Raw genomic sequence first — 113,244 nt, forward strand, 5'->3', positions numbered from 1 at the left:
GGAGCGGCGCAATGACCCGCTGGGCTTCAGCATCTCCCTGCCCAAGGGGTGGAAGCGGTCCGTCTCCATCGACGAGGACGGCCTCCGGCAGGTCGACTACTCTCCCGACAAGGGCAAGCACCTCGTGCGGGTCGCCGTCGACACCGCGCCGGACTTCCGCACCTCGTACGAGCACATGAGCTACCTGCAGCGGCCGGTCTCACGGCGGCTGCTGGACTACAGGCAGCTCAGCCTCAAGGAGGAGCTTTTCCGCGACCTGCCGGGCGTCCGCTGGGAGTACACGTGGGACGCGCTGGCCAAGGACGCGCCGCACTACTTCCCGGGGCCCTACCATGCGATCGACGTCGGTTACATGGAGAGTGACGGCACCGAGTACGCCATCTACTCGGCTTCGCCGGCCGACGACTGGGCCACCACCAGAAAGCAGTTCGACTGGATCCTGCGGGGATTCCAGGAGGGCTGATCCGAGCGGAACGGAAGGTTCCGCTGTCGCTGTGGCCGCTCTCGTCGCCCCGGAGCGGGCGTTGCTGGAAATGGCCGTGCATCCGCCTGCTCCGACTGCGGCTCAGGCGGTGCAGGCGGGCCGGGGGTTCAGGCGTTACAAGTACGGACTATCTTGCCCGAGTTCATGACCGCCACCTCCGCGCCTATGTAGTCGAGAGAATCGACGGTGGGCGCCGCGTAAGTGGTGAAGGAGACAGTCGTTCCGTTTCCGTTGGCGTTGGAATGCCAGGGCCATTCCGTCACCCATCCCGAGGAATCGTCAACGGAAATGAATCGAATGGCCACAGAGTTACCATCGGCAGAGGTGTCCTTGACCCAGCCGCTGATGTCCACATGGTGGCTCGACCAGTTGGTGAACGAGAGGCTTCCCGAGGCACCGGTCGTCGAGCACCCGGCGCTGGTCGCCGCGCTGGCATCGGCCACGGTGGTCGTGGCGAATATGGCCGCTGCGGCGACACTCGTGACGGAAAGGCGCTTCAACATGTTTCCCATAAGGAAAAGATAAGACTTCCGCGATTTGCGTGACAGTGTGATTCCGGCCGCCCGTATTGCCCTGTATGAAGAATATATCTTGCCGATTTTCCATGCTTTGCATCTTTTTCGAAGCACGTTGTGGCCGAAAATGATCGCACGCCGCCGGGTCGCCGCCACCGGATGTCCTGGGGCGGCGGCATACTTGGCCGATCGCCGCCACGGAAGGCGTCCGTCCGGTGCGGCATGATGGGCGTATGGCATCCGAGGGGGACGACTCCCGCGTGATCGCGGGCCGTTACCGCCTGGAGGCACGCATCGGGCGCGGCGGCATGGGCGTCGTGTGGCGGGCCACCGACCAGGTGCTGGGGCGCCGGGTCGCGGTCAAGGAGCTCGGACCGGACGACGACGCCCGGTCGGCGGACGAGGCCCTCCGCCGCCGTGAGCGTACCTTCCGCGAGGCGCGCGCGGTCGCCCAGTTGCGGCACCCGCACATCATCGTCGTGCACGACGTCGTCGAGCAGGACGAACGCCCGTACATCGTGATGGAGTTGATCGACGGCGACTCGCTCGCCGCGTGCGTCGCCGCACACGGTCCGGTCGACGCCGCCGAGGCCGCCCGGATCGGCATCGCCCTGCTGAGCGCGCTGCGCACCGCGCACGAGGCCGGGGTACTGCACCGGGACATCAAACCCGCGAACGTGCTGATCGAGTCCGGCACCGGCCGGGTGGTGCTCACCGACTTCGGCATCGCGCAGGTGTCCGGCGCCACCACGCTCACCGAGACCGGCTCGTTCGTCGGCTCTCCCGAGTACACCGCTCCCGAGCGGATGTCCGGGCTGCGCACCGGCCCGGAGTCCGACCTGTGGTCGCTGGGCGCGCTGCTGTGCACGGCGCTCAGCGGCGAGTCGCCGTTCCGGCGCGACTCGCTCGGCGGCATCCTGCACGCCGTCGTCGCCGCCGAGATCCGGCCACCCGCCCAGGCTGAGCCGCTGCTGCCCGTCGTACGCGGCCTGCTGGAACGCGATTCCGACCGGCGGCTGGGCGCGGCGGACGCCGAGCGGATGCTGCGGGCGTTCCTGGAGACCGGCCACACTCCCGCCGCGCCGGGCACTGCGCGGACACCGGGCACACTGGGCACGGGGCTCGTGTCGCGGCTCGGCGTGGGACGCGGCTCGCGGTCCGGTGGCTCCGGGGAGCGCACGTCCGACACGCCGTACGCCCGCGACGCCCCGCACGCCCGCGACACTCCGTATGCCCGCGACACCTCGTACGACCACGAAGGCGTGCACGCCCTCGACGGCCCTTCCGCGCCGTACTCGCCGACCGAGCGCGGAGCGCCGCGCGGGGCCACGGCCGATCCGGGACGGTTCCCGTATCCGGGTGAACAGCCGTCCGCGCCACGGCAGTCCGGGCGCGGGGTGCTGGTCGCCTCGCTGCTCGTGGCGGCGGTCGCCGGGGCGGGAGTGTCGGCGGCCGTGCTGCTGCTCCACCAGGGCGGTGACGGGGGCGGCGGCGCGCCCGGCGGTACGGCGAGCAGCCCGGCGGCCCGTACGAGCGTCAGCACCGCGCCGCCGACCACGGCCGTCACCGGCACGTCCCCCACCGCCGGCCGAGGCTCTTCCCCGACGGCCCCCGTGATCAGCGCGTCCGCCTCCGCTCCGACGCACACGGCGCCCTCCGGCTACCGCACCGCCCACGACCCGGCGGGCTTCTCCCTCGCCGTACCGGAGGACTTCGCCCGTGAGCGGCAGGGCGAACGCGTCTTCTACTTCTCTCCCGAGGAGACCTTCCGCCTCGGCATCAAGGTCACCGAGCCCGAAGCCGGCGGTCCGCTGGCCGTGTTGAACCGTGAGGCGGCCGACGGGCCCCGTACCAACCCCGGTTACCACGACGGCCGGGTCACGAAGACCGCACACGCCGGACACCCCGCCGCGCTCTGGGAGTTCACCTGGAACGGCTTCAGCGCCGACGAGGGCACGCGCCACACCTACGACCTGTGCTGGGAGGAGGACGGCCGGATGTACGACGTGTGGGTGTCGGCGCCGGTCGGGAAGGTGCGCGAGGCCCGGGAGTACTTCGACGTGGCGGTGGACACCTTCTCGGTGGCCGTCCGCTGAGAGTGCGGATCGCGAATCGCGGAGCGCATGAACAAGGCGTAGAACAGGGCGAGTTGGCGGCAAGTGTGTCGCTTCGGTGGTCCGGTGCGAGGGGCTCTTGCCGGTCCGCGTGCCCCCTGACCGCACGCTTCGACAAGGGCGGCGTGCGCACGGTACTCATGTGGCATGAGTGAAGACGGTGAACACCCGTCCGACGGGCCTCTGATCGGCGGGCGCTACCGGCTCGTCGCGCGCATCGGCTCCGGGCCGACCGGCACCGTCTGGCGCGCCCGTGACGAGCAGGAGCACGGGGACGTCGCCGTCAAGGAGCCTCTGCTGCCCGCGGACCCGGCAGTCGACGAGGAGAGCGCCCGGATCGCGCACCGGCTCTGGCACGAGGCCCGCGCCGCCACCCGGGTACGGCACCCCTCCGCCGTGACGCCCCGCGACGTCGTCACCGAGGACGGACTGCCCTGGATCGTGACCGAGTTGGTCGAGGGCGAGTCGCTGCGGGAGGCCGTACGGCGCGGACCGCTGCCGCCCGCCGAGGCCGCCCGCGTGGGACTCGCCGTCCTCGGGGCGCTGCGGGCGGCCCATGCCGTCGGGATCGTGCACCGGGACATCAAGCCCGCCAACGTCCTGATCGAGTCCGGCAGCGGGCGGGTCGTCGTCACCGACTTCGGGATCGGCGACGGACACGCCGCCGGACACGCTGAACACGCCGGGCAGGGGCGTGACACCCCGGCCGGCTTCGTCGCGCCGGAGCGGACGAACGGGATCGGCGCAGGGCCCGCCTCCGACCTGTGGTCCCTCGGGGCGCTGCTCGCGGACGCCGTCGAGGGCGGCGACGCCGGCCCGCTCGCGCCGCTGCTGGCCCGCCTGCGCGCGCCGGAGCCGGAGGGACGGCCGCGCGCGGAGGAGGTCGCGGGGGTGCTGGAGGCGTACCTCGGTGTCAGGGCGGGTGCGGAGAAGGCATGGGAGGCGGGCGCGGAGGGGGCTCGAGCGGCGGCGGCGGAGGGCGCCTGGGAGCCCGGGGCGGAGAAGGTCCGGGAGGCCGGCCCGACCGCGCCGTCCGCCGCACCGACCCCCCTCACCGCCGATCCGTCCGCCTCGCCGCCCACTTCCACTCCCGCCCCCACCCCGTCCACCTCACGCGCCACCCCCGGAACCCGCCGCCGCACCCCCCTCGCCGCGCTCGGCCTGCTTCTCGCGAAGAAACCCGGAGCCGAGTGATCGACACCCGACAACGCCCTGATCAGCGCATTCACTGCCAGTGATCGCTGGCGGAGAGTGTGCACTCGGTGAAAGCCCGTTACCGACGGGTACACAAACTTCCCGGTGCGTCATACCCTGCGCCTCATGACGGACTCGCAGGCTGCCCTGGACCGCACCGGTACCAACCCGCTCGCCCCCGCCCCCGAAGGCGTCCGCACCGCCGCGGACGTGGTCACCCCCGAGCTGGTGGCCCAGTTGACCAAGGGTGTCGTCGGCTCCGGCCGTACCGCCAACCACACGCCGTTCACCGGCGAGAAGCTGGCCGACCTGCCCGAGTCCACCCCGGAGGACGTGCTCAAGGCCTTCCAGGCCGCCCGCGCCGCGCAGGTGGTGTGGGAGAGGACGCCGGTACGGCAGCGCGCCGCGGTCCTGCTCCGTTTCCACGACCTGGTGCTGGAGCGGCAGGCCGAGGTCCTCGACCTGATCCAGCTGGAGACCGGCAAGGCCCGGCTGCACGCGCACGAGGAGGTGCAGGCCGTCGCCATCGCGGCCCGCCACTACGGCCGCAAGGCCCCCGGCTACCTGCGGCCCAAGCGGCACACCGGCGCCGTGCCGGCCCTGACGAAGGTCACCGAACTGCGCCATCCGCGTGGGGTGGTGGGCCAGATCGCCCCCTGGAACTACCCCCTGGAACTGTCCGTCGGCGACGCGCTGCCCGCGTTCGTCACCGGCAACGCGGTCGTGATGAAGCCGGACACCGAGACCTGCCTCACCGCCCTGTGGGCGCGTGACCTGCTCATCGAGGCCGGACTGCCCGAGGGCGTCTTCCAGGTCGTCCTCGGCGAGGGCCCGGTCGTCGGCCCGGAGGTCGTGAAGCACGCCGACTACGTCTCCTTCACCGGCTCCACCCGCACCGGCCGCGAGGTCGCCCAGAGCGCCGCGGCCCGCCTGGTCGGCGTCTCCCTCGAACTCGGCGGCAAGAACGCCATGCTGGTGCTGGACGACGCCGACATCGAGAAGGCCGCCGCGGGCGCCGTCCGCGCCTGCTTCTCCTCCGCCGGACAACTCTGCATTTCCATCGAGCGGTTGTTCGTCCACGAGTCCGTCGCCGACGCCTTCCTGGAGCGCTTCGCCGCCCGCACCAAGGCGATGCGGCTCGGCAACTCCCTCGCCTACGGCGCCGACATGGGCTCGCTGGTCGGCGAGCGGCAGCTGAAGACCGTCGAACAGCACGTGGAGGAGGCCGTCGCCAAGGGTGCGAAGGTCGTCGCGGGCGGCGTGGCCCGCCCGGACGTCGGCCCCTACTTCTTCGAGCCCACCATCCTCGACGGCGTCGAGGACTCCATGGCCGTCTGCGAGGAGGAGACCTTCGGGCCGGTCGTCTCCGTCTACCGCTTCAAGACCGACGACGAGGCGGTCGAGCGCACCAACGCCACGCCGTACGGCCTGAACGCGTCCGTCTGGACGACGAGCCCCCGCCGCGCCCTGGACATCGCCTCCCGGATCCGCACCGGCACGGTCAACGTCAACGAGGGCTACGCGCCCGCCTACGGCAGCGTGCAGTCCCCGATGGGCGGCATGAAGGACTCCGGCCTCGGCCGCCGCCACGGCTCCGAGGGCATCCTCAAGTACACCGAGGCCCAGACGGTGGCCCAGCAGCGGCTCCTGCCGATGGCGCCCTCGCTGGGTATGGACGACGAGAAGTACGCCCAGTTCATGAGCCGCAGCCTTCGCCTCATGAAGGCATTCCGCTTCCGCTAAGCCGCTCCACCGGACCACCCGTTCTCGACGAGGAGAGCACGTGTCGCAGGAGAAGTCCGTCCAGACCCGGGACGAGAACGAGGACGAGACCGTGGACGCGAACGATGCCGGGTACGACTACGACGTCATCGTGATCGGATCAGGGTTCGGCGGTTCCGTGTCCGCCCTGCGCCTGACCGAGAAGGGCTACAAGGTAGGCGTCCTGGAAGCCGGCCGCCGCTTCACCCGCGACAGCCTGCCCAGGAACTCCTGGGACCTGAAGAACTACCTGTGGGCGCCCAGGCTCGGCATGTACGGCATCCAGCGCATCCATCTGCTGGGCAACGTAATGGTGCTGGCGGGCGCGGGAGTCGGCGGCGGCTCGCTGAACTACGCCAACACCCTCTACGTGCCGCCGAAGCCCTTCTTCGACGACCCGCAGTGGCGGGACATCACCGACTGGCAGGAGGAGCTGAAGCCGTACTACGACCAGGCGCAGCGCATGCTCGGCGTACGGCTCAACCCGACGACGACCCCCTCCGACGTGCACCTCAAGGCGGCGGCCGAGCGGATGGGCTGCGGTGACACCTTCCACATGGCGCCGGTCGGCGTGTTCTTCGGCGACGGCGAGGACGCCGACGGGAAGGCGAAGGCGCGGCCGGGCCAGGAGGTCGCCGACCCCTACTTCGGCGGCGCGGGACCGTCCCGCAAGGCCTGCACCGAGTGCGGCGAGTGCATGACCGGCTGCCGGCACGGCGCGAAGAACACCCTCAACGAGAACTACCTGCACCTCGCCGAGAAGGCGGGCGCTGTCGTCCACCCGCTGACGACGGTCGTGTCCGTCACGGACGACTCGCGCGGCGGCTACGCGGTGGCCACGCTGCCCACGGACCGGAAGAAGGACGACGGGCGGCTCTTCACCGCCCGGAAGGTCGTCCTGGCGGCCGGCACCTACGGCACGCAGACCCTGCTGCACCGCATGAAGGCCGTCGGACTGCTGCCGCACGTCTCCGCCCGGCTCGGCGATCTGACCCGCACCAATTCGGAGGCTCTGGTCGGCGCCCAGACCGACAACCGCCGCTACCGCAAGGCGCACGGCGCGCCGAAGGTCGACTTCACGCGCGGCGTGGCCATCACCTCCTCCGTCCACCCGGACGCCAACACCCACATCGAGCCGGTCCGTTACGGCAAGGGCTCCAACTCGATGGGCGGCCTGACGGTCCTCCAGGTGCCGTACACCGAGGGATCGTCCCGTGCCCTGGCCTGGCTGGCGAACGCGGCCCGGCACCCCGTGCAGGTCGCCCGTTCCCTGTCCAACCGGCGCTGGTCGGAGCGGACCATCATCGGCCTGGTGATGCAGTCGCTGGACAACTCCCTGACGACGTACCTGAAGCCCGACGGCATCGGCAAGGGCCTGCTGACCGCCCGGCAGGGCCACGGCGCCCCGAACCCCATGCAGATCAAGGCCGCGACCGAGGCCGCCTCGGTGCTCGCCGCCGAGATCAACGGCTTCCCGGGCAGCAATGTCGGCGAGCTGATGGGGACCCCGCTGACCGCGCACTTCCTCGGCGGCTGCCCCATCGGCGACTCCGCCGAGACGGGCGTGATCGACCCCTACCACCGGGTGTACGGCCACTGGGGCATCTCGGTGGTCGACGGCGCCGCCGTATCGGCGAACCTCGGCGTCAACCCGTCGCTGACGATCACCGCGCAGGCCGAGCGGGCCATGTCGTACTGGCCGAACAAGGGCGAGGCGGACCCGCGTCCGGCGCCGGGGGCGGCGTACGAGCGGCTGAAGCCGGTGGAGCCGCTCCACCCGGCGGTCCCGGCGGAGGCGTTCGGCGCGCTGAAGCTGCCGTTCCTGGGGATGCCGACGGTGCCGCCGAAGCGGTGACACGGGGCGGTGGCGGGCGGAGCGCGGTGGCCCGGGAGCCGTGGCGGGAAAGAGGCGAGGGACCTGCGTCCCCCTCCGAACGCAGGTCCCTCGCTTCTTACCGTCTTCTTGATCCGGCAGCAGGTTTGATCACCGGGGGATGCGAAGGGTTGCGCCGCCGGTACGGGAATTCGATGTGATGTGGGTCACGCGCCTGGGCATCCGGCTGTCCGGCTGCGCGGACCTGGGTGCCCGGTCGCTGTCCGGGCACAGAGAAGGGCCCCGCGGGAGTCGAGCCGCGGGGCCCTTCTTTCGTCAGCACCGGCGTCAGGGCGGCGCCGGTGCCTGGGAGCGGCGCCGGGGGTTGCGCCGCTTGCTCTGTGGTCCTGACCACCGGCGGGCGATGGTGCAGGGCAATGCCGTTGTCGCAATGCCGTTGTCTGCGCGGGGACTTGGGGGGCTTCTACGCAGCGTGCGCGATGCACGGGGCATCCGCAACCGTTTGGCACGGCAGTAGTGCATTTTTGCAGTTTTCCGCCGATCGGCCCCGGGCGTCCCCGGAGCCGACCGTTTCTCTTGGATGACCGGGCTGCTGTCCCCTGCCGTCCGGTCACTTTCCTGGAGCGAGGTCCCACGGCGCACGGCACGACCCGTACGCCTCATCGCTCCAGCGAGCCACGCGTGGTTCTGTCGGGCCCGCCCCTGGATGGCACGGACACCGGGCTCAACGAAGCGGTCCGCGAGCCGGTCACGCGCCGTACGGGTGAGGGCGCGGTCGAACTCAGATGCGACCCCGGCACAGCTCCAGCAGGGTCATCGAGAGCGCGGTGCCCGGCTTGCCCAGGGCGTCCCGGTAGCGGCCGAGGATCTCCATCTCGCGGGAGAGGTGCACCCGCCGCCCGCCGGAGGCGATGCGGGTCTGCTGGACGACGGCGGAGACGGCCATCCGCTCCTGGATGAGGCCGATGATCCGGTCGTCGAGCGCGTCGATGCGCTCACGCGCGTCGGTGATGGTCTGTTCCGCGGTCAGGGTGGTCATCTTCGGGGCTCCTCGAATCGAAGTGGTGAGTGCCCCGGACCGGCAGAACCCGGAAAACGACAGGCGCCCCGGGCCTTGTCGGCCCGGGGCGCCTGGAAAGTCGCTCGGCGTTGCGCTCAAGCAGCTCGACCATGGCAGCCGGCGGGCCGGTTGCCATAGGTAAAGAGGAAGGTCGTCTGCGTGAGCATGCGGCCAGTATGCCACGCGGGCGTGGCGGCCGCGGGCGGAGCCGGTCGGCGCGCAGACAGGTGTCCCACGCCCGCCCCGTTAGACTCGGTAGCACAGCCCCCCGCCCAACCGCCGGAAGGCACCCCGTGTCATCAGCGCCTCAGCCTGCCGCCGCCCCCGACACCGTCCTGGTCGTCGACTTCGGCGCGCAGTACGCCCAGCTCATCGCCCGTCGCGTCCGCGAGGCGCGGGTCTACAGCGAGATCGTGCCCAGCACCATGCCGGTCGCGGAGATGCTCGCCAAGAACCCCGCGGCGATCATCCTCTCCGGCGGCCCCTCGTCCGTGTACGAGGAGGGCGCCCCCCGCCTCGACCGCGAGCTGTTCGAGGCCGGCGTCCCCGTGTTCGGCATGTGCTACGGCTTCCAGCTGATGGCGCAGGTCCTCGGCGGCACCGTCGACAACACCGGCTCCCGCGAGTACGGCCGCACCGACCTGCACGTCTCCAAGTCGGGCTCCACCCTCTTCGAGGGCACCCCGGACGAGCAGCACGTGTGGATGTCGCACGGCGACGCCTGCTCCGCCGCCCCCGAGGGCTTCACCGTCACCGCGTCCACGGACGTCGTCCCGGTCGCCGCCTTCGAGAACGACGAGAAGCGTCTCTACGGCGTCCAGTACCACCCCGAGGTCATGCACTCCACGCACGGCCAGCAGGTCCTGGAGCACTTCCTGTACCGCGGCGCCGGCCTCAAGCCCGACTGGACGACCGGCAACGTCATCGACGAGCAGGTCACCGCGATCCGCGAGCAGGTCGGCGACAAGCGCGCCATCTGCGGCCTGTCCGGCGGCGTGGACTCCGCCGTCGCCGCCGCCCTCGTCGCGCGCGCCATCGGCGACCAGCTGACCTGCGTGTACGTCGACCACGGTCTGATGCGCAAGGGCGAGACCGAGCAGGTCGAGAAGGACTTCGTCGCCGCGACCGGCGTCAAGCTGGTCGTCGTCGACGCCGAGGAGCGCTTCCTCAACGCGCTCGCCGGGGTCTCGGACCCCGAGGAGAAGCGGAAGATCATCGGGCGCGAGTTCATCCGCGTCTTCGAGCAGGCCCAGGCCGAGATCATCGCCGACGCGGGCCCGGCCGTGGAGTTCCTGGTCCAGGGCACCCTGTACCCGGACGTGGTCGAGTCCGGCGGCGGCACCGGCACCGCCAACATCAAGTCGCACCACAACGTCGGCGGCCTGCCCGAGGACCTCGAGTTCCAGCTGATCGAGCCGCTGCGCAAGCTGTTCAAGGACGAGGTCCGCATGGTCGGCCAGGAGCTGGGCCTGCCGGAGGAGATCGTCCAGCGCCAGCCCTTCCCCGGCCCCGGCCTCGGCATCCGCATCGTCGGCGAGGTCACCAAGGAGCGCCTGGACCTGCTCCGCGACGCCGACGCCATCGCCCGCGAGGAGCTGACCGCGGCCGGCCTGGACCGCGAGATCTGGCAGTGCCCGGTGGTCCTGCTGGCGGACGTCCGCTCCGTCGGCGTCCAGGGCGACGGCCGCACCTACGGCCACCCGATCGTCCTGCGCCCGGTCTCCTCCGAGGACGCCATGACGGCCGACTGGTCGCGGCTGCCGTACGACGTCCTCGCCCGCATCTCCACCCGGATCACCAACGAGGTTCGCGACGTCAACCGCGTGGTCGTCGACGTGACCTCGAAGCCCCCGGGCACCATCGAGTGGGAGTAGTCCCGCTCGCTTTGAAGGTCACGTCCGCCTGAGAGTCCGCACCGGCTCTCCGGGCTTCCAGACCTGGACGACCAGATACTTCTCGTCCTCGACGTAGGTCCGCACGACCTCCGTCAGCTCGGTGCGGAAGAGGTGGAACGGCTGCGGCGGTTCCACCTCTTTCACGTACCCGGCCTTGGGACCGCCGTCGCCGACCTCGTACGCGCGCCCGCCGATCCGCACGTCCCCGCCGCCCGCCCCGGTTCCCTCGCCCGGGTTCGCCTGGAGCGTGAAGCGCGGGTCGCGCAGCAGATCCCGGGCCTTGAGGGAGTCCGGCATCATGCCGAGCCACAGCTCGCCCCCGGTGAAGCGGACCTCCAGGCCGGAGGTCCGCGGGGAACCGTCCTTGCGGAGGGTGGCGAGGACGTGGTGCCGGAAGGCGTCGAAGCGCTCCTCGACGGTCCTGGCGAGGCCCGGTTCGGCGAGGGTGAAGGCTGCCCAGTTCATGCGCGCCAGTCTCACCGGTAAACCCGACACCTTCTGTCGTGTATCCGCCGCACATGCCATCTTCACGGAACATGCCTGCCCTTCAGGGCCGCCCGGCGGTACCTTCGCGCCCGTACGTCCCGTACGTCCGCCCCCACGCTGGAGGACCTGCCCTATGCACGGGCCCACCCCGCCCCTGCCGCTGCCCACCGATCAGCTGCGGTTCGCGATGCCGCCGATGCACGCCACGGTCGAGGACGAGCGGCGGCACCGCAAGGAAAGGCTCGCCGGCGCTCTGCGGATCTTCGGCCGCGCCGGACTGGAGGACGGTGTGTCGGGGCACATCACCGCGCGCGACCCGGAATTCACCGACTGCTTCTGGGTCAACCCCTTCGGGCTGCCCTTCAGGCAGGCCACCGTCGGCGATCTCGTCCTCGTGAACCGGGACGGACAGGTGGTCGAGGGCGGCTACCACGTCAACCAGGCCGCGTTCACCGTGCACGCCCAGGTCCACGCGGCCCGCCCGGACGTCGTCGCCGTGGCGCACTGCCACTCCGTGCACGGCCGCGCCCTCGCCGCGCTCGGCGACCTCATCGACCCCATCACCCAGGAGAGCTGCGCCTTCTACGAGGACATCGCCCTGTACGACGCCTACAGCGGCGTCGCCGTCGACGCGGAGGAAGGCCGCCGCATCGCCGCCACGCTCGGCTCGCGCAAGGCGCTGGTGCTGCGCAACCACGGGCTGCTCACCGTCGGGGACTCGGTGGACGCGGCGGCCTGGTGGTTCCTGTCGCTGGAGCGGTCGTGCCAGGTGCAGCTGATGGCCAAGGCGGCCGGGCGGCCGGTCCTCATCGACCACAAGCTGGCCGCCGCCACCCGCGAGCAGCTCGGCGGCGACCTGGTGGCGTGGATCAACTACCAGCCGCTGTGGCAGGACATCAGCCGCAGCGAACCGGACCTGCTCAGTCGAACCCCCTGAGCACCGAGGCCTTGGTCCGCGCGAACTCCTCGTCGGTGAGCACCCCGTCCCGGTGCAGCTCGCCCAGCTCCCGCAGCCGGCGCAGCAGTACGTCATGGTGGCCGGCCTGCGCCGGTACGACGACGCCGGGCCGGTCCCGGCCGTCCCACGCCTCCTGGGCGTCCCGTGTCTCCCGCGCCTCTGGTGCGTCCCGTGTCTCCTGGGCGTCCCGTGCCTCCCGACAGCCATGGCCGTCCCGGGTGGGGGCCGCGCGGGCGGACGGGTGCGGCAGCCGGGCGGTGACGGCGGTCGCGACCAACGCGGTCAGCAGGTCGCGACGGGCGCTGCCCCACAGGTCCAGCGCGTGGACGTCACGCGCGGGCGGCAGACGGGAGAACAGCGTCTCGCGGGTGACGAACCGCAGGAACCCGCTCTCGGAGCCGGAGTTGGGCAGCCACTCGACCTGCACCAGGTCGGCCAGGCCGATCACCTGCGGGCCGCTCGCGCGCTTGATCCGGTTGGAGGTGTCGGCCCAGTCCACCCGCACCTCGGTGCCGTCGAAGGAGACGGTGCCGTCGGAGGACCGCACCGAGACCGGTACCGGCGGCCCGGCCAGCAGATAGGACCGCGTCGGTCCTTCGGGCACCTGTTCCAGCAGCAGTGCCCGCCGGATCTCCTCGGCTACGTACTCGGCCACCCCCGTGCGGTCCGCGTCCACGGTCAGCCGGTAGGGGTCGGCCTCGTCCGGCAGCCGGCCGCCGGTGGCCCGCAGCAGCGGGTCGGCGCCCTCGCGCAGCAGCATCCGCAGCCGGCCGCCCCTGCGTTCGGGCTCGTGGACTACGCCCGCGACGGCTTCCAGCGGTACGACGATCTCGCCGTACGTCTGCCGGAACAGCGGCACGGAACGGTGCAGTCCGGGGGTGATCCTGACCGCGCTGCCGTCGAACTCCCAGGTCCCGTCCCGCTGGATGATCTCGGCCATACGGCGATTCTCGCAGCCGGGTCAACGCGCGGGCCCCGGCTTCACCCGCCACGACCCGGACCGGCGGATACCGGCCGCCCGGCGTAGGGCACAATTCGTCGTCAGTGCTGGGGAGTTGCAGGGCCGATCCGCGTACCGCGGATGACTTCGGCCGTGTCACGGGTCGAAGGAAGGCGGGCATCGGTCGTGGCGGTGCAGGAGGCAAGACAGGGCACGGCGGCGGATGCCGGGACCGCCCACGGGGGCGGCTGTGTGTGCGGGGACTGCCCGCGCGGGGCACGTGAGGGGCACCGGCGGGCCGTCGCCGCGTTCCTGCGCCGGCGCGACGAGTTCGCGGCCGGTGAGGGGCTGCCCGCGGCCGTGGCGCACTCGGCGTCGGCGTCCCGGCAGTGGGTCTCCGCCGAGCTGGCGCAGCGGGCGGGGGAGGTCGCCGAGCGCGGCCGCACCGAGGGTGAGGCCTGGCTCGCCGGGCTGTGGCTGCGCACGGTGTGTGCCGTCTGGGGCGCGGTCGTCGTCCTGCTGCTCGCCGAGGCGCTCACCGCGGTCGGCGCGGGCTGGAGCAGCGCCCGCACCGCCGCACTGCTCGCCGCGCTCGTCGTCGCGGGCGCGGTTACGGCGGCCGCCCGGTTCCACCGTGCGCGCGGCGGAGCGCTGGCCCCGGTGATCGGCGACGACAACCGGATGACCACCTCCCGCACGGTCGCCGCCTGCTGGGTCCTGTTCGTCGTCTACGCGATCCTGCTGCTGGCCGGCCGACTGGCCGCCGCCTCCGACCACGCCGAGCGCGACGCCCTGATCTCCGGCCTCGACCTCGCGCGCGGAGCGGGCGTGGTGACCGTCGTCGCCGTGGTCTGCGGCATCGCCGTCGTGGTCCGCCGGGTGGTCGGGCTGCGGATCGCCGGGCAGCGGCTGCAGAAGGTGCCGGCCCACCGGCCGCACGCCGCCGACCTGCTGACGGACGACTCCGGCCGCGGCTCCTTCGCCGACATCCAGTACGTCGTCATCAGCGCCGTCGCCCTGGTGTTCGCCGCCGTACGGCTGGCCCGCCGCCCCGACCAACTGCCCGACCTGCCCTGGGGCCTGGCGGTCGTGGTGCTGATCTCGGCCGCGACCTACCTGGCCGGCAAGTACGCCGAGGGCGGCCGTCCGGTGATCCTCTCCGTGGTCCGCGCCCGCGAACCCGGCGACCTGGACGGCCCCATCCGCACCGGCGACGACATCGAGATCCGCGGCACCGGCTTCGTCCCGCCCGGCGCGCAGAGCGCCGACCAGCTTGCCCGCATGGTCGTCCGCATCGGCGCGGTCGACGTCCACGTCCCGCTGGTCCCCGTCACCGGCGGCTTCCGCAATCCCACCGACACCGTCCTGACCGTCCCCGTACCGGCCGAGGTGGAGCCGGGCCCGGTGGAGGTACAGGTGGTGACCGCGGCCGGCGTGCCCACCAACCGGTACCCGGTCGAGGTCGCGGACTGAGAGACGGCCGGCCTCAGGATCCCGTCGCGCCCTAGTGCTGCCCCGCAGAAGTTCGTAGAGGGGTGCCGATCACGCTGTCTTGAGTGGGGTGCCGTCATAGGTCCAGCGGTACGGCTTCGCGGTCTTGTTGTGCTGGATGACGTAGGCGTCCAGCTTGTCGATGAGGTGGTCTCGGCTGCGGAAGTCGCCGTTGCGCAGGACCCGACGTGTCAGGGAGGAGAAGAACAGCTCGATCTGGTTCAGCCAGGAAGCGTGCGGGGGTGTCCAGTGGACGTGCCAGCGCGGGTGGGCGGCCAGCCATGTCTTTGTGTGCTTTGCCGTGTGCGAGGAGCCGTTGTCGAGGACGATGTGGATGTCTTTGGCGGGGTCGATGACCGTATCGACCTGTTCGAGGAAGGCGGTGAAGGTGGCCGCGTTGTTGCGCGTGATGGTCTCGGTGAGGACTTCACCGCTTCGTACATCCAGTGCTGCAACGAGGGAGGCGGTGCCGTGTCGGCGGTATTCGAACTCCTGCCGGGCCATTCGTCCGGGCCGGGGCGCCTGCCCAGGGTGGCGTCGGGATCGTGCGGCGATTGCGGTCTTCTCGTCGATGGAAAGCACCACCGCGCCCTCGGGTGGGTTGAGGTACAGGTTGCAGACGTCGGTGGCCCGTTGCCAGAAGTCCGGAGTGTCCCGGCGGGTGAGCCAGCCCCGCACCCGGTGCGGTTTCAGATCCAGGTCCGCCAGGATGCGGCCGACCTGGGACGGTGAGATCTCGGCGAAGGCCGTGCCCGCGACCTGCGCGGCGATCCTGCGATGCGACCAGGTTGACTCCGGGTACGGGGGCGCGCTGGTGGCGGCGGCCACGACGGCGACGCGCACCTGTGGTCCGTAGAGGCGGGGCCGGCCGGAGCGTTGCGCGTCGGCCAGAGCGGCTACGCCGTCGGCGGCGAACCGGCCCCGCCACTTGCGCACCGTGTTGACGCTGATCTTCAGCTCGCGTGCGATCGCGGCGTTGGTCAGCCCGTCGGCCGCTGCGAGAACGATCTTCGCCCGCAGTACCTGCCTCACCTGTGCGGTCACGGAGGTTGCCAGCCGCCGCAGGCGCGTACGCCCTGGCGCGGCGAGGTTCACCACAACCGCCGTTGAAATCGACGTAGTTGGATGAGGCATGGCCGTTTCCTGGCGGCGCGGGCTGGTGGCTGGGGGGCTATGCGAGGGCTGTTGCGAGCACAGAGTGGGGTGCGCGGCCCAACAGTTGACGCAGGTCACCGCCGGTGCGGGACATGAACCCGGCCGCGATGGCGGAGTAGGTACCCACCAGCATCGGCACCTGGAAGGGCTCGGCGCCGGAAGCGGCAATACGGGTGCGGGCCTGGGTAAGAGTCTCCGGCTCGTAGGTCACGTGCGGGCCGTGCGCGCGGGCCAGCTCGCCGCCGCCGATGGCCTGCTCGCCGACGAGTTCGTAGATGCGCCCCGCATGAGCGGGTGCGTCCACCGTCACACGTGCCGCGGCGTCGGCCAGGTCCGCTCGGGCCACGGCGGCCAGTTGGCCCTCTCCGAGCGGGGCTGTGATCCGCCCGTCGGCCGACGGGGCCGCGAGCCAGCCCAGCAACTCTGCATACAGGCCATTGCGCAGGATCGTCCAGTCCATGCCGCTCTCCTGCAGGCGACGCTCGGTCCAGCGGTGCGGCAGGGCGTAGGGGAGGTGATCGCCGTCGGCGGTCAGGCTCGTATAGACGACATGCCTCACGCCGGCCTTCTCTGCGGCGGCGATGGCGGCGCCGTGCCGGGCTATGACGGTGTCGTCCTCGCCGTAGCCCGCGGAGATCAGCAACAGCACATCCACACCTTCGAAGCCTCCGGCAAGGGTGCCGGGCTCGTCGAAGTCGATGCGGCGGACCGGCAGCGGGGCCTTGAGCTGCTGAGGGTCGCGCGTTCCAAGGACGGTGTCGTCGCGGTCGGCCAGCCGTTCGGAGATCAGTGTGCCCAGGGCGCCGGTGGCGCCAGTAATCAGGATCATCAGGGTCTTCCCGTTCCGGTAGGTTCTCTTCGGTAACCGGGATCATCCTGCGGTTTTGTGCCGGGGAACGTAAGGAGGCACTTCCATGTCAGTGGGGCACACCGGGGTAACCACCGTCCCCGTCGTCAGCTGCGGCGACGAGCACGAGGATTGCGGGATCCGCGACGTGCTCGACCGGATCGGCGACAAATGGTCGGTCCTGGTCGTCGTTGAACTGGCCCAGGGCGTCCGCCGTTTTCGGCAACTACAGCGCGCCATCCCCGGTATCTCGCAGCGGATGCTGACGCTCACCGTGCGGCGGCTGGAACGCGACGGCCTGGTCACCCGGACTGTGCATCCCACGGTGCCCCCGCAGGTCGAGTATGAGCTCACGACGATGGGCCACAGCCTCACGTATCTGGTCAAAGCCCTCACGGACTGGTCGGCTCAACACCGCGACGCCATCGCGCAAGCGCGCCAGGAATGGGATGCCGAACACCCCGACTCTGGAATCCGGTGAACAAACGGGCTCCAGCACCTTGCCGATTACGACGGGGTGAGCTTGCTCAACCCCCTCAACGAACTTCTGCGAGGCAGCACTAGGTCCCATGAGTCCCGCCGGTCCCCGGATGCCACCGTGGATCCCCCCGGAAGGGGCTCGTACGGTGAACCGAAATCCGGAAAATCATCCGGGAGAGGATTGAACGGGCCGCCTTCGTCATACGTATGGTCGGGTGAGGGGTGTCGGCACGGCGGGCGAGAGGCGGCTAGCAGTGATGACTCACGGTATGCGGACGGACACGAATACCGCCAATCTAGGTGCTCGGCGAGACTGGCGTGACACAGCCACCCACTACGCCCTCCTCCCGCTCCGTGTCTTCCTCGGCGTCACCTTCGTCTACGCCGGCCTGGACAAACTCACCGACAGCTCCTTCCTGAAGTCGGGCGGCGCCGGCTCGATCGGCGAGACGATGCGCGCGGTCCGCGACTCCGCAGCCATCCCGGGCCTGGTCGACCTGGCACTGAAGGCGCCGGCCGGCTTCGGCTGCGCCATCGCCGTCGGCGAGCTGGCCGTCGGCGTCGGCATCCTGCTCGGGCTGTTCGGCCGCTTGGCCGCCCTCGGCGGCGCGCTGATCTCGCTCAGCCTGTGGCTGACCGTCAGCTGGGCTACCGCGCCGTACTACTACGGCAACGACCTGGCCTACCTGATGGCCTGGCTCCCTCTCGTCCTCGCCGGTACCCCCTATCTCTCCGTGGACGCTTCCTGGCGTGCCCGCCGCCGCCGGCGCTCGGGCGGCTACCTCTAGGCCGTGTCCGCGAGGTCCCGTCTGGCTCGCGACACCTGGCACGCACTCCCCCAAGCTCTGCGAGCAGGGGGCACCCCCAGCCGCGTTGCCGGGCTTGCCCGCGTGCACCCTTTACGTGGGTGACCCTCCGCCTCCTTCACGCGGGCGACCCTCCGCCTCGTGATCGCACGCACCGGACGCCGCGAGCCCTGCCCTGTGAGCCTTGCCTCGCGAACCCTGTCTTGTGAGCCCTGCCCGCGAGCCCTGCCCGCGAGCCCTGCCCTGCGGGCAGACTGCGCCACGTCGCGGACTCGGTCTGGCTAGAGTCCGTCCTCCGGGCCCTGCCGGGGCCGGGCGGCGGACTCACTCGGTCGACCGGAGCCGGTCCGATCCGGCAGGAAGGTCCTGGGCGTCCTCCGTGCCGCGCCGTCCCCGCAGGGACCGGGCGAGGACCGCTGTGGCACCGGCCAGGCACAGGCCGCCCACGACGAGCGGTATCGCCGCGAACCACGGGACTTCCCACAGGCCGTTCGCGTCCCCGGCGAAGACGACTCCCGTGGCCGTGAGGAACAGACCGCCGACCAGCCTTCCCGGCTGGACCTCATGACGCAGCACGGCTGACCTCCACCTGTCCGACGCCCACCTGGAGCTCGATCTCCCACGTGCCCGCGTTCTTGCCGCCCTTGGCCGGCGGCAGGGTCAGGTCCTCGTGCCTGCCCGGCTCCACGTCCACGTCCTTCCTGTTCTCACCGGGCAACCGGACGTCGCCCAGGCCCACGTCGATGCTGATCCGTGCCGTCGCGTCGGCCGGCACGATCACCTTCAGCCGGCCCGCCCCCACCTCGGCCCGCGTGGTCAGTGTCTGCCCCTTGGCCGGGTGCAGGCGTCTGAGGTCGAGGGTGCCGACACCGGTGCCGAGGTCGTAACCGGAGCGGGCGTCCGCCGCGTTGGCGGGCTTCCAGGACGTCTTCTTCCACTGCGCCGTGACGTCCTCGGGCAGTGCGGAGGCCCCGGCGAGCAGTGCCGCCGTGATCAGCGCGAGGAACACCGAGCCGGCTCCCGTGCGCCCCAGGAACGCGCTGAGCGCGATGCCCAGGCCCAACACCACGAGCGCACAGGCCAGGCCGGTCTGCAGACTGATGGCGGCCGGCCGCGTGTCCCACGTCAGCCCGGCGCCCAGGCCGCCCGCCAGCAGGGCGAGCAGGAATATCCAGCCGCCGATCCAACGCGGGCCGCGCGGTCTTGGGGCGTCGGTCTTCGGTGTGCGGAGCGAACCGGGGTGGGTCCAGGGGGTGGCGATGCCGACGTTCACGGCCGAGGCGACGTCGCGGCCCCGGGCGTCGCCGGGCCCCCACAGATAGCCGGTGCCGCCGGCCTGGGTGCCGTCCTTGCCGATCGGGTCCCGCCACCACGACGGGTAGGTGGCGGTGACCGGCGGCGCCTGCGCCTCCGGCGGCGCGTCCGCGGCGGCCTGCGCGGCTATGGGGTGTCCCCTGGTCGGGTGGGGTCCGGAGCTGGGGGAGGGGTCAGGAGTGTCCCGGTGCCGAGACCAGTACCCGGCGCCGGCCAGGAGCAGGGAGAGCACCACGGCGAAGGTCAGCACCGCGCCGTTTCTGAGCGTGGTCAGCACCACTCCGCAGCCGACCAGCGCGAACAGCACGCCGGCCAGGGCCTGCCCGTCGACGCGACCCGTGAGCAGCTTGCGGACCTCGTTCTCCTCCTCGTCCTCGTAGGGCACGAGGAGCCAGGCGAAGCCGTAGAAGATCAGGCCGATGCCGCCGGTCGCGGCCAGCACGGCCAGGGTGATCCGGTAGATCACCGGATCCATGTCGGTTTGCCGCCCGAGTCCGGAGCACACTCCGGCGATCACCTTGTGCCGCCGGTCGCGCCGGAAGCCCTGGGCGGTCGCGGCGGGGTCCTGCGCCGGGTCCCGCTCCTCCGTGTCCGCGCCTGCGCGGGTGTCCGTGCCCGCGCTCGTGCCCGCGCTCGTGCGTGCTCCTGTGCCTGCACCCCTGTCTGTGCCTGGGGACGCGCCCGCGCCGGTGGGGCCGGTGCCGTCGCCTCCCGTCTGGCCCGGCCGTCCCGTCGCGGCGGGTGCGGCATCCGTCGGTCCGGTGCCCGGGTCCGGGCGCGGGCCGGAGCCGGGTCCCGGACCCGTCGCGGCGTGCTCGTGATCCGTCATGCGTCCATGGTGACGGCCCGCCCGCCGCGACGGCAGTCGGGACAACCCTGGGCGAACCCTGAAATCGGCCCTGAGACGCGATGGGGGGACGTTCGATCTCCGGCAACCCGCCCGTTCCGGACGGCCGGACCGACGAATCAGGGGAACCCTCGCGAAGATCAGGGGACTCTAGGGGGCTGACCCTGATGCTCTGTTCTCGCGACCGTGTGACCATCGATGGCATGCCGGAAGCCGCAAGCCTGACCCTCGACGACCCGCGGCCGCCGCGCAAGCTCTACCGCAGCGGTGACGGCCGCTGGCTCGGCGGAGTGGCGCGGGGCCTCGCCGGGCACCTCGGGCTGCCCGTGGTCTGGGTGCGGCTCGCCTTCGTCGGCCTGTTCATGGCCAACGGACTCGGCGCCCTGCTGTACGCCGCGTTCTGGTTCTTCGTCCCCCTCGGCGTCGGCGGCGTCGCCGGCCACAAGCCGCCGTCGCTGGTCGGCACCGAGACCTCGCCGGACGGTCGCCGCAGACTGGTGACACGCAAGCCGGACAAGGGGCAGATGGTCGCCCTGCTCCTCATGGTCATCGTGTCCATGGTCTTCGTGAGCAGCGTCAATCTGACCAAGGGCGCCAAGGCCTACCTCCTGCCCGCCGTCCTGGTCGCGGCCGGTGTCGCCCTCGTCTGGCGGCAGGCGGACAACGCCCGCCGGGCCCGCTGGGTCGAGGTCGGCAGCCGCCGGCGCACCCTCACCCTGCTGCGCGCGGGCGTGGGCGTCCTGCTGGTGACGGCCGGTGTCTCCGCCATCTTCGTCATGCAGGGCTCGGCGGCCCACCTCGGCGCGGTCCTCGAGGCCGCGCTCGCCGTCCTTGTCGGGATCACCCTGCTCGCCGGCCCCTACCTCGTCCGCATGACCCAGGACCTGTCCCAGGAACGCCTGATGCGCATCCGCGCCCAGGAGCGTGCCGAGGTCGCCGCGCACGTCCACGACTCCGTGCTGCACACCCTCACCCTGATCCAGCGCAACGCCGACAACGCGAACGAGGTGCGGCGTCTGGCCCGCGCCCAGGAACGCGACCTGCGTACCTGGCTGTACAAGCCCGAGGGCACCGGGAAGGACGAGGCCGACGAGCCGGACACGGTCGCGGAGGCGGTGCGCCGCAACGCGGCCGAGGTCGAGGACAAGCACGGCGTGCCCATCGAGGTCGTCGTGGTCGGCGACTGCCCGCTCGACGAGAGGACCAGTGCGCAGATGCAGGCCGCGCGCGAGGCGATGGTGAACGCCGCCAAGTACGGTGGCGAGGGCGGCGCCGTACAGGTCTACGCCGAAGTCGAGGGCAGGACGGTCTTCGTGTCCGTTCGCGACCGGGGCCCCGGCTTCGACCTGGACTCGATACCCGGCGACCGCATGGGCGTCAGAGAATCGATCATCGGCCGCATGGAACGCAATGGCGGCACGGCCCGGCTCCGGTCGGTGCCGGGCGGCGGTACCGAGGTCGAGCTGGAGATGGAGAGGGCGGAGAAGACGGTATGAGCGACGCGACCGAGACGAACGGCACGGCGGGGGCGGCGGAGGTGTCCGAGTCCGGGCGTGGCACCGGCGGCGGCCCGGACGGGCGCCATGTCCGTGTGGTGCTCGTCGACGACCACCGTATGTTCCGCACCGGTGTCCAGGCCGAGATCGGGCAGACCGCACAGACCGGCGTCGAGGTGATCGGGGAGGCCCCCGACGTCGACCAGGCGGTCTCGGTCATCACCGCGACCCGGCCCGAGGTGGTCCTCCTCGACGTCCACCTGCCGGGCGGCGGCGGGGTCGAAGTGCTGCGCCGCTGCACGGCGTTGATGACGGACCCCGGCCGGCCCGTGCGTTTCCTCGCGCTGTCCGTGTCCGACGCGGCGGAGGACGTGATCGGTGTGATCCGGGGAGGTGCCCGCGGTTATGTCACCAAGACCATCACCGGCTCCGACCTCATCGACTCCATCTTCCGCGTACAGGAGGGCGATGCCGTCTTCTCCCCGCGTCTGGCCGGGTTCGTTCTGGACGCCTTCGCCTCCACCGACGCCCCGCCGGTCGACGAGGATCTCGACCGCCTCACCCAGCGCGAACGCGAGGTGCTCCGCCTGATCGCGCGTGGCTACGCCTACAAGGAGATCGCCAAGCAGCTGTTCATCTCCGTCAAGACGGTCGAGTCCCATGTCTCCGCGGTGCTCAGGAAGCTTCAGCTCTCCAACCGGCACGAGCTGACCCGCTGGGCGACGGCACGACGGCTGGTCTGAGCGGGCGGCGCGCACGCCCCCGGGGTGCTTCCCTGCGGACGCGTTGTGCCCACCCGCGGGTGTCCGAGCGTCAGGCGGGGCCCTGGTGGAGGCGGAGGAGCGCGGCGGCGGCGTCAGCCACCTGCCGGCGCAGCTCTGCGGGTTCGAGGACCTCGACACCTGGTCCGAGGCGCAGCACCTCGCCGACGGCGTGTCCGAGCGACTCGATCGGGACGACGGTCCGCACACGGCCGTTCTCGTCCGGCGGCTCCGCGTGCGCCTGCGCCGACTGCCGGACGGCCACGTCCACCAGCTCGGGAAAGCGCCGCCACGCCTCCGCCGTGAGGCGGAGCACGGCGCGGTCCCGGAACCGGCGAGCATCGAAGCCGGCCAGCCAGGCGCGCCAGTACTCGGTCAGGTCGAAGCCCGCCGGCCGGTCGAAGGGCTCGTCCCCGGCCTCCTCCAGCCGGCGGATCTGCGACACCCGGTAGGTCCGGATGCCGCGCGTTCCGTCGGCGCCCAGCGGGTCGGGGCTCAGCGGGGCCGGGGCCGGCGGGGCCGGGCTCAGTGAGTCCTGGCCCGGAAATGACGGGCCCAGCGACTCCGCGACCAGGTACCAGGTACCGGCCTTCAGCACGATCCCGAGGGGCCGCAGCTCCCGCCGTACGTCCTGCGGCTTCGCCCAGCGGTGGTAGTGGACCCGTAGCGTCCGCCGGTTCCACACCGCCGCGGCGACCGCCAGAAGGTGCGGGACCTCTTCCGCGTCGCGATACCAGCGCGGCGTGTCCAGGTGGAACCGCTCGCGGACCCGTGCCGACCGTTCGCGCAGTGCCGGCGGCAGGGCCGCGTCCAGTTTCAGCTGGGCCGCCGCGAGGTCGGCGCCGAGACCCAGTTCGGACGCGGGGCCGGGGAGACCGGACAGCGCGAGGGCGTCCGCCTCGTCGTCGTGCAGTCCGGTCAACCGGGTGCGGTAGCCCGCGACCAGCGCGAACCCGCCCGCGTGGCCCGACTCGCCGTAGACCGGAACACCCGCGGCGGAGAGTGCGTCCACGTCCCGGTAGACGGTGCGCACCGAGACCTCCAGCTCGGCGGCCAGCTGACGGGCGGTCATCCGGCCGCGGTTCTGCAGGAGCAGGACGAGAGAGAGCAGACGGCTCGCGGTCTTGGCCACGTCTGTCATCTTCGCCGACTCGACTGACAGGCCGTGGCAGTGAAGCCTCGTTCAATGAGCGCATGATCACGGAATGCCGCACGCGGCGAACCGGACGCCTCTTGGTGTCCGCCGCCTTCATCACCTCGCTCGGCAACAACGTCCAGTTGATTTCCGGCGCGCTGCTGGTGATCCGCCACCATCACACGATGCTGTCGGTGGGCTGGTTGTTCATCGCCGTGGCGATCCCCCAGGCGCTGCTCTCTCCGTTCTTCGGCCGGCTGGCCGACCGCGTCGACCGGCGCAAGTTGTGGATCTTCAGTGATGTGGCGAGCGCGGTCACGGCTCTCGCGCTCCCGGTGTGGCTGTGGTTCGGGCACGGTGGGGGTGCCGGACCGGCGGTCTACGTGGCCAACCTCGCCCTGGCCGTCCTCGCCGCGCTGTTCTTCCCGGCCAGCGCGGCGTTGGTCAAGGAGCGGACCCCGCCCGAGCGGCTCCGCGGCTTCAACGCCCACTACGAGATGGCGACGCAGGCGGGGATGCTGCTCTCGGCGACGGTCGGCGGTCTGGCGGTCCAGCTCTTCGGGGCGGTCCCGTTGCTGCTGGTCAACGCGGGCACGTTCGCGGTGTCGGCGGTGTGTGTGACGGCGGTGGGGCGAGGGCGGGAAGGCGGGGCGGGCGTCTCCACGACCACGGAGGACGCCGCCATGCCGCCGGTCCACGACGCCGGTGCGCCGGTCACCCCTCGGCTGCCGATGGCGTGGCTGGTGGTGCTGTTCGCCCAAGGCAGCGTCGTGGTCACGGTGTTCAACGCCCTGCTGCCGAAGTTCGTGCTGGGAGTGTCGCATCGGGGGGCGGCCACGTTCGGCGCCATAGACGCGCTCGGCAGCCTCGGTTTTCTGCTGGCCACAGGCGCGTACAGGATCTCGGGCCGCAGGTTCGGCGACCTGTGGACGGCGGTGGCCGGCTTCCTGCTGTGCAGCGTGCTGTTCGCGCTTCAGCCGCACTTCGGTGTGGCGGGGGCGGCGCTGCTGGTGCCGTGTGGGGCGTTCGTCTTCGGCCAGGCGCGGATCGCGTCCCGCAACCTGCTGATGGCGACGGCGGGGCTGGACCGGGCGGGCCGGGTCTTCGGCCTGGCCAACGGGGGTGGGCTGGCCGCGACGGTCGTGGTGATGCTGCTGGTCGCCGTGATCACGGACCGCTTCGGAGCCGGGTACGGCTTCGCCGCGACGGCCGTGCTGAGCGCGACCGCCACGGCGGCCGCGGGCCACCACCTGTTCCGTGCCCGTGCCCGAATGCGTGACCGCGGTCATGGAGCGGCTCGTCAGGTGCGGGAGCGACCCGTCGGTGAGGTACTGCCTTGAGAGCGTGCGGCGGTTTCCGTGCCGCGCGGCCGCTTCCATGCCGCGCGACTTCGGTTCCACGCCGTACGGCCGCCTTCCGCCGCGTCACCGCACTTCCGGGAAGACGCCTCACGCCACCCGCGTCGCCCCCGCGAACGGCATCTGGTCGATCGGGGCGACGCGCACCGGGGCCGAGGGGTTCGGGGCGTGGATCATCTGGCCGTTGCCGACGTAGATGCCCACGTGACTGATGCCGGAGTAGAAGAACACCAGGTCACCGGGTTGGAGTTGGGAGCGGGAGACGCGTCGGCCGGCGTTGATCTGCGCGTAGGTGGTGCGGGGCAGGGAGACGCCGGCGGAGCGGTAGGCGGCCTGGATCAGGCCGGAGCAGTCGAAGGCGTTGGGGCCGGTCGCGCCCCAGACGTAGGGGCTGCCGAGCTTCTGGTAGGCGTAGGCGACGGCTGCCGCGGCCCGAGAGCCGGGCGCCTCCGCTCCGGAACCGTGCGCCGCGGCGGATCCGCCCTGCCGCAGGGGCAGCCGGACGTCCACGGCCGAGCGGGAGGCGTGGTCCGGCATCGTGTCGTCGCCCGTGACCTCGACGCGTTCTCGCGGGGTGAGCCGGTCCAGCAGTTCGCGCGCCTCGTCCAGCTTCGTGGTGACGGCCTTCTTCTGCCGCCGCAGCTCGGTCTGCCGCGACCGCAGCGATGTCAGTTCGACGCGGGCGGCACCGCGTAGCTGCTCGATCTCCCGCAGCTGCAGGCGTACCTGGCTGACGGTGCCGGCCTGCCGTTCGCCGACCCGTTCCGCGAACGCGGCGCCGTCCAGGTAGCGGTCGGGGTCGCGGGACAGCGCGAGCTGCCAGGCGGGGGAGAAGGCGCCGTCGCGGTACTGGGCCGCCGCGTACGAACCCAGGGCCTCCCGGGCGGCGTTGAGCTTCACCTGTTTGCGGGCGGTCTGGTCGTGCAGCGAGTTCACCCGCCGCTGGGCGTCGTTCGCCTTCTCCTTCGCCCCGTTGTACTTCTGCGTGGCCGTCTCCGCCTCCTGGTAGAGCTTGTCGACCTTGGCCTTCACCTGTGCCGGGGTCAGTCGCGGCGCGGCGTGTCCCGTGCCGTCGAAGGCCGTCGCGGTGGCCGCGCCCGCGAGGGCGAGGGTGGCGGCCGTGCGCGCCGTGTTGCCGCTGAGCGAGCGCTGTCGGGACTTTCGGTGCGCTGCCACCTGGACAGTCACGTCCTTCCGTGGGACTCGTCCGGCCGAGGACGCGGACGACCGGGGGGCGGTCCGTGCGTCCGGCGGCGGCCCGCACAGGGGGAACGGGCCGCCGCCGGACCTTCTCGGCGGGGGTGGCCGACTGCCGCCCCTGGGCGGGCGGCGGTGGGGAGCCGGTCACCTGGGGGAGGACGCTAGGCCCGACTGTGACGGGTCGGTAACGCGGTGTACGGAACTGGTTCCGACGAGTCGGGGTGTGACCGTATGTGAGCGGATTGGCCGGCCGGAGCCGTCGCCTTCACGCAGCGTGGTGATCGATGCGGGGAATGCGGGGACGAGGAAGGCGCGGGGTGCTATGGGACGCATATATGCAAGATCCAGCGGCGCCGGTGCCGATGTGCCGGTGCCGATGCCGGGGCCGGTGACGGACGGGGCGCGCTTCTCTGACTAGGCTCCGGACTCATGGACGTACTCATCCATCTCTTCGTCGGCCTGCACATCATCGGCATCGCGGCGCTGCTCGGCGGTTTCCTCACCCAGATGAAGGCGATGGGCCGCGGTACGGCCCGCTTCGTCCCGGGAATGCTGCACGGCGCCTTCACCATGCTGGTCACGGGCGTGATCCTGGTCGGCCTCAACGAGGCCGACGGCCACCACGTCAACTCCGTCAAGATCGGCGTGAAGCTGGCCCTGCTGATCGTGATCCTCGGCCTGGTCTATGTGAAGCGCGACGAGGAACAGGTCGACAAGCGCCTCTTCGGGCTGGTCGGCGCGCTGACCATGGCGAACATCTTCATCGCCGTGCTGTGGACGTGACGCCCGGCGCCTTTCTCCCGTCCCGGCCGGCCCGGGCGCGCGCCGTGAGCACCGCGCCCGCGGCGGCGGCCAGCCACGCCGCCACCGAGATCCACACCAGCACCCGCCCCGGCACCGTCAGCCATGCGAAACCCAGGGCGGCCGCGACCGACAGCGTCGCCGCCGCCGTCGTCCCCATCGGGAACACCGTCGCCCACCGCCGTACGTCGTAACCCGGCCGCGGCCGGGCCAGCTCGGCCGCCAGCAGGACGACGTAGCAGGCCAGATCCAGTACGAGCAGTACGACCGTCGCGTCGTGCAGGACGCCGCGGTCGTCGTCGTTCCACAGGTACAGCCGTGTGCTGTCGGCGGAGAGCAGTTCGGCCCCGGCCAGGGCCGAGACGGACAGCGTCCCGCCCGCGATCCAGTGGTCCCCGCAGCCCCTGACCACCTGCCACGGATCGAACCGCGCCAGCGCGCGGACGTAGAGCAGCAGCCCCAGCCAGAACAGCACCAGTGCCACGTGCGCGAGCCACGCCACCGTCTCGGCCGCGGCCAGCGTCGCCGCCTGCACCGCGAGCGCCTGCGTGGCCACGCAGCCCAGGAACACCGTCCCCGGCATGCGCTGCCCCCGGTGCCGTACGGCCGGCAGGAGCAGCACCGGCCAGAGGAGCGCGGCCAGTGCCAGCAGCGCCTCGGCCACCGTCGGCCGGCCGAGCAGCGAGATCCGGGTGCCGATCACCGCCGTGGCCGCGACGGCGGTGATCGCGACCGGACTCTCCGCCTCAGCGATCCACCGCCGGCGCTGCCCGACGAGCCGCACGACGAAGTCGGCGCCCAGCGCCGACCAGGCGGCACAGGCCAGCCCCAGGGCCACCAGGGACACCACCTCGGCACCCGCCAGATGGAGCCCGACCGACACGATGGCGGTCGCCATGACGGCAGCCCCCGCCGCGGGCGAACGCCCCGCCCACCACACGCACAGATCTGAGATGCCGGGCATACGGCCGATGCTAGGAAGTCACCCGGTCCGGAGGCGGAGGGCACGCGCGCGTGGGGCGCGAGAAAGACGCGTCGCGGTGGGGGAGCGCTGCCGTCAGGCCGGTCGTACGACGCTGTGGACGACCGTGCCGGCATCGGGCTGGACCGGGTCCTCGCGGACGTACTCACCCGGGCGGGGAGCGTGGACCATCACTCCGTCACCCAGATAGAGGCCGACGTGGCTGCCGTCGTCGTGGAGGAAGACCAGGTCACCCGGACGGGCGTCGGCGACGGGGACCGGGGTGCCCGCGCGGGCCTGCTCGTGGATGCCGCGCGGGATGGTGACACCCGCGGCCTTCCAGGCGGCCTGGGTGAGGCCGGAGCAGTCGTACGAGCCGGGGCCGCTGGCACCCCAGACGTACGGCTTGCCGATCTGGGCGCGCGCGAACGCGATCGCCTTCTCCGCCTTGGCGGACGCGGACGTCGGGGCGGAGAGCGGGGTGGGCGGCAGGGGTGAGGTCGGGGTGGACGGCTGGGTGCCGTCCTGCCAGGCGGCGGTTCCCGTCGGCCCGGTCGGGGCCGTGAATCCGGTCAGCAGCCCGCGCGCGGAGGCGAGTTTCCGCTGGACTGCGGTCTTGGCGACGCTCGGGTCGTACGGCTGCCGGGCCGGCGCCTCCGCGCTCGGGGCGGCGTGCGGGCCGTCGACGGCCTGCCGGACGTGGGGAGTGCTCTGCGGGTGCGGCGCGTGCGGCGCGTGCTGTGCGTGAAGGTCGTGCCTCGCGTGAGGCTCGTGTCGCGCGTGAGGCTCGTGCGGACCGTGGGGCGCGTGCGGGTCCTGCGGCGACCGCGCCGGCGTACCGAGGCCGCGGCCGTCTCCCGGACCACGCGCCGTCTCGGGGCCGCGGGCGTCCGGTGGGGTCGGCGGTGTCCCGGAGTTCCCGGCCGCCCACCGGGTCCGCGGCGGCTCCGGGTCCCCGGTGCTCCCCGCGGACCGCGCCGCCCCGGCGTCCCTCGCGTTCTGCTGCCGCTGCCGCACGTTCGAGGCCAGCCGGTCCATCACGCGGCTCTGGTGGAAGTAGTCCTGGGGACGGTCCTGCGGGCTCTCCTCGGACGCGGCCCTCTCGTGCGAGGTGTCGGACCGGCCGCGCTGCCCTGCGCTCCGCTCCCACCCCCCACGCTCCTGGCCGCCCCGTTCCTGGCCACCACGCTCCCGTCCGCCACGCTCCCTGACGGCTTCCTGGCGTTCGGCCGCCGACTCCGCCTCGCGGTAGAAGTCGTCGATCTTCTTCTCGATCTCCTCCACGCTCGGCCCGCCGCCGTCCGCGGCGTGGGCGGGCTCGGCCGTCTGGGACAGGACGGCCACGGAGGTGAGGGCCGCGGTGGCGAGGGCGGGGGCACGGAACCCGGTTCCGTTCGTCCCCGAGGGGTGCGGCTTGCGGTGCGACGCCAAGGGAGGCGACTCCTTCCAACATGCCGCCTACCGGGTTAGCTGTCGGGTTCGGGCGGGTGGTTCGGAAGGTTTGCCCTACGGCCTTGTCCCAGCGGGATGTGGGCCGATTCACCCCAGATCGGTGTGGGTCCCCGGCTCCGGCTGCCCTGCGCGGGCGTACCGGACTCGGCGGAGGCCGCGCGGCCCGGCGACGTTCGCCGGAAGGGGTCGTGCGGCCTGCTCGCAACTTAACCAACTCGTGTGTCTCGTGTGAAGGTTGGTGTGCCATATGTCCGATACGTTTTCGTGACCTGAGGGTGAGATCACGCTGTCGTGACCGGGTGGCTTCGCAGGGTGAGGGGCGAGCTGGCCCGTGTCGCGCGGTGATCAACTCTCCGCGAAACCGGCCATGTTCCCGAGGTGGCGACCGGTTGTCGGTGCGGCGCCCTAGACTCGTAGAGCGATGAGCAGCCTCTTTGACGACAGCTTCCTGGCGGACCTCCAGGCCCCTCGCGGGCGCGAGGAGGAGCCCCCGCCGCCGCCCGAGGACGATCACGCTCCGGAGTCGCTTCCGGACGATCTGTTCGGCGGGAAGTTCGACGTGCCGCCGGACCGGGACGCCCACTACCGCGACGGCGCCCCGCGCCCCGCGCTCGACGCGGCCGCCCTCCTGGAGGGGCTGAACGAGAACCAGCGTGCCGCGGTCGTGCACGCCGGCTCCCCGCTGCTCATCGTCGCCGGTGCCGGGTCGGGCAAGACCCGTGTCCTCACCCACCGCATCGCCCACCTGCTGGGCGAACGGCATGTGCACCCGGGCCAGATCCTCGCGATCACCTTCACCAACAAGGCCGCGGGCGAGATGAAGGAGCGCGTCGAGCAGCTCGTCGGCCCGCGCGCGAACGCCATGTGGGTCATGACCTTCCACAGCGCGTGCGTGCGCATCCTGCGGCGCGAGTCGAAGCGGCTCGGCTTCACCTCGTCCTTCTCGATCTACGACGCGGCCGACAGCAAGCGCCTGATGTCCTTGGTCTGCCGCGACCTGGAGCTCGACCCCAAGCGCTTCCCGCCCAAGGCCTTCAGCGCCAAGATCAGCAACCTGAAGAACGAGCTGATCGACGAGGAGGACTTCGCCGCCCAGGCCGCCGACGGCTTCGAGAAGACCCTCGCCCAGGCCTACGCGCTCTACCAGTCGCGCCTGCGCGAGGCCAACGCGCTCGACTTCGACGACCTGATCATGACGACGGTCAACCTGCTGCGCGCCTTCCCGGACGTCGCCGAGCACTACCGCCGCCGCTTCCGCCACGTCCTGGTGGACGAGTACCAGGACACCAACCACGCCCAGTACGCCCTCGTGCGCGAGCTGGTCGGCAACGGCGAGCGCGCCGCCGAGGACCTCGGCGCACCGTCCGGCGAGGCCGACCTTCCGCCCGCCGAACTCTGCGTCGTGGGTGACGCGGACCAGTCGATCTACGCCTTCCGCGGCGCGACCATCCGCAACATCCTCCAGTTCGAGGAGGACTACCCGAACGCGAAGACGATCCTGCTGGAGCAGAACTACCGCTCCACGCAGACCATCCTCACCGCCGCCAACGCGGTCATCGAGCGCAACGAGTCCCGCCGCCCGAAGAACCTGTGGACCAACGCCGGCCAGGGCGCGGGGATCGTCGGCTACGTCGCCGACACCGAGCACGACGAGGCCCAGTTCGTGGCCGACGAGATAGACCGTCTCACGGACGCGGGCGACGCCAAGGCCGGGGACGTCGCGGTCTTCTACCGCACCAACGCCCAGTCCCGTGTCTTCGAAGAGGTCTTCATCCGCGTCGGCCTGCCGTACAAGGTCGTCGGCGGTGTCCGCTTCTACGAGCGCAAGGAGGTCCGGGACGTCCTGGCCTACCTGCGCGTCCTCGCCAACCCCGAGGACTCGGTGCCGCTGCGCCGCATCCTCAACGTCCCCAAGCGGGGCATCGGCGACCGCGCCGAGGCGATGATCGACGCCCTCTCGCAGCGCGAGAAGATCAGCTTCCCGCAGGCGCTGAAGCGCGTCGACGAGGCGTACGGCATGGCAGCGCGCTCCACCAACGCGGTCAAGCGGTTCAACACGCTGATGGAGGACCTGCGCACGATCGTGGAGTCCGGCGCCGGACCGGCCACCGTCCTGGAGGCCGTCCTCGAACGCACCGGGTACCTGGCCGAGTTGCAGGCGTCCACCGATCCGCAGGACGAGACCCGCGTCGAGAACCTCCAGGAGCTGGCCGCCGTGGCCCTGGAGTTCGAGCAGGAGCGCGAGGAGGAGGAACAGGGCACGCTGGCCGACTTCCTGGAGAAGGTCGCCCTGGTCGCCGACTCCGACCAGATCCCGGACGAGGAGGACGGCAACGGCGTCATCACGCTGATGACCCTGCACACCGCCAAGGGCCTGGAGTTCCCGGTCGTGTTCCTGACCGGCATGGAGGACGGCGTCTTCCCGCACATGCGCTCCCTCGGCCAGACCAAGGAGCTGGAGGAGGAGCGTCGCCTGGCGTACGTCGGCATCACGCGCGCGCGTGAGCGGCTCTACCTCACGCGGTCGGCGCTGCGCAGCGCCTGGGGCCAGCCGTCGTACAACCCGCCCTCCCGTTTCCTGGAGGAGATCCCGGTATCCCATCTGGAGTGGAAGCGGACGGGAGCGATCGCGCCCAAGTCCTCCGGGCCGACCTCCGGGATCGCGGCCTCGCTCTCCTCGTCCCGCTCCCGCTCGTCGGCGGCCGGCGCGTCCGGGTTCGCCACGCGGCGGACCTCCGAGAAGCCGGTGGCCTCCCTGGCCATCGGCGACCGGGTCACCCACGACCAGTTCGGGCTCGGCACCGTCGTCGCGGTCGCGGGCGTGGAGGACAAGGCGCAGGCGACGATCGACTTCGGTGACGGCAAGCTGAAGCGGCTGCTGCTGCGGTACGCGCCGGTGGAGAAGCTCTAGGGGGTGTCGTTTGGATCAGCTCGGGTCCGCGGCGTCCGGCACGGCACCTCGCCGCGTTGTCGGGTCGGCCGAGTACGTCCGGTACGCGGCAGATCCTCCGCCTTGCGAGGCACCGCACCGGACGCCGCGGCCTGATCCGGCCTGATCCAAACGACACCCCCTAGCCGGAACTGCGACGGAAGCGAGCCCCGCCGGTCCGGCGGGGCTCGTGTCGTCAGGGGATCAGGTCGGGTCGAGCCCGTGGCTGCGCAGCCACGGCAGCGGGTCGACCGCCGCGCCGCCGGCCGGGCGCACCTCGAAGTGCAGGTGCGGGCCGGTGGAGTTGCCCGAGTCGCCGGAGTAGGCGATCGGCTGGCCCGCCTTGACGGCCGTACCGTCCGGGACGCGGTAGCGGGAGAGGTGGCAGTACCAGGTCTGCGTGCCGTCCTTCGCCGTCAGGATCAGCATGTTGCCGTAGGCGACGTTCAGCTTCGTGGAGACGACGCCGTCGGTGGCGGCCATCACCGTGGTGCCGTAGGAGACGGGGAAGTCGATGCCCGTGTGCACGGACATCCAGTTCACGCCCGCCTGGCCGAAGTAGGCGCTGAGCCCCCGCTGCAGCACCGGCAGCGCGAACTTGGGACGCAGGCGCTCCTTGAGCGCGGCCTCGGCGGCCGCCTTCTTCTTCTCCAGCGCCTGCTGGGTCCTGAGGTCGATCCGCTCCTGCGTGCGGCTCGCCCGGTCGGCGAAGTCGTCGGCGCCGGCGGAGAGGGTCTTGAGCTGGGCGTCCAGCTGGCTGTTGGCGACGGACGGCTTGACCACGTGCGCGTCCGAGGCGGAGGCGGTGGTGTCCTTGTCGTCGCCGGTCAGGTTGCCGACGGAGGCGGCGGCGATCCCGGCGACCCCCATCACACAGACCGAGGGCACGGCGACGGTCAGCAGCGCGGAGCGCTTGGCGGGAGTACGGCGCCGGGAGCGCGCGCGGGGCTCCGGGACGAACTCCTCCTGGTCGTCGAGCAGTTCCGAAGCGACGGGCAGTTCGCCTGTCGCTCCCCACTCGTCCTCGCCGCCGGCCACTGCGTCGTGCCGATCGCGTACGTCGTGTCCGGCGTGATCGTCGTGCACATCGCGTACGTCGTGCGCATCGCCAACGTCGTGTCCGTCATGTACGGGGTCCACGTCGTGTCCGCCGGCTGCGCCGTATCCGTCGTCGACGCCATGTTGACCGTGCTGGCCGTGTTCGCCGTATTCCGCGTAGGAGTTGTCCTCCTCGTACGGCGTGGGGGCGACGGGTTCGGCGAACGGTTCGGTGAGCCGTTCGTGCTCCGTGGCGGGGCCGCCGGAGTTCCAGTGCGTGGCGTCGTACGCACCGGTGTCGATGGTCTGGGTGCCCCACTCCCACTGCTGGGCGGGATCCGCGACGGGCGCCTGCCCGTGCTGGTGCCAGGCGCCGGTGTCCCACTGGCCGCTGACGTCGTTTCCGGTGGCCTGCGCGGGCACCGTCCAGCCGGTCGTGTCGTACGCGGCCGAGTCGTAGGCGGTGTGGTGCTGGGCCGCGTACGGGTCGTAGCCCTGGACGTGACCGGTGCCGGTCTGCCACTGCGTGGTGTCGTAGGCGCCGGTGGGCTGTTCACCGCCGGGGAAACCGCCGTAGAGCGGGTCGGTGTCGTAGGTGCCGGGGGCACCCGTCGCGAAACCGGTGGTGTCGTAGCCGCCGTACGTGGTGAGGTCGTCGTAGTGGGCTTCCTGCGTTCCGTAAGGCGCGTAGTGCGCGGAGGAGGCATCGGAAGCCGGAGCCGGGGTGGTCATGGTCCCCGACGGGTGACGGTCGTTCACCAACTTCTCTTTCGCCTCGACAACAGGGGCTGGCAGAGCAGTGCGGCGACTGTACCCGGCGGTATGCGGGCGCGACAATCTTCGGCCGGTTTCGCGTTGGCGGGAAACGGGCATTCGGCCGTGTTTCGGGGGAGGGTGGGCGCGACCTTGGCCTTGTGTTCGATGAATGTTCGATACTGGTGACGCTGTGTCATCGGCGAACGGGGCTATCCGGCGAGACGTCCGCCGCCCCTCAGGCACCCTCGGTCGTGACCGCGGCCCCCGCCCGGGTGGTCCTCAGGCCACCGTGAGACCGCCGGCGAGGCGCTCTCCGGGGCGCGGCTCGTCCAGCGCTTCCCGGATCCCGGCCGCCACCGCGGGGTGCACGGGCAGGGCGAGGTGCCCGATCCCGCTCACCCGGACGTTCTGCGTGTCCAGGTCGGGATGGTCGACGCAGGCGGCCTCCAGCGGATCCATCACGGAGTCCAGATCGCTCCAGAAGCTGACGAAGCGGGTACGGCAGCCGGGCGCGGGCCGGGCCAGCTCCTTGAGCAGCTCGGAGCCGGGTCGCATCTGCCGGACGATCGGATGGGCGTTGGCCAGGGGTACCGCCCGGGTCCCGGAATGCGGGGTGCCCAGGGTGACGAGGGTGCGTACCCGCAGGTCGCCGCCGAGGCACTGTGCGTAATAGCGCGCGATCAGTCCGCCGAGGCTGTGTCCCACGATGTCGACCCGGTCGCTGCCGGTGCGCTCGCAGATCTCCTCCACGTGCCGGCCCAGCAACTCGGCCGCGGCGCGTATGTCACAGGTCAACGGAGAGTAGTTGAGTGATTCCACCCGCTCCCTGCCGTGCTGCGCGAGGCTACGGCGCAGCAGGACGAACACCGAGCGGTTGTCGATGAAGCCGTGCAGCAGGACCACCGGGGGGCCGGGCGCCACGGGCAGCCGGGCGGTGCCGTCCGGGTCCGGGCGCGCGGACGGGCGGCGTTCCTGGGTGAGGCCGGTCGGATACAGCAGCAGGTGTCCGGCCAGGATCGCGGCATCCAGCGCGGTGGCCTTCAGGAGTGTCACGGACAGCGAGGCGAGACTGCCGGGCCACAGGCGCCGGTAGATCGGGAGGAAGAGTGGCAGTACCCCGGTGACCTTCATTGGCCGACCTCCTGTCGGCACGTGGGGGGCGGCTCTGTCCCCCGCGTGCCCTCATGTCCCACCGTGTGATTTCCCCCTCGCCGCGCACCGCGAAACAGCCGGGTGCGGGATGCTGGAGATAACGTTCGTTCACTTCGCGACAGGTGACGAAACGTGCCAGGTGTGCGGTACTTGTCGGTACGTACGGAAGCAGTCGCTTTCCGTGGTCGCTTGATGGAGGCAGTGATGGGTGTGGCAGCCGGTCCGATCCGTGTGGTGGTGGCCAAGCCGGGGCTCGACGGCCACGATCGCGGGGCCAAGGTCATCGCGCGGGCGCTGCGCGACGCCGGCATGGAGGTCATCTACACGGGGCTGCACCAGACGCCGGAGCAGATCGTCGGCACCGCGATCCAGGAGGACGCCGACGCGATCGGCCTGTCCATCCTCTCGGGGGCCCACAACACCCTCTTCGCCGCCGTCATCGAGCTGCTCAAGGAGCGCGACGCCGAGGACATTCTCGTCTTCGGCGGCGGCATCATCCCGGAGGAGGACATCCCGCCGCTGAAGGAGAAGGGCGTCGCGGAGATCTTCACGCCGGGCGCCACCACCACGTCGATCGTGGAATGGGTGCGGGAGAACGTGCATCAGCCGGCTGCCTCCGGCGGCTGAGCGGCGCCGGGGCTGGGGTGAAGATCTCCGGGCCGGATGAGGGTTCCGGGGTCTGAGTGAAGGATCGGACGGCTGGGCGAAGGCCCGGACGGCTGGGTGCAGCCCCCCAGCGGTGGGCGTGGGCGTGGGCCTGGCTGTCGGGTGGTCGGCCCTGGCGGTCGGGCGGCCAGGGCGATCCGCTCCGGTGGCCAGAGTGATTCGCTCCGGTGATCGGGTATGGCCAGGTCAGGTGATCGGGTGGGTGCTCCGTGCCGGGTCTGGGGAGGCGCTCCCGGGACTCCGTCCCAGGCCCTGCCGGAGTCGGCCGGACTCCGTCCCAGACCCCGGCCGGACCCGCCCGGACGCTGCCTCGGACCCCGCCCGGACTCTGCCTCGGACCTCGCCCGGACTCTGCCTCGGACCCCGGCCGGACTCTGCCCCAGGCCCGGGGCGGTCGCATCCTCAGGCTTTCCCAGAGGTGCTGTCGGTGCCCGGGGGTGCCAGTTCCTCGGCCATCGCCGCCCGCAGTCTCAGTGTGGTGACCAGCCGCTGGAAGGCTTCGGCCCAGTAGCCGCCGGCCCCCGGTGATGCGTCCTCCCGTTCGTCGGGGGCCGCCAGCAGGCCGTCCAGGCGGGTGGCCTCCGCCGGGTCCAGGCAGCGTTCGGCCAGACCCATCACGCCGCTGAAACTCCAGGGGTAACTGCCCGCGTCCCGCGCGATGTTGAGGGCGTCCACGACCGCCCGGCCGAGCGGCGACGGCCAGGGCAGCGCGCACACGCCCAGCAGCTGGAACGCCTCGGACAGGCCGTGCGTGGCGATGAACCCGGCGACCCACGCGGCACGTTCCCCCGGTGCCAGCGTGGCCAGCAGCTTCGCGCGCTCCGCCAGCGACACCGAGCCGGGACCGCCGGCCTCCGGCGCGGACGGCGAGCCGAGCAGCGCCCTCGACCACTCGGCGTCGCGCTGTCGTACCGCCGCCCTGCTCCAGGCGGCGTGCAGCTCGCCCTGCCAGCCGTCCGCGACGGGCAGTTCCACGATCTGCCGCGGCGTCCGCCCGCCGAGCCGCTCCGTCCAGGTGCCGAGCGGCGTCGATTCCACCAACTGGCCGAGCCACCAGGACCGTTCGCCGCGGCCCGCGGGGGGCTTGGCGGTCACGCCGTCCCGTTCCATGCCGGGGTCGCATTCGAGGGGCGGCTCCACGGCGATCGCGGGGCCGTCACCCGTGTGGTCGACGGCCACGCAGGCTCCGGCCCGTACCGCCATCCGTGCGGCCAGCGCCGATTCCGGGAGCGCGGACAGCAACTCCGCCGCCGTGGCACGGACGTTACGGCTGCGGTCACCCAACGCCGCTTCCAGGAAGGGTTCGTCCCGCGCCGACAGGCCTGTGCGGAGCGAGTCGAGGAACATCAGCCGGTCCTCCGCCCGCTCGGTCGCCCAGGTCGCCGCCAGCAGCTCCCGCGCGAGCGTGGCGGCGGAGTCACGTCGCAGCCGGGACAGCAGGGCGACCCGCTCGGCGAACAGCCCTTCCCGCCAGAGTCGTTGCACTGCCTCGCCGTCCTCCAGGTCGGGCAGTGCCGTGCCGCCGCCGGGGGCTGCGCGCTGGGCGAACCGCCAGTCCGGGTTCAGCCGGGCCAGCCACAGCGCCCGCGGCCCCGCGAACGCCAGCGCCGCGGGCCGCAGGTCCGTACGGCCCCGGGCCGCGTCCAGCAGCGCGGGCAGCGCCTGCGGGGGTGCCGCGTACCCGTGCGCGTTGGCCGCCGCCAGCCACTGCGGCAGCAGCTCCATCAGGTCCGGTGCGTTGCCGCGGCGGCCGCCGCCCGGCCCCGTGGAGCGGTCGGCCAGCAGCACGGCGAGTCTGCGTGCGGCCGCGGCGGGCAGCGCCGGACGCGGATCCTCCGGCGCGGGCTCCGGCCGCCGCCCCGCCGGTGCGGCCCGCAGCCCGGCCCGGCGCCGTACGGTCGCCACGGCGGCGGCGTCCAGCAGGTTCACCGGGGCCTCGCGGCCGGGCGTCCCGGCCGCCAAGGGGCGCCGGTCGGTGCCCAGGAGGGCGGTGGTGACCAGGTCTTCCCAGGAGGGGAGGGCCTCGGCGGGGGCGGCTGAAGCGGCCGGTGGGGAAGCGAGAGCGGCGGTGGAAGCAGCGGTGGGGGTGGCTGTGGGGGTGGGTGAGGCGTCGGTCATCGCGTTCGCGCTCCCGTCCATGAGGTTCCCTTCCTTCGGCGGCCTCTCGGTGTGCCTTCGGCGGCCGGGTGGGTCAGCACAGCGTCACCGGGGCCCCCGTCTCCGCCGGCCAGGCCGTGAGGGGGGTGAAGCCTCGGTGGCCGCACTCGCCGAAGACCTTGACGGGGGTGCCCCCGGAGAGGGCGACCAGGCGCCACAGGCCCGGGCGGGTGCGGGCGGCGGCGGTGAGAGGGAGTGCGGAGTCGGCCGCGGCGTCGGCCAGTTGCCAGGAGCCCGGGGCTTCGCCCGGTACGGGTATGACGGCGTCCAGGGTGACCGGGACCGAGTCCAGCCAGGGGTCCTCGCGGAGGGCCTCGCCGTAACGGGTTGCCGCCTGGGCGGTCGTCAGGCCCGGTGGACGGTTCGCGGCGGGCGCGGGCGGGGCGTGTCGTTCACCCAGGGCGGCTCGCGGGCCGCCGGCCGAGAACCCCGGGAACAGGGACAGGTCCGCGTCCAGGGCCAGACCGACCGGGAGCGACAGCTCGGGGGCACGGCCCGCCGCGCCGTAAGCGAGGAGCAGCCGAGTGAGGCCCGACTCGGTGCCGTGCAGCCAGACGCGGCGGGTCGTCAACTTCGGGTCGACGGTGTCGTACTGGGCCAGCACCAGCCAGCGGTCGCGCACCGGCGGGCCGTCCGCCGTGGCGTGAAAACCGAGCCGGGAGCGGACGGTGGCCGCGAGAGGTCCGGGCAGGCGGCCGCGGTGCAGCCAGCCCTGATCGAGGAGGTGCAGCAGGGCGCACTCCTCCAGCAGACGGGCCGGCCAGCCCGGTCCGGACGCCGGGATCGCGCCCAGCTCTCTGACCCGCGCGGCCAGGCCGGGGGCCTGCGCGTCGACCATGCGGGCCGCCGTCTCCTCCCACAGCGCGTATCCCGCCTGCTCGGCCGAGGCCAGACCGCCACGCAGCAGGTCCGCCAGGCGCTGCTCCAGCTCGGTCGCGCCCGCCGTGACCCGCCCCTCGCGCCGCTCCGCCCGGCGCCGCGCCGCCTCCGGATCGGCGGCCCCAGTGGCGGAACGCCCCTCACCCGCGGTCTTTTTGTCCTCCGTGCGCCTGCGCCTGCCCGAGAGCCACTGTCCGGCCCAGTCCGGCGGCTCGGCCACGGTGGGCACCACGCCGTCCTCGGACGCCCACAGCAGCAGCAGTCCGAGCGCGTGTTTGCACGGGAACTTCCGGCTGGGACAACTGCACTTGTAGGCCGGCCCGGCGGCGTCCGCGAGGTCCACCACCGTTTGATACGGCTTGCTGCCGCTGCCCTTGCACAGCCCCCATACCGCCCCCTCCTCACGGCTGCCCGCCTCGGACCACGGTCCGGCCGTGCCCAGTTTGCTTCCCGCTTTGCGCGACGCGGCGTCAGGCGCCAGTGCCAGCACCTGATCAGCGGTCCAGCGCACCCCCTGCTGAGTCATGCGAACGACGTTAGACGCCCCCACTGACAATCGGCCGTGCGAGCGAATTCGTGCAGGTCAGAGCGATTGTCAGTGGCGTGGTGCACCGTGGAGCCAGATGACCGCCGGCCGAGCTGGAGGGGGCCTCAGCCATGACTGTGTCCGTGGAACCGAAGACCGCCGAACCGAACCCGAACCACCCGCCGCAGGCGTTGCGGCCGCACGCCGAGCACGCCTTCGCCGCCGAACTCGCCGCGCTGGCCGCCCAGGACGACCGGCCGCGCCCGGCCCGCTGGAAGCTGTCGCCGTGGGCGGTGGCGACGTACCTGCTCGGTGGCACCCTGCCGGACGGCACGGTGATCACACCCAAGTACGTCGGCCCGCGCCGCATCGTCGAGGTCGCCGTCACCACGCTCGCCACCGACCGCGCCCTGCTCCTGCTCGGCGTGCCCGGCACGGCCAAGACCTGGGTGTCGGAGCATCTGGCGGCCGCCGTCAGCGGCGACTCGACCCTGCTGGTGCAGGGCACCGCCGGCACTCCGGAGGAGGCCATCCGCTACGGCTGGAACTACGCGCAGCTCCTCGCGCACGGCCCCAGCCGCGACGCCCTCGTGCCCAGCCCCGTCATGCGCGCCATGGCCGAGGGCATGACCGCCCGCGTCGAGGAACTGACCCGCATCCCGGCCGACGTACAGGACACACTGATCACGATCCTGTCCGAGAAGACCCTGCCGATACCGGAACTGGGCGACGAGGTGCAGGCCGTGCGCGGCTTCAACCTCATCGCCACGGCCAACGACCGCGACCGCGGTGTCAACGACCTCTCCAGCGCGCTGCGCCGCCGCTTCAACACCGTGGTGCTGCCGCTGCCCGCGAGCGCCGAAGCCGAGGTCGACATCGTCACCCGCCGCGTCGAGCAGCTCGGCCGCTCCCTCGACCTGCCGGCCGCGCCCGACGGCATGGACGAGATCCGCCGGGTCGTCACCGTCTTCCGCGAGCTGCGCGACGGCCTCACCGCGGACGGCCGGACGAAACTGAAGTCGCCGAGCGGCACCCTGTCCACCGCCGAGGCGATCTCCGTCGTCACCAGCGGCCTCGCCCTGGCCGCCCACTTCGGCGACGGCGTGCTGCGCGCCGGGGACGTCGCCGCCGGCATCCTCGGCGCGGTCGTCCGGGACCCGTCGGCCGACCGGGTGATCTGGCAGGAGTACCTGGAGACCGTCGTCCGCGAGCGCGACGGCTGGACGGACTTCTACCGGGCCTGCCGGGAGGTGAGCGTGTGAGCGACGACTCCGTACGGGCGGCGGCCTACGGCTCCGGGCCTCTCCTTCTCGGCGTCCGGCACCACGGTCCCGGCTCCGCGCGCGCGGTGCGGGCGGCCCTGGACGCAGCCCGGCCCGCCGCCGTACTGATCGAGGGGCCGCCCGAGGCCGATCCGCTGATCCCCCTGGCCGCCGACCCGGAGACGCGGCCCCCGGTCGCCCTGCTCGCCCACGCCGTCGACGAGCCCGGCCGCTCGGCCTTCTGGCCGTTCGCCGACTTCAGCCCCGAGTGGGTGGCGATCCGCTGGGCGCTCGACCACGAAGTCCCGGTCCGCTTGATCGACTTGCCGGCCGCGCACACGCTGGCGTGGGAAGCAGAAGGAGAAGGAGAGGGCGACGGGGGCGAGGAGGGGGAAGGGCCGGTCGGGGCGGACGGCGGGGCCGGTCCCGAGGGCCGGCCGGCCTCCGAGGAAGCCCTGCGCCTCGATCCGCTCGCCGTGCTCGCCGAGGCCGCCGGATACGACGATCCCGAGCGGTGGTGGGAGGACGTCGTGGAGCACCAGGGCCCCGGGAGGCGGGAGCCGTTCGCCCCCTTCGCCGCGCTGGAGGAGGCGATGGGCGCGCTGCGAGAGCGGTACGGAAACGGCGGGCGGGCGCGTGACCTGGTGCGGGAGGCCCATATGCGGCTGCGTGTGCGGGCCGCGCGGAAGGAGTTCGGGGACGAGCTGGCCGTGGTGTGCGGGGCCTGGCATGTGCCCGCGCTGCGCGAGAAGGCCACCGTGACCGCCGACCGGGCGCTGCTGAAGGGACTGCCCAAGGTCAGAACCGATCTGACCTGGGTGCCCTGGACGCACCGCAGACTCGCCCGGTCGAGCGGGTACGGCGCAGGGATCGACTCGCCGGGCTGGTACGGCCATCTGTTCCGGGTACCGGACCGGCCGGTCGAGCGGTGGCTGACCAAGGTGGCGGGGCTGCTGCGCGAGGAGGACCGGCCGGTCTCCTCCGCGCACGTCATCGAGGCGGTGCGGCTCGCGGAGACCCTGGCGGCCATGCGCGGGCGCCCGCTGCCCGGCCTGAGCGAGACCACCGACGCCGTGCGCGCGGTGATGTGCGACGGCTCGGACGTGCCGCTGTCCCTCGTGTACGACCGGCTGGTGGTCGGGGACGAGCTGGGGGAGGTGCCCGAGGCCGCGCCCGCGGTGCCGTTGCAGCGCGACCTGGCCCGGGAGCAGCGCCGGCTGCGGCTCAAGCCCGAGGCGCTGGAGCGGGAGCTGGAGCTGGACCTGCGTAAGGACACCGACGCCGGCCGCGGCCGGCTGCTGCACCGGCTGCGGTTGCTGGGCGTCGGCTGGGGCGAACCCACCCGGTCGCGGGGGAGCACGGGCACCTTCCGGGAGACCTGGCGGCTGCGCTGGGAGCCGGAGTTGTCGGTGCGGGTGGCCGAGGCGGGGGTGTGGGGGACGACCGTGCTCGCCGCGGCGACGGCCAAGGCCGGGGCGGACGCGACCACCGCGGGAGCGCTCGCCGAGGTCACCGAGCTCGCCGAGCGGTGCCTGCTCGCCGGGCTGCCGGACGCGTTGCCCGTGGTGATGCGGGTGCTCGCCGACCGGGCGGCCATGGACGCCGACGTGGGGCACCTCGCCCAGGCGCTGCCCGCCCTGGTCCGTTCGCTGCGCTACGGCGACGTGCGCGGCAGCGACACCGGCGCGCTGGCCGGCGTCGCGGTGGGCCTCGCCGAGCGCGTCTTCGTCGGACTGCCGTCGGCCTGCGCCGCCCTGGACGCGGACGCGGCGGAGGAGATGCGGGGTCATGTGGACGCCGTGCACGGCGCCGTGAGCCTCCTGGCGGAGACCCTGCCCAGCGCTTCGGCCTCCGGCCACGGCGAACCGTCCAGCGCTTCGGCCTCCGGCCACAGTGAACCGTCAGGCGCCGCGGCCTCCGGGCGGGGTGACGTGCCCGGTGCCGCGGTCTCCGGGCGTGGGGAGCGGTCGGACGTACCCGAGTCCGTGCGCGGGGACCGGTCGGGTGCCGTGGGCGCCGGACGCGGACGGACACCGGCGGCTCCGGCCTCCGGGCACGGTGATCTGCGCGGCCGTTGGCGCTCGGTGCTGCGTGCGCTGTCCCTGCGGGACACCGTGCCCGGCGTGATCAGGGGGCGGGCCGTACGCCTGCTGCTGGACGAGGGCGCGCTGGAGGCGGAGGAGGCGGCCCGGCTGATGGGGCTGGTGCTGTCGCCCGGGACGCCGCCCGCTGACGCGGCCGCCTGGATCGAGGGCTTCGCCGGCGGCGGGGGCGGGATGCTGCTGGTGCACGACCAGCGGCTGCTCGGCCTGGTCGACGCCTGGCTGACCGCCGTGCCCGCGGAGGCCTTCACGGACGTACTGCCGCTGCTGCGGCGCACCTTCTCGGCGTACGAGCCCGGGGTGCGCAGGACCCTCGGCGAACTGGTGCGGCGGGGGCCGGGAGCCGGGGCCGGTGCCGTGGCCGACGCGGCCGGGACGCCGGGCTTCGCGGCGGAACCGGACCGCGAGCGCGCGGACGCGGTGCTGCCCGTCCTGCGGCTGCTGCTCGGCCTGGACGACGGGCCGGGGGAGCGGGCATCGACCGACGACAACGGTTTGGTGGGAGTGGGCGCATGACGACGAATCCGATGGTGGACAGCACCGGCACCGGCACCGGCACCGGCATTGGCCCCGGCGACACCGCGCGTGAGCGGCTGCGGCGCTGGCGGCTGGTGCTCGGCGGAGACCAGGCGGACGGCACCGGATGCGTGCTGTCGGGCCGGGACGCGGCGATGGACGGCACACTGGCCGCGCTGTACGGCAAGGAGGACAAGGGGCAGGCGGGCCGGGAGCGTTCGGCGGGACTCGGCGCGTCCGCCCCGTCCGTGGCCCGCTGGCTCGGCGACATCCGCACCTACTTCCCCTCCTCCGTCGTCCAGGTCATGCAGCGCGACGCCATCGACCGGCTCGGGCTGGCCGCGCTGCTGCTGGAGCCGGAGATGCTGGAGGCGGTGGAGGCCGACGTGCATCTGGTCGGCACGCTACTCTCGCTCAACAAGGCGATGCCGGAGACGACGAAGGAGTCGGCGCGGGCGGTCGTGCGCAAGGTGGTCGAGGACCTGGAGAAGCGGCTCGTCACGCGCACCCGGGCCACCCTCACCGGAGCCCTCGACCGCAGTGCCCGGATCAGCCGGCCGCGCCACCACGACATCGACTGGAACCGCACCATCGCGGCCAACCTCAAGCACTACCTGCCCGAGTACCGCACGATCGTGCCGGAGCGGCTCATCGGCTACGGGCGGGCCGCGCAGTCCGTGAAGAAGGAGGTCATCCTCTGCATCGACCAGTCCGGGTCGATGGCTGCGTCGGTGGTCTACGCGTCCGTGTTCGGGGCGGTGCTCGCCTCCATGCGGTCCATCAGCACCCGGCTCGTCGTCTTCGACACGGCGGTCGTCGATCTCACCGACCAGCTGGACGACCCGGTCGACGTCCTCTTCGGCACCCAGCTCGGCGGCGGCACGGACATCAACCGCGCGCTGGCCTACTGCCAGTCGCGGATCACCCGGCCGGCCGAGACGGTCGTGGTGCTGATCAGCGACCTGTACGAGGGCGGCATACGCAACGAGATGCTCAAGCGGGTCGCGGCGATGAAGGCGTCCGGGACGCAGTTCGTGACGCTGCTCGCCCTGTCGGACGAGGGTGCGCCCGCGTACGACCGGGAGCACGCGGCCGCGCTCGCCGCGCTCGGTGCACCGGCGTTCGCCTGCACACCGGATCTGTTCCCCGAGGTGATGGCGGCGGCGATCGAGAAGCGGCCGCTGCCGATACCGGACACCGCGTGACAGCGGAGGAAGCCCGAGGCCCGAGGAAGCCCGGGGAGGACGGCGGAAAGCGGAGGAAAGCCGTGGAAAGCCAAGGGGAGCCGGGGAAAGGGGAAATGGCGGTCCATCAGTGACCGCGGGCTTGCGTGATCTCGGGCGTGCCGTGCGAGGATCATCGCCGCCCGTGCTGCGCCTCGGGCACCGTTCCGCCGTACGGGAGGACCCGTCCCCTCTTGACCCTGCCAGCCACCCTCTTCGGTACCACCGTGCGCCTGTTGCGTACGGCGGTGGCCCGGCGTGCGCTGCAACTGGTCCTGCTGGTCGGTGGACTGTTCCTGCTCGGCTTCCTCTGCGGGGAGCAGGCGCACGCGGCCGAGGGCGCACTCGTGGCCCCTGTGGCCCCAGTGACTTCCGTGACCTCTGTGGCCTCCGTGGTGACCGCGACCCCCGTGGCCGTGGTGCAGTCGGTGACCGGACATACGGACACCGGGCGCGAGATCAACGGAGACACAATTGTCCCCGTTCAGCCCGTCACCGAGCTGGTCCTCACTCCCGTACGGACCGTGCTGGACACCGCGTCCCAGGTGCTTGACGCGACTCAAGTGAAGGTGTCGCCGCCGTCGGCGCCGCCCGGAATGCCCCTGCCGGTGCTTTCCCGGGCACCGGAGCCGTCGACGAGTCCGCTGTCCGACGCGCCGGTCACCTCCGAGCCTCCGCAGGGGCCCGGTGCCACGGCAGCCCCCGCCTCGGCCCCGGCCGACAGCACCCGCGCCGACGGCACCCGGGCCAACGACGCCCGCGCCGAAGGCCGTACCGCGGCGCGTGCCGAGTCCGGCACGGCCGTCGAGCTCGCGCCGGCGCCGGCCACCCCGTACGGGCCGGGCCGAGTGCAGGCCCCGCAGCGTCCCACCCACGCGCGCACCTTCGCCGGCCGTGTACACAGCGCCGCCGAGTCCGTCGGCGTACCCGGACATCCCGCGCCCGGCGGGGCCCCGGACGGTGTGCTCGGCAAGCAGGCCGCCGACGGCGGCGTGCCCCGGCACGGTGACACGTACGCCGTCGCCCTCTCCGGCCGCGCGCCCGTGCGGCTCGTGTCCGGTGCCACCGCGCGCACCGACGCGTCCCGCACCCGGGAACGGCACCGGGACATCCCCGTCTTCCCCGGCTGAGCCACCCACCAGCACGCTTCCCGGCGTCGGCACGGGTGCCCCGCCTCGGTCCGCCCCCCTGCTCTTCCCCCTGCCCCCCTCCGTCCAGGGCCTGGCGCCCTCCGTACGGCGTGCGGGACCCGCGGCAGGGCATCAGCTACCAGGACCGGGCTGCCAGGACCGGGCCGCCAGAACCGGGCTGCGAGGACTGGGCCGCCAGGACCGAGGCATCAGAAGCCGAGGCACCGGAAAGCGCGTCACCAGGACCGCGTGCCCGCGAAGAACTCCGCGGGGTCGCCGGATACGGACGGCCGAATGCCGTCGGACCGTCCGGCCGAGCTCCCGCGGCGGGGCGGGTGGTCTCCATCGGGGTGGGGATCAACCGCACCGGCCCCGGTTGTCCGGGGCCGTCCCAGGGGCCTCACCGGGTCAACCCCAGCCCGGTGAGGCCCCGCACACCGACGCGGTACCGGCTCGCTTTCGGCACGCCGTGTCAGGAAAACCGACATCATGTGACAGGTATCACCGCCCAGGTGTGACCCGCGATTTAGGGGCCTCAGGCAAGCGGGGATAACCTGCGGGACGGACATGCCGCGCGCTCGGACACCGTGTGCGCCCCTCTAGTGACAAGCGGACGTCACGTTGCCCTTCGCGGCACGCCCACGCATCCAACGAACCGCGAGATCACTGATAGGGACGGAAGCGCGTGGACCTGTTCGAGTACCAGGCGAGGGACCTCTTCGCCAAGCACGATGTACCGGTGCTGGCCGGTGAAGTCATCGACACGCCTGAGGCGGCGCGCGAGATCACCGAGCGTCTGGGCGGCAAGTCCGTCGTCAAGGCGCAGGTGAAGGTCGGTGGTCGTGGAAAGGCCGGCGGCGTCAAGCTCGCCGCCACCCCGGACGAGGCCGTCGCCCGCGCGACGGACATCCTCGGCATGGACATCAAGGGCCACACGGTCCACAAGGTGATGATCGCCGAGACCGCTCCGGAGATCGTCGAGGAGTACTACGTCTCCTACCTCCTCGACCGTGCGAACCGCACCTTCCTCTGCATCGCCTCCGTCGAGGGCGGCATGGAGATCGAGGAGGTGGCGGCCACCCGCCCCGAGGCCGTCGCCAAGATCGCGATCAACGCCATCGACGGCGTGGACGAGGCCAAGGCCCGCGAGATCGTCGAGGCCGCCAAGTTCCCGGCCGAGGTCGCGGACAAGGTTGTCAACGTCCTGATCACGCTGTGGGACACCTTCATCAAGTCGGACGCCCTCCTCGTCGAGGTCAACCCGCTCGCGAAGGTCGCCTCCGGTGACGTCATCGCCCTCGACGGCAAGGTGTCGCTCGACGAGAACGCCGAGTTCCGCCACCCCGAGTACGAAGAGCTGCACGACAAGGACGCGGCCAACCCGCTCGAGGCTGCGGCCAAGGCCAAGGGCCTCAACTACGTCAAGCTCGACGGCGAGGTCGGCATCATCGGCAACGGCGCGGGTCTCGTCATGAGCACCCTGGACGTCGTCGCGTACGCCGGTGAGAACCACGGTGGCGTCAAGCCCGCCAACTTCCTGGACATCGGTGGCGGTGCCTCCGCCCAGGTCATGGCGAACGGCCTGGAGATCATCCTGGGCGACCCGGACGTCCGGTCCGTGTTCGTCAACGTCTTCGGTGGCATCACCGCCTGTGACGAGGTCGCCAACGGCATCGTCCAGGCGCTGAAGCTCCTCGAGGACCGCGGCGAGAAGGTCGAGAAGCCGCTCGTCGTCCGCCTCGACGGCAACAACGCCGAGCTGGGCCGCAAGATCCTCACCGACGCCAACCACCCGCTGGTGCAGCGCGTCGACACCATGGACGGCGCGGCCGCCAAGGCCGCCGAGCTGGCCGCCGCCAAGTAAGCACTCAGGACGAGGACACAACACACCATGGCTATCTGGCTCAACAAGGACAGCAAGGTCATCGTCCAGGGCATGACCGGCGCCACCGGCATGAAGCACACCAAGCTCATGCTGGGTGACGGCACCGAGGTCGTGGGCGGCGTGAACCCGCGCAAGGCGGGTCAGACCGTGGACTTCGACGGCACCGAGGTACCGGTCTTCGGCACCGTCAAGGAGGCCATCGAGAAGACCGGCGCCAACGTCTCCGTCATCTTCGTGCCGGAGAAGTTCACCAAGGACGCGGTCGTCGAGGCCATCGACGCCGAGATCCCGCTGGCCGTCGTGATCACCGAGGGCATCGCCGTGCACGACACGGCCGCCTTCTGGGCGTACGCCGGCAAGAAGGGCAACAAGACCCGCATCATCGGCCCGAACTGCCCCGGCATCATCACGCCGGGCCAGTCGAACGTCGGCATCATCCCGGGCGACATCACGAAGCCGGGCCGCATCGGCCTGGTCTCGAAGTCCGGCACGCTGACGTACCAGATGATGTACGAGCTGCGTGACCTCGGCTTCTCGACCGCCGTCGGCATCGGTGGCGACCCGATCATCGGCACCACGCACATCGACGCCCTGGCCGCGTTCCAGGACGACCCCGACACCGACCTGATCGTGATGATCGGTGAGATCGGTGGCGACGCCGAGGAGCGCGCGGCCGCGTTCATCGCCGAGAACGTGACCAAGCCGGTCGTCGGCTACGTCGCGGGCTTCACCGCGCCCGAGGGCAAGACCATGGGCCACGCCGGCGCCATCGTCTCCGGTTCGTCCGGTACCGCCCAGGCGAAGAAGGAGGCCCTCGAGGCCGCCGGCGTCAAGGTCGGCAAGACGCCGACCGAGACGGCGAAGCTCGCGCGCGAGATCCTGAGCGCCTGAGTCTTCCGACCCGCTGTCGGTGGGCCCGCTCCCTTTTCGGGAGCGGGCCCACCGCCGTTTCCGGGGGCGGACCCGCCGCTGATTCCAGGAGCGGGCCCACCGCCGTCTCCGCCCGGGGCCGGACGGAACCAGGCGGGTCAGCGTGCCGCCGGAAAGAGCCGTTCGGGACCGCTCTCCGCCGCCCCGTGCAGCTTGGCCCGCAGGGCGATCTCGGTCGGGGAGAGGGGACCCATGGCCGGGGCCACGGGGACTCCGTGCACCGCCTGCGCCGGGGCGATGGGCGGTACGTAGTGCGTCGGAGCCGTACGCAGGGTCAGTGCCGTCGCGCCGACGATGGCGACCGTGAACGCGATGGCCGCCTGGGTCCAGAAGATGTTGCGGCGTTCGCCGACGGTCCGGACCGTCGTCGGCTGGGCGGCGCGCAGCCTCTCCGTGGAGGCCAGTTCGGTCAGTCGGCGGTGCAGCGCCGCGGGATCGGCGAGTTCCGGGACCTGTGCGGCCACGGCCTCCCGCGCACGGGTCAGCCGGCCGGCCGCGGCCGGCGTGCTCGCCTCCGTCTCCGCCGCCGTCTCCGGCAGGTCGAGGCCGACGCCGTCGTACAGGACGAGCGTGCGCCGGTACGACGGCGGGAGCTTCAGCAGCGCGTGCAGCAGGGCGCGGTCGGCGGGGTCGGCGGGCGGGGCTTCGGGGGAGCGGTGGCGGCGGCGGAAGCGGTGCCAGGGGGAGAGGGCGTACTCGTACGCCGTCGACCTGATCCACCCGCCCGGGTCACGGTCACGGGCCACCTCGGGCCATTGCTGCCAGGCCAGTTGGAAAGCCCGTTCGACGGCTTCCCGGGCCAGTTCGCGGCGGCCGGTGAGCAGGTAGGCCTGGCGTACGAGGGCGGGGGCGCAGAACGCGTACAGCGCATCGAAGGCCTGATCGGGGGTCAGGGACGGGAGGCCGGGGGGCGCCGATGCCGAAGTGATCGAACGTTTCTCCTGATACTCCTCGTTCGTTCGCTCCTGACTCCCGTCCGCCGTGGGCGGCGGCGCGAGCGCGGCGATCAGGCGGGCGTAGGCCGCGCCCTGGGGGCCGCTCGGTACGGTTCGGCCCCGCTCCCAGGCGCGTACCGTCGCGCGACTGACGCCCACGCGGGTGGCGACCTGAGTCTGCGTCAGTGAGCTTGCCTCGCGCAGACGTCGGCGTTCCTTCGGCGGTGGGAGCGGGCCGGCAGGGTTCTGCTTCACAACTCACCCCTCCGTGCGAAAAAGTACATAAACATATATTGGGCGACACATCGGTGGTTCGCCTGTTACGACGGTAAAGCGCGTGTCGTTGGGACCATGGCGGCGTGATTCAGCTGACCGTTCGCCGCTCGTCGTCGCCCCTGCTGACCCGGCTGCGCGACCGCTCACCAGGACTGGGCGCGAGCCTCATGGGCGGCGCGCTCGCGGCCGGGCTCGGGCTCGGCTCCTTCGCGGTGCTGGTGATGGTGCTGTGGGTCAGCTCGCCGTACCCCGACAGCGGTCCGGGCGGTGCGCTGCACATCGCCGCCGCGCTGTGGCTGCTGGCGCACGGGGTCGAACTGGTGCGCACCGACACGCTCTCGGGGGCGCCGCATCCGGTGGGGGTGACGCCGCTGCTGCTGCTCACCCTGCCGGTGTGGCTGCTGTACCGGGCGGCGCGGGACGCCGCGGACGCGTCCCGCGAGCCCGACGGGCCGCCCCCGGTCCGGGCGCGCACGGCGTGGACGGGCGTCGTCCTCGGCTACCTCGGCGTCGGCATCGCCGCCGCGCTGTACTGCTCCAGCGGTGAACTGCGCCCCGAGTGGATGTGGGTGACGGTGTGTCTGCCGGCGGTCGCGGCGGGTACGGCGGCGGCCGGGGTCTGGTCGGCGTACGGCCGCCCGCGTGAACCCGTGCTGCGGCTGCGGCCCGCGCTGCCGCGGCCGGTGCGGCGGCTGCTGTCCGGGCCGGACGCGCGGGCGCGGCTGGGTACGGCCGTACGGGCCGCCGGGGCCGGGACGGCGGTGCTCACCGGCGGCGGGGCGCTGCTGCTCGCGGTGTCGCTGGTGTGGCACGGAGACGCCGCCCGGGTGTCCTTCCTGCAGCTGACGGAGGGCTGGACCGGGCGGTTCGCGGTGCTGCTGCTCGGAGTCGCCCTGATCCCCAACGCGGCGGTGTGGGCGGCGTCCTACGCCCTCGGCCCCGGATTCGCCCTCGGCGCCGGGCACATGGTGCACCCCCTGGCCTCCGACCCGGCCCCGCTGCTGCCGCCCTTCCCGCTGCTCGCCGGGGTACCGGACGCGGGCACCGGAACACCGCTGAACTGGGCGTCCGGGCTGGTGCCGGTGGCGGCCGGGGTGACGGTGGGCTGGTTCGTGGCGCGCGGGGCCGTACGGCGTCAGCGGCCCGCGAAGCCGGGGACGCTCGTGAAGCCGGGGGCGCCCGTGAAGCCGGGGGCGTCCACGAAGGCGACAGCGTCGGAGTCGGCGAAACAGGCTGCCCCGGCGAAACAGGCGGCGTCGGCGAAACCGGCGTCCCCCGCGAAACCGGCGTCCCCCGCGAAGCCGGCGTCCCCCGCGGTGCGGGCGCGCTGGTCGGCGGCGCGGACCGCCGGGGTGCTGATGCTGGCCGCGCTGGTGTGCGCGGCCGTGCTCGCCCTGCTCGCCGAGTTGGCCGGCGGTCCGCTGGGCGTGACCGCGCTGTCCCGGTTCGGTCCGTCGGGCTGGCGGACCGGGGCGGCGGCGGGGATCTGGATCGCGCTGACCGGTCTGCCGGTGACGCTGACGGTACGCGCGTGGCGGCTGCGTGGGCTGCGGAGACCGTGGAAGGCACAGAACCCGGGGGTGATTCCGGCGCAGGGGGCGGAGACGGGGCGCGCGGAGGCGAGAAAGGCGCGGAAGGCGCGGAAGGAGGCGAAGAGGGCCCGGAAGGCGGACCGGAAGGCGGCGGCGAGAACAGCGAAGGAGACGGAGAAGGAGACGGCGAAGAAGGTGCGAAAGGCAGCGAAGAAGGCCGCGAAGAACGCCGCGCCCACCGAAGCGGACGGCGCCGGAGACGAGCCGGCCACGAAGGGCACCTCGGGGAAGCCGGCGACGGGCACTGCGGACACCCCGGCCACGGAAGACACGTCGGGGAAGCCGGCCAAAAGCGCACCCGGTCCGGCATCCGTACTGACCGCCCCCGTCCCCGCGCCGGCCGCTGTCGCCGACGCCGGCCCCGCCGGGGAGGAGTCGTACGACCTCCAGCCCACGGACGACCCGTTCCCCCCGGCCTGGCAGGACGACGACCTCTCCCGCACCGACCGCTGGGCGGCCCTGCGAGAGGCCGCGGCGGTCCCGAAGGCCGAGCAGGCGCCCGACTGGTCCGCGCCCCCTCCCTCGCCCACGCCTTCGCCGGGACCGTCGGCCCCGTCGTCGTCGGCCTCTTCCGGGGCATGGTCCGAGCGAAAGCCGTCGGCCGTCGGGGAAGCGCACGTCACGCCCGCGGAACCGGCGGGCCGGAAGGACCGGCCACTCCTGCCGGAACCCGCGGCACCCCGGGACGCCCCCCGTCCTCCGCTCGCACCACCTGAGCCGGCCGATTGATCACCCGTCACCCGTCACCCGGCATTCGGCACAGGCGACCGACGCGCACCCCGCACAGGCGACCGACGCCCGCGCGGGCCGGCGTCACGATCGCGACCGTACGTCCGGCGGCGTCCGGCGGCGTCCGTCGGCGTCCGTCGTACGTCAGCGGCTCAGCTGTTGTCGGCCCCCAGCACGCCCCGCAGTTCGCGCGGCAGCATCTGGTCGCAGGACTGCTTGGACTCGTGGGTGAGGGCGTCGTCGACGCAGGTGTAGTAGTCGCGGTAGGCCACCTGGACGGCGAAGACACCGCCGACCAGGACCAGGGCCAGGGAGCCCGAGATCAGGCCGCCGATCGCGGTCGCGATCTGGGGGCGGGGCCCCGCGGTCGCCGGCGCCGGAGCGTCCGGGCTCGGGGTGCGGGGCTTGGCGCGCAGGGCGCTGATGCTCCAGTACAGGGCGAGCGCGCCCAGCAGCAGGGACACGTAGGGCCAGCCGAGCACCACGAGGAAGACGCCCCACATGCCGGACAGGAACGCGTAGCGCGCGCGGCGCTGGGCCGGGTCCGTCGGGTCCCAGCGCATGCCGGACCGGCCGGACCGGCCGGGGCCCGCGGGGCCGCTGCCGGGCCGCTCGCCGAAGCCGCCGGGGGCGCGGCCCGGCTGCCGGTCGCTCCACTGACCCCACGGGGAGCCGCCCCGGGAACCGGAACCCGAGGAGTCCTCGGGGTGACGCGGCTGCCACGGCTGGTCGGGAGTCCCCTCCGGCGGAGGCGCGAAGGGGTTGTCGTCCGGCTGTCCGCCGTCCCGTCCGTCGCCGCTGCCTCGCCCGCTGTCACCACCTTGCCCGCTGTCACCGCCTCGCCCGTCGCCGTCCCGGCCGCCGGGAGGCGTCTGTGACGGCGAGGCCGGACGCTCCCGCAGCAGCGTGGCACCACGCTCTCCCCCCTGGGCCGGGAGCGGCGGGAACGTGAGGAGTCGCGGGCTGCGATCGGGCATCAAAAGAGCGTCTTCCCCTAAGTGAAACGGCTGTCCGATGAGAGCTTCCACCCCGTGAACGCACCGCACGACGACCGCGTTCCCGAGCCGGCTCGTCCCGAACGCTACCTTCCGGCCACGCCCCCGTCCCGTGGGGGCCGTCCGGAGTGCCGGTATCGTTGCTGCCGGTCGGCCGCTTCGTAGACTTCCCCGTATAGCGGGGCGTGAAGCATTCGTACGAATGTACAAACCGCCGGCCGGACACGTATCGCTCTCCGAGAAAGGGCCCCACCGTGGCCGCCACCCCCGCTGGCCCAGCGGTCAAGCGCCTCGTCGTGCTGGTCTCCGGATCCGGCACCAACCTGCAGGCGCTCCTGGACGAGATCGAGCGCGCCGGAGCCGAGGCCTACGGCGCCCGGGTCGTCGCCGTCGGGGCCGACCGCGACGGCATCGAGGGGCTCGCCCGCGCCGAGCGGGCCGGGCTGCCGACGTTCGTCCGCAGAGTGAAGGACTTCGGCACCCGGGAGGAGTGGGACGCGGCGCTCGCCGAGGCCGTGGCGGCGTACGAGCCCGACCTCGTGATCTCCGCCGGTTTCATGAAGATCGTCGGCAAGGAGTTCCTGGCGCGGTTCGGCGGGCGGTTCGTGAACACCCACCCGGCTCTGCTGCCCAGTTTTCCCGGGGCCCACGGCGTGCGGGACGCGCTCGCGTACGGCGCCAAGGTCACCGGCTGCACCGTCCACTTCGTCGACGACGGCGTCGACACCGGTCCGATCATTGCCCAGGGCGTGGTCGAGATCCGGGACGAGGACGACGAGAGCGCGCTGCACGAGCGCATCAAGGACGTCGAGCGAAGGCTGCTCGTCGAGGTCGTGGGGCGGCTCGCCCGCCACGGCCATCGCATTGAGGGACGAAAGGTAGTTATCCAGTGACCGCCACCGCCGAGAGCACCAAGCGGCCCATTCGCCGGGCGCTCGTCAGCGTCTACGACAAGACCGGGCTGGAAGACCTCGCGCGCGGGCTGCACGAGGCCGGTGTGGAGCTGGTCTCCACCGGGTCCACGGCCGGCCGTATCGCCGCCGCCGGTGTCCCCGTCACCAAGGTCGAGGAGCTGACCGGCTTCCCCGAGTGCCTGGACGGCCGGGTCAAGACCCTGCACCCGAAGGTGCACGCGGGCATCCTCGCCGACCTGCGCCTGGACAGTCACCGCGAGCAGCTCGCCGAACTGGGCGTGGAGCCCTTCGACCTCGTCGTCGTGAACCTCTACCCGTTCCGGGAGACCGTCGCCTCCGGCGCCTCGCCCGACGAGTGCGTGGAGCAGATCGACATCGGCGGTCCGTCGATGGTCCGCGCCGCGGCCAAGAACCACCCGTCCGTGGCCGTCGTCACCAGCCCCGAGCGGTACGCCGACGTCCTGGGCGCCGTCCAGGGCGGCGGCTTCGACCTCGCCACCCGCAAGCGGCTCGCCGCCGAGGCCTTCCGGCACACCGCCGCCTACGACGTGGCCGTCGCCTCCTGGTTCGCCTCCGAGTACGCCCCCCTCGACGAGTCGGTGTTCCCCGACTTCTTCGGCGGCACCTGGGAGCGCGCGCACACCCTGCGCTACGGCGAGAACCCGCACCAGCCCGCCGCCCTGTACACCGAGGCCGGCGCCACCGGGCTCGCGCAGGCCGAGCAGCTGCACGGCAAGGAGATGTCGTACAACAACTACACGGACACGGACGCCGCCCGCCGTGCCGCGTACGACCACGACGAGCCGTGCGTGGCGATCATCAAGCACGCGAACCCGTGCGGCATCGCGACCGGCGCGGACGTCGCCGAGGCGCACCGCAAGGCGCACGCCTGCGACCCGCTGTCCGCGTTCGGCGGCGTCATCGCCGTGAACCGGCCGGTCAGCAAGGAGATGGCCGAGCAGGTCGCGGAGATCTTCACCGAGGTCATCGTCGCCCCGGACTACGAGGAGGGGGCCCTCGAAGCCCTCGCCAAGAAGAAGAACATCCGGGTGCTGAAGGCCCCCAACGGCCCGTGCAACCGGCTGGAGGGCAAGCAGATCGACGGCGGCCTGCTGCTGCAGGAGACCGACCGGCTGCAGGCCGACGGCGACGACCCGGCCGAGTGGACGCTGGCCAGCGGCGACGCGCTCTCCCCCGAGGAACTGGCCGAGCTGGCCTTCGCCTGGCGGGCGTGCAGGGCGGTGAAGTCCAACGCGATCCTGCTCGCCAAGGACGGCGCCTCGGTCGGTGTCGGCATGGGCCAGGTCAACCGCGTCGACTCCTGCAAGCTCGCCGTCGAGCGGGCCGGCGAGGAGCGGGCGCGCGGCTCCTACGCGGCCTCCGACGCCTTCTTCCCCTTCCCCGACGGTCCCCAGATCCTCATCGACGCCGGGGTCCGCGCGATCGTGCAGCCGGGCGGGTCGATCCGTGACGAGCAGGTCGTGGAGGCCGCGAAGGCGGCGGGCGTGACGATGTACTTCACGGGTACGCGGCACTTCTTCCACTGATCCGCTTCCACTGATCCGCTTCTGTTGATCCGCGCCGAGCGCGCGGAAAGGGCCGTACCCCCCTCGGGGGCACGGCCCTTTCCGGCGCCGGTCGTCCTACTTGTGGACGACCATGGTGCTCGCGGCCTTGTCGTGCCAGCCCTGCAGGCGGCCGGCGTTGTCCCAGAACGGGGACAGGTACACGATCAGCTGACCGATACCGCAGACGAAACTGCCGACGATCGGGATGATCCAGCGGATGATCGACGCGCCCAGGCCGGCCTTCTGGCCGGTGTCCGCCTTCACCACGCGGATGCCCACGGCCAGCTTGCCGAGGGTGCCGCCGGCCAGGCTGGTCATCAGCACCTCGTAGAGCAGGCTGAAGATCCAGAGCACGGCGAGGATGCCCATGAACTTGCCCACGAAGTCCGAGCTGGCGTTGTTCACGCAGTCCTGGTAGTCGGAGGCGTTGGGGTCGCACTTCTTGACGTCGTCCATGAGGCCGGCGACGCCGGCCCCGGCGACGACGAGGTAGACGACGAAGAAGACGGCGACGTCGATCGCGCGGGCGCCGCAGCGGCGGCCCATCGAGGCCAGACGCGGACCGTCACCGCCCGGGAACCCCGGCTGCTGCGGGTACCCGTAGCCCTGCTGCGGCGGGATGCCCTGCGGGGCCTGCGGGTAGCCGTAAGCCTGCTGCGGGTCCTGCGGCTGACCGTAGGGGTTGTTCGGCGAGCCGAAACTCATGGCGGATTTCCTCCGTTGATCCTGCGGGGACGATGCGGAAGGCACGGAGGTACGTCAAGGCTTGAGCGGCTTCCCCCCACCGGACCGCGGTACTGCGTCCCACATCGTCGTGGACGGTCAAGAGCCTGTCCAGCCGAATTCGCGAGGCGTTGTGCAAGTGCAACATCGGTGATCAAGGGCTGACATTCGTGACATGACCAGGTCCGGCGGCCGTGACGGGGCGGCGGACCCGGAGTGGAACCGGGGGCCCGTCATCCGCGAGGATGGAGTCATGACCGCCCAGATTCTCGATGGCAAGGCCACCGCAGCCGAGATCAAGTCCGATCTGACCGCCCGAGTGGCGGCGCTGAAGGAGAAGGGCGTCACGCCCGGCCTCGGCACGATCCTGGTGGGGGAGGACCCCGGCAGCCAGAAGTACGTCGCCGGCAAGCACCGCGACTGCGCGCAGGTCGGCATCGCCTCCATCCAGCGTGAACTCCCGGCCACGGCAACCCAGGAGGAGATCGAGGCGGTTGTCCGCGAGCTGAACGAGGACCCGGCCTGCACCGGCTACATCGTCCAACTCCCGCTGCCCAAGGGCATCGACGAGAACCGCGTCCTGGAGATGATCGACCCGGCCAAGGACGCGGACGGCCTGCACCCGATGAACCTCGGCCGTCTCGTCCTGAACGAGGCGGCGCCGCTGCCCTGCACCCCCAACGGCATCCTCACCCTGCTGCGCCGCCACGGCGTGGAGACCAAGGGCGCCGAGGTCGTGGTGGTCGGCCGGGGTGTGACCATCGGACGCTCGATGCCGCTGCTGCTCACCCGGCGCAGCGAGAACGCCACCGTGACCCAGTGCCACACCGGCACCCGCGACCTCGCCTTCCACCTCAAGAAGGCCGACATCATCATCGCGGCCGCGGGCTCCCCGCACCTGATCCGCGCCGAGGACGTCAAGCCGGGCGCGGCCGTCCTGGACGTCGGCGTCTCCCGCAACGCCGAAGGGAAGATCGTCGGCGACGTTCACCCGGACGTGGCCGAGGTGGCCGGCTGGATCTCCCCGAACCCGGGCGGAGTGGGCCCCATGACGCGTGCCGAACTGCTGGTCAACGTGGTCGAGGCGGCGGAGCGCAGTGTCGGCTGAGCGCGCGCACCCGAACGCGGACATGACCGCCCCCGCCCCCGCCCCCGCCCGTACCGAGCGGCACACCCGGCGGCTCAGCCGCCGCTTCCCGCGCTTCACCAAGGACACCGCGCGCCCCGAGGGCGGCGGCCGCGCCGCACCCGGCGACGCCCCGGCGCCCGCCCGGCAGTGGCCCATGCTCGTCGTGCTGTCGACGGTCGCCCTCGGCCTGCTGCTGACCGCGCTCGACGTGTTCCGCTGGGGCATGCTGCTGGTCGGCGTCGCCCTGCTGGTCGGCGCGGGCATGCGCTGGGCGCTGCCCAGCGTCGGCATGCTCGCCGTCCGCTCCCGGTTCACCGACATCGCCACCTACGGCGTCCTGGGCCTCGCGATCGTCCTGCTGGCGTTGTCGGCCCAGCCGAACCCCCTGCTGGAGATCCCGTTCCTGAAGGGCATCCTGCACTTCACACTCGCCAACTGACGCTTCACGCAAGGCCGGTGGCCCACCCCCTCCCCCGAAGAGGGGCGGGCCACCGGCCTTCACTCTGGCCCGCCGCGAAGGGGCCGTTCAACGCCTGTTCGCGCGCTGTGGCACGGAAGTGACCGTTCCGCCACGGTGTCCGCGCCGTGCCACGGCACCCGCGTTCCGCCGTATGTGGGGACACGGTGTCGATGTGTTGACAATTCGGGGGTTATCTTACGAAGCAGCGTCAGGACCGGGCTGACCAGTGGGCCGATGCTTCCGCGTGCCCCGGTCGCGGGAACCGGGATCCGGCGCGGGGAACCGACAGCACCGACCGGGGGGAATGAGGGGGGAAGCAATGCCTCGATGGAAGGCCTTGCCGGACGAACTCGATCCGCAGATAAAGGAATTCACCAGCCAGTTGCGGCACCTCGTGGACCGCAGCGGCCTGGGGGTCGCGGCGCTGGCCGACCGGACCGGCTACAGCAGGACGTCGTGGGACAGCTACCTGGCCGGCCGGCTGCTCGCGCCCAAGGGTGCGATCATCGCGCTCGCCGAGGTCACCGGCAGCCATCCGGGCCACCTCACCACCATGTGGGAGCTGGCCGAACGGGCCTGGAGCCGGGCGGAGATGCGGCACGACCGCACCATGGAGCAGCTCCGGATCTCCCAGGCGCGCGCCGCCCTCGGGGTCGTCGGAGCGGCTCAGGCCGAGGCGGCCGGTGCCACCCGGACCACCCCTGAGGACGCGGCCCCCAAGGACGCGGCCCCCAAGGGCACGACCTCCAAGGGCACCAAGCCTGACGGCACCACCCCGGCGCTGGGTATCGCCGGCCCCGCGGGAGTGTCGCCGACCCTCCCGCGCCGTCCGACGGCCGCGGGGTCCGGGGAGCACGAGAAGGCGGACACCGGCGGCGCGGACTCCAAGCGCAACTCCTGGGGACTCGCGGGGTATCAGGGCCCTTCCCCGGCGAGCCGGCGACCCGTCCCCGGTGCGCGCACGGGTACGGGTGCGGGCGCGGGCTCCGACTCGGGCTCGGGTGTGGGCTTGGGCGTGGGCCCGGGTGTGGGCTTGGGCTTGGGCGGCGGTGCCGCCGTACGGCCGCCCGTCCCGCCGCACGAGGTCGACTCGACGTCGGTCCTGCCGAGTCCGTTCGGCGCCCCGCCCCGGGTGTCCGGTCCGGCGGGCGGAGTCCCGGCCGGAGGGTCCGGGGGCGGGCAGCGGCTGATGATGTTCCTGGCCGGCTTCGGCGCCGTGCTCCTCATCATCGGCGTCGTCTTCCTCTTCACCCACCGGGGCGGCGCAGGCGGGCACGAGGCCGCGACCAAGTCGTCCTCGCCGGCCGTCAGCGCCCAGCCGACGCTGCCTCCAGGGGTCAAGTGCGCCGGCGCGGCCTGCGCGGGCAAGGACGCCGAGGCCATGGGGTGCAGCGGCGAACTGGTGGCCACCGCCAAGACCGCCACCGTCGGCGCCACCACCCTGGAGGTCCGCTACAGCAAGACCTGCGGCACGGCCTGGGGCCGGATCACCGGGGGCTCCCAGGGCGACCGGGTGCGGGTGACCGTCGGCAAGATCCGTCAGGCGGGGGACATCGCCACCGCCGGGGACACCATCGCCTACACACCGATGGTGGCCGTGAAGGACGCGGCCGAGGTCAAGGCCTGCGCGATCCTGGCGGCGGGCCAGACGGGGTGCACGGCTTAGCGGCCGTTGCCGTAGCCGTAGCCGCAGCAGCGCCCGCGCTCGTAGCCGTACCCGTGGACGTAGCCGCACCCGCGGACGTACGGCGGGCAGCGGCCGCGGACCTGCGACGCGGGCCGCACCGCGGGCGTACGCCGGTACGTCCGCGGTGCGGACTGCACCGACCGCACCAACCACACCAAGTGCGGCCACAGCGCCGGGCGAAAGGGAGCCGTACAGCAATTCGGGTGTATTTCGCGGGAGAGGTGCATGAGCCGCCCGATCCTGGGCACGCGAATTCGTACCCCCACGGGAATCCGGTGTACCGGTATCCCCACCGGCGGCCGTCTTCGTCCCCCCTCTCCCGGACGGGACGGCCGCCCCCCTCCCCGGCCGCCGCGGCGGAGCCTGACTTGTGGGCTGAGCCACATGCCCCCGGCCGTCTCGTATGCCGGATGCGCGATAGCCTGACCGACGGAGATCTCTTGATGCCGAGAGATCGATCATCCGCACGGGGCAGGGACGCCCCACCGCCAGCTGTCATACGGAGAACGCCATGACCCGCACTCCCGTGAACGTCACCGTCACCGGCGCGGCCGGCCAGATCGGTTACGCCCTGCTCTTCCGCATCGCCTCCGGCCAGCTGCTCGGCGCGGACGTGCCGGTCAACCTGCGCCTGCTGGAGATCACCCCGGCGCTCAAGGCCGCCGAGGGCACGGCGATGGAGCTGGACGACTGCGCGTTCCCGCTGCTGAGCGGCATCGAGATCACCGACGACCCGAACGTGGCCTTCGACGGCGCCAACGTGGCCCTCCTCGTGGGCGCCCGCCCGCGCACGAAGGGCATGGAGCGCGGTGACCTGCTTGAGGCCAACGGCGGCATCTTCAAGCCGCAGGGCAAGGCCATCAACGACAACGCCGCGGACGACATCAAGGTCCTGGTCGTCGGCAACCCGGCCAACACCAACGCCCTGATCGCCCAGGCCGCCGCCCCGGACGTGCCGGCCGAGCGCTTCACCGCGATGACCCGCCTGGACCACAACCGCGCGCTGACCCAGCTCGCGAAGAAGACCGGCACCCCGGTCTCGGAGATCAAGCGCCTGACGATCTGGGGCAACCACTCCGCCACGCAGTACCCCGACATCTTCCACGCCACGGTCGCCGGCAAGAACGCCGCCGAGGTCGTGAACGACGAGCAGTGGCTGGCCGACGAGTTCATCCCGACCGTCGCCAAGCGCGGTGCCGCGATCATCGAGGCGCGTGGCGCGTCCTCGGCCGCCTCCGCCGCCAACGCCGCCATCGACCACGTGTACACGTGGGTCAACGGCACCGCCGAGGGCAACTGGACCTCCATGGGCATCCCCTCGGACGGCTCCTACGGCGTCCCGGAGGGCCTGATCTCCTCCTTCCCGGTCACCACCAAGGACGGCAAGTACGAGATCGTCCAGGGCCTGGACATCAACGAGTTCTCCCGCGCCCGCATCGAGGCCTCCGTCAAGGAGCTCGCCGAGGAGCGCGACGCGGTCCGCGCCCTGGGCCTCATCTGAGTCACGCCCGCTGCGGCGGTCACCGTCGCCGCGTCACATGGCCCCGCTCCGGTTCCACCGGAGCGGGGCCATGCCCGTTTCACAGGTTTCACACAGGAAGCCTGCGGCAATCCCGCTTCAGCGCCCCCTTCCGCCGCCCTATGCTGATGGCTTGTCAAATGCCTGCACGGCAGAGGTTCTTTCCGCTCATCGGGGGAGTGGCATGAGTACTGCTCACGTGCCGCAGCAACAGCAGCCGGCGTCGCCACCGGGGGTGCCGCCGACGCAACCGTCCAGGCCGCCGCACGCCAGCGAGGCGACCCGCCTGCTGTGCGCGGGCGTCTACCTGGACTCCGGTTACCGCGACCGCGTCATCGAGGAACTCCACCTCAACGAACAGCGGATCGCCGCGCCGTCGCTCGGCTTCGACGCCGCCCGCGTCCTCGCGCACGCCCTGCGCGCCCGGCGAATCGAGCTGGGCTGGGCCGGGGCGGTCATCGGTCTGTGGGTGGTGGGGACACCGCTCAGCGGGTGGCTGCTGGGCGCCTTCCTGTGGGCCAGCGTCTGGCTCGCGCTCGCGCCCTGGATCCGGGGCCGCGCCGAACAGCCGCCCCTGTACCGGCTCATCCCCGCGTTCCTCGTCCGCTGGAACGCTCGCCTGTCCCTCGCCTTCATGCTGGTCCTTACGCTCGTCGTCGCGTTCGGCGGCGGCCCGGACAGCGGCTCCTCCCCGGACCCGTACGACTCGTACTCCCGCTCCTCCGGTACGGACGGACTCCTCGGCCTTCTGGCGCCCAAGCCGCTGCAGGCCTGGGTCACGCTCGTCGTGCTGGCGCTCATCGGGCTCTGTGTCTACGCCCAGCGCACCCAGGTCAGCCGGGCGCTCGCCGCCGAACTCTCCCCGCAGCGCTTCCCGGACGCCGCCGGCGACCCCGCCGAGCAGACCGAGAACCCGCGCTTCCAGCGGCTCAAGCACCTCATCCGGAGTGAACAGCACGCGCCGCTGATCATGTACAACGAGGCCCATCCCTTCTGCGGGGCGGGCGCGGCGTACGACACCTGGGTGCTCGCCGTGGAGCTGAGGCCGGACGAGCTGAAGAAGAAGCAGCAGCTGAGCAACCGGACCATCCTGGAGAAGATCCGGCCGCTGCTCGAACAGCTCAGGATTCCGGCCGAGTTCGCCGGGGCCGGGGTGCGGGACCGGTTGCGCTGGCTGGAGATCGACGAGTGCGTGTTCCTGCCGGCCGAGGGGCTGCTCCGCCGCGACCAGGCGCCGTACACCCCGGAGGCGTTCGAGGAGCACCGGGCGCGCGCGGTCGAGGAAGGCGCCGAGAAGCGGCGGCACTTCCTGCGCATCCGCGTCGGCGGCTGGGAGGAGGAGCTGGTCGTCACGGTCTTCGTGCGCGTCCACACCCAGGGCCGGATGCTGATGCTCGAGGTCGCTCCGCACGTGCTGACGCCGGTGCGCGCGGACTTCAAGGACGCCGACCGGACGGCGCACCGGTTCCGCCACAACACCAGGCTCGGCAAGGCCGCAGGCGCGGTCGTCCTGGTGCCCGGTTCCGTGGGCCGCGCGCTCGGCCAGCTCGGCCGGGGGCTGGTGTACGTGTGGCGCGTGACGACCGGCGGCTACGCGGGCGCCCTGCCCGACGGTCCGGCCCTGTCGGTGCGCGAACTGGGCTCCGCGCCCACCGCGTCGCTCTTCCAGGAGATGGACGTGGACCGCTACCTCAAGAGCGTGCAGGACCGCGTGGCGAACGGGGTGCGGGCGGCGCTCGCCGAATCCGGCTACGAGACCGGTGAGTTCGTCCAGAAGATCGTCAACATCAGCAACGGCGACGTGAACATCGGCCGCGTCGAGGGCAGCACCTTCGCGGTCGGCAGCCACGCCTCCGCCTCCTCCACCGATCAGATCAGCGGCACGCCGCAGAAGGGAGCCGGGAGCAATGGCCGGTGACGAGCCCAACGTCAGCTTCGGTGACGTCTCGAAGAGCACCTTCGCCGTCGGCAGCCACGCCCACGCCGAGAGCCACCACCAGTACGGCGCGGGCGCGCCGCTCGACGAGGGCGCGGAGGAACTGCTCAGGGCTGTGCGTGAGCTGCGCGCGGACCTGGAGCGGGTGCGCGGCAGCGAGCAGACGGCCGAGCTGGGCAGCGCGCTCGCCGAGACCGAGGACGAGATCACCCGCACCGGACAGGCCGGCGCCACACGCCGTGAGCGCCTGCGTGAACTGCTCACCGACTCCCAGGCTCTGCTGAGCGTGCTCGCCTCGGCGGGCGCCGTGGCCGGCCTGCTCGGCATGTGACCGGAAGGCGAGGGACACGATGAACGGGGGACAGCGGTACTGGGACGAGGACGCGCAGCGCTGGGAGGACGGGGCCGGGCATCGACCGGCCGCGCCGCCGACGCTCCCGCCCCCGTCCCGGCCGCACCACGCACCGCGGACGACGGCCGCCGGCACGGACACCGAGGTGGGGGCCAGTTCCGACGCCGGAACGGACACCGAGGCCGGGGCCGGCACCGGTGCCGACACGGGTACCGGCACCGGCACCGGCACCGGCACCGGCACCGGCACCGGCACCGCTGAGGGTGCCGCGTGGCCCCCTCAGGACGCGGCCGGTGCCGTCACCACCACGTGGCCGCCGACCGCGGACCGGCCCTCGGCGCCCCGTGCCGGCGGCCTGAACCGGCGGCGCGTGGCCGTGGTGGCCGCGGTCGTCGGTGTGGCGGTGAGCGCCGCACTCTTCGCGGTCGTCGGCAAGGAGGACCCCGCCCCAGGGCACCGCGGCGCCGCGACCGGCGCGTCCGTGTCGCCCACGCGGACGGACCCGCCGTCGACGGACGCCTCGGGGTCGCCCACCGCGACGGCGTCGCCGGCCGCGTCCTCCACCGCGCTCCCCGCCGGCTACACGTCGTACGACGACGAGGAGGGCTTCCGGATCGCGGCACCCGAGGGATGGGCGCGCGACTCGCTCCACTCCGCGTACGGCATCCGCGTGGTCAACTACCGCAGCACGGACAGCAGGCACCGGTTGCAGATCTACCAGGTCGCGGAGAAGTCCCCGGACGACTCCTTCGCGCTGTTCCTCTCCCCGGACACCGGCAAGCCGCAGGGCTTCGAGAAGCTCTCCCTGCGGAACCTCGACGACGGCGACTTCACCGGCTCACGCCTGGAGTACCTCGCCGACTCCATCAAGGGCGAGCCCGACGTCGGCAGGTGGCACGTCTACGACGAGCGCTTCGTCGCGGCCGACGGCAAGATCTACGCCATCGCCGTGTACGCCCCCGACTCCGACAGCAGCGGCGACGAACTCGCGCTTCTCACCACGGCACTGGGTCACTTCTGCCCGCCCGACACGACCTGCGACGCGGACCCGGCACTGGACTGACCGACGCCGCCCGCGTCCGCGGCCGGCAGCCGCCGTCCCAGCTCGCGGGCCGCGTCCCGCAGTTCCTCCGAGCCGGTGATCCGGTACGGGACGCCGAACCGGGCCGGGAGTGGCGCACGGCCGCCGCCGACAGCCCCGAGCGGCTGCGCGGGCTGTGGCGGGCGGCCGTCACCCGCTCCCGGGACAACGTGCGTCGGGCGGTGGCGGAGCAGGGGGTGGACTTCCCGGCCTGGTACACGAGCCGCTCCGGGGAGAGGCCCCAGCTGCGACGGCTGCTGACCGACCTGATCGAGGAGTACGCCCGGCACGTGGGGCATGCCGACCTGATCCGGGAGGCGGTGGACGGTCGGGTGGGGGAGGACCCGCCGGTCGGCTTCCTTTTCTGATCACCGCCTCGACAAGTGCGTCCGTTTCGTTCGCTTTCATCCCGGGTTTTCAGTGACGCCGCGCACTTTCGGACATCGATCGCGCATGCGATGCGAGGCCCAGGGCAGGCGGTGACGGTCCCCGAGCGTGACATTCGTGTGACGCAGGGGCACCGAACAGGAACGGAAGGCGATACCGATCATGGCGGACAGAACGGAACGACAGGCCCGGGCGACCATCCACGTGGGCGGCGAATGGCTCGAAGCGATCGCCGGCGGGACGCGCGAGATCCTCGACCCCGCGGACGCCCTGCCGTTCGCGGTGGTCGCCGAGGGTGACGAGAAGGACGCGGAGCGGGCGGTGGCCGCGGCACGGCAGGCGTTCGACCGCGGCCCCTGGCCCGGCACCCCCGTCGCCGAGCGGGCCGCGCTGCTGCGCCGCGTCGCAGGTCTCCTCGTGCGCGACCGCGAGGAGCTGGGCCTGCTGGAGAGCCGGGACGCGGGCAAGACCCTGGAGGAGGGCCGCGTCGACATCGACTGCGTCGCCGACGCCTTCCGCTACTTCGCCGGCCTGGTCGAGGCCGAGGCCCCCGGCCGCGTGGTCGACGCCGGCTCGCCCGAGGTGCACAGCGTGGTCGTCCACGAGCCGGTCGGCGTGTGTGCGCTGATCACTCCCTGGAACTACCCCCTGCTCCAGGCGAGCTGGAAGATCGCCCCGGCGCTCGCCGCGGGCAACACCTTCGTGATCAAGCCCAGCGAGATCACCCCCATGACGACCATCGCGCTGATCGGGCTGCTGGCGGAGGCCGGCCTGCCGGCCGGAGTCGCCAACCTCGTCACCGGCCCCGGGCACACCGTCGGCGCCGAGCTCGCCGAGCACCCCGGCGTCGACCTGGTCTCCTTCACCGGCGGTCTGGCCAGCGGCACCAAGGTCGCCCGGGCGGCCGCGCCGACCGTGAAGAAGGTCGCCCTCGAACTCGGCGGCAAGAACCCCAACGTCGTCTTCGCCGACGCCTGCGCCACCGAGGAGGGCTTCGACACGGCCGTCGACCAGGCCCTCAACGCCGCCTTCATCCACAGCGGCCAGGTCTGCTCGGCCGGCTCCCGCCTGATCGTCGAGGAGTCCGTCCGGGACCGCTTCGTCGCGGAACTCGCCCGCCGCGCCCAGCGGATCAGGCTCGGCCGGGGCACCGGTGACGGAGTCGAGTGCGGCCCGCTCGTCTCCGAGGCGCAGCGCACCAAGACCGAGGCGTACGTCGCCTCCGCGCTGGCCGAGGGCGCCGTGCTGCGCTGCGGCGGCAAGCGGCCCGAGCCGAGCGAACTCCGCCCCGCCTCCGGCTACTTCTACGAGCCGACCGTCCTCGACGCCTGCCACCGCGAGATGAGGGTCGTCCGCGAGGAGGTCTTCGGACCGGTCCTCACCGTCGAGACCTTCCGCACCGAGGACGAGGCGGTGTTCCTCGCCAACGACACCGAGTACGGCCTCGCCGGCGCCGTCTGGACCGCTGACGCCGGCCGGGCCCGCCGCGTCGCCGGACGACTGCGCCACGGCACCGTCTGGATCAACGACTTCCACCCCTACCTGCCGCAGGCGGAGTGGGGCGGCTTCGGCAGGAGCGGCACCGGCCGCGAACTGGGGCCCGCCGGGCTCGCCGAGTACCGCGAGACCAAGCACGTGTACCAGAACCTCGCACCGAAGCCGGTGCGCTGGTTCGCCGGCTGAGCCCGGGCTCCCCGCCCGCACCAGCCCCGTCACGCGCCCCCGTCCCCCCAGAGCCTCCGGAGCAAGCACCACCATGTCCCACACCCCCCACCTCTACGACTACGTCGTCATCGGCGGCGGCACCGCCGGGTCCGTCATCGCCTCCCGCCTCACCGAGAACCCGGACGTCACCGTCGCCGTCATCGAGGGCGGCCCCAGCGACGTCGGCCGCGACGACGTGCTGACCCTGCGCCGCTGGATGGGCCTGCTCGGCGGCGAGCTGGACTACGACTACCCGACCACCGAACAGCCCCGCGGCAACTCGCACATCCGGCACAGCCGCGCCCGCGTGCTCGGCGGCTGCTCCTCGCACAACACCCTCATCTCCTTCAAGCCGCTCCCGACGGACTGGGACGAGTGGGAGGAGGCCGGCGCCAAGGGCTGGGGCGCCGTCCCCATGGAGGCCTACTTCGCCCGCCTGCTCAACAACATCGTCTCCGTCGACGAGAAGGACCGGAACGCCATCGCCCGCGACTTCGTCGACGCCGCGCAGGCGGCACTCGGGGTCCCGCGCGTCGAGGGCTTCAACAAGAAGCCGTTCACCGAGGGCGCCGGCTTCTTCGACCTCGCCTACCACCCCGAGAACAACAAGCGCTCCTCCGCCTCGGTGGCCTACCTGCACCCGGTGATGGACGAGCGCCCCAACCTCCACCTCTACCTGGAGTCCTGGGCGCACCGCCTGGAGCTGGACGGCACCCGCGCCGAGGGTGTCCACGTGCGCACCAAGGACGGCGAGGAACTGCTGATCCGGGCCCGCCAGGAGGTCCTGCTGTGCGCGGGCGCCGTCGACTCGCCCCGCCTGCTGCTGCACTCGGGCATCGGCCCGCGCGCCGACCTGGAGGCGCTCGGCATCCCCGTCGTGCTCGACCTGCCGGGCGTCGGCGAGAACCTCCTCGACCACCCCGAGTCGGTCATCGTCTGGGAGACCCACGGCCCGATCCCGGAGAACTCCGCCATGGACTCCGACGCGGGCCTGTTCGTGCGCCGCGACCCCGCACACGCGGGCCCGGACCTGATGTTCCACTTCTACCAGGTCCCGTTCACGGACAACCCGGAGCGACTGGGCTACGAACGGCCCGAGTTCGGCGTCTCGATGACCCCGAACATCCCCAAGCCCAGGAGCCGCGGCCGCCTTTACCTCACCAGCGCCGACCCGGCCGTGAAGCCCGCCCTGGACTTCCGCTACTTCACCGACGAGGACGACTACGACGCCCGCACCCTCGTCGACGGCATCCGTATCGCCCGCGAGATCGCCAAGGCCGAGCCGCTCGCCGGCTGGCTCAAGCGCGAGGTGTGCCCCGGCCCGGAGATCCTGGGCGACGCCGAACTGAGCGAGTACGCCCGCAAGGCCGCACACACCGTGTACCACCCGGCCGGCACCTGCAAGATGGGCGCCGCCGACGACGAACTCGCCGTAGTGGACCCGGATCTGAGGATCCGCGGCCTCGACGGCATCCGTATCGCCGACGCCTCCGTCTTCCCGACGATGCCCGCCGTGAACCCGATGATCGGGGTGCTCATGGTCGGGGAGAAGGCCGTCGACCTGCTCGGAGGTGACGCCCGATGACTCTCACCGTTCCCACGCGTAAGCCCCCCACCGACACGCCCGCCGGGGCCCCGGTCTTCTCCGTCGACGGCCTGTGGAAGGTCTTCGGCCCGAAGGCCGACCGCGTCCCGGCCGACCCGGAACTCCAGCGGCTCGACCCCGCCGAACTGCGCTCCCGCACCGGCTGCACCGCCGCCGTGCGCGACGTCTCCTTCGACGTGCGCAAGGGCGAGGTCTTCGTCGTCATGGGCCTGTCCGGCTCCGGCAAGTCCACCCTCGTACGCTGCCTGACCCGGCTCATCGAGCCGACGGCCGGCACCATCGCCATCGACGGCGAGGACGTGCGTGCCATGGACAAGGCCCGGCTGCGCGAACTGCGCCGCCACCGCGCCGCGATGGTCTTCCAGCACTTCGGCCTGCTCCCGCACCGCACGGTCCTGGACAACGTCGCCTACGGCCTGGAGATCCAGGGCGTCGGCAGGTCCGAACGGCGCGAGCGGGCCGCCGAGTTCGTCACCAAGGTCGGCCTGGAGGGCATGGAGCACCGCCGCCCCGAACAGCTCTCCGGCGGCCAGCGCCAGCGCGTCGGACTCGCCCGCGCCCTCGCCGTCGACCCCGAGGTGCTGCTCTTCGACGAGCCGTTCAGCGCCCTCGACCCGCTCATCCGGCGGGACATGCAGGACGAGGTGACCCGGCTGCACCAGGAGGAGGGCCGCACCATGGTCTTCATCACCCACGACCTGTCCGAGGCGCTGAAGCTCGGCGACCGCATCGCCCTGATGCGCGATGGTCGCGTCGTCCAGCTCGGCACCCCCGAGGAGATCGTCGGCTCCCCGGCCGACGACTACGTCCGCGAGTTCGTCCGCGACGTCCCGCGCGAACAGGTCGTCACCTGCCGCACCGCCATGCGCCCGGCCGCCCCCGGCGAGACGGCCGGCGGCGCAGTCCTCGACCCGGAGACCACGGTCTCCGAAGCCATCGAGGCCGTCGCTCGCACCGGAGCACCCGCCCGGGTGATGGACGGGGGCCACTGCCTCGGCGTCGTCGACCACGAGCGGCTGCTCGCGGTCGTCGCCGGAACGGAGCCGCTCAAGGAGGCGGCGTGATGGCCACCGTCAGTACCCCCACCACGTCCGCCGCCACGCGCCCGGCGCTGCCCGCCGTCCTGCGCCGGCCCGCGGCCCGCAAGCTGCTCGCGCTCGCCGTCGTCGCCGCCGTGCTGGTGCCCCTCGCGCACGGCCACTTCGGCAGCGGCGCCTGGCCGCACGCGCTGACCGTCGACTTCTCCAAGCCGCTCGCCGACGCCAGCGACTGGGTCGTCGACCACCGCGACACCCACCCGCTCTTCCTGTACTTCTTCGGCCACATCAGCAACGGCGTCGTCCTCGGCGTGCGCGCGGTCTACCTCGCGCTGCTCGCCCTGGGCTGGGCCGGCGTCACCGCCCTCGGCGGACTCGCCGCCTGGCGCCTGGGCGGGGTCCGCCTCGGCCTCGGCACCGCCGCGGCCTTCCTGGCCTGCGGGGCCCTCGGCATGTGGGTGCCGACCATGCAGACCCTCGCGCTGATGGTCGTCGCCGTCCTCGCCTCCGTGGCCGTCGGCGCCGTGCTCGGTCTCGGCGCCGGTCTCTCCGACCGCCTCGACCGCGCGCTGCGGCCCGTCCTCGACACCATGCAGGTGCTCCCGGCGTTCGCGTACCTGCTGCCCGTCGTCCTGGTCTTCGGCATCGGCGTCCCCGCGGCGGTCCTCGCCACCGTCGTCTACGCCGCCCCGCCCATGGCCCGCCTCACGGCGCTCGGCCTGCGCGGCGCCGACCCCGAGGTGCTGGAGGCCGTCGAGTCGCTCGGGTCCACGCCCCGCCAGCGGCTGCTGACCGCCCGTATCCCGCTGGCCCGCAAGGAACTCCTCCTCGGCCTCAACCAGACGATCATGATGGCGCTGTCCATGGCCGTCATCGCCTCGGTCATCGGCGCCGGCGGCCTCGGCGACCGCGTCTACCAGGCGCTCGCCTCGGTCGACGTGGGCGCCGCCCTCGCGGCCGGCATCCCGATCGTGCTGCTCGCCGTCGTCCTGGACCGGGTCACCGGCGCCGCCGGACGCGGCGCCGGCGACTCCGACAGGCCCGGCGCCGTCGGCTGGCCGTACGCGCTCGCCGCCGCTGCGGCCGTCGCCCTGGCCGCCCGACTGCTGGGCAGGCTCGACTGGCCCTCCGGCTGGACGCTGGACATCGCCGCTCCGGTCAACCGGGCCGTCGACTGGATGACCGCTCACCTCTACTCCGGCGTCCCGGTCGTCGGCGGCACCGCCGACTGGGCCGGTCACTTCACCACCTGGATGCTGGACCCGGTCCGCTCCGGCCTGCAGTGGCTGCCCTGGTGGTCGGTGCTGCTGATCGTCGCCGCGCTCGCCTGGCTGATCGGCACCTGGCGCACCGCCCTGACCGCCGTGCTCGCCATGGCCGCGATCGGCGCGCTCGGTGTGTGGCAGCCCGCCCTCGACACCCTCTCCCAGGTGCTGGCCGCCGTCGCCGTCACCCTGGTCCTCGGTGTCGCGACCGGTATCGCCGCCGCCCGCGACGCACGCGTCGACCGCGTGCTGCGCCCGGTCCTGGACGTCTTCCAGACCATGCCGCAGTTCGTGTACCTGATCCCCGTCGTCGCCCTGTTCGGCGTCGGCCGCGCGCCCGCCGTCGCCGCCGCCGTCGTCTACGCCCTCCCCGCCGTCGTCCGGATCACCGCGCAGGGCCTGCGCCAGGTCGACCCGGCCGCCATGGAGTCGGCGCGCTCGCTCGGCGCGACCAGTCGCCAGCAGCTCTGGCAGGTCCAGCTGCCGCTCGCCAGGCGGTCGCTGCTGCTGGCCGTCAACCAGGGCGTGGTCCTGGTCCTCGCCGTCGTCATCATCGGCGGTCTGGTCGGCGGTGGCGCCCTCGGCTACGACGTCGCCTTCGGCCTCGCCCAGGGCGACCTGGCGACCGGCCTGGTGGCCGGCGCGGCCATCGTCTGCCTCGGCCTGATGCTCGACCGGGTGACCCAGCCCGTCGAACGGCACGCGAAGAAGGGAGCCTGACATGCGCGTCCGTACCACCGCCCTGGTGGCCGTCGCCCTCTCCGCCGTCGTCGCGGGTGTGACCACGGGCTGCGGCGCCGCCGACATGACCAAGCAGGCGAGCCCCTTCGCGAACGCGGGCGGCGCCAAGTCGGTGACCCTGTCCGTGCAGTCCTGGGTGGGCGCGCAGTCCAACGTGGCCGTCGCCCAGTACATCCTCGAACACAAGCTCGGCTACCGCGTCGACACCGTCCAGGTCGACGAGGTGCCCGCCTGGGACGCCCTCAGCCAGGGCCGGGTCGACGCCCTCCTGGAGGACTGGAGCCACCCCGAGCAGGAGAAGCGGTACGTCGACGACAAGAAGACGGTCTCCTACGCGGGCGGCCTCGGGGTGACCGGGCACATCGGCTGGTACGTCCCCACCTACCTGGTCAAGCAGCACCCGGACATCACCGACTGGCGGAACCTGAACAAGTACGCCTCCCTCTTCCGCACCCCGGAGAGCGGCGGCAAGGGCCAGATCATGGACGGCTCCCCGGCCTACGTCACCCACGACAAGGCCCTGGTGAAGAACCTGAAGCTGAACTACCAGGTGGTGTTCGCCGGTTCCGAGGCCGCCCAGATCACCCAGATGAGGCAGTTCGCCAAGGAGAAGAAGCCCTTCCTGACCTACTGGTACACACCCCAGTGGCTGTTCAAGAAGGTCCCCATGACGGAGGTGAAGCTGCCGCCGTACAAGGAGGGCTGCGACACGGACGCGGACAAGATCACCTGCGCCTATCCGCACACCCCGCTGCGCAAGTTCCTCAACGCCGACTTCGCGAAGTCCGGTGGAGAGGGCGCCGCCTTCCTGAAGAAGTTCCGGTGGACCACCGAGGACCAGAACGAGGTCTCCCTGATGATCGCCGACCAGAAGCTCAGCCCTCAGGAGGCGGCGAAGAAGTGGGTGGACGGCCACGAGTCCACGTGGAAGCGATGGCTGTCCTGAGCGGTACCGCCGCAGGGCGGCCGCGATCCCGCGCGGCACGATCCCGCGCGGCACGGTCGCACGCGGCACGGTCGCACGCGACGCGGTCGCGGCCGCCCGCCGGAGCCCCGCTCCGAACGTGACACGAGTGGCCCCTCGCACGCCGAGTACGCCGAGCGCGGCGTGCGCGGCGTGCGCGGGGCCCTCGCCGTTCTGGCGGCCGAGCACGTCGAGCGGCCCCGGGAGCGGGACGGGCGGATCGTCCGGGGCGCGGTCCCGGTGCGGGGACCGGAAGGGGTACACCTCGTCCCCGGCCGGTACCCCCTGGGTCACCCGTGCTGGCCGGGCCGGTAGTTGCCCGGGACCATCCTGGTCGTCACGGCGAAGCGGTTCCAGGCGTTGATCACCGTGATCGCGGCGATCAGCCGGGTCAGCTCGACCTCCTCGAAGTGCTTGGCGGCCTTCTCGTACACCTCGTCGGGCACGAAGCCGTCGGTCAGGACAGTGACCGCCTCGGTCAGCTCGATCGCCGCCAGCTCCTTCTCCGTGTAGAAGTGCCGGGACTCCTCCCAGGCGCTGAGCTGGATGATCCGCTCCATGCTCTCCCCGGCCGCGAGGGCGTCCTTGGTGTGCATGTCGAGGCAGAACGCGCAGTGGTTGAGCTGCGAGGCGCGGATCTTGACCAGCTCGCACAGCTTGGGGTCCAGGCCCTGCCGGGCGGCGGCGTCCAGCCGGGCCATCGCCTTGTAGACGTCGGGCGCGTGCTCGGTCCAGTTCAGGCGCGGGGTGTGTGCGGGGGCGTATGCGGAGGTTTCCTGTGCGGTACTCATGTGTCCGACCCTAGGAGCGGGAAAGCCCAGGAGTATGGTCCATTTCCATGGCGGAACCATGGGCCACCTGGGGCGTCGACCTGCACCTTGAACCGGCCGGCACCGGCGGCCTGCGACGCGGTCTGACAGACGCGCTGCGCGACGCGGTCCGCACCGGCCGCCTCACCCCCGGCACCCGGCTGCCCTCCTCCCGCTCCCTCGCCACCGACCTCGGCATCGCCCGCAACACGGTCGCCGAGGCCTACGCCGACCTGGTCGCCGAGGGCTGGCTCACCGCCCGCCAGGGCTCCGGAACCCGGGTCGCCGAACTGGCCGCCGGCCCGCCGGCCGGCCCCGGAGCGGCACCTCCGCGCCGCGAGGTGGGCCGTCCCGTCCACGACCTCGTCCCCGGCACCCCCGATCTCGCCGCCTTCCCGCGCGCCGAGTGGCTCAAGGCAGCCCGCCGCGCCCTCGCCACCGCCCCCTTCCAGGCCCTCGGCTACGGCGACCCGCGCGGCCGCCCCGAACTGCGCACCGCCCTGGCCGGCTACCTCGCCCGCGCCCGCGGCGTCCGCACCGCCCCCGACTCCCTCCTGATCACCGCGGGCTTCTCCCACGCGCTGCGCATCCTCGGCACGGTCCTGCGGGCGCGCGGGGCGGACACGGTGGCGGTGGAGTCGTACGGCCTCGACGCCCACTGGGCGCTGCTGCGGGACGAAGGACTGGCGACGCGCGCGCTGCCGTACGGCGAACTCGGCACGGAGACGGGAGCGTTGAGCGACGAGGGGGCGGTCCTGCTCACCCCCGCCCACCAGTTCCCGATGGGCGTGCCGCTGCACCCCGACCAGCGGGCCGCCGTCGTGGACTGGGCGCGCCGGACGGGCGGGCTGGTCCTGGAGGACGACTACGACGGCGAGTTCCGCTACGACCGCCAGCCCGTCGGCGCGCTCCAGGGCCTCGACCCCGACCGGGTCGTCTACCTCGGTACCGCCAGCAAGTCCCTCGCCCCCGGACTCCGGCTGGGCTGGATGGCGCTGCCCCCGTCCCTGCTGGAGGAGGCGGTCGCGGCCAAGGGCGCGATCGACAGCTGCGGGGTGCTGGACCAGCTGACGCTGGCCGAGTTCCTCACCTCCGGCGCCTACGACCGGCACGTCCGCTCCGCCCGGCTGCGCTACCGGCGCCGCCGCGACGCCCTCGCCGCCGCCGTCGCCGGCCGCGCGCCCGACGCCCCCCGCATCGAGGTGACCGGGATCGCCGCCGGTCTGCACGCGGTGCTGCGGCTGCCTCCCGGCACCGAACGGTCCGTCGTCCAGGCCGCGGCCTGGCAGGGGCTGGCCCTGCACGGCCTGTCCTTCCACCGGCACCCGGAGGCCGTCGCCCCACTCCTGGACGCCCTGGTGGTGGGGTACGGCACCCCGCCGGACAGCGGATGGGCGGGGGCGCTGGAGGCGCTGTGCAGGGCACTGCCGTGACCGGTCACGGGCCGGCCCTGTCCCGGGCGCGGGGGAGCGGACCCGAGGGCGCCCGGCCCCGGAGGTTTTCGCACAGAGGGCGCCGGGGGGTTGGCGCCCGAGCGGCCCTGCGCTACAGTGGATCTTGAACAGGCCGCCGGAACTCCCGGAGTCTGGACACGCGTTGGTGGTCCAAGGAAAGACGCCCCGCTTCCTGCGGGGAAATGCAGGTGCAAGGCCTGCCCGGCGCTCAAGAAGACGAACCCCGCCTCCTCAAACGGAGCCGGGGTTCGTCGCGTCGGGGCCCCGGCCGCTCCCGGCGAGGCGCCCGCCCGGAGGGCACGGGCGCCGTCGCTCACCGTGCCGCGGAGGCGGGGGCCGGTGTGTTCGTCCCGGCCGGAGCCTCCCCGAAACGGGCCAGGGCCAGCGCGCCCGCCACCGCCACCGCGAAGCCCAGCACCGCCGCCCAGGCCAGCCCCTCCCGGGTGCGGTCGCCGAGCCAGACCACGCCGGCCACCGCCGGGCCGATCGTCTCGCCGATCACCATGCCGGCCGTCGCCGTGGTCACGGAGCCGCGCTGGAGGGCCGAGGTCAGCAGGAGGAACGCGCAACCACCACCGAGCAGCAGACCGTAGACCGCCGGGTCGGTGAGCAGGGCGACGGGGTCGAGCGAGTCGATGAGCCTGACCGCCACCTCCACCACGCCGAAGCCGAACCCCGCACCGAGCCCCAGCAGCAGGGCGCGGGCCCTGCCGGACAGCCGGCGCCCCACCGCGCCCAGCAGCAGCACCCCGGCAGCGGCCGCGGGCATCGCGTACGGCAGCCACCCCGGTCCGCTCCGGTCGCCCTCCGTGCCCGAGGCCAGCCCGAGCAGCGCGAGCCCCGCGCACACCACGCCGACCGCCGCCCACTCCAGCCCGCTCAGCCGGACCCGCAGCAGCCGCGCGGCCACCACCGCCGTCACCGCCAGGCTGGCCGCGAGCGCCGCGCCCACCGCGTAGATCGGCACCGAGCGCAGCGCGGCGATCTGGAGCAGGAAGCCGAGCCCGTCCAGCGCCAGCCCGGCGAGATACCGCCACTGCCGCACGGCCCGCAGCAGCAGCGCCGCCTCACCGACCGCTGCCTCGCCGACCGCTGCCTCGCCCGCCGCCGCCTCGGCGCCCTGCGGCGAGCCCGCCGCCCGCGCGGCCATCGCCTGCAACACCGTCGCGGTACCGAAGCAGACCGCCGCCCCGAGGGCGCACACCATTCCAAACAGCACGAAGCGACTCTAGGGTCTTTCTTCCGGATCAGGCCGGCTCCGGTCTGCGGTGCCTTCTGGCCGACCCGAGCGGGGTCTGGTGCGTGCAGCTGCAAGGCGGAGGAGGGAGTCGACGCGGCGCGATGGGGGTCCCTCCCTGCTCGAGCGAAGCCGAGAGCTTGGGGGAGAGTGACGACAACGCCGCTGGGGGTACCCCCTGCTCGCAGAGCTTGGGGGAGTGCGTGCCAGGCCCCGCGACCCCGGCAAGATCCGGAAGAGAGGCCCTAGGCGAGCGGGCGAATCTGGGGTCTCCCGCACAGCAGTTCTCACCCTTCTCTAGGCTGGGGGCCGAGAACACGCAGCCGACGGGGGAGACAGCATGGCGAACGCACGCCGACAATTCCGGTCCACCACGGTCGTCCTCGGCGGAATGGGCCTCCTTGCCGCCGCCCTGACCGCCTGCTCGTCCGAGCCGGACAAGCGCTGTGTCGACCGGGGCAGCTACAACCTCACCAAGGGCTACAAGGTCGTCTCCGACAAGAACTGCAAGTCGGCGAAGTCCGCGGTGAACGGCGCCTGGTACTACAACGGAAAGAAGAAGGGCTCCTGGATCGACGGGGGCTCCTTCGTCAAGCCGTCCAAGGGCAGCTCGGGCCGTTCGAGCCGCTACTCCGACGACGACAGCGACAGCCACCGCACCGGCGTCCACCGTGGCGGCTTCGGCGGCGGCCACGGCAGCTCCGGCGGCTGACCGACCGGGAGCGCCACATGGAACGCCGCACCATCACACCCCGCCCCGACTGGCAGCGCACCGTCGAGGAACAGGGACTCGTCTACCCCCTCACCCGGCACCCCGACGACGTCCTGCGCCCGTACTGGGACGAGAGCGCCTACTACGTCTTCTCGCTGGAGGAGGTCGAGGCGCTGGAGGAGGCCGTCGAGGAACTGCACGCGATGTGCCTGGCCGCGGCCGGGCACATCGTGGAGCGCGGACGCCTCGCCGACCTCGGCATCACCGACCCGCGCGTCGCCCGCGCCGTCACCGAGGCCTGGCACCGCCGGGACGAACTCCCCTCCGTCTACGGCCGTTTCGACCTGCGCTACGACGGCACCGGCCCGGCCAAGCTCCTGGAGTACAACGCCGACACCCCCACCTCGCTGGTCGAGGCGGCCTCCCCGCAGTGGTTCTGGATGGCGGACCGGTTCCCCGGCGCCGACCAGTGGAACTCCCTGCACGAACGCCTCGTCGACGCCTGGCGCAAGCAGGCCGCGCTCCTCCCGCCCGGCAGCCCCCTGCACTTCGCGCACTCCTCCGTCGACGAGCTGGGCGAGGACCTGATGACGGTCGCCTACCTCAAGGAGACCGCCGAGCAGGCCGGCCTCGACACCGACTGGATCTCCATGGAGGAGATCGGCTGGGACAGCCTCTCCGGCCGCTTCGTGGACAACCGGCTCCGCTTCATCCGGAGCATCTTCAAGCTCTACCCCTGGGAATGGCTCACCACCGACGACTTCGGCGGCCACGTCCTGGACACGCTCGACAACGGCGGCGGCACCGGCAGCACGCTGTGGATCGAGCCCGCCTGGAAGATGCTGCTGAGCAACAAGGCCCTGCTGGCGATCCTCTGGGAGCTGTACCCCGGCCACCCCCACCTCCTGCCCGCCTACCTGGACGGCCCGCGCGAGCTGGCCGACTCGACCGGGTACGTCGCCAAGCCCCTGCTCGGCCGGGAGGGCGCGGGCGTGACCGTGCACGAGCCGGGCGCTCCCGCGGTCCTACGGGACGACGAGCCCTGCTGCTACCAGGAGCTGGCCCCGCTGCCCGCCTTCGACGGCAACCACGTCGTCCTCGGCGCCTGGGTCGTCCAGGACGAGTCGGCGGGCCTCGGCATCCGCGAGTCCTCCGGCCTGATCACCGACACCTACGCCCGCTTCCTGCCCCACGTCATCCTCTGAGGCCGCCCGCCTCGCCCTCCGAGCCGCCCGTCATGCTCTGAGCCGCACGGGCGAACCTCCGAGGCCGCACGGGCGATCCTGCGAGGCCGCATGGGTAATCCTCCGAGGCCGCACGAGCGATCCTGCGAGGCCGCACGGGCGATTCTCCGAGGCCCCGGCTGCCCGCCGCCCGCATGGTGCCGTCCCCGCGTCCTTCGCCCGCATGGTGGACGACGGACGCGGGACGCCGCGGCGTGGCCGGTAGGCTGGCCACGGGCCGTGACTGGCGCGCTGGGATGGGACGGACCATCGGGGAGCGGCCCGAGTGGGAACGAGTGCCGTGCGCCTGGGCCGAACCGAGCACGCAGAACGCCACGTCCGGAGGTCCCCATGTCCGACCGCACCGCCGAGTCCGCCCCCCTGTCGATCGAGTCCACCGCCTTCCGTGCGGCCCTCGACGTCATCCGCGCCGTCGAGCCGCGCGTGGCCGACGCCATCGGCCAGGAGGTCCACGACCAGCGCGACATGCTCAAGCTGATCGCCTCCGAGAACTACGCCTCCCCGGCCACCCTGCTGGCGATGGGCAACTGGTTCAGCGACAAGTACGCCGAGGGCACCGTCGGCCGCCGCTTCTACGCCGGCTGCCGCAACGTCGACACCGTCGAGTCCCTCGCCGCCGAGCACGCCCGCGAACTGTTCGGCGCCCGGCACGCCTACGTCCAGCCGCACTCCGGCATCGACGCCAACCTCGTCGCCTTCTGGGCCGTCCTCGCCGACCGCGTCGAGGTCCCGTTCCTGGAGAAGACCGGCGTCCGCCAGGTCAACGAGCTCTCCGACGCCGACTGGGCCGAGCTGCGCCAGGCCTTCGGCAACCAGCGCATGCTCGGCATGTCCCTGGACGCCGGCGGCCACCTCACCCACGGCTTCCGGCCCAACATCAGCGGCAAGATGTTCGACCAGCGCTCCTACGGCACCGACCCGGCCACCGGTCTCATCGACTACGAGGCCCTGCGCGCCCAGGCCCGCGAGTTCAAGCCGCTGATCATCGTCGCCGGCTACTCCGCCTACCCCCGGCTGGTGAACTTCCGGATCATGCGGGAGATCGCCGACGAGGTCGGCGCCACACTCATGGTCGACATGGCCCACTTCGCCGGCCTGGTCGCAGGCAAGGTCCTCACCGGCGACTTCGACCCGGTCCCGCACGCCCAGATCGTCACCACGACGACCCACAAGTCCCTGCGTGGCCCGCGCGGCGGCATGGTCCTGTGCGACGACTCCCTCAAGGACCAGGTCGACCGCGGCTGCCCGATGGTCCTCGGCGGCCCGCTCCCGCACGTCATGGCCGCCAAGGCCGTCGCCCTCGCCGAGGCCCGGCAGCCCTCCTTCCAGGACTACGCCCAGCGGATCGTCGACAACTCCCGCGCCCTCGCCGATGGCCTGATGCGCCGCGGTGCCACCCTGGTCACCGGCGGCACCGACAACCACCTCAACCTGATCGACGTCGCCTCCTCCTACGGCCTCACCGGCCGCCAGGCCGAGTCCGCCCTGCTGGACTCGGGCATCGTCACCAACCGCAACGCCATCCCCGCCGACCCCAACGGCGCCTGGTACACCTCCGGCATCCGCATCGGCACCCCGGCCCTCACCACCCGCGGCCTCGGCACGGCCGAGATGGACGAGGTCGCCGGCCTCATCGACCGCGTTCTCACCACCACCGAGCCCGGCACCACCAAGTCGGGCGCTCCCTCCAAGGCCGCCCACGTCCTGGACCCGAAGATCTCCGACGAGATCTCCCGCCGGGCCACCGACCTCGTGGCCGCCTTCCCGCTCTACCCGGAGATCGACCTGGGCTGACGCCCCGGCAGGCGCTGCCGGCGCTCCCTGCGGGGGCGTCGGAGAGCCGCTCAGAGATCGATCAGCTTCTGCTGTCGCTCCTCCTGCCGCAGTCCGGCCGACGCCATGTGTACGGCGAAGGGTCGCAGCAGGAGGGCCAGCGCGGCCCCGACTGCCGCGCCCGGTATCGCCCACCACCAGCCGCTGCCGTCCGTGCCGCTCGTGTCGGTGGTGCCGGCGGCGGTGTCCCGCGTTACCCGTGTCCCCGTGGAGAGCGTAGGTGCGGAGGCCGCCGGCTCCTCGGTCGTCGTGCCCGGTGTCTCCGACTGCCAGGGCCCCGGGAAGGCCCCACTGAAGCCGCCCTCACGGGCCTTGCCCATCAGGCCCAGCTCCTTGAGCAGCGTGCGCAGTTGGTCGGGGTGTTCGGCGCGGTGCCAGTAGCCGTTCGGGGACTCGGCCGGGTGGGCAGCCGTGTGTATCCAGACGGCGTAGGGCTTGGACTTGAGGGGGAAGACCCGGTCTATCCGCCATGGGGACATGTCGTGCACCAGCCAGGTCACATTGATCTGGCGGGCCGAGGCCATGCCGGCCTCCATCGGCGGCTTGCGCACGCCCTTGTCCACCGGGCCCAGCAACCGCTGCAACTGCTCGTACCGCTGGTCCGAGAAGTACAGCGCGGTGGCTTTCTCGCTCTCGGGTGAGCCCACCAGCACGCTCGTCGGGCCACCGGCCACCGCGGAAGAGGCGCCCCACAGCAGCAGCGCGAGCAGCGCCGCCAACGCCCCTGTCAAGGCTGCCAGTTCACGAACCCTGCCTTTTGTCATCCGATCCCCCAAGCGTCGATTCCCGGCGGCCCCGAGCCGCGTGTCACTTCTGGTACACCGCCCGCCTCGCCGGGGTTCCCACCCGGCGCCCGCTATTTCGAGGACGTCTCCGGCCCCTCGGCGAGGGACTTCGCGATCTCCACAGCCTGGTTCCGTGACGCGACCCCCTCCAGCCGCAGCGTCACCGCGCCGCCCGGCGCTCCGCCGCTCGCGCGCATCCACAGCAGCGTCGGCCCGGCGGTCCGCGCTCTGCGGTCGAACCGGTGGCCGTCGTCGTCCACCAGCCAGAAGGTCAGCAGATGCGGTCGCGGGAACCAGAGGGCGTTGTCGGTCGTGCCGTCGTTGGGTTTTGCGCGCAGGGGCAGCCACTGCGGCGGCTCCCGGACGGTCTTGGTGAAGCCCGGGTCCAGCGACGCCGGGAACTCGTCCAGCCGGACCGTGTGATCCCGCTCGTGCCAGCACAGGCTCACCAGGAGGCGCCCGTGCGGCTCCGGGGTGACCGTCACCGCGTCCGGACGCCCGAGCGCACGCGGGACCAGCGGCTCGAAGCCGGCCCGCCGCGTCGCCTGCGCCAGGGACAGCGTGCGTCCGCAGCCGGGCACCTCGGCACCCGGGGAGGGCACCGTCTCCGGGTCGTAGCGCACCGCGACGCCGCCGAAGTCGAACCAGTCGAGGACCGCCGCCCGCACCGGGGGCGTGAGCGCGAGCGCCGCCAGCAGACCGCAGAGGACCGCCACCAGCGAACGGCTCCGCAGACGCGCCCAATGACGGACGGCGCTCAGCCGCTCGCGGGCTCTCGGCGCCTCGGCCGCCGGCACGGGCAGCTGCTCGGCCAGTATCTGCGCCAGCACCCGCTCGACCATCGTCTCGGCGCCCGCGGCCCCTGCGGGGTCCTCGGCGTCCTCGGCCATGCCGTCCCCGCCTGCCGTGCCGGTCTCCCGTCGGTTCAGCGTCCGCCCGAGCTCCCGCAGCTCCTCCGGCAGCCGCGCCACACTCTCCCGAGCGCGCCCGCGCTCACGTCCCCGCGCCTTGCCGCCATGGTTTCGGCGACCGCTCCGGTCCTCACTCCCGCCATCGCCCCGGACACCACGAGCACCCGGGCCCCCAGTGTCCGCGTCCACGCCGTGCTCACCGTCGTCGTACGGCCCGTCGTCGTACGGCTCACTCACGCTCTTCACCCCCTTCCCGAGGCTGGAAATCCGGCAGCAACCGGCTCAGCTTCCGCAGGGCGCGGTTCAGCCGGGACTTGACCGTCCCCCGGGGCCAGCCGAGGGCCTGGGCGGTCTCGGACTCGTTCATCTCCAGGAGATAGCGGTAGGTGACGACCAGGCGATGCTCCTCGCTCAGCTTCTCCAGGGCGGACAGCAGGGCCGCGCGGCGCTCCGTCTCGAGCGTGGCCACCGCCGGGTCGGCCGATTCCGGTATCAGCGGCTCGGCCCGGACGAGGGCGGCCTCCCGCCCGGCGAGGGTGCGCTGCCGCACCGCCGTCCGCACCGTGTTCCTCGTCTCATGGGCGACGATGGCCAGCAGCCACGGCTTGAACGACGCGCCGTCCCTGAACCGGCCCAGCGCGCAGTAGGCCTTCACGAAGGCCTGCTGCACCACGTCCTCCGCGTCCGCACCCGCGCCGAGCGCCGCGGCCGCCCGCAGGGCGATGCCCGTGTGGGCCCGCACCAGATCCGCGTACGCCTCCGGCTCCCCGGCGCGTACGCGAGCGATCACCGCGGCCTCATCGGCGATGAGACCCCCCTCCCGCGTTCTCACACCCTTGTTACACCGCCGAGGAGGGATCGGTTCCCATCTGTTTCCCGCCGGTTCCGGATCGCCCCCCGGGACCTGAGAGAATGGTGAGCATGGCCTCTGACCGACCTCGTGTGCTCTCCGGGATCCAGCCCACCGCGGGCTCGTTCCACCTCGGCAACTACCTGGGCGCCGTCCGCCAGTGGGTGGCTCTGCAGGAATCCCACGACGCCTTCTACATGGTCGTCGACCTGCACGCGATCACGGTCCCCCAGGACCCGGCCGAGCTGCGCGCCAACACCCGGCTCGCCGCGGCCCAGCTGCTGGCCGCCGGACTGGACCCGGACCGCTGCACCCTCTTCGTGCAGAGCCACGTCCCCGAGCACGCCCAGCTCGCCTGGATCATGAACTGCCTCGCCGGCTTCGGCGAGGCCTCCCGCATGACGCAGTTCAAGGACAAGTCCGCCAAGCAGGGTGCCGACCGCGCGTCCGTCGGTCTGTTCACGTACCCGATCCTCCAGGTTGCCGACATCCTGCTCTACCAGGCGAACGAGGTCCCCGTCGGCGGGGACCAGCGCCAGCACATCGAGCTCACGCGCGATCTGGCCGAGCGCTTCAACGGCCGCTTCGGCGAGACCTTCGTCGTCCCGAAGCCGTACATCCTCAAGGAGACGGCGAAGATCGCCGACCTTCAGGACCCGTCGATCAAGATGAGCAAGTCGGCGTCCACGCCGAAGGGCCTCATCAACCTGCTCGACGAGCCGAAGGCGACGGCGAAGAAGGTCAAGAGCGCGGTCACCGACACCGACACGGTGATCCGCTTCGACACCGTGAACAAGCCCGGCGTGTCGAACCTCCTCACCATCTACTCCACGCTCACCGGCAAGTCGATCGCCGACCTGGAGCGGGACTACGAGGGCAAGATGTACGGCGCCCTCAAGACCGACCTCGCCGAGGTCATGGTCGAGTTCGTGACGCCGTTCCGCGAGCGCACCCAGCAGTACCTGGACGACGTCGAGACGCTGGACTCGATCCTCGCCAAGGGCGCGGAGAAGGCCCGTGCGGTCGCCGCGGAGACCCTCGCGCAGGCCTACGACCGAGTGGGCTTCCTGCCGGCCAAGCACTGAGACCGGCCGGGCCCCGGCGCATCCCGGGGCCCGTTGGAAACAGCACGGCGTACGACCGCACACATGTCCGACGGGGCAGAGCGCTGCACATCACTTCCGCTGCGCCTGCCCACGGGACACCCGTGGCCTTACAGTCGAAAGCCGGTGGCCCGGACGGCGGGACGACGCCGGCCGGGAAGACATCACACGACGGACATCACACGACGGACAGGAGACGACGTGGGGACCGTAACGATCGGCGTGTCGATCGCGGTCCCGGAGCCTCACGGCAGCCTGCTCCAGGAGCGGCGCGCGGGCTTCGGCGACGCCGCGGCTCACGGCATCCCCACGCACGTCACCCTGCTCCCGCCGACCGAGGTGGACGCGGCCGACCTGCCGGCCGTCGACGCCCACCTGTCCGGGGTCGCGGCGGCGGGCCGTCCGTTCCCGATGCGGCTGTCCGGCACCGGTACCTTCCGGCCCCTGTCCCCGGTGGTCTACGTGCGCGTCCTGGAGGGCGCCGAGGACTGCACCCTGCTCCAGCAGCGCGTACGGGACTCCTCGGGGCCGGTGGCGCGCGAGCTCCAGTTCCCGTACCACCCGCACGTCACCGTGGCCCACGGCATCGACGAAGCGGGGATGGACCGCGCCTTCGCCGAACTGGCCGCGTTCGAGGCCGCGTGGCCGTGCGCCGGCTTCGCGCTGTACGAGCAGGGCCCCGACGGGGTGTGGCGCAAGCTGCGCGAGTACGCCTTCGGCGGTGCCGTGGTGCCGCCCCAGGCCGCGAGCATCGAGCACGGCACCATCGCGAGCTGCTAGGGGGTGTCTCCCCGATCTTCGCGGGTCCGCGACGCCCCGGCACGGCACCTCGCCGCACGGCCGAATCACCCACGTACGCCCAGTACGAGGACGATCCGGCCGCACGCCGAGGCACCGCACCGGACGCCGCGGCCTGATCCGACCTGATCCAAACGACACCCCCCAAGCCCTGTCGTCGAACTCCCGCCTGCCTCGCGGAAGTCCCGCCCGGCTCGCGGGCGGACGGCGCTGCGTCGCCGACACGGCCCGGAGGGCCGCGTTCAGAGCGGCAGTCTGCGGAACAGCGCGCGCGGCGCGTGCCGCAGGGCCGACATCAGCACGCGCAGCGACCCGGGCACCCACACCGTCTCCGAGCGCCGGCGCAGGCCGAGTTCGATGGCCGTGGCCACCGCCTCCGGGGTGGTGGCGAGCGGGGACGGGGGCAGACCGTCCGTCATCCTCGTGTGCACGAAGCCGGGGCGTACGACCATGACGTGCACGCCGGTGCCGTGGAGGGCGTCGCCGAGTCCCTGGGCGAAGGCGTCCAGGCCGGCCTTGCTGGAGCCGTAGATGAAGTCGGCGCGGCGCACCCGTTCACCGGCGGCCGAGGAGAGGACCACCAGGGAGCCGTGGCCCTGGTTCTGCAGGGCGCGGGCACTGACCAGACCGGCCGAGACCGCCCCGGTGTAGTTGGTCTGCGCGACCTGGACCGCGCGCAGCGGGTCGCGCTCGTCGTGGGCCTGGTCGCCCAGGATGCCGAAGGCGAGCAGCACCATGTCGATGCCGCCCTCGGCGAAGACCTTGCCGAGGACCGCCTCGTGGGACTCGGGGTCGAGGGCGTCGAAGGCGACGGTACGGACGTCGGCGCCGAGGGTGCGCAGGCTCTCGGCGGCCTGGTCCAGGGCGGGGGAGGGGCGGCCCGCGAGCCAGACGGTGCGGGTACGGCGGGCGATCAGCCGGCGCGCGGTGGCCAGCGCGATCTCGGACGTGCCGCCGAGGACGAGCAGGGACTGGGGAGGACCGAAGGCAGCAGACATGCCCGCGACCGTATCGCCCTCATATGGGCGATACGTTCTGACGCGTCGCCCGGCTCCCCGCAATGGGTGATTAATTAGAGGGCATGGACTGGCTGAAGAAGCTGCCCGGGGTCGGACCGGTCGTCACCTGGCTCATGGCGACGCACGCGTGGCAGTCGTACGAGCGACTGGACAAGGTCAAGTGGTCGCGGCTCGCCGGGGCCATGACGTTCTCCAGTTTCATCGCGCTGTTCCCGCTGCTGACCGTGGCCGCCGCGGTGGCCGCCGCCACGCTCGACCCGGCCCGGCAGAAGACCGTGGAGAACAAGATCGCCGATCAGTTCCCGGGAATCTCCCAGCAGTTGGACCTCAGCGGTCTGGTGCACAACGCCGGCACCGTCGGCGGTATCGCGGGTGCCGCGCTGCTGTTCACGGGCGTCAACTGGGTGGCCCAGATGCGCGATTGCCTGCGCGCGGTGTGGGAGCTGCCCGACCGCGGCGGGAACCCGGTGCTCGCCCGGCTCAAGGACGCCGGCGTCCTGATCGGCCTCGGCGGCGCCATGCTGGTGACGCTGGCCGCCTCCGGGCTGGCCTCGGCCGCCGTCGGCTGGCTGACGCGCCTGCTCGGCCTGGACGAGCACGGCTGGAGCAGCGTCCTGCTGCGGGTCGCCGCGTTCGCCGTCGCCGTGCTCGCCGACTTCCTGGTGCTGCTCTACGCCCTGACCCTGCTGCCCGGGGTCGAACCGCCGCGCCGCCGCCTGCTGGTGGCCGCCCTGCTCGGCGCGGTCGGCTTCGAGCTGCTGAAGCTGCTGCTCAGCGGCTACATCCAGGGCGTCGCCACGAAGAACGTGTACGGCGCGTTCGGCGTGCCCGTGGCCCTGCTGCTGTGGATCAACTTCACCTCGAAACTCCTCCTGTACTGCGCGGCCTGGACGGCGACGCGGAACGGGGAGCCCCCGGTCAAGGACGCGGCCGACGGCGCATCAGGTCCGGCAGCGGCCAGCGCCGGTTGACCAGGAAGGCCGCGGCCCCGAGCAGCGCCAGCAGGCCGCCGGCGACGGCGAGGGCGATCCCGACGCCGCTGGAGTCGGCGCCCGTGGTGGCACCGGCCACCGGCTCGGAGCCGGCGCGGTCCGTGCCGTGCGTCTTTCCGGCGGCCGCCGCCGATGCCGAGGCGGACGCGGAGGCACTGGGCTCGGTGCCGGGCCCCGCGACGTTCTTCGGCGGGACCAGATCGCCGACCGGCGTGACCTTGCCGTCCGCCCGGAAGCCCCAGTCGAAGAGCTTCGCGGCCTCCTTGTAGACCTCGTTGTGCTCGTGCTTCTCCGGGTTCATCACCGTGACCAGCAGCACCTTGCCGCCGCGCTCGGCGACGCCGGTGAAGGTGGCGCCCGCGTTGGTGGTGTTGCCGTTCTTCACGCCGGCGATGCCCTGGTAGACCGGCACGTCGGCGTCGCCGCTCAGCAGCCGGTTGGTGTTCTGGATCTCGAAGGACTTACGGACCGGCTTGCCCTTGCCGCCCCGCTCGGTGCCGCCTGGGAACTGGGCCCGCACGGTCGCGCAGTACTCCCGGAAGTCCTTCTTCTGCAGCCCGGAGCGGGCGAACAGGCTCAGGTCGTACGCGGAGGAGACCTGGCCGTCGGCGTCGTAGCCGTCGGGGCTGACCACGTTGGTGTCCAGGGCCTGGAGCTGCCCCGCGTGCGCCTGCATGTCCCGGACGGTCTGCTTGACGCCGCCGTTCATCGAGGACAGCACGTGGACGGCGTCGTTGCCGGAGCGCAGGAAGACGCCGAGCCACAGGTCGTGGACCGTGTAGGTCTCGTTCTCCCTTATCCCGACCATGCTCGAACCGGACCCGATGCCGGCCAGGTCGAGGGGCACCACCCGGTGCTCCGTCGACCTCGGGAACCTGGGCAGCACCGTGTCCGCGAACAGCATCTTCAGGGTGCTCGCCGGGGGCAGCCGCCAGTGCGCGTTGTGCGCGGCCAGCACCTCGCCGGACTCGGCGTCGGAGACGATCCAGGAGCGGGCGGTGAGGTCCTTGGGGAGCGCGGGGACGCCGGTGGCGGGGTTCACCTGGGTGCCGGACTGCCCGAGCCTGGCGCCGCCGACCTGTGACATCCGCGCCGGCGGGGTGGCGGCCGGACTCGTCGCGGGGGCCGTCGGGGACGCGAGGGCGGCCGGCGCGGCTACGGAAACGGACAGAAGTGTGACGGAGGCGACCAACAGAGATCGACCGACGGTCTTCTTGGGAGCGGACACGGTCGAGAACGTACCTTTCACGGGCAGTGAAGTCCCACTTCCCACTCCACCCCGGGCTCGGAAGCGGACGGCGGACGGTGATACTGGGGGTATGAAGCTCAGCCGCCCGGTCTCCTGGTTCCTGCTCGCCTTCGGGGTGTGGAGCTGGTTCATCTGGGTCACTTTCATCAAGAACCTGGTCAAGGACAGCAGCGGTCTGGCCTTCGACAACGGGCACCCGACCGCCTACTTCTGGGTCCACCTGCTGCTGGCGGTCGTCTCCTTCGTATTGGGGACGGTCATCGGGGTCATCGGGTTGCGCGGACTGCGCGCACTGCGCCGGACGTCATAGCCCGGACGCGGCGGGGCGGTCACCGCCCTCACGCTCGCCGTCCTGGCTGTCCTTGGCAGTCCCGCCAGTCCCGGCAGTCCCGGCAATTCCGGCTGTCCTGGCCGTCCTGATCGTCCCGGCCGTCCCAGCCATCGTGGCTGTCCCGGCCGTCCTGGCGGCACCGGAATCCACCCCGCCTGACCACCGTCACCCCCGCGCCGGAGCCCCCGGCGCGATCGGCCATGCCGAAATCGCGCTCTGCCCCTGTGGAGAGCCTGTGAAACCCCGCGGCGACAACGGCTCGGTAAGTTCTTGCTCATCCAGCCGGATTGCTCTTCCCCCAGGTGAAATTCGTGTGATTAGGTGAGCCGCGCCGCGACGGATGTGGCGAATTTGTGCTGGGCCAGGGGTAGGGCCCTGGCAGGCCTGGGGAGGGCACCACCATGCGATCGCTTCGCATGCGCATTCTCGTGACGTTGCTTGCACTCGCCGTCGTAGGGGTCGGCGTTTGGCAGTTGCTGCCGTCGCAGGGTGACAAGAACAAGACCATCAAGGTCGGCACGACGGACGCCATCACGTCCCTGGACCCGGCCGGCGCCTATGACGCCGGTTCCTGGGCCCTGTTCAACAACGTCTTCCAGACGCTGATGACCTTCCGGCCGGGCGGCGTCTCGCCGGTCCCGGACGCGGCGAAGAGCTGCGGCTTCCCGGGCGGCGACCTCCGGACGTACCGGTGTGTGCTGCGGGACGACATCAGCTTCCCCAGCGGGCGCAAGATGACCGCGGCGGACGTGAAGTACTCCTTCGACCGGATGAAGAAGATCAATTCCAGCGTCGGCCCGTCGTCCCTGTTCACCACCTTGAGCAGGGTCTCAGCCGACAACGACACGACGGTCGTCTTCCATCTGTCGTCCCCGGACGCCATCTTCCCGCTGAAGATCGCCACGGGCGCCGGAGCGATCGTCGACCGGGACAAGTACCCGGCCGACAAGCTGCGGACCGGCAACGACGTCGACGGCACCGGCCCGTACACACTGACGTCGTACGCGAAGGGCAAGCAGGCCGTCCTCACGCCGTACGGCAGGTACAACGGGTACGGCAGCGAGAGCCCCCGCCCCGTCGAGCTGCATTACTTCGCCGACTCCCAGAAGCTCGACAGCGCCTGGCGGGCCCGGCAGGTCGACGTCGCCACCCGGACGCTGCCGCCGGGCGTGCTGTCCGAGCTGAACCCGAGTGACCCGAAGCTGCGGGTCACCGAGACGGAGAGCGCCCAAGCCCGCAACCTGTACCTCAACACCCGCGCGGGTGCCCCGCTGCACGACCCGCGCGTGCGCCGCGCGCTGGCCTGGCTGGTCAACCGCGACCAGCTGGCCGCCAAGGTGTACCAGGGCACGGTCGACCCGCTGTACTCGCTGATCCCGGCCGGCATCACCGGCCACACCACGTCCTTCTTCGACGCTTACCCGACGCAGAACGTCAGCAAGGCGCGGGAGCTGCTGACCCAGGCCGGGGTGTCCCTGCCGGTGCGCTTCACCCTCGGCTACGGCAGGGGGCGTGGCGCGTCCGCCGAGGAGAGCGCCGAGCTGAAGCGGCAGCTGGAGGCCGGCGGCCTGTTCAAGGTGGACGTCAAGGCCTACGAGTGGACCGCGTTCCAGAAGCTCTGGGCCGCGGGGAAGATGGACGCCTGGGGTGTCACCTGGCTCGCCGACTACCCCGACCCGGACACCTTCGGCGCCCAACTCGTCGGCACCGGCTCCACCATGAGCACCGGCTACAGCAACAAGGTGGTCGACTCCCTCATCCAGGACAGCCAGCGGTACGACGACCGCAGCCGTGCGGAGAGGGACTTCGGCACCATCCAGGCGGACGTGGCCACCGACGTGCCGCTGATCCCGCTGTGGCAGGGCAAGGAGTACGTGGTCAGCACCAGGGACATCAGCGGCGGGCAGTACCTCGCGGACGGCACGGGCGTCTTCCGCCTGTGGCGCCTGGGCTGGATCTGACCTCGCCCGGCCCGGATCCGGCTCGGCCCGGATCCGGCTCGGACCGGATCCGGCTCGGACCGGCTCCGGACCGGCTCCGGATCGACTCGGCTCCGGACCGCCCACGTAGCCTGCTCCGGTCCGCTCCGGACGGACTCGGCTCACCGCCCTCGCCACCGGCAGGGCGGTCAGCCGTCGCGCCGTGCCCTGGCTCCCGGGTCCGGCAGTGCCTTCGTCATTCCCGGCAGGAAGTCCGTGAACAGTTCGTGGACCTCCAGGACCAGGGGGCGCAGCACCCGGAAGCGGGCCAGGGCCACTCCGCGTGCGGTCAGCCGGGCCCCGCGCCGGGCCAGCCGGTAGCTGCGCTCCCGGTCCTCGGTGCGGTCGAAGACCCAGTACAGGACGAGCCCCATCTGCGAGAGCCACATCAACTCGGGCAGTACGTCCCGCAGTTCGGGCGCCACTTTGGACTTGGAGCCGGCCAGCACCTCGCGGTGGACGCGGACCGCCTGTTCACGGGCGTGCTCGCTCTCCGGTGAGAAGGGGCTGAGCGGGCTGTCGGGGTCGGCGGCGTTCTTGAAGAACTGGACCGCGAACTCGTGGTACGGCTTGGCGATGTCCAGCCATGCGGTCAGCACGCCCGCGATCCGGGCCTCCAGGTCGGTCTCCCGGTCCAGGACCTCCCGGACCGCCATCTGGTGTTCGGTGGCGATCCGGTCGTAGAAGCCCTGGATCAGGTGCTCCTTGCCCGCGAAGTAGTAGTAGGCGTTGCCGACGGAGACCCCGGCCTCCTGGGCGATGGCCCGCATCGTCGTCTTGTCGTAGCCGCGCTCCTGGAACATCCGCATCGCGGTCTCCAGGATCAGCGCGCGGGTCTGCTCGGACTTGGTGGTCTGGGGTTCGGCCGCGTCGGGGCCGTCGTTCTTCGCGGGCACGAGAGGAGCCTAACGAGTGGCGCAGGACCCGTCCGAGCAGGACGGCGGATCGTGGACCCAGCCCTGCGCGGGGTGGTAGACCCACCCGTCCGGCCGCCGGTGGGTCACCCCGGCGGCCGGCGCCCCGGTTCCCCGCGCGGCGTTCCCCTGCGCCCCGGCTCCCCGCGCGGCGTTCCCCTGTGTCGCCGCGTGCCAGGCCGGAGCGCCCTGCCGTGCCACGTTCCGCGCCGGGACGCCCCGTCCCGCCGCGCTCGGTGCCCGGGTGCCCCGCCGGCCCGCCCCGTCCCGCCACTTCGCGGCGGCCAGTACGGCGCCGCGGGCGAGCCAGGCGCCGGAGGGGGTGCTCAGCCGGTGTGCGAGCGGGCGGTGCTCGCGCAGAGCCCACAGGACGACGATCCAGGCGCGGGAGCCGGTGTAGACCTGACCGCTGTCGCCGACCACGGTGATCTCGTCGAGGGTGGCGGCGTGGTCGAGGCCGGGGAAGTGGGTGCGGGCCCACTCCGATCCGGCCGGTACCAGGTCCAGCGGCACCAGCTGCGGCTGCCGTGCGAGCCAGCCGCGCAGGTGCGTGCAGAGGGCGCACCGGGCGTCGTACAGGACGGTCAGCCCGCGGACCGGGACGCCTGCGGCGGCCCGGCCCTCGGTGGCGGTCACGGCGCTCACGCCCCGACCGTCGGGGCGATCCACCCCTGCGGCGCCACGGGCGGCACCTGCTGCCCCTCCATGATCCCGCGCCGCCGGATCTTGTTGAGCACGTACACGTTGCCCAGGTGCATCACGCCGAGCACCAGCAGCACCACGCCCAGCTTGGTCGACAGGGCCTCGAAGATGCCGCGGGTGTCGTCGATGTTCCCGCTGTCGCTCAGGTACAGCGCCACGAAGCCCAGGTTGACGAGGTAGAAGCCGACCACCAGCAGGTGGTTGACGGCGTCGGCGAGCTTCTCGTTGCCGCGCAGCACGTCGGCGAGGAAGATCCGTCCGTTGCGGCTGAGCGTGCGGGCCACCCAGATGGTCAGCGCGATGCTGACGACCAGGTAGATGACGTAGGCGATGACGGTGCGGTCCATGCCCCACCCCTTCTTGAACGCGTTCAAAACGCTGACGGGGATGACTGTAGACCTGTTTTTGAACGCGTTCAACCCTTGGGTCGGGGTGCGAAGTGTCAGCTCCTGCGCCCCAGTTCCGGACGCTTGGTGTAGTCCGTGAACCCCAGGACGTTCCCCCACGGGTCGGCGATCTCGACGGTCCAGCCGGTGGCCGTCGAGAAGGGTCCGTCCAGTGCCGTGATGCCGGCCGCGGTCAACTCCCGTGCCGCCGTGCGCGCGTCCGGCACCTCCAGCCACACGTGCGGCGAGGGCCAGGGCGGTGGCCGGTGCCCGAATCCCTCCTCGGTCCGCAGCAGGATCCCCGGCGTCTCGCCGCCCACCTTCAGGGAGGCGATCCCGCCCTCGTCGAACCGGAAGCCCACCGAGAAGCCCGCCCGGCAGTAGAAGTCCACGGCCTCGCCGAGATCCCCGACGGGCAGGACCGCGTGGTCGAACCCGAGCAGTTCGTACGACTCGTCATCTGACATGCCGTCAGATTAGGTGGACGGCAACGCCGTCGGCCGCCGACATGCCCGAGCGGTACGTCCGGTGGCACCTGGCATGATGAGCCGCACTTATCGTCATCTTGTCTTCCGCGGGTATTCCGCACGGAACTCCAGGAGCAGTCGCCTTGACCGAGCAGCCGCAGCAGCCGGGCCCGAGCGGTTACGGATACCCCAACCAGCCGTCGGGCGACCCCTACGGGCACCCTCAGCAGGGCAGGCCGCCGCAGGGGGGCCCTCAGCAGGGATACCCGCAGCAGGGTTATCCGCAGCAGGGGTACCCGCCGCCGGGCGCCGTCCCGCCGGGGACGTACACCGGGGACCCCAACGCCCCCTACGGCTACGACTTCTTCGGGCGCCCGTACTCCGAGAAGTCGAAGCTCACCGCCGGTCTGCTGCAGATCTTCCTCGGTCACTTCGGCGTCGGCCGCTTCTACCTGGGCAACGTCGGCATGGGCCTGGCCCAGCTCTTCACCTGTGGCGGCCTCGGCGTGTGGGCGCTGGTCGACGGCATCATCCTGCTGGCCAGCGACAACCAGACCGACGCCGAGGGCCGGCCCCTGCGTGGCTGAAGCCGTGGCTCCCACCGGCTCCCTCCTCCGTCATCCGGCGGTGGCGCCCCTCGCGGTGCTCACCGCCGGCGTGGCGGGCGCCGCCTACCTCTACGGCACCGATCCGCACCAGCCCGGCCACGTCCTGCCCGGCTGCCCCTTCCGCCTGGTGACGGGCCTTCTCTGCCCGGCCTGCGGCGGCACCCGCATGGTGTACGACCTGATGCACGGCCACTTCGCCGAGGCATGGCTGGACAACCGGGCCCTGCTGCTGGCCTCGCCGTACGCGCTGGCCCTGCTGGGGTGCTGGGCGGTGGAGGGCCTGCGGGGGCGTCGCTGGCGGCCCCGGATGAGCCCCCGCGGCCAGGCGGCGGTGCTGCTGCTCGCGGTGGCGTGGACCGTACTGCGCAACGTCATCTGACGCGCATGTGACCTTCCCTGGAACGGGAGTTGGTCAAAACGAAATTCATCACGGAACGGGAACGAAAGTTCGACTTGTCTCCCGTGTGCCTCATTGGCCTCCCTAAGATCGCGGCTCACAGGGGGGACGACGAGGCACGCACTTCGCCGTGGGATCCCGCCTGCCCGAGATCCCTACGGCACTTCCAGGAGCAACTCGCATGAGCGTCCCCACCCCTGAGGCCCCCTTCGGCGTCGACCCGCAGGGCCGTCCGTACTCCGACAAGTCCAAGGTCGTCGCGGGTCTGCTGCAGATCTTCCTGGGCGGGTTCGGCGCCGGCCGCTTCTACGTCGGCAACACCGGTGTCGCGCTGGCCCAGCTCTTCACCTGCGGCGGCCTCGGCTTCTGGGCGCTGATCGACGGCATCATCTTCCTCACGAGCAACGACCGCACGGACAGCCAGGGCCGCGTGCTGCGCGGCTGACCCCGGCACCGGCGACGGGCTCCGTGCCGTCGCAGCGCCGCAACGCCCGAGGGCCCCGTCTCCGGTACCGCGGAAACGGGGCCCTCGGGCTGTCGGAAGCCGACCGACGGCGAGGCCTACTGCGGGAAGCCGGGGTCGAGTTCGGTCTCGGTCGCGCCGGTGGTCGTGATCCCGGACGTGCCCGCCCGGAGCACCACGCTCGGGTGGTAGAAGTCACCGGACATCAGCAGGTCCGCGTCGCCGTCGCGGTCGATGTCGCGCAGGCGGACGTGCAGGCCCAGCATCTCGTACTCGGTGGGGCTGCCGGGCACGCCCGCCGTGGCGCGGGTGAACCACTGCGAGCCGGTCCCGGTGAGACCGTGCGCCCCGCCCCGCAGGACGTGGACGCCGCCCGCGGTCTTGGTGGAGCCGACCTTCTTCTCGGGCACGCCCACCGCCAGGTCCGGGTAGCCGTCGCGGTTGGTGTCGGCTGCGGAGAGGGCGGAGCCGAAGCCGTCGTGCGCCGTGGCGGTGCCGGCCACACCCGACGTCGCCTGGGACAGACGGTAGGAGGTGGTCGGGCCGCTGGTGCCGCCGCGCAGGACGACGACCGAGCCCGCGCCCCTGTTGTACGGGGTGTCGCTGACGGCGAGGTCCCCGTAGCCGTTCTTGTCGAAGTCGGCGATGACTCCGGCCGGGCTGTAGTCGGGCGACGAGGTGTCGTACGTGATGAGCTTGCCCGCCGTGACGGTGCTGCCGCCGTGCAGGAACCAGGCCGCCTGGGTCATCTTGTCGTTCTTGTAGCCCTGTCCGAGGACGTACAGGTCGGTCGCCTTGTCCTTGTCGACCTTTCCGGCGACCAGGGCGGTCGGCTCCAGCGGGCCGGCGGCGACGGGACGTTCGTGCTTGGTCACCTTGCCCGTCGTACCGGACTGGGAGAAGCCGCCCCGGTAGACGTAGACCGTGCCCACGCCGTCGGCGACGGCCAGGTCGGCCTTTCCGTCACCGTTGAAGTCACCGCTCGCGAGGGCCGCGCCGAACCCGTAGCCGGCATGGGCGGTGACGGGAATCCGCGTAGCCTTGGTGCCCAGGCCCGACTTGGCGCCCCACAGGATGGTGACCGCGCCCGCCCCGGCCTTCGTGCCCACCTTCTCGCTGTTGTCGGCAACCGCGAGGTCGGCGTAACCGTCGCGGTTGAAGTCCGCGTTCGCGAGCTGCTCGCCGAACCCGTCGGCGTACCCGCCGGCGTCGCCGGAGGTTCCGGGTATGCCGGCGCTGTTCTGGCTGAACGTCTTCGACGTGCCGGCGGGGCCCGCCGCCGTGCCGTACGTGACCGTGACCTCGCCGGCCCAGCCGGACGCGTAGTCCCGGTAGCCGTCCCCGTTGAAGTCGTCGGCGTACTTGGCGGGCGTGGCCGCGGTGGCCGTCTGAGCCGCCAGGACGACCAGCCCGCCGGTCAGTGACGCGGCCGTCACCGTCGCGAGAACCAGCCGCAGTTTCTTGTGCGTGAGCAATGTGTCTCCTGTGATCAAGTACAGAGGAGACCTACGACAGGGCGGCTCGGTTGTACGGCGAGGGCCCCGCTTCCCGAAGAAAGCGGGGCCCTCGCCGTCGGGGCGCGTCCGGGATCAGAAGCGGCGCGTGATCAGCGCGCGCTTGACTTCCTGGATCGCCTTGGTGACCTCGATACCGCGCGGGCAGGCGTCCGTGCAGTTGAAGGTCGTGCGGCAACGCCACACGCCGTCCTTGTCGTTGAGGATCTCCAGGCGCTGCTCGCCCGCATCGTCACGGCTGTCGAAGATGAAGCGGTGGGCGTTCACGATCGCGGCCGGACCGAAGTACTGGCCGTCGTTCCAGAACACCGGGCAGGACGACGTGCACGCGGCGCACAGGATGCACTTGGTGGTGTCGTCGAAGCGCTCGCGGTCCTCGGCGGACTGCAGACGCTCGCGCGTCGGCTCGTTCGTGTCCTTCGTGATGAGGAAGGGCATGACGTCGCGGTACGCCTGGAAGAACGGGTCCATGTCGACCACGAGGTCCTTCAGCGCGGTGAGGCCCTTGATGGGCTCGACCGTGATGGGCTTCTCGGGGTTGACGTCCTTGATCAGCGTCTTGCAGGCCAGACGGTTCTTGCCGTTGATCCGCATCGCGTCGGACCCGCAGATGCCGTGGGCGCAGGAGCGGCGGTAGGTCAGCGTGCCGTCGAGGTCCCACTTGATCTTGTTGAGCCCGTCGAGGACGCGCTCCTTGGGGTCCATCTCCAGCTGGAAGTCCTCCCAGTGGGCCTCGGCAGAGACCTCCGGGTTGAACCTGCGGATCCGGATCGTGACCGTGATGTAGGGGGACGCCGCGGCCTCCGCCTCCACCTTGTCCAGAACAGGGGTAGCCATCAGTACTTACGCTCCATCGGCTGGTAGCGGGTCTGGACGACCGGCTTGTAGTCGAGACGGACGGTTTCCGCGCCGTTGTCGCCCACCTCGCGGTACGCCATCGTGTGGCGCATGAAGTTGACGTCGTCGCGGTTCGGGTAGTCCTCGCGGTAGTGACCGCCGCGGGACTCCTTGCGGGCCAGCGCGGAGATGGCCATGACCTCGGCCAGCTCCAGCAGGTTGCCCAGCTCGATGGCCTCCAGCAGGTCCGTGTTGAACCGCTTGCCCTTGTCCTGGATCGACACGTTCTCGTAGCGCTCGCGCAGCTCGGCGATCTTCTCCACGGCCGTCTTGATCGTCTGCTCGGTGCGGAAGACCATGACGTTGGCGTCCATGGTCTCCTGCAGCTCGCGGCGGATGTCGGCGACCCGCTCGGTGCCGGTGGAGTTGCGCAGCCGCTCGATCTCCCCGACGACGAAGTCGGCCGGGTTCTCCGGCATCTCGACGAAGTCGACCGTGTGGGCGTAGTCGGCGGCGGCGATGCCCGCGCGACGGCCGAACACGTTGATGTCCAGCAGCGAGTTGGTGCCCAGGCGGTTGGCGCCGTGCACGGAGACACAGGCGACCTCGCCGGCCGCGTACAGACCCGGGACGACGGTGGTGTTGTCCGACAGGACCTCACCCTCGACGTTCGTCGGGATGCCGCCCATTGCGTAGTGCGCGGTGGGCTGGATCGGGATCGGGTCCGTGTACGGCTCGATACCGAGGTAGGTGCGCGCGAACTCGGTGATGTCCGGGAGCTTGGCGTCCAGCTGCTCCGGCGGGAGGTGCGTGAGGTCGAGGTAGACGTGGTCGCCCTCGGGACCGCAGCCGCGGCCCTCACGGATCTCCGTGTAGATGGAGCGGGAGACGACGTCACGGGACGCGAGGTCCTTCATGACCGGCGCGTACTTCTCCATGAAGCGCTCGCCGTCCTTGTTGCGGAGGATGCCGCCCTCACCACGGGCGCCCTCCGTCAGCAGGATGCCCATGCGCCAGATGCCGGTCGGGTGGAACTGGAAGAACTCCATGTCCTCCAGCGGGATGCCCCGGCGGAAGCACGCGGCCTGGCCGTCACCGGTCAGGGTGTGCGCGTTGGAGGTCACCTTGAAGAACTTGCCCGTGCCGCCGGAGGCGTAGATCACGGACTTCGCCTGGAAGACGTGGATCTCACCGGTGGCCAGCTCGTACGCCACCACGCCGGCGGACGTCTTGACGCCGTCGACCTCGGTGATCAGCTGGTCCAGGACGTAGAACTCGTTGAAGAACTCCACGCCCTCCTTGACGCAGTTCTGGTACAGCGTCTGGAGGATCATGTGGCCGGTGCGGTCGGCCGCGTAGCAGGACCGGCGGACCGGGGCCTCGCCGTGGTTGCGGGAGTGACCGCCGAAGCGGCGCTGGTCGATCGTCCCGTCGGGCGTCCGGTTGAACGGAAGGCCCATCTTCTCCAGGTCGAGGACGGCGTCGATGGCCTCCTTCGCCAGGATCTCGGCGGCGTCCTGGTCGACCAGGTAGTCACCACCCTTGACCGTGTCGAAGGTGTGCCACTCCCAGTTGTCCTCTTCCACGTTGGCCAGCGCGGCGGCCATGCCGCCCTGCGCGGCGCCCGTGTGGGAGCGGGTGGGGTAGAGCTTGGTCAGCACGGCGGTGCGGCTGCGCTTCGTCGACTCGATGGCCGCGCGCATGCCCGCGCCGCCGGCGCCGACGATGACGGTGTCGTACTTGTGGATCTTCATGTTTCTCGCAGCCCCGTGCCTAGCGGATGTTCGGGTCGAAGGTGAAGATCACCAGCGTGCCCAGCAGGATGGTGAACACCGTGGCCGTGTAGAGCAGAGCCTTCAGCCACAGCCGGGTGTTCGCGCGCTCCGCGTAGTCGTTGATGACCGTGCGCAGGCCGTTGGCACCATGCAGCATGGCCAGCCAGAGCATCAGCAGGTCCCAGACCTGCCAGAACGGGGACGCCCAGCGGCCGGCCACGAAGGCGAAGCCGATCTTGGAGACGCCGCCGTCCAGCACGAGCTGGATCAGCAGGTGGCCGATGACGAGGACGACGAGCACGATGCCGGACAGGCGCATGAACAGCCAGGCGGCCATCTCGAAGTTGCCCCGCGTCGACTTCGGGGTCTTCTTGGTGCGCTTGCGCGGGGCCTCGATCAGCGGGGCCGGGTTGTCGACGTCGTAGACGACGACCTCCTCGACGGGGCCGACACCGGACGCGGTGGTTTCAGTCGTGGACATCGGCGTCAGCTCCCGAGCAGAACACGAGCGGCGTGGCCGAGAACGGGGTAGAGCGCCCCGATCATCAGCAGGACCCAGACGCCGACGACGGTCCAGAGCATCTGCTTCTGGTAGCGCGGGCCCTTCGACCAGAAGTCGACGGCGATGACACGCAGGCCGTTGAGCGCGTGGAAGAGGATTGCGGCGACGAGGCCGTACTCCAGCAGCGCGACGATCGGCGTCTTGTAGGTGGCTACGACCTTGTCGTAGTCCTCGGGCGACACGCGGACAAGAGCGGTGTCCAGCACGTGTACGAACAGGAAGAAGAAGATGAGGACGCCGGTGACTCGATGAGCCACCCAGGACCACATGCCTTCCCGGCCGCGGTACAGCGTTCCAGCCGGCACGGAAGATCCCTCCGGGAGCGGGGATTAGGGCCGCGCCGGCTTCACTGTCGGTCGGGCCCGGCCGGGTACGGTCCACCGGCCCCCAGCATCGTAGCCATGCGCCGCGCTGTGCTTTACGGCGGGCCTACCTTGTGTGATCAATTTGGCACCGGACGGGGTAGCTCCGGGGCTCCTGCGGTGGAGTGTCCTGTTGTCCGGCGCACGTGCGCGGGCCGTGGGCGGTCACGCCCCGTGGCGGAATGGCCGATTCCTGGGGCCGCGCGCCCCTGAGCAGCAGCCGCCTCAGCCGGTCGCTCGCTACGCGCCGTAGTTCCTCCGCCGATATGACCCGCTCCTCCTCCGGATCGTTCGCCAATCGTGACCGGATGGCTTCGAGGGTGCGGTCGAGGGTCTCGTCGGGGTGGGTGTCGCCGAGGTAGAGGACGAACGCGTGCCCGAACCGGGCCTCGTAGGCCGCCTGTGCCGCGCCCAGGGCCGTGTGGGCCGCCGAGTAGGTGTCCTCGGGCAGGTCGGGCAGGGATTCGCCGGACAGGGCCTCGGAGAGGTCGCGGGGCGAGAGGTCGTACGTCGCCTCGTCCGCCGCGGCCAGGAGGGAGTCCAGGTCGGGATAGGGACGGTGGGCGGCGACCCGGCGGGACCAGCGCGGGTTGCGCAGGCAACGCAGAAGGAGGATGTGGGCCTCTTCGGCGGACGCGGTGTTGAAAGCGTCGAGCGGTTTGGGGAGAGGCGGCAGGCGGTGCGCAGGCAGCGTGGGTCCTCGGGTCACATGTGTTGTGGCAGGGGATGCTGTGAAAGGTGTGCCTTCACGTTATCGAGAGTGGTCACTCTGTGTCCGACAGATGCACGAAATTCACTCGAACGGGAGAGTTTCAGAGCGCCCCGATGACGAATCCGTGCGCGATCGGACGTACGTTGGCTGAGTGAGTCAGCACAGGCGCCGGGCGTCGGCGCAGCAGGTCAAGCGGAAGCGGGGGACGGTCGCCGCCGCCGTCGCCGGTGCTGTGGCGGTCGGGGTGGGCGTCGGCGTGTGGGCGTCCGCGGACGGCGGCGGTACGGCGTCACGGGCGTCGGACGGCACTGTCGTCGGCGCGCCCAGTCAGGCCCCTGCCCCGACGTGCAGCCGGTCCTCCCCGTTGTCCCGGACGCCGCAGGTGATTCCCGCGGTGCGCTCCCACACCCCGGCGCACGGCCCCGGCTGGAAGCCGCAGCAGGGCGCCCGGGTGGTGGTCGGCGATCCGCGGCTGGCCGACGAGGGCAAGCTGATAGCGGGCGAGCTGGGGCTCACGTACGCCGGGCAGAGGAACGACGCCCGCTCGGGCGACCTCCGGCTCGTGCTCGGCGGCAAGGGCGGCAACCCGGAGTCGTACACCATGACCGTGTGCGAGGGGCGGGTCGACATCAGCGCCCCGGCCGACGCGGGCGTCTTCTACGGCACCCGCACCCTGAAGCAGGAGGTGCACGGCGGCGGTACGGCCCCGGAGGGGGTCGTGCGCGACGAACCGGCCAAGCCGGTGCGCGGGTTCATGCTGGACATCGCGCGCAAGCCCTTCTCCGAGTCGTGGATCGAGGACCGGATACGGGAGCTCGGCGACCTGAAGTTCAACGAGCTGGGGCTGCACTTCTCCGACGACCAGGCGTTCCGGATCGAGTCCACCACGCACCCGGAGATCGTCTCCCCGGTCCATCTGACCAAGGCGCAGGTGCGGAAGATCGTCGACCTGGCGGCGGCGCGGCACATCACCGTCGTGCCCGAGATCGACTCGCCGGGACACCTCGGCGCGGTGCTCGCCGCCCACCCCGACCTCCAGCTGCGCAATGTGAACGGGGTCCCCACCCGGGGCGCCATCGACATCTCCAAGCCGGCCTCCGCGAAGCTCGTCGACGACCTGCTGAACGAGTACACGGGCCTGTTCACCGGCAGGCAGTGGAACCTCGGCGGTGACGAGTACCAGGCGCTCACCGTCTCCGACCCGCAGGCCTCCTACCCGCAGCTCGCGGCCGCCGCCCGGCAGAAGTACGGCTCCGGCGGGACCGTCTCCGACCTGGCCACCGGCTGGCTCGACGACCGCGCCGCCACCGTGCGGGCCCACGACAGGACCATGCGGGCGTGGAACGACGGGTTCTACCGGCACACCTCCGTGCAGCCGGCCAAGGACCTCCAGGTCGCCTACTGGACCGGCAAGGAGATCGGCGCCCGGCAGCCGACGGAGTACCTGAGCGCGGGGCGCAAGGTCATCAACTACAACGACGAGTACCTCTACTACGTGCTCGGCGAGCCGCAGACCTTCGTGTACCCGACCGGGCAGCGGATCTACCAGCAGTGGACACCGCGCGTGGTGCGCGGCACGACCGCCGTGCCGGCCGGTTACGACGGGCAGATCCTCGGCGGCACCTTCGCCGTCTGGTGCGACTTCGCCAACGCGCAGACCGAGGCCCAGGTGGCCGCCGGCATCCGGATGCCGCTGCGGGCCACCGTGCAGAAGCTGTGGGACCCGGGGACGCCGAAGCTGTCCTGGCCCGCCTTCAAGGAGCTGGCGAACAAGCTGGGCTGAGCGTGGCGCGCCGGCGCGGGCGGACCGCCGGCCGGCTGTGAGGAGAGACGGGTGTGCCCCTGCGGCGCACCCGTTTCCCTTTCCGGTGAAAATCGGGCGAAGAGCGCCGTTCGGTTCGCGCCGTTCGGTTCGGAGTGACTCGTGGCCGGAAGTGATCGGCCGGAATTTCCTGGCCGGACGCGTGTGGCTTGAAATTATCGGCGGAAAACGAGCGGGTTCGATTCGGAGTCAGATGTCCTGTTCGCGGTTTCGATTTGCCCGAAATTGGAGCGAGCTAGGGCGGATTGAATGCCGAACAAAAAGCCGGAACCTTCTTGCATGACAGCTCACGCCTGGGGCACGATCTTGCACGGCGGATCACAAGATCCACAGCCAATCCCCAAAGGCGCACACGCCCCACGCGTCGTGTGTCTTGTTTCACGGAAGGCGTGAAGTGAAGCTTCGCATTGCCGCCACCGCTGCCGCCGTGGCCGCCGCCGCTGCCATCGGTATCGCCGCCCCGGCCAACGCCGCCACCCCGGCTCCTCAGGGCAAGCCGGCCGGCGCCGCCACGGCAGCCGCCAGTGCCTGCGCGTTCCCCTACCTCTGCCTCTGGTACAACTCCAACGAGCAGGGCGCGTACACGCTGTTCTTCGACGCCGTGCCGGACTTCGCCGGCTACAGCTTCGACGGTGCCGGCGCGGGCCAGTGGCAGCCGGTCAAGAACAACGCCGCCTCCGCCACCAACTGGCAGACGGAGATCAAGGCGCGCATCTACTTCAACTCCAACTACGGCGGCGTGTACGACACCATCCCGGAGTCGAGCAGCGCCAACCTGGTCAAGACCTACAACGAGAACGCCTCGTTCAACTGGGTCAACTGACTCCGGTGAAACAAGGCCTGTCCCCGCCCAACGCAACTGGGCGGGGACAGGCCCTTACCAGGTGGATCGGACGATATGCCCAAGAATCCCTCTGGCAAGCTTCTGCGTGCCGTTGTGGTATTTGCCGCGAGTGCCCTGGCGTTTTGTGTGACCGGGTGCTCGGATAATGAAGTCGGTCATGCGCAATCAAATCCTGCCGCTCCTGGCGGCACCCCCGCTTTGTTGCCCAGCGCGGATTTGAAGTTGCCTCTCGAAGCCTACATGTTCACCGAGGGGCAGACAAGCGAACTCCATAAAGCAAAAGGCGTTCTTGTCGCACGTTGTATGAGCGGATTCGGGATTGCTTACACCCCCGCGCCGCCCCTTCGCCCGACAGGGCCGCGAAGCCCGATGGACCGGCGCTACGGCCTCACCGACATGGCGCTCGCCAAAGCGGACGGGTATCACCTCGGAGCGCGCGATCCGCGCACCCATCCGGCCAAGATGCCGGCCATCCCGACCGGTACGGAACTGAAGGTGCTGGTGGGTCCGGAGCGAGCGGCGCCGGCGCACACGCCCCTGCCCCCGTCGTCCGCCGAACTCTCCGTCCACGGGAAGCGGGTACCGTCTCTCGGGTGCGCCGGCGTGGCGAACTCCGAACTGATGGGCGCCAAGTCGCCCGGCGGCTCGGCCGGCGACGTGCCGGGCAATTCGGATCTCGTACAGGACCTCAATGGCAAGAGCTTTCGCGTCTCGATGAAGGACGCGCGTGTCCGCGCGGCCTTCCGTACCTGGTCGGCGTGTATGAGCGAGGCCGGGTACCGGTACGCCGACACGATGACCGTCATGGCGGACCACCGGTTCCAGGGGAAGACCTCGACGCCGCTCGAGGTCCGGGTCGCCACCGCCGATGTCGCGTGCAAGAAGAGGACGAACCTCGTCGGTGTGTGGTTCGGCGTCGAGACCGCGTACCAGAAGGACCTGATCCGGAAGAACGAGTCGGCCCTGGCCGGTGTGCTGAAGTCGAAGAACGCCCAGCTGTCCGTCGCGGCCGCGGCGAACTCGGCGCACTCCGGGAACCCGGCGCACTCCGCGGACCCGGCGCGCTCCGCGGACCCGGCGCGCGCGGCGCGCTGAGACCGCGCTTCCCCGCCTCGAATCGACCCGCGACACCGCACCATCCAGAAAGAAGAATCGATGTCCCTCGGGCTGCTCGCCAAAACGAAACCCGCCGGAGTCCTGGCCCGGCGGATCGCGGCCGACCCCTCCCGGCAGGCGCCCGTACTCCTGGGGCTGGCGGTCTCCGTCCTGTGCGCGGTGCTGTCGGTGCTGCGCTACCGGCGGTTCGCCGACACCTCCTGGGACCTGGGGATATTCACCGAGGCGATACGCAACTACGCGCACTTCCAGGCCCCGGTCGCGGACATAAAAGGGCTCGGGTTCAACCTGCTCGGCGATCACTTCAGCCCGATCATCGTGACGGCCGTGCCCGCCTACTGGGTCTACCCGAGCGCCGTCTCCCTGCTGGTGGTGCAGGCGCTGCTCATCGGGATCTCCGCCGTCCCGGTCTGCCGGGCGGCCATCAGGATTCTCGGCACCCGCCGGGGCATCGCCATCGGCGTGGCCTACGGGATCTCCTGGGGCATCCAGCAGGCGGCCAACAACACGTTCCACGAAGTGATCTTCGCCGTCCCGCTGATAGCCCTGGTCATGGAGCGCCTCCTGGCGGAACGGTGGAAGGCCGCGGCCCTGTGGTCCCTTCCCCTCGTCCTCGTCAAGGAGGACCTGGGGATGACCGTGGTGGCGGTGGGCGTGTACCTGCTCCTGCGGCGCCAGTTCCGCCTGGGTCTCGCGCTGGCGGCGTACGGCGCGCTCTCCATCGCGCTCACGCTCTACGTGCTCGTCCCCGCCATGAACCCGCACGGCAGGTACGACTACTGGACCAAGCTCGGCGACGGCGGGATATCGGCGGAGTTCTCCTCCCTCTTCACCGGGGCCGACGTCAAACTCGGCACCCTGTTCGCGGTCTTCTCGATCACCGGGATGCTGGCGCTCCGGTCGCCGCTCTGCGTGATCGCCGTGCCGACGCTGTTCTGGCGCTTCACCTCCACGGACAGCAACTACTGGGGAACGATCTGGCATTACAGCGCGATCCTCATGCCGGTGGTGTTCATGGCGCTGCTGGACGCCGTCGAAGCTTCCGGGAAGTCCAGGCGCGACTGGGTCCGGTCGTACGCGCGCAACATCGCGCCGGCGGTGCTGGGCATCAGCCTGACGTACACCCTGGCCGGGAACCTGCCGCTGAAGGACCTCCTGGACGGTTCCTCCTACGAGGTGGGCCCGCGAGGGGAGTCGGCGCGGCAGGCGCTGTCCGAGATCCCCGACGAGGTGTCGATCGAGACCAACACCGCGCTGATGTCCCACCTTTCCTCGCGCTGTGACGTGTTCTGGGTCGGGAACACCGGACCGCTGGTCCCCGACTACGTGGCTCTCGACCTGTGGAACGGCTGGTCCAAGCCGGTGACCGACCCGCTCGGCTACGTCGGGGGGCTGCATCCCGGCGCGCGCTACGCGCTGGTCTCGAACGTCAACGGCTATGCCGTCATGAAGCGCCAGTCCTGAAGTGCGCCGGTCCTGACGGCGGAACGGCCGAACGGCGGCGGGGCCGCGGGAAACGGGTGGACGGGCGGGACCGGGCGACGTATGTTGCTGCGTTCGCCGCCGCGCACGTCCGGCTCAGGGGAGAGCCGGCGCGGCTTCATGTCTTCTCCGGGGGAACACCTTCATGATCTGCGCCCGCTGTGACCACTACGCCGCCGTACCGGGGAGCGAGCTGTGCGCCCAGTGCGCGCCCGCGTCCGCCGGGGCCGCCGCCGTGCCCGCCCAGCCGTCCGGTACGCAGCCTCTCACCGCACCGCCTTTCACCGCACCGCCGTTCGCCGCGGCGCCCGGTGCCTGGCTGCGCTCGCCGGTCGGGCTCGGCCAGGCCACCGCGGTCCTGCTCGGAGTGGTCGTCGCGGCCGACCTGTTCGCCATCTGGGCCGACCTGACGCAGATCGACGTCACCGGGGATCTGGCCGACGGCGTCACCGGTGCCGCCGTACTCCGCCGGGCCGACCGCGCCGACACCCTCTACAGCGCTTCCGGGGTCGCCCAGACGTGCGCCCTGATCGCGACCATGGTCATGTACCTGTGCTGGTTCTACCGGGTGCGGGTCAACGCCGAGGTGTTCGACGCCTCCGCGCACTCCAAGACGCGCGGCTGGGCGATCGCCGGATGGTTCGTCCCGGTCGTGAACCTGTGGTTCCCGCGCCGGGTCACCCTCGACGTCTGGGACGCCAGCGCCCCCTCGGGCCGTCGTCCCGGACACGTCCTGGTCAACTCCTGGTGGACGCTGTGGCTCGTCTCCCTGCTCGCCGACCGGGCGTCGGCCAGGCAGTACGCCAGTGCCCACGAAGCGGACGAACTGCGGGAGGCCGCACGCCAGATGATGTTCTCCGACATGGCGGACATCGCCGCCGCGCTGCTCGCCGTGCTCGTCGTCCTCAAGCTGACGCGCATGCAGCACGAGAAGGCCCTCGCCGGTTCCGCGCCCGACCCGGCCGCTGGCTGAAAACCGGTTGCTGTGACACTCCCGGCCCGTCGCACGCAGTAAGGGGAAATGCGGGCTCCGTAAAGGCGGCGCCCAGGCGAGGGAGGTTTCCATGAGTCTGGTGGAACTGATCGCACGGGCCGACGAACGCGGGCTGGCCGCAAGCGGCCTGGCTTGTTCGGATCGGTGTGTGCCCCTGCTCGTCGGCGACGAGGAGGTGCTGCGCCCGCTGTGGGCGCACCTCGCCGACGGCTCGGACTGGTCCGCGAGCCTGGAGAAGGCGCGCGGGGCCCTGGGCGGGGCGGACCCCGGCGAGGCCGAGGCGGTGCAGCTCACCCGCGGCATGCTGGACGAGGCCCCGGCCGAGCGCACCCCCGAGGCGCTGCGGGCCTGGGCCGACGCCTGTTCCGTCGCCTCCCTGCGCATCCACCGCCTCCTCGACCCCGCCGTCGACGACACCACGCCGGCCGACGACGTCGAGGCCGAGCGGGCGGGCGGCCCGGAGAGCGCGTCCCCGCTGGTCGCCGCCGACCTGCGCCGCCAGATCCTGGTCCTGGAACTCCTGGCCGAACACGGCGGCCAGGGACTTCGCCGTGCGCTGGACGTGTCGGGGGAGGGCCGGCGGGTGCTGCGGGCGGTGGTGTCGCGCAGGGAGCGCGGGCGCGTCTGAGGAGCCGCGGGCGCGTCCGAGGGGCCTGGGTGCGTCCGAGGAGCCTCGGCTCCCGCCGCGCCACCCGGCCCGCCCCGCAGGTCCGACGACCGGGCGGTCCCGGGGTCCGGGGGCCCAGGGGGTCGAGGGTCCGGGCGGCGCCCATGTGCGGCCGGTGCCGTCCAAACCCGGTTTCCTGGGGGAGTCCTGTGACCGTCCTGCGGGGGCGGTGGGGCAGTCCTGCGCCGGTTGGTGAAACGGCCCGGAACCGTGTGACGGATGGCCCGTCCGGCCCGCTTTTCCTTATGTGACAGCGCAGTACGTGACAGCACAGACGGAGACCAGGGCGCCCGCCGCGGCGAAGCCCGTGCGGTGGGCCGCGGACGCGGTGGCGACCATGCGGGAGGGTGCGCGGATGCGGCTCGACTACTCGGCGCAGAGCCTGTGGCGGGTGGACCGGGTGATCGAGGAGATACGACGCGAGGGGCCACCGTACGAGGCGGTCGAACGCGCACTGCGCGGCTTCGGCGCCTACGCCGGCGAGGTGATCGTCCGCCAGTGCGGCGCCGAGTGGTGGACGACCGGCGGTGACCACTGGATCCGCACCCCCGACGGCCGCCTGTGGGACCCCCTCGACGAGGCCCGGCGCTGCTACGGCGGCCACGGCTCGCTGCGCCTGCTGTGCCGGGACGCCGCCGACGGATGAAGGGCGGCGGGGGTCCTCGCACACGGGGCGGACCGCGGCGGATCCGAGGCCTCAAGTCGCCGTGTCGGGGCGGTGGTTCCGGTCGTGCGCGGCCGCACCGCGCCGAGGCGCGCGAGAGGGATTGCGTCGAAGACGCCGTAACCAGCAGTGGAAGAAGGTGACTTGAACGCGCGCCGGTCGCGTCGGCGGGCTGCTGTGGCAACGGCCGGGGCCGCCACCCCCCACAGGAGAGGCCCCGGCCGTTGCACGGCACGAGCCGCGCGGCGGCCCGTACTTCCTACAGCGCCGTGCGTGAGCTTTCTGTCACACCCGGCGTGTCACGAGTTAGTTGCATCTTTTACAGACGTGGACGAGCAGCGGTTTCACGCCGTAACGTGCCTTTCGCGCCGACCGAAGACAGGTGCAATAAGGGAGTGCGGTGCTGGGGGACGACGCGGAGCTGACTGCCGCGGTGCGTGCGGCACAGGACGGGGACGAGACCGCGTTCCGTACGGTGTACCGCGCGGTGCATCCGCGGCTGCTCGGTTACGTGCGCACGCTGGTCGGTGATCCGGACGCGGAGGACGTCGCGTCCGAGGCTTGGCTGCAGATCGCGCGGGACCTCGACCGGTTCAGCGGTGACGCCGACCGCTTCCGGGGCTGGGCCGCGCGGATCGCCCGCAACCGCGCCCTGGACCACATACGCATGCGGGGCCGTCGCCCCGTGACGGTCGGTGACGAGACCGAACTGACCGGCCGCGCCGCCGAGTCCGACACCGCCGGCGAGGCCATCGAGGCCCTGAGTACCGGCACCACCCTGTCGCTCATCGCGCGGCTCCCGCAGGACCAGGCCGAGGCGGTCGTGCTGCGCGTGGTGGTCGGCCTGGACGCCAAGTCCGCCGCGGAGACGCTCGGTAAGCGCGCGGGCGCCGTACGGACGGCCGCGCACCGCGGTCTGAAGCGGCTCGCGGAGCTGCTCGGCGACGATCCGGAATCAGCGGGCGCGCTCGAGGCGCTCCCGCCCCAGCGAGAGCCGCGCGGCGGCGCCGTGAGGTCTGCCGGTGTGACGCATACGCGGGCGCGGACGCAGAAGGACATGTGATGGCCGACGAGCACGACAAGTGGCTGAACCCTGAGACGGCGGAACGCCTGTTGAGCGGTGAGTCGCTGGAAGCCGTCGACGTCACCGCCCGTGACCGGGCGGACCGGCTCGCCGAGGCACTCGGCGCGCTCTCCGCGGAGGCGGCACCCGCGACCGGTGAACTCCCCGGTGAGGAAGCCGCGTTGGCCGCGTTCCGCAAGATCCGCGAGGCGGCCGCCGCCGAACGTACGGCCGCCGCCCTCGGCGAGGGGACCTCGCACGGGCACCCTGGCCTGTCCGCCCCCGGCCTCGACGCCGGACTGGTGCGGATCGCTCCCCCCGCCCACGAGCGGGCCCGCATCCGCGGCGGACTCCGTGCCGCCGCGTCCTCGTGCAGGCTCCGCTGGGGCCGTCCCGTCCGGCTCGTGCTCGCCGCGGCCGTGGCCGCGGGCACGGTGGGCGGGGTCGCCATGGCCGCCGGCGGCGTGCTGCCCTCGCCGTTCCGCCACCAGCGGCCCGGACCCGGTGCCTCCGTCTCCGCCACCGCGACCCCGGGACAGCCGCTCACCACGCCGTCCCCCCGGTCCTCCCGGGCCGGCGGCTCCGCCACGGGTATGCCCGACGCGGGCCCGAGCGGGTCCACCGGCGCAGGCTCCGCCGCCGGGGAGCAGGACACGGAGGCCGGGGGAGCGCCCGGCTCCGGTGCCTCCCCGCAGTCGTCCCACATGTGGTGGAAGGCGGCCGTCGCGACCTGCCGCGACCTCCGGGACGGCAAGGAACCGGCCGCCCGCCGCAAGCGGGTCCTGGAGGACCTGGCAGGCGGCTCGGCGCGTGTGAAGGCGTACTGCGGGACCGTTCTGACGACCGGTGCGGGCGGCGCCCGCGGCGGCGAGGACAGGGGCGACGGCAAGGCCGGCGACGGCGACGGCAGGGGGAGCGGCCGCGGCGACGGCGAGGACAAGGGCGGTGACGACGACGGGCACCGGGACCACCGGCAGCGCCGCCACCACGGCCACCGCCGGACCGGGATCGCCACTCCCGTCCCCACGGCCTTCGCGCCCACGCGGCCGGGCCCGGTGCTGAACACCCCGGCCCCCGCCTCGCCCTTGCCGAGCCCCTCGTACCGCGCCCTGTGAGGAGCACGCGACAGTGCCGGTCGGCGCCGGCCGGCACCGGGCGGCGCACCGCGCCCTGAACCTTTGCGCACGCCCCTGACCTGCTGTTTTGCCGGGTGCAAAAGTTTTTTCACAGTAGGTGTGACGTTTCTGGAGCCTGTGACGCAGTACTGGGTGAGCCGACTGGTCATCGGCCGTCGCACTGAGCCGGGGTTCCCCCCGTACCTACGGCTCGTGCACCTGGCGCGGGCGGGACACGTTCCCCCGGTCCCGCCCGCGCCCCGCAATCCCCGGCGCTCGCCGCACCACGGCAACGGCTCGCCGCCGCACCTCCGCACCTCCGCACCGTCTCACCAGTACACGACGACCTTGTCGCCGGTCCGCACCCGCGCGAACAGCGCCGAGACCGCCGCCTCGTCCCGCACGTTGACGCAGCCGTGCGAACCGCCCGCGTATCCGCGCGCCGCGAAGTCGTAGGAGTAGTGCACCGCCTGGCCGCCGCTGAAGAACATCGCGTACGGCATGGGGGAGTGGTAGAGCGTCGACACATGGTGCCGTGACTTCCAGTAGATCTGGAACACACCCTCGCGGGTCGGGGTGTACTGCGTGCCGAAGCGGACGGACATCGTCGACACGGTCCGCCCGTCGACCATCCAGCGCAGGGTCCGGCTGGTCTTGCTGATGCACAGCACGCGGCCGGTCAGGCAGCGGGGATCGGGCGCGGCGGCCGGCTGGCCTCCCATCAGGTACAGCTCCCACTGACCCGGCCGGTGGGTCATCGCCAGCAGCCGCTGCCAGGTGGCCGAGTCCGTCTCACCCGTACGGGGCAGCCCGCGCTTGCCCTGGAAACCCTCGACGGCCCGCTGGGTCAGATCGTCGTACGACCCCGTCGGCCCGTCGAACAGCCAGTCGAGCTGGCGGAGGCGGGCCTGCAGCTCGCGTACGCCGGTGCCGCTGTCCCCGCGTGACCACAGCACACGGGGCGCCGGCGCGGAGGCCTGGCCGTCGGCGGCCGTGTCCGGGCCACCGGCCCGCGGGGCCCGGTCCGTCCGGGTGGGACCGGGGTCCGCGCCCCGCGTCGCGCCGGCACCGGCGCTCTGGCCGGGCGAGCCGGAGGGCAGCTGGATGTGGACGGGGGAACGGTGCTTGCCGTCGTCGGCGTCCGGCGGCTGCACGGTGCAGCCGCCGATCGCGGCGAGGGCGGCGACCGAGGCGAGTACGGCGGCGGGTCTGGCCGGGATCCTCATGCCGGGGATGTTTCCCCGCGTGACCGCCGTCGAACTACGGGGCATGGTGAGGGTGAGTGAACGTTCCCGCGGAGGCATTCATGGCGCGTGAGGCAGAGACACCCATGCCGCGTGAGTCGGAGTCGGGCCTGCCCGTCGAGCCGGTCTACGGCCCGGCGGACCTGACCGGCTGGGACCCGGACAGGAAGCTGGGCGAACCGGGCGCGTACCCGTTCACCCGCGGGGTCTACCCGACCATGTACACCGGCCGCCCCTGGACCATGCGCCAGTACGCCGGTTTCGGTACGGCCGCCGAGTCCAACGCCCGCTACCGGCAGCTGATCGCGCACGGCACCACCGGTCTGTCCGTCGCCTTCGACCTGCCCACCCAGATGGGCCACGACTCCGACGCGCCCCTCGCGCACGGCGAGGTCGGCAAGGTGGGCGTGGCGATCGACTCGATCGAGGACATGAGGGTGCTGTTCGACGGCATCCCGCTGGACCGGGTCTCCACGTCGATGACGATCAACGCCCCGGCCGCGCTGCTGCTCCTGCTGTACCAACTGGTCGCGGAGGAGCAGGGGGTGCTGGCCGACCGGCTCACCGGCACCATCCAGAACGACGTCCTGAAGGAGTACATCGCGCGGGGCACGTACATCTTCCCGCCGGGCCCCTCGCTGCGCCTGACCGCCGACATCTTCAAGTACTGCACGGCCGAGATCCCGAAGTGGAACACGATCTCGATCTCCGGCTACCACATGGCCGAGGCCGGCGCCTCGCCCGCGCAGGAGATCGCCTTCACGCTCGCCGACGGCATCGAGTACGTCCGTACGGCGGTCGCGGCGGGCATGGACGTCGACGACTTCGCCCCCCGGCTGTCCTTCTTCTTCGTGGCCCGTACGACGCTGCTGGAGGAGGTCGCCAAGTTCCGCGCGGCGCGCAGGATCTGGGCGCGGGTGATGCGGGAGGAGTTCGGGGCGCGGAACCCGAAGTCCTGGATGCTGCGCTTCCACACCCAGACGGCGGGCGTCCAGCTGACCGCGCAGCAGCCGGAGGTGAACCTCGTCCGGGTCGCCGTACAGGCCCTCGCGGCGGTCCTCGGGGGTACCCAGTCCCTGCACACCAACTCCTTCGACGAGGCGATCGCCCTGCCGACGGACAAGAGCGCCCGGCTGGCGCTGCGCACCCAGCAGGTGCTCGCGTACGAGACGGACGTGACCGCGACGGTCGACCCCTTCGCGGGCTCCTACGCGATCGAGAGGCTGACCGACGAGGTCGAGGAGGCGGCGCTGGATCTGATGCGGAGGGTGGAGGACATGGGCGGGGCGGAGGCGGCGATCGGGCAGGGCTTCCAGAAGGCCGAGATCGAACGCAACGCGTATCGCATCGCGCGGGAGACCGACGCGGGGGAGCGGGTGGTGGTGGGCGTCAACCGCTTCCGGATCGACGCGGAGGAACCGTACGAGCCGCTGCGCGTCGACCCCGCGATCGAGGCCCGGCAGGCGGAGCGGCTGGCCGCGCTGCGGGCCGGCCGGGACCGGGGGGCGGTGGCCTCGGCCCTGGCCGCGCTGAAGAAGGCGGCCGCGGGGGAGGACAACGTGCTGTACCCGATGAAGGAGGCGCTGCGGGCACGGGCGACGGTGGGCGAGGTGTGCGGGGCGCTGCGGGAGGTGTGGGGGAGCCACGTACCGTCGGACGCGTTCTGAACCGCCGGACCGCTTCGCGTCATACCTCCGTGCGACACTCGATTTCATGTTCGGTGTCATCGATCTCCCCACCTACCTGGCAGGACTTGTGCTCATCGTCCTGCTGCCCGGCCCCAACTCCCTGTACGTCCTCTCCGTCGCCGCCCGCCGTGGCGTGCGGGCCGGGTACACCGCCGCCGCGGGGGTGTGGTGCGGGGACACCGTGCTGATGACGTTGTCCGCCGCCGGGGTGGCCTCCCTGCTCCAGGCGAACGCCGTGCTGTTCGGGATCGTGAAGTACGCGGGGGCCGGGTATCTGACCTGGCTGGCGATCGGGATGCTGCGGTCCGCCCGGCAGATGTGGCGGACGCGGCGGGAGCAGACCGTGGAGGACACTTCGCCGGCCGCCGCCGCGGCCGGGGAGCGGCCCTTCCGGAAGGCTCTCGTCGTCAGCCTCTTCAACCCCAAGGCGATCCTGTTCTTCGTCGCCTTCTTCGTGCAGTTCGTGTCAGAATCCAACCCGGTCATGGGGTTCGTGACTCTAGGCGTACTCGCCCAGGTGGCAAGCGTGTTGTACCTGTCTGCGCTCATCTTCGGTGGGTCTCGTCTAGCTGCTGCGTTCCGTCGCCGGAGGACGCTCAGCGCAGGGGCCACCTCGGCCGCCGGGGTGCTCTTCCTGGGGTTCGCCGTCAAGCTGTCTCTGGCAAGCGTATAGAGGGTTGCCATGTCTCACCTTGACGATGCTGCGGCCCTGTTCGCCCGCATGAGCCTCCAGGAGCAGCAGGAGGCACTAGGAGCCCTGGGCCTGCCCGAGAGGCTCCCGAAGGAGTCCGAGGAGCCCCCCAAGGTCACCCCGTTCTCTGCCCTTGCCAGCACACCCAGCAGGCGGAAGCGGCAGCCAATCACCGTGAAGGCCGTGAGTAGCCCTGAGGCGTCCTGAGGTCCTCAGGGACCTTGTCGACCCTCTAGGGCCGCCCTAGCCTCGGGCTTTCACGAGCGGGCTTGTGCGGGTCTTGATCAGATAGGTGGAGAGTGCTGCTGAGCTGCAACGATGGGACTTGCCAGGGGTTCTGCCCGCTGCAAGGAAAGAAGCACTCTCCAGGTGAACGAGCGCATCGGGCCGTACCCACCTGTCCGAGCCCTTACCGGCGGTGGCGCGGGGTCTCGGAGGCGCCCGCAAAATGGCTGGTCACGGATGCGGTCTGTGCAGGACCCTGAGCGTATGCCTCGACGTCTCATGTTCGTGCAGTTGAAGACTGGTTACAACACCGACCGCGGACCCTCGTGGATCGGGTGGGTGGACTTCTCGAAGACCTGGAGCACTGGGTACTTTCGCGGGAGGACACTGCGCCGGGCAGGGGGGATGTTCGATGCGAACTTCTACGACGTGCAGACCAACGAGGAGTTCTGGGTCTCCGGGCCGAAGCGGGACCGCACCGACACCCGCTACGGCCCCTCCAACCCTGAAATCGATCCGGAAGCCGTC

Annotated in this window: 100 protein-coding genes and 2 riboswitches (2 of these 102 running past the window's edge); of the genes, 62 read left to right on the top strand and 38 right to left on the bottom strand. The window is 71.9% G+C overall.

The window, feature by feature from the left end; translation table 11 throughout:
- Positions 1-463 carry the 3' end of a serine/threonine-protein kinase gene (locus OIB37_RS22240; RefSeq protein WP_330459355.1) on the top strand. The gene continues 1,250 nt to the left of window position 1, outside the view, so the window shows 463 of its 1,713 coding nt (coding positions 1,251-1,713); the start codon falls outside the window, past its left edge; it ends in the stop codon at positions 461-463.
- 128 nt (positions 464-591) lie between these two features.
- Here OIB37_RS22240 and OIB37_RS22245 read toward each other — a convergent pair whose 3' ends face one another.
- On the bottom strand, positions 592-996 hold the full coding sequence (locus OIB37_RS22245; RefSeq protein ID WP_330459356.1) for a hypothetical protein: 405 nt from the start codon (positions 994-996) through the stop codon (positions 592-594).
- A 236-nt stretch (positions 997-1,232) separates the two neighbouring features.
- Between OIB37_RS22245 and OIB37_RS22250 the strand changes: the two genes are divergently transcribed.
- From OIB37_RS22250 to OIB37_RS22265, 4 genes are all read left to right on the top strand, one after another.
- Positions 1,233-3,095: a serine/threonine-protein kinase gene (locus OIB37_RS22250; RefSeq protein WP_330459357.1), complete on the top strand. Its 1,863-nt coding sequence runs from the start codon at positions 1,233-1,235 to the stop codon at positions 3,093-3,095.
- Between the two features lie 165 nt (positions 3,096-3,260).
- Positions 3,261-4,307: a serine/threonine-protein kinase gene (locus OIB37_RS22255; RefSeq protein WP_330459358.1), complete on the top strand. Its 1,047-nt coding sequence runs from the start codon at positions 3,261-3,263 to the stop codon at positions 4,305-4,307.
- A gap of 126 nt (positions 4,308-4,433) precedes the next feature.
- The gene (locus OIB37_RS22260; protein WP_330459359.1) at positions 4,434-6,050 is read left to right on the top strand and encodes a succinic semialdehyde dehydrogenase; all 1,617 of its coding nucleotides are present in this window, start codon (positions 4,434-4,436) and stop codon (positions 6,048-6,050) included.
- Positions 6,051-6,090: 40 nt separating this feature from the next.
- Complete coding sequence (locus tag OIB37_RS22265) at positions 6,091-7,923, top strand: GMC family oxidoreductase N-terminal domain-containing protein (RefSeq protein ID WP_443058189.1); 1,833 nt, start codon at positions 6,091-6,093, stop codon at positions 7,921-7,923.
- Positions 7,924-8,683: 760 nt separating this feature from the next.
- On the opposite strand, the gene OIB37_RS22270 is transcribed toward OIB37_RS22265, so the two are convergent.
- The gene (locus OIB37_RS22270; protein ID WP_330461928.1) at positions 8,684-8,959 is read right to left on the bottom strand and encodes a chorismate mutase; all 276 of its coding nucleotides are present in this window, start codon (positions 8,957-8,959) and stop codon (positions 8,684-8,686) included.
- 296 nt (positions 8,960-9,255) lie between these two features.
- On the opposite strand from OIB37_RS22270, the gene guaA reads away from it, so the two are divergent.
- Positions 9,256-10,836 carry a glutamine-hydrolyzing GMP synthase gene (gene guaA / locus OIB37_RS22275; RefSeq protein ID WP_330459360.1) on the top strand — a complete coding sequence of 527 codons (1,581 nt, stop codon included), beginning with the start codon at positions 9,256-9,258 and terminating at the stop codon, positions 10,834-10,836.
- Positions 10,837-10,854: 18 nt separating this feature from the next.
- Here the strand turns inward: guaA and OIB37_RS22280 are convergent, their stop codons facing one another.
- Entirely contained in the window at positions 10,855-11,322 is a 468-nt protein-coding gene (locus tag OIB37_RS22280) for a pyridoxamine 5'-phosphate oxidase family protein (protein ID WP_330459361.1), read from the bottom strand.
- 154 nt (positions 11,323-11,476) lie between these two features.
- Here OIB37_RS22280 and OIB37_RS22285 point away from each other — a divergent pair, with 154 nt between their 5' ends.
- Positions 11,477-12,280 carry a class II aldolase/adducin family protein gene (locus OIB37_RS22285; protein WP_330459362.1) on the top strand — a complete coding sequence of 268 codons (804 nt, stop codon included), beginning with the start codon at positions 11,477-11,479 and terminating at the stop codon, positions 12,278-12,280.
- Here the strand turns inward: OIB37_RS22285 and OIB37_RS22290 are convergent.
- Positions 12,264-13,241 (bottom strand): DUF4429 domain-containing protein, encoded by a 978-nt coding sequence (locus tag OIB37_RS22290; RefSeq protein ID WP_330459363.1) that lies wholly within the window; start codon positions 13,239-13,241, stop codon positions 12,264-12,266. The two genes, OIB37_RS22285 and OIB37_RS22290, sit on opposite strands and share 17 nt — an antisense overlap.
- 186 nt (positions 13,242-13,427) lie before the next feature.
- Between OIB37_RS22290 and OIB37_RS22295 the strand changes: the two genes are divergently transcribed.
- Positions 13,428-14,714 (top strand): hypothetical protein, encoded by a 1,287-nt coding sequence (locus tag OIB37_RS22295; RefSeq protein ID WP_330459364.1) that lies wholly within the window; start codon positions 13,428-13,430, stop codon positions 14,712-14,714.
- A gap of 69 nt (positions 14,715-14,783) precedes the next feature.
- Here OIB37_RS22295 and OIB37_RS22300 read toward each other — a convergent pair whose 3' ends face one another.
- Both OIB37_RS22300 and OIB37_RS22305 read right to left on the bottom strand, forming a co-directional pair.
- Positions 14,784-15,776: an IS630 family transposase gene (locus OIB37_RS22300; protein ID WP_330457699.1), complete on the bottom strand. Its 993-nt coding sequence runs from the start codon at positions 15,774-15,776 to the stop codon at positions 14,784-14,786.
- Between the two features lie 127 nt (positions 15,777-15,903).
- Positions 15,904-16,716 carry an NAD(P)H-binding protein gene (locus OIB37_RS22305; RefSeq protein WP_330457698.1) on the bottom strand — a complete coding sequence of 271 codons (813 nt, stop codon included), beginning with the start codon at positions 16,714-16,716 and terminating at the stop codon, positions 15,904-15,906.
- An 85-nt stretch (positions 16,717-16,801) separates the two neighbouring features.
- On the opposite strand from OIB37_RS22305, the gene OIB37_RS22310 reads away from it, so the two are divergent.
- Positions 16,802-17,215: a winged helix-turn-helix transcriptional regulator gene (locus OIB37_RS22310; protein WP_330457697.1), complete on the top strand. Its 414-nt coding sequence runs from the start codon at positions 16,802-16,804 to the stop codon at positions 17,213-17,215.
- A 268-nt stretch (positions 17,216-17,483) separates the two neighbouring features.
- Positions 17,484-18,002 (top strand): DoxX family protein, encoded by a 519-nt coding sequence (locus tag OIB37_RS22315; RefSeq protein ID WP_330459365.1) that lies wholly within the window; start codon positions 17,484-17,486, stop codon positions 18,000-18,002.
- A gap of 342 nt (positions 18,003-18,344) precedes the next feature.
- Here OIB37_RS22315 and OIB37_RS22320 read toward each other — a convergent pair whose 3' ends face one another.
- Together OIB37_RS22320 and OIB37_RS22325 are read right to left on the bottom strand one after the other, a co-directional pair.
- Positions 18,345-18,596 (bottom strand): hypothetical protein, encoded by a 252-nt coding sequence (locus OIB37_RS22320; protein WP_330459366.1) that lies wholly within the window; start codon positions 18,594-18,596, stop codon positions 18,345-18,347.
- Positions 18,583-20,163: a PspC domain-containing protein gene (locus OIB37_RS22325; protein WP_330459367.1), complete on the bottom strand. Its 1,581-nt coding sequence runs from the start codon at positions 20,161-20,163 to the stop codon at positions 18,583-18,585. The genes OIB37_RS22320 and OIB37_RS22325 overlap by 14 nt, the downstream gene beginning before the upstream one ends.
- A gap of 221 nt (positions 20,164-20,384) precedes the next feature.
- On the opposite strand from OIB37_RS22325, the gene OIB37_RS22330 reads away from it, so the two are divergent.
- Both OIB37_RS22330 and OIB37_RS22335 read left to right on the top strand, forming a co-directional pair.
- Positions 20,385-21,677: an ATP-binding protein gene (locus OIB37_RS22330; protein ID WP_330459368.1), complete on the top strand. Its 1,293-nt coding sequence runs from the start codon at positions 20,385-20,387 to the stop codon at positions 21,675-21,677.
- Positions 21,674-22,420 (top strand): response regulator transcription factor, encoded by a 747-nt coding sequence (locus tag OIB37_RS22335; protein WP_330459369.1) that lies wholly within the window; start codon positions 21,674-21,676, stop codon positions 22,418-22,420. Before OIB37_RS22330 ends, OIB37_RS22335 begins: the two co-directional genes overlap by 4 nt.
- 70 nt (positions 22,421-22,490) lie before the next feature.
- Here OIB37_RS22335 and OIB37_RS22340 read toward each other — a convergent pair whose 3' ends face one another.
- A complete protein-coding gene (locus OIB37_RS22340; RefSeq protein WP_330459370.1) occupies positions 22,491-23,579 on the bottom strand; it encodes a helix-turn-helix transcriptional regulator in 1,089 nt (362 codons plus the stop codon).
- A 53-nt stretch (positions 23,580-23,632) separates the two neighbouring features.
- On the opposite strand from OIB37_RS22340, the gene OIB37_RS22345 reads away from it, so the two are divergent.
- Positions 23,633-24,913 (top strand): MFS transporter, encoded by a 1,281-nt coding sequence (locus tag OIB37_RS22345; RefSeq protein ID WP_330459371.1) that lies wholly within the window; start codon positions 23,633-23,635, stop codon positions 24,911-24,913.
- Positions 24,914-25,021: 108 nt separating this feature from the next.
- Here OIB37_RS22345 and OIB37_RS22350 read toward each other — a convergent pair whose 3' ends face one another.
- Positions 25,022-26,107 carry a C40 family peptidase gene (locus OIB37_RS22350; protein ID WP_330459372.1) on the bottom strand — a complete coding sequence of 362 codons (1,086 nt, stop codon included), beginning with the start codon at positions 26,105-26,107 and terminating at the stop codon, positions 25,022-25,024.
- A 453-nt stretch (positions 26,108-26,560) separates the two neighbouring features.
- On the opposite strand from OIB37_RS22350, the gene OIB37_RS22355 reads away from it, so the two are divergent.
- Positions 26,561-26,914 (top strand): hypothetical protein, encoded by a 354-nt coding sequence (locus OIB37_RS22355; RefSeq protein WP_330459373.1) that lies wholly within the window; start codon positions 26,561-26,563, stop codon positions 26,912-26,914.
- Here OIB37_RS22355 and OIB37_RS22360 read toward each other — a convergent pair.
- Together OIB37_RS22360 and OIB37_RS22365 are read right to left on the bottom strand one after the other, a co-directional pair.
- Complete coding sequence (locus OIB37_RS22360; RefSeq protein WP_330459374.1) at positions 26,892-27,896, bottom strand: hypothetical protein; 1,005 nt, start codon at positions 27,894-27,896, stop codon at positions 26,892-26,894. The two genes, OIB37_RS22355 and OIB37_RS22360, sit on opposite strands and share 23 nt — an antisense overlap.
- A 93-nt stretch (positions 27,897-27,989) precedes the next feature.
- Entirely contained in the window at positions 27,990-29,324 is a 1,335-nt protein-coding gene (locus tag OIB37_RS22365) for an NlpC/P60 family protein (RefSeq protein WP_330459375.1), read from the bottom strand.
- 8 nt (positions 29,325-29,332) lie between these two features.
- A riboswitch (cyclic di-AMP (ydaO/yuaA leader) is annotated at positions 29,333-29,505 on the bottom strand.
- Positions 29,506-29,766: 261 nt separating this feature from the next.
- Here OIB37_RS22365 and pcrA point away from each other — a divergent pair.
- A complete protein-coding gene (gene pcrA / locus OIB37_RS22370; protein WP_330459376.1) occupies positions 29,767-32,256 on the top strand; it encodes a DNA helicase PcrA in 2,490 nt (829 codons plus the stop codon).
- A gap of 222 nt (positions 32,257-32,478) precedes the next feature.
- Here pcrA and OIB37_RS22375 read toward each other — a convergent pair whose 3' ends face one another.
- A complete protein-coding gene (locus OIB37_RS22375) occupies positions 32,479-34,071 on the bottom strand; it encodes a M23 family metallopeptidase (protein WP_330459377.1) in 1,593 nt (530 codons plus the stop codon).
- A gap of 276 nt (positions 34,072-34,347) precedes the next feature.
- Positions 34,348-35,199 carry an esterase/lipase family protein gene (locus tag OIB37_RS22380; RefSeq protein WP_330459378.1) on the bottom strand — a complete coding sequence of 284 codons (852 nt, stop codon included), beginning with the start codon at positions 35,197-35,199 and terminating at the stop codon, positions 34,348-34,350.
- Between the two features lie 225 nt (positions 35,200-35,424).
- Here OIB37_RS22380 and OIB37_RS22385 point away from each other — a divergent pair, with 225 nt between their 5' ends.
- Positions 35,425-35,847, top strand: coding sequence for a cobalamin B12-binding domain-containing protein (locus tag OIB37_RS22385; RefSeq protein ID WP_330459379.1), 423 nt, complete (start codon positions 35,425-35,427; stop codon positions 35,845-35,847).
- Positions 35,848-36,288: 441 nt separating this feature from the next.
- Here OIB37_RS22385 and OIB37_RS22390 read toward each other — a convergent pair whose 3' ends face one another.
- Both OIB37_RS22390 and OIB37_RS22395 read right to left on the bottom strand, forming a co-directional pair.
- The gene (locus OIB37_RS22390; RefSeq protein ID WP_330459380.1) at positions 36,289-38,025 is read right to left on the bottom strand and encodes a DUF5691 domain-containing protein; all 1,737 of its coding nucleotides are present in this window, start codon (positions 38,023-38,025) and stop codon (positions 36,289-36,291) included.
- A 52-nt stretch (positions 38,026-38,077) separates the two neighbouring features.
- Entirely contained in the window at positions 38,078-39,448 is a 1,371-nt protein-coding gene (locus OIB37_RS22395; RefSeq protein ID WP_330459381.1) for an SWIM zinc finger family protein, read from the bottom strand.
- A 131-nt stretch (positions 39,449-39,579) separates the two neighbouring features.
- Between OIB37_RS22395 and OIB37_RS22400 the strand changes: the two genes are divergently transcribed.
- The 6 genes from OIB37_RS22400 to sucD all read left to right on the top strand — a co-directional run bounded on the left by OIB37_RS22400 (position 39,580) and on the right by sucD (position 48,457).
- Positions 39,580-40,710: an ATP-binding protein gene (locus OIB37_RS22400; RefSeq protein ID WP_330459382.1), complete on the top strand. Its 1,131-nt coding sequence runs from the start codon at positions 39,580-39,582 to the stop codon at positions 40,708-40,710.
- Positions 40,707-43,328 (top strand): DUF5682 family protein, encoded by a 2,622-nt coding sequence (locus OIB37_RS22405; protein ID WP_330459383.1) that lies wholly within the window; start codon positions 40,707-40,709, stop codon positions 43,326-43,328. The genes OIB37_RS22400 and OIB37_RS22405 overlap by 4 nt, the downstream gene beginning before the upstream one ends.
- Positions 43,329-43,339: 11 nt before the next feature.
- Positions 43,340-44,533 carry a VWA domain-containing protein gene (locus OIB37_RS22410; protein ID WP_330461929.1) on the top strand — a complete coding sequence of 398 codons (1,194 nt, stop codon included), beginning with the start codon at positions 43,340-43,342 and terminating at the stop codon, positions 44,531-44,533.
- Between the two features lie 212 nt (positions 44,534-44,745).
- Positions 44,746-45,681 (top strand): hypothetical protein, encoded by a 936-nt coding sequence (locus OIB37_RS22415; protein ID WP_330459384.1) that lies wholly within the window; start codon positions 44,746-44,748, stop codon positions 45,679-45,681.
- 685 nt (positions 45,682-46,366) lie between these two features.
- The gene (sucC, locus tag OIB37_RS22420; protein WP_330459385.1) at positions 46,367-47,545 is read left to right on the top strand and encodes an ADP-forming succinate--CoA ligase subunit beta; all 1,179 of its coding nucleotides are present in this window, start codon (positions 46,367-46,369) and stop codon (positions 47,543-47,545) included.
- Positions 47,546-47,572: 27 nt separating this feature from the next.
- On the top strand, positions 47,573-48,457 hold the full coding sequence (gene sucD, locus OIB37_RS22425) for a succinate--CoA ligase subunit alpha (RefSeq protein ID WP_330459386.1): 885 nt from the start codon (positions 47,573-47,575) through the stop codon (positions 48,455-48,457).
- 137 nt (positions 48,458-48,594) lie between these two features.
- Here sucD and OIB37_RS22430 read toward each other — a convergent pair whose 3' ends face one another.
- Positions 48,595-49,686, bottom strand: a complete 1,092-nt coding sequence (locus tag OIB37_RS22430; protein ID WP_330459387.1) for a helix-turn-helix domain-containing protein — start codon at positions 49,684-49,686, stop codon at positions 48,595-48,597.
- 104 nt (positions 49,687-49,790) lie between these two features.
- Here OIB37_RS22430 and OIB37_RS22435 point away from each other — a divergent pair, with 104 nt between their 5' ends.
- Positions 49,791-52,028 (top strand): cell division protein PerM, encoded by a 2,238-nt coding sequence (locus OIB37_RS22435; RefSeq protein WP_330459388.1) that lies wholly within the window; start codon positions 49,791-49,793, stop codon positions 52,026-52,028.
- Between the two features lie 152 nt (positions 52,029-52,180).
- Here OIB37_RS22435 and OIB37_RS22440 read toward each other — a convergent pair whose 3' ends face one another.
- Positions 52,181-53,005, bottom strand: coding sequence for a hypothetical protein (locus OIB37_RS22440; RefSeq protein ID WP_330459389.1), 825 nt, complete (start codon positions 53,003-53,005; stop codon positions 52,181-52,183).
- 272 nt (positions 53,006-53,277) lie between these two features.
- Here OIB37_RS22440 and purN point away from each other — a divergent pair, with 272 nt between their 5' ends.
- Both purN and purH read left to right on the top strand, forming a co-directional pair.
- A complete protein-coding gene (gene purN / locus OIB37_RS22445) occupies positions 53,278-53,916 on the top strand; it encodes a phosphoribosylglycinamide formyltransferase (RefSeq protein ID WP_330459390.1) in 639 nt (212 codons plus the stop codon).
- The gene (purH, locus tag OIB37_RS22450; protein ID WP_330459391.1) at positions 53,913-55,484 is read left to right on the top strand and encodes a bifunctional phosphoribosylaminoimidazolecarboxamide formyltransferase/IMP cyclohydrolase; all 1,572 of its coding nucleotides are present in this window, start codon (positions 53,913-53,915) and stop codon (positions 55,482-55,484) included. The genes purN and purH overlap by 4 nt, the downstream gene beginning before the upstream one ends.
- Before the next feature lie 96 nt (positions 55,485-55,580).
- Here the strand turns inward: purH and OIB37_RS22455 are convergent, their stop codons facing one another.
- The gene (locus tag OIB37_RS22455; protein WP_330459392.1) at positions 55,581-56,210 is read right to left on the bottom strand and encodes an RDD family protein; all 630 of its coding nucleotides are present in this window, start codon (positions 56,208-56,210) and stop codon (positions 55,581-55,583) included.
- A gap of 271 nt (positions 56,211-56,481) precedes the next feature.
- Here OIB37_RS22455 and OIB37_RS22460 point away from each other — a divergent pair, with 271 nt between their 5' ends.
- From OIB37_RS22460 to OIB37_RS22470, 3 genes are all read left to right on the top strand, one after another.
- Positions 56,482-57,336 (top strand): bifunctional methylenetetrahydrofolate dehydrogenase/methenyltetrahydrofolate cyclohydrolase, encoded by an 855-nt coding sequence (locus tag OIB37_RS22460; RefSeq protein ID WP_330459393.1) that lies wholly within the window; start codon positions 56,482-56,484, stop codon positions 57,334-57,336.
- Positions 57,337-57,358: 22 nt separating this feature from the next.
- Entirely contained in the window at positions 57,359-57,796 is a 438-nt protein-coding gene (locus tag OIB37_RS22465; protein ID WP_330461930.1) for a DUF3017 domain-containing protein, read from the top strand.
- A 340-nt stretch (positions 57,797-58,136) separates the two neighbouring features.
- Positions 58,137-59,483, top strand: a complete 1,347-nt coding sequence (locus OIB37_RS22470; protein WP_330459394.1) for a helix-turn-helix domain-containing protein — start codon at positions 58,137-58,139, stop codon at positions 59,481-59,483.
- On the opposite strand, the gene OIB37_RS22475 is transcribed toward OIB37_RS22470, so the two are convergent.
- Positions 59,480-59,641 carry a hypothetical protein gene (locus OIB37_RS22475; RefSeq protein WP_330459395.1) on the bottom strand — a complete coding sequence of 54 codons (162 nt, stop codon included), beginning with the start codon at positions 59,639-59,641 and terminating at the stop codon, positions 59,480-59,482. The two genes, OIB37_RS22470 and OIB37_RS22475, sit on opposite strands and share 4 nt — an antisense overlap.
- A gap of 374 nt (positions 59,642-60,015) precedes the next feature.
- Here OIB37_RS22475 and OIB37_RS22480 point away from each other — a divergent pair, with 374 nt between their 5' ends.
- The 10 genes from OIB37_RS22480 to OIB37_RS22525 all read left to right on the top strand — a co-directional run bounded on the left by OIB37_RS22480 (position 60,016) and on the right by OIB37_RS22525 (position 72,078).
- Positions 60,016-61,005, top strand: a complete 990-nt coding sequence (locus OIB37_RS22480) for a malate dehydrogenase (RefSeq protein ID WP_330459396.1) — start codon at positions 60,016-60,018, stop codon at positions 61,003-61,005.
- 202 nt (positions 61,006-61,207) lie between these two features.
- On the top strand, positions 61,208-62,941 hold the full coding sequence (locus OIB37_RS22485) for a hypothetical protein (protein WP_330459397.1): 1,734 nt from the start codon (positions 61,208-61,210) through the stop codon (positions 62,939-62,941).
- The gene (locus tag OIB37_RS22490) at positions 62,931-63,290 is read left to right on the top strand and encodes a hypothetical protein (protein WP_330459398.1); all 360 of its coding nucleotides are present in this window, start codon (positions 62,931-62,933) and stop codon (positions 63,288-63,290) included. The genes OIB37_RS22485 and OIB37_RS22490 overlap by 11 nt, the downstream gene beginning before the upstream one ends.
- Before the next feature lie 19 nt (positions 63,291-63,309).
- Positions 63,310-64,374, top strand: a complete 1,065-nt coding sequence (locus OIB37_RS22495) for a hypothetical protein (RefSeq protein WP_330459399.1) — start codon at positions 63,310-63,312, stop codon at positions 64,372-64,374.
- Positions 64,371-64,760, top strand: a complete 390-nt coding sequence (locus OIB37_RS22500) for a mycothiol transferase (RefSeq protein WP_330461931.1) — start codon at positions 64,371-64,373, stop codon at positions 64,758-64,760. The genes OIB37_RS22495 and OIB37_RS22500 overlap by 4 nt, the downstream gene beginning before the upstream one ends.
- Positions 64,761-64,941: 181 nt before the next feature.
- On the top strand, positions 64,942-66,462 hold the full coding sequence (locus OIB37_RS22505) for an aldehyde dehydrogenase family protein (protein ID WP_330459400.1): 1,521 nt from the start codon (positions 64,942-64,944) through the stop codon (positions 66,460-66,462).
- Positions 66,463-66,535: 73 nt separating this feature from the next.
- Entirely contained in the window at positions 66,536-68,068 is a 1,533-nt protein-coding gene (locus tag OIB37_RS22510) for a GMC family oxidoreductase (protein WP_330459401.1), read from the top strand.
- Complete coding sequence (locus tag OIB37_RS22515) at positions 68,065-69,153, top strand: quaternary amine ABC transporter ATP-binding protein (protein WP_330459402.1); 1,089 nt, start codon at positions 68,065-68,067, stop codon at positions 69,151-69,153. The genes OIB37_RS22510 and OIB37_RS22515 overlap by 4 nt, the downstream gene beginning before the upstream one ends.
- Entirely contained in the window at positions 69,153-71,111 is a 1,959-nt protein-coding gene (locus OIB37_RS22520; protein WP_330459403.1) for an ABC transporter permease, read from the top strand. Before OIB37_RS22515 ends, OIB37_RS22520 begins: the two co-directional genes overlap by 1 nt.
- 1 nt (position 71,112) lies before the next feature.
- Entirely contained in the window at positions 71,113-72,078 is a 966-nt protein-coding gene (locus tag OIB37_RS22525; protein ID WP_330459404.1) for an ABC transporter substrate-binding protein, read from the top strand.
- A 308-nt stretch (positions 72,079-72,386) separates the two neighbouring features.
- On the opposite strand, the gene OIB37_RS22530 is transcribed toward OIB37_RS22525, so the two are convergent.
- Positions 72,387-72,887 carry a carboxymuconolactone decarboxylase family protein gene (locus OIB37_RS22530; protein WP_330459405.1) on the bottom strand — a complete coding sequence of 167 codons (501 nt, stop codon included), beginning with the start codon at positions 72,885-72,887 and terminating at the stop codon, positions 72,387-72,389.
- A 47-nt stretch (positions 72,888-72,934) separates the two neighbouring features.
- Between OIB37_RS22530 and pdxR the strand changes: the two genes are divergently transcribed.
- Positions 72,935-74,338 carry a MocR-like pyridoxine biosynthesis transcription factor PdxR gene (pdxR, locus tag OIB37_RS22535; protein ID WP_330459406.1) on the top strand — a complete coding sequence of 468 codons (1,404 nt, stop codon included), beginning with the start codon at positions 72,935-72,937 and terminating at the stop codon, positions 74,336-74,338.
- A 334-nt stretch (positions 74,339-74,672) separates the two neighbouring features.
- Here pdxR and OIB37_RS22540 read toward each other — a convergent pair whose 3' ends face one another.
- Positions 74,673-75,566: a hypothetical protein gene (locus OIB37_RS22540; protein WP_330461932.1), complete on the bottom strand. Its 894-nt coding sequence runs from the start codon at positions 75,564-75,566 to the stop codon at positions 74,673-74,675.
- Positions 75,567-75,936: 370 nt separating this feature from the next.
- Between OIB37_RS22540 and OIB37_RS22545 the strand changes: the two genes are divergently transcribed.
- From OIB37_RS22545 to OIB37_RS22555, 3 genes are all read left to right on the top strand, one after another.
- A complete protein-coding gene (locus OIB37_RS22545; RefSeq protein WP_330459407.1) occupies positions 75,937-76,308 on the top strand; it encodes a hypothetical protein in 372 nt (123 codons plus the stop codon).
- 17 nt (positions 76,309-76,325) lie between these two features.
- Positions 76,326-77,513, top strand: a complete 1,188-nt coding sequence (locus tag OIB37_RS22550; protein ID WP_330459408.1) for a glutathionylspermidine synthase family protein — start codon at positions 76,326-76,328, stop codon at positions 77,511-77,513.
- Positions 77,514-77,761: 248 nt separating this feature from the next.
- Positions 77,762-77,851, top strand: a riboswitch (ZMP/ZTP riboswitch).
- A 31-nt stretch (positions 77,852-77,882) separates the two neighbouring features.
- Positions 77,883-79,346 (top strand): glycine hydroxymethyltransferase, encoded by a 1,464-nt coding sequence (locus OIB37_RS22555; protein WP_330459409.1) that lies wholly within the window; start codon positions 77,883-77,885, stop codon positions 79,344-79,346.
- A gap of 50 nt (positions 79,347-79,396) precedes the next feature.
- Here OIB37_RS22555 and OIB37_RS22560 read toward each other — a convergent pair whose 3' ends face one another.
- The 3 genes from OIB37_RS22560 to OIB37_RS22570 form a co-directional block, all read right to left on the bottom strand.
- On the bottom strand, positions 79,397-80,116 hold the full coding sequence (locus OIB37_RS22560) for a hypothetical protein (protein ID WP_330459410.1): 720 nt from the start codon (positions 80,114-80,116) through the stop codon (positions 79,397-79,399).
- 125 nt (positions 80,117-80,241) lie between these two features.
- Entirely contained in the window at positions 80,242-81,141 is a 900-nt protein-coding gene (locus tag OIB37_RS22565; RefSeq protein ID WP_330459411.1) for a hypothetical protein, read from the bottom strand.
- Between the two features lie 169 nt (positions 81,142-81,310).
- Complete coding sequence (locus OIB37_RS22570; protein WP_330459412.1) at positions 81,311-81,871, bottom strand: RNA polymerase sigma factor; 561 nt, start codon at positions 81,869-81,871, stop codon at positions 81,311-81,313.
- 131 nt (positions 81,872-82,002) lie between these two features.
- Between OIB37_RS22570 and trpS the strand changes: the two genes are divergently transcribed.
- Together trpS and OIB37_RS22580 are read left to right on the top strand one after the other, a co-directional pair.
- A complete protein-coding gene (gene trpS / locus OIB37_RS22575; protein WP_330459413.1) occupies positions 82,003-83,016 on the top strand; it encodes a tryptophan--tRNA ligase in 1,014 nt (337 codons plus the stop codon).
- Positions 83,017-83,235: 219 nt separating this feature from the next.
- Complete coding sequence (locus tag OIB37_RS22580; RefSeq protein ID WP_330459414.1) at positions 83,236-83,814, top strand: 2'-5' RNA ligase family protein; 579 nt, start codon at positions 83,236-83,238, stop codon at positions 83,812-83,814.
- A gap of 260 nt (positions 83,815-84,074) precedes the next feature.
- Here OIB37_RS22580 and OIB37_RS22585 read toward each other — a convergent pair whose 3' ends face one another.
- Entirely contained in the window at positions 84,075-84,830 is a 756-nt protein-coding gene (locus OIB37_RS22585; RefSeq protein ID WP_330459415.1) for a decaprenylphospho-beta-D-erythro-pentofuranosid-2-ulose 2-reductase, read from the bottom strand.
- An 83-nt stretch (positions 84,831-84,913) separates the two neighbouring features.
- Between OIB37_RS22585 and OIB37_RS22590 the strand changes: the two genes are divergently transcribed.
- Entirely contained in the window at positions 84,914-85,822 is a 909-nt protein-coding gene (locus OIB37_RS22590) for a YihY/virulence factor BrkB family protein (RefSeq protein WP_330459416.1), read from the top strand.
- On the opposite strand, the gene OIB37_RS22595 is transcribed toward OIB37_RS22590, so the two are convergent.
- Positions 85,770-87,071, bottom strand: a complete 1,302-nt coding sequence (locus tag OIB37_RS22595; protein ID WP_330459417.1) for a D-alanyl-D-alanine carboxypeptidase family protein — start codon at positions 87,069-87,071, stop codon at positions 85,770-85,772. The two genes, OIB37_RS22590 and OIB37_RS22595, sit on opposite strands and share 53 nt — an antisense overlap.
- Positions 87,072-87,162: 91 nt before the next feature.
- On the opposite strand from OIB37_RS22595, the gene OIB37_RS22600 reads away from it, so the two are divergent.
- Positions 87,163-87,402, top strand: coding sequence for an SCO4848 family membrane protein (locus OIB37_RS22600; RefSeq protein ID WP_330459418.1), 240 nt, complete (start codon positions 87,163-87,165; stop codon positions 87,400-87,402).
- A 437-nt stretch (positions 87,403-87,839) separates the two neighbouring features.
- Positions 87,840-89,384 (top strand): ABC transporter substrate-binding protein, encoded by a 1,545-nt coding sequence (locus OIB37_RS22605; RefSeq protein WP_330459419.1) that lies wholly within the window; start codon positions 87,840-87,842, stop codon positions 89,382-89,384.
- Positions 89,385-89,551: 167 nt separating this feature from the next.
- Here the strand turns inward: OIB37_RS22605 and OIB37_RS22610 are convergent, their stop codons facing one another.
- The 4 genes from OIB37_RS22610 to OIB37_RS22625 form a co-directional block, all read right to left on the bottom strand.
- Positions 89,552-90,298 (bottom strand): TetR/AcrR family transcriptional regulator, encoded by a 747-nt coding sequence (locus OIB37_RS22610; protein WP_330459420.1) that lies wholly within the window; start codon positions 90,296-90,298, stop codon positions 89,552-89,554.
- Between the two features lie 9 nt (positions 90,299-90,307).
- On the bottom strand, positions 90,308-90,961 hold the full coding sequence (locus OIB37_RS36330; RefSeq protein WP_443058190.1) for a thiol-disulfide oxidoreductase DCC family protein: 654 nt from the start codon (positions 90,959-90,961) through the stop codon (positions 90,308-90,310).
- Positions 90,958-91,365 carry a hypothetical protein gene (locus tag OIB37_RS22620; RefSeq protein ID WP_330459421.1) on the bottom strand — a complete coding sequence of 136 codons (408 nt, stop codon included), beginning with the start codon at positions 91,363-91,365 and terminating at the stop codon, positions 90,958-90,960. The genes OIB37_RS36330 and OIB37_RS22620 overlap by 4 nt, the downstream gene beginning before the upstream one ends.
- Before the next feature lie 95 nt (positions 91,366-91,460).
- Complete coding sequence (locus tag OIB37_RS22625) at positions 91,461-91,871, bottom strand: VOC family protein (protein ID WP_330459422.1); 411 nt, start codon at positions 91,869-91,871, stop codon at positions 91,461-91,463.
- Positions 91,872-92,014: 143 nt separating this feature from the next.
- On the opposite strand from OIB37_RS22625, the gene OIB37_RS22630 reads away from it, so the two are divergent.
- The 3 genes from OIB37_RS22630 (at position 92,015) to OIB37_RS22640 (ending at position 93,321) form a co-directional block, all read left to right on the top strand.
- Complete coding sequence (locus OIB37_RS22630; protein WP_330459423.1) at positions 92,015-92,458, top strand: TM2 domain-containing protein; 444 nt, start codon at positions 92,015-92,017, stop codon at positions 92,456-92,458.
- Positions 92,451-92,858 (top strand): DUF2752 domain-containing protein, encoded by a 408-nt coding sequence (locus OIB37_RS22635; protein ID WP_443058191.1) that lies wholly within the window; start codon positions 92,451-92,453, stop codon positions 92,856-92,858. The genes OIB37_RS22630 and OIB37_RS22635 overlap by 8 nt, the downstream gene beginning before the upstream one ends.
- A gap of 199 nt (positions 92,859-93,057) precedes the next feature.
- Positions 93,058-93,321 carry a TM2 domain-containing protein gene (locus OIB37_RS22640; RefSeq protein ID WP_330459424.1) on the top strand — a complete coding sequence of 88 codons (264 nt, stop codon included), beginning with the start codon at positions 93,058-93,060 and terminating at the stop codon, positions 93,319-93,321.
- A gap of 116 nt (positions 93,322-93,437) precedes the next feature.
- On the opposite strand, the gene OIB37_RS22645 is transcribed toward OIB37_RS22640, so the two are convergent.
- From OIB37_RS22645 to OIB37_RS22670, 6 genes are all read right to left on the bottom strand, one after another.
- Positions 93,438-94,814, bottom strand: a complete 1,377-nt coding sequence (locus tag OIB37_RS22645) for an FG-GAP and VCBS repeat-containing protein (protein WP_330459425.1) — start codon at positions 94,812-94,814, stop codon at positions 93,438-93,440.
- 114 nt (positions 94,815-94,928) lie between these two features.
- Positions 94,929-95,690, bottom strand: coding sequence for a succinate dehydrogenase iron-sulfur subunit (locus OIB37_RS22650; RefSeq protein ID WP_330459426.1), 762 nt, complete (start codon positions 95,688-95,690; stop codon positions 94,929-94,931).
- Positions 95,690-97,444 (bottom strand): succinate dehydrogenase flavoprotein subunit, encoded by a 1,755-nt coding sequence (gene sdhA / locus OIB37_RS22655; protein WP_330459427.1) that lies wholly within the window; start codon positions 97,442-97,444, stop codon positions 95,690-95,692. Before sdhA ends, OIB37_RS22650 begins: the two co-directional genes overlap by 1 nt.
- A 19-nt stretch (positions 97,445-97,463) precedes the next feature.
- Positions 97,464-97,946 carry a succinate dehydrogenase hydrophobic membrane anchor subunit gene (locus tag OIB37_RS22660; RefSeq protein ID WP_330459428.1) on the bottom strand — a complete coding sequence of 161 codons (483 nt, stop codon included), beginning with the start codon at positions 97,944-97,946 and terminating at the stop codon, positions 97,464-97,466.
- A 5-nt stretch (positions 97,947-97,951) separates the two neighbouring features.
- The gene (gene sdhC, locus OIB37_RS22665; protein WP_330459429.1) at positions 97,952-98,332 is read right to left on the bottom strand and encodes a succinate dehydrogenase, cytochrome b556 subunit; all 381 of its coding nucleotides are present in this window, start codon (positions 98,330-98,332) and stop codon (positions 97,952-97,954) included.
- 124 nt (positions 98,333-98,456) lie between these two features.
- Positions 98,457-99,098, bottom strand: a complete 642-nt coding sequence (locus OIB37_RS22670; RefSeq protein ID WP_330459430.1) for a 2-oxo-4-hydroxy-4-carboxy-5-ureidoimidazoline decarboxylase — start codon at positions 99,096-99,098, stop codon at positions 98,457-98,459.
- 154 nt (positions 99,099-99,252) lie between these two features.
- Between OIB37_RS22670 and OIB37_RS22675 the strand changes: the two genes are divergently transcribed.
- The 9 genes from OIB37_RS22675 (at position 99,253) to OIB37_RS22715 (ending at position 108,868) form a co-directional block, all read left to right on the top strand.
- A complete protein-coding gene (locus OIB37_RS22675) occupies positions 99,253-100,884 on the top strand; it encodes a beta-N-acetylhexosaminidase (protein WP_330459431.1) in 1,632 nt (543 codons plus the stop codon).
- Between the two features lie 433 nt (positions 100,885-101,317).
- Positions 101,318-101,746 carry a peptidase inhibitor family I36 protein gene (locus OIB37_RS22680; protein ID WP_330459432.1) on the top strand — a complete coding sequence of 143 codons (429 nt, stop codon included), beginning with the start codon at positions 101,318-101,320 and terminating at the stop codon, positions 101,744-101,746.
- 390 nt (positions 101,747-102,136) lie between these two features.
- Positions 102,137-102,862 carry a hypothetical protein gene (locus tag OIB37_RS22685; RefSeq protein WP_330459433.1) on the top strand — a complete coding sequence of 242 codons (726 nt, stop codon included), beginning with the start codon at positions 102,137-102,139 and terminating at the stop codon, positions 102,860-102,862.
- 60 nt (positions 102,863-102,922) lie between these two features.
- Positions 102,923-104,347, top strand: a complete 1,425-nt coding sequence (locus OIB37_RS22690; RefSeq protein ID WP_330459434.1) for a DUF2079 domain-containing protein — start codon at positions 102,923-102,925, stop codon at positions 104,345-104,347.
- 163 nt (positions 104,348-104,510) lie between these two features.
- On the top strand, positions 104,511-105,338 hold the full coding sequence (locus OIB37_RS22695; protein ID WP_330459435.1) for a DUF4328 domain-containing protein: 828 nt from the start codon (positions 104,511-104,513) through the stop codon (positions 105,336-105,338).
- A gap of 91 nt (positions 105,339-105,429) precedes the next feature.
- Positions 105,430-105,987, top strand: coding sequence for a hypothetical protein (locus OIB37_RS22700; protein WP_330459436.1), 558 nt, complete (start codon positions 105,430-105,432; stop codon positions 105,985-105,987).
- 301 nt (positions 105,988-106,288) lie between these two features.
- Positions 106,289-106,672: a hypothetical protein gene (locus OIB37_RS22705; protein ID WP_330459437.1), complete on the top strand. Its 384-nt coding sequence runs from the start codon at positions 106,289-106,291 to the stop codon at positions 106,670-106,672.
- 418 nt (positions 106,673-107,090) lie between these two features.
- A complete protein-coding gene (locus tag OIB37_RS22710) occupies positions 107,091-107,753 on the top strand; it encodes an RNA polymerase sigma factor (protein WP_330459438.1) in 663 nt (220 codons plus the stop codon).
- Positions 107,753-108,868 (top strand): hypothetical protein, encoded by a 1,116-nt coding sequence (locus OIB37_RS22715; RefSeq protein WP_330459439.1) that lies wholly within the window; start codon positions 107,753-107,755, stop codon positions 108,866-108,868. The genes OIB37_RS22710 and OIB37_RS22715 overlap by 1 nt, the downstream gene beginning before the upstream one ends.
- Positions 108,869-109,197: 329 nt before the next feature.
- Here OIB37_RS22715 and OIB37_RS22720 read toward each other — a convergent pair whose 3' ends face one another.
- Positions 109,198-110,094 (bottom strand): L,D-transpeptidase family protein, encoded by an 897-nt coding sequence (locus OIB37_RS22720; protein WP_330459440.1) that lies wholly within the window; start codon positions 110,092-110,094, stop codon positions 109,198-109,200.
- A 104-nt stretch (positions 110,095-110,198) separates the two neighbouring features.
- Here OIB37_RS22720 and OIB37_RS22725 point away from each other — a divergent pair, with 104 nt between their 5' ends.
- From OIB37_RS22725 to OIB37_RS22735, 3 genes are all read left to right on the top strand, one after another.
- On the top strand, positions 110,199-111,779 hold the full coding sequence (locus tag OIB37_RS22725) for an acyl-CoA mutase large subunit family protein (RefSeq protein WP_330461934.1): 1,581 nt from the start codon (positions 110,199-110,201) through the stop codon (positions 111,777-111,779).
- 46 nt (positions 111,780-111,825) lie between these two features.
- Positions 111,826-112,473 (top strand): leucine efflux protein LeuE, encoded by a 648-nt coding sequence (gene leuE / locus OIB37_RS22730; protein WP_330459441.1) that lies wholly within the window; start codon positions 111,826-111,828, stop codon positions 112,471-112,473.
- A 648-nt stretch (positions 112,474-113,121) separates the two neighbouring features.
- On the top strand, positions 113,122-113,244 hold the 5' portion of the coding sequence (locus tag OIB37_RS22735) for a hypothetical protein (protein ID WP_330459442.1). Its footprint extends 57 nt past the window's final position; the window shows 123 of its 180 coding nt (coding positions 1-123); its start codon is at positions 113,122-113,124; the stop codon falls past the right edge of the window.

The organism is Streptomyces sp. NBC_00820 (assembly GCF_036347055.1).
In the GTDB taxonomy this organism is placed as follows: Bacteria; Actinomycetota; Actinomycetes; order Streptomycetales; family Streptomycetaceae; genus Streptomyces.

What these genes read in the sequence shown, in the direction of transcription:
- OIB37_RS22245 (WP_330459356.1), bottom strand. Translation starts at nt 996, where the DNA reads ATGGGAAACATGTTGAAGCGCCTTTCCGTCACGAGTGTCGCCGCAGCG.
- OIB37_RS22250 (WP_330459357.1), top strand. Translation starts at nt 1,233, where the DNA reads ATGGCATCCGAGGGGGACGACTCCCGCGTGATCGCGGGCCGTTACCGC.
- OIB37_RS22255 (WP_330459358.1), top strand. Translation starts at nt 3,261, where the DNA reads ATGAGTGAAGACGGTGAACACCCGTCCGACGGGCCTCTGATCGGCGGG.
- OIB37_RS22260 (WP_330459359.1), top strand. Translation starts at nt 4,434, where the DNA reads ATGACGGACTCGCAGGCTGCCCTGGACCGCACCGGTACCAACCCGCTC.
- OIB37_RS22280 (WP_330459361.1), bottom strand. Translation starts at nt 11,322, where the DNA reads ATGAACTGGGCAGCCTTCACCCTCGCCGAACCGGGCCTCGCCAGGACC.
- OIB37_RS22285 (WP_330459362.1), top strand. Translation starts at nt 11,477, where the DNA reads ATGCACGGGCCCACCCCGCCCCTGCCGCTGCCCACCGATCAGCTGCGG.
- OIB37_RS22290 (WP_330459363.1), bottom strand. Translation starts at nt 13,241, where the DNA reads ATGGCCGAGATCATCCAGCGGGACGGGACCTGGGAGTTCGACGGCAGC.
- OIB37_RS22305 (WP_330457698.1), bottom strand. Translation starts at nt 16,716, where the DNA reads ATGATCCTGATTACTGGCGCCACCGGCGCCCTGGGCACACTGATCTCC.
- OIB37_RS22310 (WP_330457697.1), top strand. Translation starts at nt 16,802, where the DNA reads ATGTCAGTGGGGCACACCGGGGTAACCACCGTCCCCGTCGTCAGCTGC.
- OIB37_RS22315 (WP_330459365.1), top strand. Translation starts at nt 17,484, where the DNA reads ATGCGGACGGACACGAATACCGCCAATCTAGGTGCTCGGCGAGACTGG.
- OIB37_RS22325 (WP_330459367.1), bottom strand. Translation starts at nt 20,163, where the DNA reads ATGACGGATCACGAGCACGCCGCGACGGGTCCGGGACCCGGCTCCGGC.
- OIB37_RS22330 (WP_330459368.1), top strand. Translation starts at nt 20,385, where the DNA reads ATGCCGGAAGCCGCAAGCCTGACCCTCGACGACCCGCGGCCGCCGCGC.
- OIB37_RS22335 (WP_330459369.1), top strand. Translation starts at nt 21,674, where the DNA reads ATGAGCGACGCGACCGAGACGAACGGCACGGCGGGGGCGGCGGAGGTG.
- OIB37_RS22340 (WP_330459370.1), bottom strand. Translation starts at nt 23,579, where the DNA reads ATGACAGACGTGGCCAAGACCGCGAGCCGTCTGCTCTCTCTCGTCCTG.
- OIB37_RS22345 (WP_330459371.1), top strand. Translation starts at nt 23,633, where the DNA reads ATGATCACGGAATGCCGCACGCGGCGAACCGGACGCCTCTTGGTGTCC.
- OIB37_RS22355 (WP_330459373.1), top strand. Translation starts at nt 26,561, where the DNA reads ATGGACGTACTCATCCATCTCTTCGTCGGCCTGCACATCATCGGCATC.
- OIB37_RS22360 (WP_330459374.1), bottom strand. Translation starts at nt 27,896, where the DNA reads ATGCCCGGCATCTCAGATCTGTGCGTGTGGTGGGCGGGGCGTTCGCCC.
- pcrA (WP_330459376.1), top strand. Translation starts at nt 29,767, where the DNA reads ATGAGCAGCCTCTTTGACGACAGCTTCCTGGCGGACCTCCAGGCCCCT.
- OIB37_RS22380 (WP_330459378.1), bottom strand. Translation starts at nt 35,199, where the DNA reads ATGAAGGTCACCGGGGTACTGCCACTCTTCCTCCCGATCTACCGGCGC.
- OIB37_RS22385 (WP_330459379.1), top strand. Translation starts at nt 35,425, where the DNA reads ATGGGTGTGGCAGCCGGTCCGATCCGTGTGGTGGTGGCCAAGCCGGGG.
- OIB37_RS22390 (WP_330459380.1), bottom strand. Translation starts at nt 38,025, where the DNA reads ATGGACGGGAGCGCGAACGCGATGACCGACGCCTCACCCACCCCCACA.
- OIB37_RS22395 (WP_330459381.1), bottom strand. Translation starts at nt 39,448, where the DNA reads ATGACTCAGCAGGGGGTGCGCTGGACCGCTGATCAGGTGCTGGCACTG.
- OIB37_RS22400 (WP_330459382.1), top strand. Translation starts at nt 39,580, where the DNA reads ATGACTGTGTCCGTGGAACCGAAGACCGCCGAACCGAACCCGAACCAC.
- OIB37_RS22410 (WP_330461929.1), top strand. Translation starts at nt 43,340, where the DNA reads ATGGTGGACAGCACCGGCACCGGCACCGGCACCGGCATTGGCCCCGGC.
- sucD (WP_330459386.1), top strand. Translation starts at nt 47,573, where the DNA reads ATGGCTATCTGGCTCAACAAGGACAGCAAGGTCATCGTCCAGGGCATG.
- OIB37_RS22440 (WP_330459389.1), bottom strand. Translation starts at nt 53,005, where the DNA reads ATGCCCGATCGCAGCCCGCGACTCCTCACGTTCCCGCCGCTCCCGGCC.
- OIB37_RS22455 (WP_330459392.1), bottom strand. Translation starts at nt 56,210, where the DNA reads ATGAGTTTCGGCTCGCCGAACAACCCCTACGGTCAGCCGCAGGACCCG.
- OIB37_RS22460 (WP_330459393.1), top strand. Translation starts at nt 56,482, where the DNA reads ATGACCGCCCAGATTCTCGATGGCAAGGCCACCGCAGCCGAGATCAAG.
- OIB37_RS22465 (WP_330461930.1), top strand. Translation starts at nt 57,359, where the DNA reads ATGACCGCCCCCGCCCCCGCCCCCGCCCGTACCGAGCGGCACACCCGG.
- OIB37_RS22470 (WP_330459394.1), top strand. Translation starts at nt 58,137, where the DNA reads ATGCCTCGATGGAAGGCCTTGCCGGACGAACTCGATCCGCAGATAAAG.
- OIB37_RS22480 (WP_330459396.1), top strand. Translation starts at nt 60,016, where the DNA reads ATGACCCGCACTCCCGTGAACGTCACCGTCACCGGCGCGGCCGGCCAG.
- OIB37_RS22485 (WP_330459397.1), top strand. Translation starts at nt 61,208, where the DNA reads ATGAGTACTGCTCACGTGCCGCAGCAACAGCAGCCGGCGTCGCCACCG.
- OIB37_RS22490 (WP_330459398.1), top strand. Translation starts at nt 62,931, where the DNA reads ATGGCCGGTGACGAGCCCAACGTCAGCTTCGGTGACGTCTCGAAGAGC.
- OIB37_RS22495 (WP_330459399.1), top strand. Translation starts at nt 63,310, where the DNA reads ATGAACGGGGGACAGCGGTACTGGGACGAGGACGCGCAGCGCTGGGAG.
- OIB37_RS22505 (WP_330459400.1), top strand. Translation starts at nt 64,942, where the DNA reads ATGGCGGACAGAACGGAACGACAGGCCCGGGCGACCATCCACGTGGGC.
- OIB37_RS22510 (WP_330459401.1), top strand. Translation starts at nt 66,536, where the DNA reads ATGTCCCACACCCCCCACCTCTACGACTACGTCGTCATCGGCGGCGGC.
- OIB37_RS22515 (WP_330459402.1), top strand. Translation starts at nt 68,065, where the DNA reads ATGACTCTCACCGTTCCCACGCGTAAGCCCCCCACCGACACGCCCGCC.
- OIB37_RS22520 (WP_330459403.1), top strand. Translation starts at nt 69,153, where the DNA reads ATGGCCACCGTCAGTACCCCCACCACGTCCGCCGCCACGCGCCCGGCG.
- OIB37_RS22525 (WP_330459404.1), top strand. Translation starts at nt 71,113, where the DNA reads ATGCGCGTCCGTACCACCGCCCTGGTGGCCGTCGCCCTCTCCGCCGTC.
- OIB37_RS22530 (WP_330459405.1), bottom strand. Translation starts at nt 72,887, where the DNA reads ATGAGTACCGCACAGGAAACCTCCGCATACGCCCCCGCACACACCCCG.
- pdxR (WP_330459406.1), top strand. Translation starts at nt 72,935, where the DNA reads ATGGCGGAACCATGGGCCACCTGGGGCGTCGACCTGCACCTTGAACCG.
- OIB37_RS22540 (WP_330461932.1), bottom strand. Translation starts at nt 75,566, where the DNA reads ATGGTGTGCGCCCTCGGGGCGGCGGTCTGCTTCGGTACCGCGACGGTG.
- OIB37_RS22545 (WP_330459407.1), top strand. Translation starts at nt 75,937, where the DNA reads ATGGCGAACGCACGCCGACAATTCCGGTCCACCACGGTCGTCCTCGGC.
- OIB37_RS22550 (WP_330459408.1), top strand. Translation starts at nt 76,326, where the DNA reads ATGGAACGCCGCACCATCACACCCCGCCCCGACTGGCAGCGCACCGTC.
- OIB37_RS22555 (WP_330459409.1), top strand. Translation starts at nt 77,883, where the DNA reads ATGTCCGACCGCACCGCCGAGTCCGCCCCCCTGTCGATCGAGTCCACC.
- trpS (WP_330459413.1), top strand. Translation starts at nt 82,003, where the DNA reads ATGGCCTCTGACCGACCTCGTGTGCTCTCCGGGATCCAGCCCACCGCG.
- OIB37_RS22585 (WP_330459415.1), bottom strand. Translation starts at nt 84,830, where the DNA reads ATGTCTGCTGCCTTCGGTCCTCCCCAGTCCCTGCTCGTCCTCGGCGGC.
- OIB37_RS22590 (WP_330459416.1), top strand. Translation starts at nt 84,914, where the DNA reads ATGGACTGGCTGAAGAAGCTGCCCGGGGTCGGACCGGTCGTCACCTGG.
- OIB37_RS22600 (WP_330459418.1), top strand. Translation starts at nt 87,163, where the DNA reads ATGAAGCTCAGCCGCCCGGTCTCCTGGTTCCTGCTCGCCTTCGGGGTG.
- OIB37_RS22605 (WP_330459419.1), top strand. Translation starts at nt 87,840, where the DNA reads ATGCGCATTCTCGTGACGTTGCTTGCACTCGCCGTCGTAGGGGTCGGC.
- OIB37_RS22620 (WP_330459421.1), bottom strand. Translation starts at nt 91,365, where the DNA reads ATGGACCGCACCGTCATCGCCTACGTCATCTACCTGGTCGTCAGCATC.
- OIB37_RS22625 (WP_330459422.1), bottom strand. Translation starts at nt 91,871, where the DNA reads ATGTCAGATGACGAGTCGTACGAACTGCTCGGGTTCGACCACGCGGTC.
- OIB37_RS22640 (WP_330459424.1), top strand. Translation starts at nt 93,058, where the DNA reads ATGAGCGTCCCCACCCCTGAGGCCCCCTTCGGCGTCGACCCGCAGGGC.
- OIB37_RS22650 (WP_330459426.1), bottom strand. Translation starts at nt 95,690, where the DNA reads ATGGCTACCCCTGTTCTGGACAAGGTGGAGGCGGAGGCCGCGGCGTCC.
- sdhA (WP_330459427.1), bottom strand. Translation starts at nt 97,444, where the DNA reads ATGAAGATCCACAAGTACGACACCGTCATCGTCGGCGCCGGCGGCGCG.
- OIB37_RS22660 (WP_330459428.1), bottom strand. Translation starts at nt 97,946, where the DNA reads ATGTCCACGACTGAAACCACCGCGTCCGGTGTCGGCCCCGTCGAGGAG.
- OIB37_RS22685 (WP_330459433.1), top strand. Translation starts at nt 102,137, where the DNA reads ATGGACCGGCGCTACGGCCTCACCGACATGGCGCTCGCCAAAGCGGAC.
- OIB37_RS22690 (WP_330459434.1), top strand. Translation starts at nt 102,923, where the DNA reads ATGTCCCTCGGGCTGCTCGCCAAAACGAAACCCGCCGGAGTCCTGGCC.
- OIB37_RS22695 (WP_330459435.1), top strand. Translation starts at nt 104,511, where the DNA reads ATGATCTGCGCCCGCTGTGACCACTACGCCGCCGTACCGGGGAGCGAG.
- OIB37_RS22700 (WP_330459436.1), top strand. Translation starts at nt 105,430, where the DNA reads ATGAGTCTGGTGGAACTGATCGCACGGGCCGACGAACGCGGGCTGGCC.
- OIB37_RS22715 (WP_330459439.1), top strand. Translation starts at nt 107,753, where the DNA reads ATGGCCGACGAGCACGACAAGTGGCTGAACCCTGAGACGGCGGAACGC.
- OIB37_RS22720 (WP_330459440.1), bottom strand. Translation starts at nt 110,094, where the DNA reads ATGAGGATCCCGGCCAGACCCGCCGCCGTACTCGCCTCGGTCGCCGCC.
- OIB37_RS22725 (WP_330461934.1), top strand. Translation starts at nt 110,199, where the DNA reads ATGCCGCGTGAGTCGGAGTCGGGCCTGCCCGTCGAGCCGGTCTACGGC.
- leuE (WP_330459441.1), top strand. Translation starts at nt 111,826, where the DNA reads ATGTTCGGTGTCATCGATCTCCCCACCTACCTGGCAGGACTTGTGCTC.